This is a genomic window from Marinifilum sp. D737, assembly GCF_026672275.1.
In the GTDB taxonomy this organism is placed as follows: Bacteria; Bacteroidota; Bacteroidia; order Bacteroidales; family Marinifilaceae; genus Marinifilum.
This window is the reverse complement of the sequence record NZ_JANQCD010000006.1, coordinates 1-115,343: the sequence shown is the minus strand read 5'-3', so window position 1 is coordinate 115,343 and position 115,343 is coordinate 1. Positions and strand designations below refer to the sequence as shown.

Genomic DNA, 115,343 nt, shown 5'->3' with positions numbered 1-115,343 from the left:
TAAGTTTTCGTTTAGAGAGGTTGGAAAGTCTTTATTCATTAATAGTTTTTTGCCTTGCAGAGACTTAATTTCGTGTAATAATATTCTCTCGTATTCATTCCTTGATAAATTTTTGGTTTTGTGAATCTCATTTATTTTTAAGATACTGATTTTTTCAAAAAAGTACTTTTCATTAAAGTTAAATTCACCATCATAATCAATGGATTCGATATAATAATGAATGACCTGTTCAATTTTATTTTGAATAATAAATTGATAATTATATAGTGATGCTAGATGATTTGTTTCTGTGGATGTGATTGAGTTCTTGGTGTTTTTGGCATATGAAAGTAATGATCCTATTCTAATGATTAAGCCCATAAATTGCTCGGTAATTTCACTTTTTTGATGTGAAAGAATTGATTCAATACTTTCAAAATAATTATAATTCTTCAAGAATTCACACATCATATCGAAGTCAATTTTTTCCTTCAGTTTTAATATAAATTCATTTTTAAATGAATAGATTGATTGAATTGTTCTATCATCAACTCTATTTAGATTTTGTTCGATTATATGAGATGTGTAAAGACTATTGAGGTCTAAATTGTAGTGCTTTACGTTCAAGCTATTCATTAACCTACCATAAATTGTAAAGAAAATGTCGGAGTCAACTTCAGTGTTGTAAATTTCGTTTCTCAGTTTACATTCAGTATTAATATTTTCATGAAGTTCCTGTTTTTGAGTGAACAGGGACTTAATCTTAGTATAGAAATGTTTAGAGGTTATCATTTATATCTAAATTTAAAGATGGAATTATATTAGCAGCCTCTTTCATTTTTTTGTCAACTATTTTTGCGTAAATCTCAGTTGTTCTTATCTCTTGATGCCCCAATCGTTTTGATACGGTGTAAATATCAGCACCCATTTCCAATAAAAGAACTGCATTGGTGTGTCTTGCACAATGAAAGGTAATGTGTTTATAAATGCCAGTTTCATGGCACCACCTTAATAATGCAGAATTATAGGTTACGCTATATCGTAAGCCTTCAAAAACCCTTTCGTTAGATTTTCTTCTTTTGCCCATTAAGCTTCTTGCCTGAGGCGAAATGTCAAGGTATTCAATATCATTGGTCTTCTTTTGTTGAAAAATAATTCTTAGCTCATTATCTGAATCCCTTACTTCACTCCACGTCATTTTTTGAATATCTGACCAGCGCAATCCAGTTAAACATGAAAAGATGAAAGCTCTTTTTAGAACAGGATATTTACAATTTGTTTTTGAAAGCCTTTTTAATTCATCGAAGGTTAGATATTCTCTTGGGGGAGTTTCTGCTTTTATTCCTTTAACGGCATGAACAGGATTGTCAATAATGATCTTATCTTTCTGAGCTTGATTTATACTAGCACGAAATTTATTGAAATAAGAGTTTTGTGTGTTCTTTGAAAGTCCAATATTACTTTTAGTTCTAGCATCCAATTCTAAATACCTTTTAAAACCTCTAACAAAGTCTTCATCTATATCAGAAAATTTGGTGTTGGGAGAACAATATTTTTGTAAGTGTTTATATACACTGTCCCAGTTTCCATAGTTGTTTTTAGAATTGAAGCGATCCTCTGTTAGCTTTTTAAAATAATCCAGAAAATTATATTTTAATTTGTCTTCGTTTCTGAATCCATATTTACCAGAGTTATATTCGTTCTGCTTTTTTACTCTAATTTTTTCAGCTAGTTCAAGATTATCTTTATTCTCTTGTTTCTGTGTTTGAGTTTTTGGTTTGGTGTGAATGATTAAATTTAAGGTTTCAAACTCTCTAAAGTGCTTTAATTTTCCATTTGGCAACTTTTCATAGCCTTTATAAAACTCAAGATATAGACTTTCTTGTAGGCCATTCTTTATTTTACGTTTTCTTAGAATTACTTTCATATTTTTACAGTTTTTACAACTCAGATTATTAAAAGTTGTAAATTAAAAGTAAAAAATAAGTATAACAAACGCAAAAAAGGTAACTCTATAATCTTAGAGCTACCTTTGTAATCCTTTAATAATAAGACTTTATTAGTGCTTTTCTAGTATCATTCTTTACCTTCCTATTTCCCGATACAAAAGTTCTTAAAGATATTTCCCAAAACTTCATCAGTTGAGATGTCACCAGTGATTTCACCAAGGAAATGCAGGCATTCACGAATGTCTTGTGCCAGGAAGTCGGTTGGAATTTGGGTTTGCAATCCATCATTCACGCGATCGATACTGCCCAAGGCGTTTTTAAGGGCCTCAAAATGGCGAATGTTGGTAACAATTACATCCTGTTCGTTTACCTTGCTCATGTTCACCGATTTAAGCAATTCGGCAGTTAAGGCATCGATATTTTGCTTCTGCTTGGCCGAAATGAACAACAATTTGTCTTCGGTTTGCATACCAATTAAATTCTTGGCAATCTCCTGAGGGTTTTCAATCAAATCGATTTTGTTGATACAAACAACAAGATGCTGGGAATCGCGATCAATGGTTTTGTTAACACTTACAAGCGATTCGTTAATGCGATCCATATCGCGGTCGGCATCTACCAGCAACATCACAATTTGCGCCTGCTTCATCTTGCTGTAGGTACGCTCAATACCCATACTCTCGATACGATCTTTCGTAGTTCTGATGCCGGCAGTATCGATAAAACGGAAGGTGATACCGCCCAAATTGATGGTATCCTCGATTACATCGCGTGTAGTGCCCTCAATATCGGAAACAATGGCTCTGTCTTCATTTAAAAGGGCATTCAACAGGGTAGATTTCCCTACATTTGTATTTCCTACAATGGCAACAGGAACCCCATTCTTAATTACATTCCCCAGTTCGAAGGAATCCACCAATTTCTGAATCAGGCTTTGAATTTCGTTTACCAGCTTGGTCAATTGTGTTCTGTCAGCAAATTCAACATCCTCTTCACTAAAATCAAGTTCTAGCTCAATTAAAGAGATGAAGTTAAGCAATCGCTCACGCAAACCGGCAATCTCGCTTGAGAAGCCACCACGCATTTGTTGTAGCGCAACTTTATGGGCAGCAGCAGAGTTGGAAGCAATCAAATCGGCAACCGCCTCGGCCTGTGAAAGGTCCATTTTACCATTCAAAAAGGCTCGTTGGGTAAACTCACCCGGATTGGCCGTACGAGCTCCATTCTTAATCAAAGTCTGTAAAATTCGGTGCTGAATAAAAGGAGCACCATGACAAGCGATTTCAACCGAATTTTCGCCAGTGTAGGAGTGTGGAGCCTTGAATAAGCTAACCAGCACTTCATCAATAACTTCGCCTTCATCCTGAATGGTTCCAAAATGTACGGTATTGGCTTTTTGTACGCTTATTTTTTTGCTTTTAACAGGCGTAAAAACTTTCTCGCAAATGTTGAGAGCATTTTCTCCCGAAAGGCGCACAATGGCAATGGCTCCATTACCCGGAGCAGTTGATATTGCGCATATGGTAGATTGATCGATCATAAACAAATCATTTAAATATTGAAAACAGACCGTATTGCCTGTTCCAGATTTAGAATCAACAAAGATAGTTGAGAATTATGAATTATAAATGCGGAATGATGAATTATCAATTGTGAATTTTAAAAATGGGATTTGGGATTTGGAGTTTTGTTTTTGGGATTTGATTATCAAATATCACAACATCTTGGTATTGTTAAAGCATCATATATTCGATTGATTTGTAAAATTAATCGAAATAGGAACAGTATGATATACAACAGAACATCCAATGGCTGTCTATTTAAATGTGATTCTTGCAAGTCTATTCATATGGAATTCAATAATATGAATATCAATTTCTCGACAAAGGATAAATACTATCAGTTTGCTGAATACCTGCACGATATTAATATTGAGTCGGCGGTAAAGCAGAATGCTCATTCCCCTTATCAAAGAAAAATTGTAATTCCCATTGGAGGCGGCGGCTGTAACTTCATGTTGCATCCTGGTGAGTTAGAAGATTTAAAAAGACTTTGCCTACTGCAGCTCGATACAAATATTCTCAACATGTCGAAACTTGAGATCGACTTTAGCCTAAACTAAATAAGTTTCCTACTTTTGCTTCTCATTTATTAAATACCTCAAATTAATGAAGAACATTACAGGACGTTGGTCGTTTAACGAAGATTTTGGTTTTGGTACCGATGAAGGTTTTGCCGAATTTACCCAAGAAGGAGAGAAGATTACAGGAGTTGTAGTTTATACAGAAAGAATTGAAGGAGAAACTCCATTTCGTGTTCAGCAAGATGTAGAAGGAAGCTTTGATGGCACTAACTTTAGTGTAACAGGTACAAAAGTGGAGCTTTTGGATTGTGAAAAACAGTTTGAGTATCATATGGATACCTGGGAAGGACTTTTAAATTCTCAGAACCAAATTGTGGGTCACAGCTATGATCACCATGAGTGTTATGGGGTTTTTGTGATGAAACCAATTGAGTAATTAATGTGATTTTTTTTTGAAAAAATCTTCGTTTGAAAATCAGGATGTTGTGGCTGTATCTTTCGTTTTTAAAGGGATTGGTGAGATTTTTTATCGAAAAGTATTTTGCGGAAAAAGAAAAAATACTCATCTTTGCATCGCAATCAACAAAACGCGGATGTGGCGTAATTGGTAGCCGCGCTAGACTTAGGATCTAGTGCCGAGAGGCGTGGGGGTTCGAGTCCCTTCATCCGCACAGAAAGGATCAACGAAAGTTGGTCCTTTTTTTTATATCCATGATTCTGATGTGATGTTTCAGGCTTCTTTATATACTGATGAACGTGCAAGGAGAGGCTCCTCAAATTGGTTTTGTAAATACGGCATTCCTGCCGTATCTACGAAGGAGAATTATTGTCCAAGTAAATTTAAAAGCAAGCTTTTTCGTTTACCCCTAAATCCCCGAAAGGGGACTTTTGCTTGTATTCTTTTTATAGCTTACTGCTCACTGTACATTGTTTACTGATCACTGATTAAGACATTAGTTTAAATATTGCGATAGCGAACAGATAGAATCGCAAAAAGCGGAATAAACCATAGAACAAGTATTTTTTAAAGCTAAATCGGATAATACCGGAAGCAATACTTACAATAGAGAAAGGAATTGGGAGCAATGCTCCTACAATAATCAGAAAGCCTCCCCATTTTCGGATGTTTTGGATGTGTTTGCCAATCTTTACTTCAATCCAGTTCTTAAGACTTGGGATACGTAGTACCAATCGTCCAATGGCATATGAAACACAACCACCCAAATAGGATAGAAGCGCCAATATCGATAGGTAAACTACAGGACTTGGAAGGGTTTTAACCCATGCTATGAATAGTTCCGGGGGAATGAGACCCAGGAAGGATTCCGAGATAAAGAATACGCTCAACAGGCCAATGGTAGGCAGATCCTTAGTAGTTGTATAGAAGAGGTTCTCAAAATCGAGCACATAGTATTCCAGAAAGAACAATAATCCTACAATCAGAAGTAAGGGTAAAATCGCCTTCTTCAAATTTGTAATGATAAAATTATAAAATCCGGTGTACGAATAGTATTGATGTAAGAGCACAAGTCTTGGTTTACGGCTCTTCTTGCTTGATTGTAATTTCATAAAACAACTGTAATTCTTGCAGTTAAGCAAGATCTAAAAAATTAAACATGAACTACCTATCTCATTTAAAGATGAGATTAATTAAGGTAATAGATAAGGTAAAACGCTGGTTTACCCCTGGGGTGGCGGGGTGGTTAACTGAAAGACTTTACTGTCAGATATCAGACAGTTCTGAACATGTTCCTGAAGAATTACATTAGCATAAAATACATAATTGTATTTCGAAAACTCATCCAAATCTTCACTATCCATTTCTTCTAAATCGGAAGATGTATCTTGTGAATCGGAACAATTCTCAACATTAAAGGAAAGAGAAGTCTCCTGCTGAATGTTGATTGAATTCAGCACGGTACCTAGTACTAGTAGTAAACTTACCAGCAAAATAAATATTGGTTTCTCTTTCATTTTCGATAACATGATAGGCAAAAGTATGAAAAATAGAAACACAATAAGCGGTATTTAAAGGAAAATTAGGAAACTTTAACAAGTAGGGAAAACCCCCATGCGATTTAGGATTGCGCCTGTTTCAAACCTTTGCATACAGCCATACTTTTGTATCAAAACAAAATGCTATGGAGAACAGGAACAAAGATCACAACAGAATATTGATTCTGGCAGATTTCTCAGAAGGAAATCAGGCTGCAGTAGATTTTGCTATGAATTATCTTTTTACTGAAGGTTCAAAGATATATTTTATTCAAACTTGGCAAAAGCCATCATATGGAGCGTCAATGGTAAGAGATTTGGCCCCAATCTTGAAAGATATTTCTAATCGGGAATTACAAGCTTTAAAAGCGGATACAGTAAAGAATTATCAAGTGAATCATTCTGATATTGACTTACTATCATATGAAGGTGAATTGACTGAATTTTTCAATACAGAAAACTTCAAGCAACATTCCTGGCAGGTTGCGTTCGCTTTAAATGAATTACACAACGAATTGCACTTTAATCCAAGGTTTAAAAATATCATTGCATCGGTAAATCAACCTCTTTATGTGTTAAACAATTGTAAGCCATGGGCCAATGTGAAGAGTATATATATCAGCAATTCGAATTCAAAAGTTTCAGAATCTATACTTATGCCATTGCAAAAAATATGTACAAATCAGAAATGTAAGGTTCATATAGGTTTAGACATAAACGATATTTCCATTCATGATAAAGCGAAACTGGTAAAATTGTATTCAGCTTCATGCCATGATGCTACCTTAAGATTTGAGAATCTAACAAAAAATCATAAGCCAGACCTAACACGAAATGATTGTATGTTATGGATATACAATGAGAAGAAAACCGAAATCGAAGAGAAAAATCTGATTAGCTATTTCGACAAATGGTTTGTGAAGAGTAAGGGAATAACTGTTGGTAATTTTTAAAGTGAGTGAGGATGAAAACAAATAGATTTAATCGGATATTGGTACCAGTGAGCTTGGCTGTTGAAAGTACTACAGCTTTTAAGCAGGCATTGTATTTCAGGAAAAAGTTTGGAGCTGAAATCACTTTGTTGCATGTGGTTCAGAAGATGGGGGGCTTATCTAATGTGTTTCAGCCTAATCTTAAAAATAGTTTACAAGGAAGAGGAATGGTTCGCTTAATACGTTTTGCTAAAATGCATTTCAGGGGAAGAATACCAGATGATGTGAACCTTAGAGTGGAAGTGGGCAATCATGTCCAAACAATCAAAAGTATAATCGATTCAGAACCTTTCGATTTGGTCATTCTAAACAGAAGCAATCGAATTGATGGTTTGTCGGAAAGATACAATAGTAATAGTGTGAATCAGATCATACGCGAGTCAAGATGCCCAATTATAAGTGTAAATGATAGATGGACGGGAAGTGGCATTAGAAGCATATTGGTTCCGGTCGATATTTCAAGGCAATCGAGAGATTTGGTGAACTGGTCGATAAAGCTGGGCACAGTATTTAATGCAAAAATCAAATTGCTGGCTGCATTAACTGTTAATATAGAGCTTAAACGAAGCTTGGCTTATAAGAAAACCATGATCATGAAGCATCTTATCGAACGTGAAGGCGTACAGTGTTTGGTGGATATCGTGGAGAAGGAGAATCACGCCAGAAACGATGTTTTGATTGAAGGAGCAAGAAAAACATCGGCTGATATTCTATTGGTTCAAGGAACCCAGGAATTATTGTTTAGCAACTCGCCAAGCGAAAAACTATTGAGTGATTTCTTGCAAAGTTCGAGCAGACCGATTTTCAGTTTGCCGGTAAAAGACGAAGGACTTGTTTCCAGTTTGTTAATGATGAAAAGCAAACAGGTAGAACTATCGGAAAGAATATCCAATAGAGTATTTAAGTGGTAATTACAATTATACATACACAAACCAACCAAGGCAGATCAGAAGGGAAAATCATAATTTATAATTGATTATTAGGGGATATACGAATGATTTTCTTTGGAAAGCTTCCAATTTAATATTGAGATAATGATACCATAGTTAGTTTCAGGAAGCTTTCCTCTCTGATCGTGCAAGTTAAATTTTTACGATTAATACTCACCAAATATTCGTTACAATAAAATATTTAGTAGATTTGATTTAAATATAATTCTGGATATAATTTTTAATGAATAGAAGGTTTTTTGTAAAGCAAAAGATTGCCCTGATTTTAATTGGTTTTAGCCTTGTGGCTATAGCTGCCATCTTGTATACTTTAGATCGCAGTTCAAAACTGGATAATGAGCATATTGCACTGGTTGAAAACTCAGAAAAAATTGAAATTAAGGTGTATGATATTCGTATCAAGTATGACGACTATCAAGAGAAAGCAGACGCAGTAATATCCTTCGCTATGGATTCGCTCTTTGCAAAAGCCTACCAGAACATCGAAAACATTCAAAGCATCGCTTCTCGCGAGTATGAATTCAATACAAGCGAGAATAGCAATTTCATCACAGCTCTCATGAAACTAAAGAGTGCTATTCTTGATCTTGATTCATTAATTGAGAATGAACAAGTTCCTGCTCAGGATGAAAACTTAAAACAAAAGGTTCAGGTATTTACAAAGGCTTTCGCTGATTACGAGAAGGCATTGCATCTTTATATCAATCAAACCAATCAAAAGTTTAAGCGAAATATCTTTTTCCTACTTTCTTTTATCCTGGTTTTACTTTTCGGAAGTCTGTTTTTGGTCATCCGATTAATGAACTCATTAACTAATGCTCACTTGCAATTGGTACGCAATACCATGACGGTGGAACAGCGCGAAAGAAAAAGAATTGCAAGAGAACTTCATGATGGGCTGGGTGCCCTGCTATCCAGTATTGGTTTGTATGGCAAAATGTTGGGAAAAGAGCTAACAGAGAACAAAAGTTCATTGGATAAAGTGCAACAAATTAATCAACTGTCAAAGCAAGCACTTGACACTGTATCCGAAGTGATTAATAATTTGAATCCTTCTGTTTTAAATCGGTATAATCTCCAGGAATCACTACAGCGTTTGGTAGATAAAATTAATAACCTTGATAATGTAGATGTAACTTTGCAATTGAATGAATTTAAGGGTAAACCTATGCAAAGTACGCAGGTGATAATTTATAGGATATGTAGTGAATTGATAAATAATACCTTAAAGCATGCTAAAGCAAGCGATATACAAATAATATTATCTGGAGAGGGGATTCTTGTGCTTCAGTACTCTGATAATGGTGTCGGCTTTGATTTTGACAGAATAAAAGCCAAAGATGGGAAGGGCATGGGCTTACAGAATATAATTGAGCGAGTTGAATCCATTAATGGAAGTTATGATATTCAAACTTCAAAGAATAAAGGATTTAAGATAAAAATACAATTCGCACTTAGTAAATTAAATCAAAAATAGATGGATAAAATAAGAATCATATTAGTCGACGATCATAAGATATTTAGAGATGGATTTCGCATGTTACTACAGTCTTTTTCTTTTGTGGAAGTCATTGCTGAAGCATCAAATGGAAATGAGTTTCTTGATTTGATTGAAGATCATCAGGCCGATATTATTTTTATGGACATTAATATGCCTCAGCTTGATGGAGTAGAGGCTAGTCAAAAAGCACTCGAAAAGTATCCTGATCTAAAAATTATTGCCCTAACCACATTTCTTGATGATGATTACCTGGAACAGATGCTTATGGCTGGAGTAGAAGGCTATATGCTGAAAAGTGCCGAAATTGAAGAGTTTGAAAAGGCCATTGTAAAGGTATATGAAGGAGGAAATTATTTTTCTGATGAGATTGTAAGTCTCTTATCTGATAAGTTGAACATGCTTCGTAAAAAGAGAAAGAAGAAAGATGACTTACCTGAATTTACAGATAGAGAAAAAGAGGTATTGGAACTGATTTGCAAAGGATACGGCAACAAGCAAATTGCAGAGGCAACTTTTTTAAGTATTAAGACCATAGAAAAGCATAAAAGCAGTTTATTCCAAAAAACAGAAACTTACAATACTGTTAATTTGGTGATTTATGCATTTAAGCATCAAATCATTAAATTTTAGATTTTACCATGTCATATATTTAGAACAATTAATTGCCTCAATTGTTATTCCTTAAATTTAGTTGCGAAGTAGGGAAACCCCCATTGTATATAGTACTTCTAATTGATATTTTCGCAGCATATTTGATTGGTTAACGAGATGCTTACACCATAGTTTTCGAGATAAAACCATAGGGTGTTAGGATTAAATTTTAGGGAAAAATGATTCAATTTTTAAAAAGACAAAAATTATTTCGAAGGATTAAAGATCCTTTAACTGAGTTCGTTCGATTAGAGGCGTTTAGTGGTATTGTTTTAATGTTTTTTACAATTATGGCTTTGGTGCTTGCCAATTCTGCCATAGGAGAATCTTTTATTTCTTATTGGACCAATTATTTCGGCGTTCAGTTTGGTGAATGGACTCTAAAAAAATCATTCCTTCATTGGATTAATGATGGCTTAATGGCGATTTTCTTCTTTGTTGTAGGATTAGAAATCAAAAGAGAGCTGTTGACTGGTGGTTTATCATCCATAAAGCAAGCAAGTTTGCCAATTTTTGCCGCCATTGGTGGAATGTTAATTCCTGCACTAATATATGTAGGTTTTAATACGCAGGGAAGTGGTACGCATGGTTGGGGAGTGCCAATGGCAACAGATATCGCATTTGCATTGGGTATTTTGATTCTTTTGGGCAAACGAATCCCAACTTCGCTTAAATTGCTACTTACATCTATCGCCATTGTTGATGACATTGGCGCTGTAATGGTAATTGCATTGTACTACACCAGCGAAATTGATTGGATTTACCTTTTATATGGTGGAGGAATTTATGTGATCCTCTGGACTCTCAATAGCTTAAAAGTAAGAAATATATCAGTTTACCTGATATTAGGAGTATTCCTTTGGTATGTTCTTTTAAAATCGGGTGTACATGCTACTTTGGCAGGAATTTTATTGGCTCTTACCATACCAGCACGGGCAAGTAGAAATCTATTCGAGTTTATTGGTTCAAATCAGGAGCTTTTGGTGAACCTGGAAGCAAAAACAGCTGAGCTTCCTAATAAACCAAACGAGAAGTTTATACAAGCATCGGTTAGTTCTATTGAGAGCAATTGTATAAAGGTAATCTCACCACTCCAAAGATTGGAGCATATGTTCCACCCATGGGTAGCTTATTTAATTGTTCCTCTGTTTGCATTTGCAAATGCGGGTGTTATTATCGATACAGAATTAACCAATAAGGTATTTGAGCCTATATCTATTGGAATTATTCTAGGGCTATTTGCAGGTAAACCATTGGGAATATTCTTGTTTTCGTGGATTGGCGTAAAAATAAAGCTGGCACAAAAACCAAGTGAAATATGTTGGTCACAGATATTGGGAATTGGTTTCCTGGGAGGAATTGGTTTTACCATGTCATTTTTTGTGTCTCAATTGGCATTTATGGATCCCGAAGTACTGAGCTTAGCCAAATTTGCGGTATTAGTTGCATCTCTTTGCTCGGGAATAACAGGATTTTTAATACTGAAACTGTTTTGTAAAAATCAAAAATAGTTTTTTCATAAGTTTTCATTGTTTAATTGACAGCCGAAGTTTATACTTCGGCTTTTTTTTTGAAAAAAAATCATCATATAATTTGCTTGTTTATCAGATGGTTTAGTGTTGAATAGCCCTAAAATAGGGGAGTGTGGAGATATTTTTTTATCAGAATGTTTTGTAGTAAAGAAAAAATCCACCATATTTGCATCGCAATCAAACGCAAGGCGGATGTGGCGTAATTGGTAGCCGCGCTAGACTTAGGATCTAGTGCCTTCGGGCGTGGGGGTTCGAGTCCCTTCATCCGCACTTAAAAAAGGATCAACAACAGTTGATCCTTTTTTTTTTCTAAAAGTCTTCAAAATCTTAATGAAATAGATAACGGTACTCTGTACCTTAATATTCGTTAAATTATCTATAAATATCAAGCTCCTCTGTATCTAGGTAATACTCAATTCAAATTCATCAGAAAAGCAGCAGAGCTACGTAAGATTTATAGTTTGATCATCTAAGAGTCTACTTATGTACAGAGTACCATAACTTTCATTTTTGTTGGTGTTTTCCCTTTTAATCATGAATGTTTTTATATAGCCGTTTAGTGAGATTTCGTATCTTCAGAATATGACAGAAAAAACACTTTCTCATATTCTGAACATGAAACATCCTATTTTGATGGCACCAATGTTTTTGGTGTCGAATGCAGAGATGATTATTTCAGCACTGGAAATGGGCTGTACGGGTGCACTACCTGCACACAACTACAGAACTGATCGCGATTTGCGACAGGCCATACATGAAGTGAGGAAGAAAAGCGATAAGCCTTTTGGTTTTAATCTGATTGTGAATAAATCGAATCCCAAATACCGAAAGCAACTCACAAGCCTTCTTGATCTTAAGGTTGATTTTATCATTACTTCATTAGGGAGTCCGCATGAGGTAATTGAGAAATGTAAGCCATTGGGAATTAAAGTATTTTGTGATGTAGTTGATGTGAAGTATGCGAAAAAGGTTGAAAGTATTGGCGCTGATGCCGTAATTGCTGTAAATTCGGATGCAGGTGGACATTGTGGTACTTTTAAGGCTAAAGAATTGATTCAACAGCTAAAAAAAGAAATCAATATTCCAATTATTTCAGCAGGAGGGATAAGCAATGCTCGTGATGTTAAATCAATGCTCGAATTTGGTGCTGCTGGTGTGTCTGTAGGAACTATTTTTATTGCAAGTCATGAGTCACCAGTGAGCTGGGAATACAAACAGGCTCTTGTGGATTTTGGGTCAAATGATATCGTAAAAACAACAAAATTAACAGGATCTCCTTTAACAGTAATCAATACTCCATATGTACAGAAAATCGGAACAAAGGCAAACTTACTGGAATGGATGATTAACAACAGTCCTCAATTGAAAAAGTATGCAAAAATGTTACTGGCCTGGAAGGGTATGAAAAAGGTACAGCAATCAGCTTTCAAAGCAGGATATGACAATGTGTGGTGTGCCGGACCGGCAATTGGCGCGATCAGTGAGATTCGATCCGTAAAGGAAATTATAACAGATTTAATAGAGGATTGATTATTTGTAAGCCATCATAAACCCTTTGCTGTTCATCCAGCTCTGATCTATTGATTCATCTACTATTTTATTCAAGCGAGCTTTAAATTCATTATCCAGACCATTGTCGCGAATGTATGTTACCGCCTCCTGAAATGATTTAAGCATACTCTTATAGAATGACTCTTGCTTAATAAATTGCTCTGATGTATAGGTTTGTGCTACCTCGATATTATATAGCATAATATCAGCAATTAAAGACGAGTCTACTCCCAATCGTTTAAAGTGTCGGATGTAATTTTGGGCAACCGATCGCCTCATTTTTGCTTTTCTACCGTTAACAGGAAAATACTCTTTGGAGACCTTGAATTTGCATTCCTCCATTAGCTTGTTTTCCTTGGGATTAAAAGCAAAATCATAAAATTCCTTCACATCTTTAAATCTGGCATACAAATCAAGTATTTGATCTTGCAACTGCTCTTTAGTAAGGTGATGAATGTATTCTTTTAGGTCTTTCTTGCTCATATCTGGAAATTGAATTCCAAAGGTATTATAAATAGTGTAAAGTCAAGGGGTGAATAATTTACAAAACGCAAATATTCACCCCCTAACTTTATCCTTTGCTTTGCACAGTAAACAAAAAAGAACCGATAGGTAACAAATCATTAACTATCGGTTCTTACACTTAACTGCCTATGTTTAGTGTGGACTTATTGTATGTTATCTACTTTTTTAAATACTTATGGATTGAATAAGCTGTTTTTCTACCACCATCCAAAGCACGCACTACGAGACTTGCACCTGTAGCAGCATCACCACAACAGAATATCTTTGAGTTGGAAGTTTGACCTTTAGTATCGGTTTTAATATTACCCCTGGTATCCAAATCTAAGCCCAATTCAGTAACCAAGCCTTCGTGTATTGGATGAACAAAGCCCATTGCTAATAATACCAAGTCAGCATCAATGGTTTCTTCAGTTCCTGGAATCTCTTTCATCTGAAATTGTCCCTGCGAGTCTCTTGTCCATTCAATTTCCACTATTTCAAGCTGATTCACTTGTCCATTTTCACCCTTAAATTGCTTCGAACTTAAAGACCAACGTCTTTTACAGCCCTCCAAATGAGAACTTGATGTTCTCAAAGTGTTTGGCCAGTAAGGCCATGGATTATGCGGTTCTCTTGCTTCTGGTGGCTTAGGCATCAATTCTATTTGAAGTACCGATTTTGCCTTTTGACGCACTGATGTACCTACACAGTCGGAACCGGTATCACCACCACCAATTACAACTACATTTTTACCTTTGGCAGAGATTCTTTCCTGTTTGCTAAATTCATCGCCGCGAACCACTTTATTTTGCTGTTTTAGAAAATCCATAGCAAAGTGAATTCCTTTTAAATCACGACCTTCAATCTGTAAATCACGTGGTTTCATTGCTCCAATTGCAAGACAAATTGCATCGTATTCCTTTTCCAAATCAGAGAATGATACATTTACACCAACATCCTGGTTGGTTTTAAATTCAATCCCTTCTTCAACAAACAATTCCAATCTTCTATCGATAACATGCTTATCGAGTTTAAAATCTGGAATACCATATCTTAACAAACCGCCAATGGCATCATCTCTTTCGAATACAGTAACACTGTGTCCTGCCTGATTTAAAAGATCGGCCACAGATAAACCAGCAGGTCCTGACCCAATTACAGCTACTTTTTTACCTGTTCTTTTTGTAACAGGTCTTGCTTTGATATATCCATAATCAAATGCTTTCTCGATTATAGATGCTTCATTCTCGCGAATGGTAACTGGCGAATTGTGTAATGATAATACACATGATTTTTCGCATGGAGCAGGGCAAACTCTTCCTGTAAACTCAGGAAAACTATTGGTCGACTGAAGAATTTTAGCTGCTTCTTCCCAATTCTCTCTGTAGATTGCATCTTGCCATTCAGGTATTTTGCTTGAAGTAGGACAAGCCCAGTGACAGAAAGGAATACCACAATCCATACATCTGGATGCCTGATCGATTCTATCTTCTAAGTTCAAAGTTTGTTCTACTTCTCCAAAATCTCCAATTCTATCTCTTACCGGACGATAACCGGCCTCTTTTCTTTTTATCTCTAAAAAACCTTTCGGATTTCCCATAATCAAATCAATTACGAATTATTAATTACGAATTACATTCCCGCAATTATTCATTTACTCATCACTCATTTATTCGTGTACTTCTGTTTGTGATTGTGCTTGCTTCAGTTTGCGACGAATCTTTTTCAGTTTTTTCTCTTCCAATACTTTCTTGTATTCGTATGGAATTACCTTAACAAAGTGAGGAAGATATTCTTCCCAATGAGTCAAAATTTTAGAGGCAACACTACTTTGAGTTAGAAGTAAATGTTGATGTATCATACCTTGCAGCTCGTGCACATCCTGCAGATTATCAACTGGTTCAAGAGATACTAAGCTTTGATTACAGAAGTAGTCCAATTGTCCTTCCATATTCAGAACATAGGCAATACCACCACTCATACCTGCTGCAAAGTTTCTGCCAGTAGGTCCCAGAATTACCACACGACCACCAGTCATGTATTCACAACCATGATCCCCAACGCCTTCAACAACAGCTTTAGCACCAGAGTTTCTTACACAGAATCGTTCTCCTGCCATACCCCTGATATAGGCCTCACCATTGGTTGCACCATACATGGCTGTATTACCAATAATGATCTGATTTTCTGGTTTAAATGTAGTTTTGTTTGGTGGTTGAACCACAATTTTACCTCCCGAAAGACCTTTTCCGAAATAGTCATTAGAGTCACCTTCCAGTTTAAAAGTGATCCCTTTCTCAAGGAATGCTCCAAAACTTTGACCAGCAGAGCCTCTAAATCGACAATATATGGTATCCTCTTCTAATTCTCGTTTTGGCTTTAAAGCCGCCACTTTACCAGATAACATGGCACCTGTTGTACGATCTGTATTCTTAATTTTCGAATCAATCCATACTTTTTCACCATCGTGTAAGGCTTTTTCAGCTTGTTTAATTAGTTCATGATCCAATACCTCGCCAATCGATTTAATTGTAGCATTAACACCACACAATTCATGACCATCGGTTTCCGGCAAGTGTAATAAGTTTTGAATGTCAACCGTATCTGCTTTCCATTTCTTGATATCCTTACGCTTTACCAATAGATCTGATCTGCCAACCAAATCATCAAACTTACGTACTCCAAGTTCAGCCATTAATTCTCGACATTCTTCTGCAAGGAAAGTGAAGAAGTTTACTACCCATTCCGAGCGTCCAAGGAATTTTTCTCTTAACTCTTTATTTTGAGTTGCAATCCCAACCGGACAAGTATTTAGGTGACACTTGCGCATCATCACACAACCTAGAACAACCAAAGCACTTGTAGCAAATCCAAACTCTTCAGCTCCTAATAAAGCCATAGAAACGATGTCTCTACCAGTTTTCAACTGTCCATCGGTTTGTAGCTTAATTCTACCTCTAAGGTCGTTAAGTACCAATGTTTGCTGAGCTTCAGCTAACCCTAGTTCTACAGGTAAACCTGCATTTTTAATGGAACTTAACGGACTTGCACCTGTTCCTCCTTCGGCGCCACTAATTACAATTAAATCAGCGTTAGCTTTGGCAACACCAGCAGCAACTGTACCAACACCATTTTCCGACACCAATTTCACGCTTACACATGCTGTTGGATTCACATTCTTTAAATCGTAAATCAATTGTGCCAAATCCTCAATCGAGTAAATATCGTGGTGTGGAGGAGGAGAGATCAAGGTAATTCCAGGTGTTGAATTTCTCAACTTGGCAATAACCTTATCTACCTTAAATCCAGGCAACTGTCCACCTTCTCCAGGCTTTGCACCTTGTGCAACTTTAATTTGCAGCTCATCAGCATTCACCAAATAGCCTGTGTTCACACCAAATCTACCCGAAGCAATTTGCTTAATGGAACTACGTGCACTGGAAAAGAATCTCTTGGCACTTTCACCACCTTCACCAGTATTACTTCTACCACCAATCTTATTCATTGCGATTGCCAGTGCCTCGTGTGCTTCCTTGGAAATAGATCCGTAGGACATTGCACCGGTACAGAAACGCCTCATGATATTTTCTACAGGTTCAACCTCAGAAATATCAATAGGGTTTGATTTGAAGTCAAAATATCCACGCAAGAAGTTTGGATTTCTGGTTTCAGCATCAACTAATTTCGAGTACTCCTTATATTTTGCATAGTTATTGGTTCTTGTCGACCACTGTAATAATCCAATTGACTCTGGGTTCCAACTGTGTTTCTCACCGTTTTTGCGGTAGTGAATACTTCCATTGTTGGTTAATAAGTCTTGATTTTCAAAAGGATCTTTCTCCGTAAATGCTTTCTTATGATGGCATAGCATCTCCTCGGAGATTTCTTTTAAGCCAACTCCGCCAATTCTCGATGCAGTACCAGTAAAGTATTTGCTAATCACATCATTGCTGATACCTAATGCTTCGTAAATTTGCGCTCCCAGGTAACTTCCAATGGTCGAAATTCCCATTTTCGACATTACTTTAAGCAATCCTTTATCAACAGATTTGATATAGTTTTTACGTGCTGATTTATATTCCAGGCTAATTCTACCTTCCTTTACCAACTTATCAATTACTGCATAACTCATGTATGGATTGATAACACTTGCTCCATAGGCAATTAGCAATGCAAAATGATTTACCTCACGAGCTTCTCCTGTTTCAACAACCAAACCAATTTGCATTCTCTTACGTTTCTTGATCAAGTGGTGATGAACGGCAGCCACAGCTAACAAAACAGGAATAGGTGCCATTGTTTTGCTTACATTTCTATCTGTAAGAATGATATAGTTCTTTTGATCATCAACAGCCTTTTCTGCGAGCTTACAAAGGGAATTCAAAGCATCTTCAAGCCCTTGTCCATTATCGGCTGCTTTAAATAACATATCAAGTGTAGCATGTCTAAATTCCTCATGTTTCAGCTTTTTGATTTTTCCAAGGTCTGTATTGGTAATCAAAGGACTCTTGAATCTAATCAACTTACAATGTTGAGGTGTCTCATCCAAAAGATTCTTTTGAACTGCTCCAATATAGTTGGTCAAATCCATAACCAAATTCTCACGAATCGAATCAATTGGTGGGTTGGTAACCTGTGCAAAAAGCTGGCGGAAATAGTTGAAAAGCAAATGAGGCTTTTCTGATAATGCTGGGATAGGAGAATCATTACCCATTGAGCCAACTGGTTCCTGACCACCTGTAGCCATTGGTAAAATAATTCGTTCAAAATCCTCTTTGGAATAGCCAAATACATCTTTGCAAACTTCAAAATGATCTCCGATATCCGACGGCACCCTTTTTTCCACAGGAATTGCCTTAAGGTCTAATCTATTCTCTTTTAGCCAATTTTGATATGGGTTTCTATAGGTCAATTGCGATTTTACTTCCTGATCAGGAATAATGATTCCCAATTGAGTATCTACTAGCAATAATTTACCAGGACGCAATCTTCCTTTTTCCTTGATTTCTTCAGCTTTAAAGTTTTGGATACCAACTTCCGAGCCCATAACAATCATATCATCTTGGGTAATGACATAACGAGATGGACGCAATCCATTTCTATCCAAGGTTCCTCCAATGTATCTACCATCAGAGAACACCAAAGATGCAGGGCCATCCCAAGGTTCCATAAAAGTTGAGTGATACTCATAAAAGGCTTTTAAACTATCAGGAATCGGATTTTTTTCATTCCATGATTCAGGAACCATCATACTTAAGGCATGAGGTAAACTTCTACCTGTTAAGAATAGGAATTCCAGAACATTATCGAATGAAGCTGAATCACTTTTGTTAGGCTCTACAACAGGGAATAGTTTTTTGATATCTTCACCATACAGTTCCGATTTTAAAAGAGACTCACGCGCTTGCATCCACAATCTGTTTCCTTTAATGGTGTTAATCTCACCATTATGAGCAACAATACGGAAAGGTTGTGCCAAATCCCATGAAGGGAAAGTATTGGTACTAAATCTTGAGTGTACCATAGCAATGGCAGACTCCATTCTTGTATCCTGTAAATCTCCAAAATATTTTCCTAGCTGATCACTGGCAAACATTCCTTTGTAAACAAGCACTTTGGATGATAAACTTGGGATGTAAAACATCTCCTTTTCTTTCATCTTGGTTGCTCTAACATAGCTTTCTGCTTGTTTTCTGGCAAGGTACAAACGACGTTCCAAATCATCTTGTTCGTAGTTCCCACCAACAAAGATTTGCTTAATTACTGGCTCCGATTGTCTTGCAATTTCCCCAATTGCGTTAGTGTCAGTAGGCACATCACGTAATTGAAGAAATTCCAATCCCTCTTCTTCAAGGATTTGAATCAGAACTTCGATACAGAATTTCTCCTCACTTTCGTCCTGTGGCAGGAAAATGAGTCCGGTTCCATACTTACCGGCTAATGGAAGTTTAATCCCGATTTTCTTGTAAAAATTGTGTGGTACTTGCATTAAGATACCTGCACCATCTCCACTTACATTATCGGCACCACGAGCACCTCTGTGTTCCATATTGCATAGAACTTCCAGACCGCGCGTAATAATTTCGTACGATTTTTTTCCTTTAATATTGGCTACAAAGCCAATTCCACAATTGTCATGTTCATTCATCGGGTCGTACAGACCCTGTCGGCTTGGTCTTAGGTTTCGCATAGGCATTATTTAAGTGCGAAGCCAGGCCATGATTTTTCTTTTAAGAAGACACTGAGAAATGAAAAAGTCCCCAACTTTCTCTGCTAATCAGTAGCGACACAATGAATCCGATTGTCGCCGTCTTTTAAGAATACATTCTAAAAATGTAGTGATAAAAATTTAAGCTTGTCTAATCCGTTGCAACAAATATAGCTTAAAAAAATGCTTTTAAACAACTATTATTGTTTAATTTGCTTTCGAAAACGTTTTAAAACCTGAAAAAAGTCATATTTTTTTATCGAAAAGGTTTTCGTGATAATCAGTCGATTACAAAATATCTCTCATAAAACCGTAATAAAACATCTAATAATGCAAATTCAAGATTAATGTTAAGTGGTAATCGGGCAAAAAAAATATCCTAAAAAGGATATTAATAGTGATACATTTCAATATTCAAATGATATAATATTATTTTGTAGTTTCAACAACTGGTTGAACTCTTAAAATTTTAAGAAGTTTCTTTTCAATCCATTTAGGAAGATACTTGCCAATCTTTGTAATGAATTGCTGACCCAAAATATACAAAGAAGAATAAAAGAATACTTTATTTAAGACGTAAACAGATGCAGTTAAAAAAACAACTTTTTTAGTTCCTGCAAGAATAAAAGGAAAAGAGAAGGTAAGAATAAAAGTAACAACAGCTAAACCAAACAACACAAATCCAACAATTTTTTTCCACTCCATAATGATTTCAACTATTTAATTTTTGACAACTAAAGCAATTCTACGGCGTAATTTATAAATGGTTTGAAAAAAATCAACATTTAAAGTGTTAAAAATCATTAATTAAGCTATGAGTAAGAATATAAAAAAGACTAAAGTATCTTAAATTATTGTCTACACATAGAAGGTGTACATGCTAAAAGATGCTATAAAACTAGATAATCAAAGCTTTACCCTTGCTTTTAAATGGGGTATTAGTAAATTATTGCAGTTTTTCTTACGCAAAGGTTTTCAAAATGGGGTATTGTAAAAAAAATACTTTTTCATTAGGATTTTAAAAATTTTTGCCCTTATCTTTGTATCCAACAAATCAAAAGAAACATGGAAAAAGTATTAATCATTCGACGACGCATTTTAAGATCTTTATTGTAACGATAAGGACAAGTGTTGGTATGATTTTTTCCAAGCTTTCCAATTCGGAAAGTTTTTTTTTGAAATTTAATGAATAAGAAAAACCAAATGATTCAATTGTTTTACATCCGACGACGACGAATGAGCGCACCTTTAGGGAAAGCGGATTTAGTCTTGTTGTCGTGTAATCAATGATTAAGAACAATATTTAGAAGGCTTACCGTTTTTCCCGGTGAGCCTTTTTTTTGAATTATTGAAAAAACATTGAATCAAGAATTATAAACAGATGAAAAGTATAATCTATACAGAAAGCCGACGCCATTTGCGAAGTAACTGTTACCCAGGAGGGGCGGATGAGCTTGCTGTATCTGATTGTCAGGTATATATAAACTGTATTAAGCTTACCGTTCCTGCGGTAGGCTTTTTTTGTGTGAAATAATTAAAACAAAATAAGATGAATTTAAACAACTCCTTAAAATTCCGACGACGAAGGTTTCGGATTTTAAACAACAGCAAATTAAAAGAAACATTCTTTATTGATATTAATAACAAGTGGTTATGCCTTACAGGTGTAGCATTATTTTGGGAAACCTAGAAACTAACAAATGATAGACACATTAATGGAAGTTGAGCAAAAAATAAGTGTCATTGTAGCAGATTTAAGGCATATTGATTATGCAGCAGAAATTTGCGATATGATTGAAAGGGCTGCAAAAATACGCGGTACCGGAATTGCAAAAAGAAATCCTTTGTACCTGGTGCAAAAGATTCAGGAAGGAAAAGCTATCATTGCTTTTGACGATTTTAAAGTAATAGGATTCTGCTATGTAGAAACCTGGGAGCATGGTAAATATGTTGCCAATTCAGGTTTAATTGTTGATCCGGAATACAGAGCTGTAGGATTAGCAAAATTAATTAAAGCAGAAGCATTTAAGTTGTCAAGGAAGCGATATCCTCAAGCTAAAATCTTTGGTTTAACCACCAGCCTTCCTGTAATGAAGATCAATTCGGATTTGGGTTACAGACCAGTAACATTCTCAGAATTAACGGCTGATGAATCATTTTGGAAAGGATGTAGTAGTTGTGTGAACTACGATATTCTGCAAAGAACGGATAGGAAAATGTGCCTTTGTACAGGAATGTTATTCGATCCGAATAAAAATGGTACGCCTAATTCAAACGAAAACAAATAAACAATTCAATCAATCTAAAAAGAAAAAACAATGACAACAGATAAGAAAAAAGTAGTATTAGCATATAGCGGCGGATTAGATACAACATATTGTGCACTTTACCTTTCTAAGGAGTTGGGGATGGATGTGTACACAGCATTAGGAAATACAGGTGGTTTTAGCGATGAAGAACTGGCTGAAATTGAAGATAGAACCAAACAATTGGGCGTTGTTGAACACGTATCGCTGGATATTACAAAAGAATACTACGAAAAATGTATCAAGTACATGATTATGGGGAATGTGCTTAAAAACAATACATACCCATTATCAGTAAGCTCAGAGAGAGCATTTCAAGCAATGGCCATTGCTCAATATGCTCATTCCATTAATGCAGATTATATTGCACACGGTAGTACAGGAGCAGGAAACGATCAAATTAGATTCGATTTGATTTTTAAAATCATGGCTCCAAATGCCGAAATTATTACTCCAACCAGAGATCTTGAATTAAGCAGAGAAACTGAAATTCAGTATTTGAAAGATCATGGTATTAATGCAAACTTCGAGAAAATGAAGTATTCGATTAATGCTGGAATCTGGGGAACCAGTATTGGAGGAAAAGAGACCCTAACTTCAAGCGAGCCATTGCCTGAGGAAGCTTATCCAAAGCAAGTTGAAAAAACAGAGCCTGAGAAGTTAAGCATTGAGTTTAAAGAAGGTGAATTGGTGGCAGTTAATGGCGAAAAGGTAGCACACGCTTTAGAGGCAATACAAAAAATAGAAGCCGCTGGAGCAGCTTTCGGTATCGGAAGAGACATGCACGTAGGTGATACCATTATTGGTACGAAAGGTAGAGTAGCATTCGAAGCTGCAGCTCCTCTAATGATTATAAAAGCTCATGAGACTTTGGAAAAGCACACTTTAACAAAGTGGCAAATGTACTGGAAAGAACAGATTTCCAATTTCTATGGAATGTTGCTTCACGAAGCGCAATATTTGGAGCCAGTAATGAGAAATATGGAAACTTTCCTTCTTGATTCACAAAAGAATGTGAATGGTACAGTTTTCATTAATATGAGCCCAAAACAGTTTCTTGTTGAAGGAATTGAATCTCCAAATGATTTGATGTCTGACTTGTTTGGTCAATATGGCGAAAGCAATGAAGGTTGGACCGCAGATGATGTAAAAGGTTTTACAAACATCCTTGCAAATTCTCTTCAAATTTATCATACAGTAAATAAGCAATAAGATGGTGAATGTTGGAATTATAGGTGGTGCAGGATATACTGCAGGAGAATTGCTACGCATATTAGTTTGGCACCCAATTGTAAATATTGCTTTTGTACAAAGTACAAGCCATGCAGGCCATCCAATTACTGATGTGCACAAGGATTTACTTGGTGATACAGATTTAATTTTTGGAGAAGCTGATTATTCAGTGGTAGATGTGATATTTATTTGTTCGGGCCATGGAAAAACCAAGGCTTTCTTAGAACAGAATAACTTGCCGAATGATTTGTATATTATTGATTTAAGTACTGATTACAGACCTAAAAACAATAATGGTGGTTTTGTTTACGGATTGCCAGAATTGAATAAGGAAAGCATTGAAACGGCTAATAGAATTGCAAATCCAGGATGTTTTGCTACCTGTATTGAATTGGGCTTACTTCCATTGGCAGAAGAAAAGCAATTAAATGAAGAAATCCATGTAAATGCTATAACAGGATCGACCGGAGCAGGACAAAATCCAACGGTAACTTCTCATTTTAGCTGGAAGAATAACAATGTAGCAGTTTACAAAGCCTTTACCCATCAACATTTGGCTGAAATTACTGAATCTGTGCTTCAGTTGCAGCCTGATTACTCAAAAGCAATCAACTTTATTCCGGTAAGAGGGAATTTTAGCAGAGGAATCATGGCAACAATCTATACTGATTGCAAGTGGAGCATTGAAGAAGCAAAAGAGAAATATCAATCTTATTATTCAGAACACCCTTTTGTTTCAATTTCTGATGTAACACCTGATGTAAAACAAGTAGTTAACACCAATAAATGCGTGTTATATCTTGAGAAACATGGAAATAAATTAATGATTATCTCGGTCGTAGATAATCTATTAAAAGGAGCATCAGGACAGGCAGTTCAGAACATGAATATCATGTTTGGATTGAATGAAAAAGAAGGGTTGGGATTGAAGCCGATTGGTTTTTAAATGAATAACACCCCTTAATCCCCTCTCAAGAGGGGAAAAGGCAATTCTAAAATTTCCCCTTTGAAGGGGGATAAAGGGGGGATGTTTAATAAAAAAGAAAAAATGAAATTATTCGACGTATATAGTTGTTATGATATAAATCTTGTTAACGGAAAAGGCATGAAACTTTCTGATGACAAGGGAAATCAATACCTGGATTTTTATGGCGGCCATGGAGTGATCTCCATAGGTCATTCTCATCCACATTACATGTTTAGGATTGAAAACCAACTGCATTGTTTAGGATTCTATTCCAATGCGGTAAAGAACGAATTGCAAGAAAAACTGGCCAGTAAATTAGGCCAGCTTAGCGGATATGATGATTATAATCTATTCCTATGCAACTCGGGAGCCGAAGCCAATGAGAATGCATTGAAAATAGCATCATTCCACAATCAGAAATCAAAGATAATCTCGATTAAAGGAGCATTTCATGGTAGAACCGGGGGAGCACTTTCGGTTACTGACAATCCAAAATTATCGTCAGAATTCAATGCAAAACACAATGTGATTTTTGTTGAAATGAATGATACGGAGAGTCTGGTAAAAGAACTTGAAGCAGGTGATGTTTCAGCGGTGATCATAGAAGGAATTCAAGGTGTTAATGGTGTATTTGAACCAAGTGCCGATTTCTTGAAAGCAACAAAATCAGCATGCGAACAGAATGATGCGCTGTTGATTTTGGATGAGATCCAATCAGGTTTTGGAAGAAGCGGAAAGTTTTTTGCACACCAGTATTCAGGTGTTAAACCAGATGTCATTACCACAGCAAAAGGAATGGGAAATGGTTTTCCAATTGCAGGAGTTTTGATAGCTCCGGGAATCAAAGCATGGAAAGGAATGTTGGGAACCACATTTGGAGGAAATCACCTGGCATGTGCTGCTGCAACAGCTGTTCTGGAAACAATTAAAGAAGAGCATCTGCTTGAAAATGCAGTAGAAATTGGTAATTATTTAATCGATAAATTAAAAGAAAACCAAGCGATAAAAGCAATAAGGGGGAAAGGCTTAATGATTGGTATCGACATTGAAAACATGTCGGAAATTAGAACGAAGCTATTGAAAGAACATGGAATATTTACAGGTTCTTCAGGACTGAACACACTTCGTTTGTTGCCACCGCTTTCGATTACAAAGGAAGAGGCAGATCAATTTATTGAAGCGTTTAATTGTGTATTGGCAAGCACTTGTGCGGCTTAACACAAACTAGTAAAAACCCAAATTGTAAAGAGAAATGAGCGAACTAACAGTAGTGAAAATTGGAGGAAACGTAATTGATGATCCAGATAAACTGAATGACTTTCTGGATGCATTTTCAAACTTGAGTGGCAAAGTGGTTTTGGTACATGGAGGAGGAAAGCTGGCATCGGATCTTTCAGGAGAACTTGGAGTGAAAACCAAAATGGTGAATGGCAGAAGAATTACTGATGCTGAAAACCTAAAGTTGGTTACTATGGTGTATGCCGGCTTGGTGAACAAGAATATTGTGGCATCACTTCAGGCCAGAGGAGTAAATGCAATGGGAATGTGTGGTGCCGATCAGGATTTGATCCTGGCAGAAAAGCGTAATCATCCTACAATTGATTTTGGCTTTGTAGGCGATATCACGAAAGTGAATACATTGGCTTTGTGCAAACAGATTGAGTGCAACTCTACTTTGGTAATTGCGCCGATAACACATGACGGTAAAGGTCAATTGCTAAACACCAACGCAGATACCATTGCAACCAAAGTTGCTGCTGCTTTAAGCCGTTTTTACAAGGTGAAGCTAGTATACAGTTTCGAAAAGTTAGGAGTCTTAATGGATGCCGATGATGATAGTAGTGTAATGCCGGTTTTGAATACAGAACAGTGTGCCCAAATGGTAAAAGATGGTGTCATTAATACTGGGATGATGCCGAAAACTGAAAATGCTTTTTATGCTTTATCGCAAGGAGTTGAGGAAGTAATCATCGGTAATTTTGTTTCAATGGAGAGCAATCATTCATCAGGCACGCAGATTATTCAATAGACGAACCATGAATATAGATAAATACACAAATATCGCCCTAAGTACATTAAAAGAGCTGATTTCGATCCAGTCTTTCAGTAAAGAGGAAAACCTTGTTGCTGATGTGATGGAGAAGAAGCTATCAGACTTTGGATATAAGGTGTACAGAAAAGGCAATAACGTATGGATATTCAATAAGAATTTTAAGGAAGGCAAACCAGTTTTGCTTATGAATTCTCATTTGGATACCGTAAAACCCAACGAAAAGTGGACCAAAGATCCTTACAATCCTGAAGTTGTAAATAATAAACTTTACGGATTAGGAAGTAATGATGCAGGAGGTTGTTTGGTATCACTAATGGCAACTTTCATGGCACTGGATGAGACCGAGCAAGAGTACAATAGAGTATTTTGTGCTTCAGCAGAAGAGGAAATATCAGGAAAGAATGGATTTGAGTTGGTTCAGGATGAAATTGGAAGAATTGACGTTGGCATTGTAGGAGAACCAACCCTAATGGAAATGGCCATTGCAGAAAAGGGACTGATGGTGCTTGATTGTGAAGCCATAGGAGTTCCTGGACATGCTGCCAGAAACGAAGGTGTAAATGCCATAAGTCTTGCCTTAAAAGATATCGAATGGTTTCATTCTTTTAAGTTTGAGAATGAATCAGAAATGCTTGGGCCGGTTAAAATGACTGTAACGCAGATTAATGCAGGGAAACAGCACAATGTAATTCCAGCATCATGTACCTATGTTGTAGATGTTAGAACCAACGAGCATTACTCTAACGAGAAAGCTTTTAAAATCATTAAAGCGAATGTTGAAAGCGATGTAAAGGCAAGATCATTCAGAATGAACTCGTCAGGTATTCCTTTGGAACACCCACTAATTCAGGCTGGTTTAGAGCAAGGGATGGGCTATTATGGTTCTCCAACCACATCCGATCAGGCAATTATGAAAGGATTTCCAACATTAAAATTGGGACCAGGAGATTCTGCAAGATCGCATACAGCAGATGAGTATATCTATGTGAAAGAAATTGGGCAAGGCATCGAAAAATATTATAACTTGTTGAACGGATTAAAAATCTGAGAAGTGAATGAGTTAATGTGTGAATTTGTAAATGAGGAAAATAAAACAAAAGGTTCTTTAACAATTTCACAGTGCATAAATAATATATAAAAAGCCAAATGCTAATGGCTAACAGCTTTTAGCTTGCTGATAAAAGCAAGAACAGTACAATTATCAAATAGCATAATATATATACAAACACAAAATACACACAGAATATGAAACTTTGGGACAAAGGCGTACAAGTTGATAAGAAAATAGAGCAGTTTACGGTTGGAATGGACCGTGAATTAGACTTGGAACTGGCTGCTTTTGATGTGCTTGGATCACTAGCTCACATTGAAATGCTACAGTCTATTGGTCTGTTGGAAAAGAAGGAATTGAAGCTAATACAGGAAGAACTAAGAAAAATATATTCATCCATTAAAAACGATGCTTTTGTGATTGAGGATGGTATCGAGGATGTTCACTCACAAATTGAATATTTGCTTACACAATCTTTAGGAGATATCGGTAAGAAAATACACAGTGGAAGATCGAGAAATGACCAGGTTCTTTTGGACTTAAAACTGTTTACTCGTAACAAACTCGAGGAAATCGTTCGTGAGGCAAGATTACTATTCGACTTATTGATTGAGAAAAGTAATGCTTATAAAGATGTTCTGATTCCAGGGTATACACACTTGCAAGTGGCGATGCCATCATCATTTGGTTTGTGGTTTGGGTCATATGCTGAAAGTTTAACGGACGACCTGTTGGTGCTTCAATCAGCATATAAAGTAGTAAATCAAAATCCATTGGGATCTGGAGCAGGATACGGTTCATCTTTCCCTTTAAATCGTCAAATGACAACCGATTTGCTAGGTTTTGATAACCTAAGCTACAATGTGGTTTATGCGCAAATGGGGCGTGGAAAGATGGAGTTTACGGTTCTTTCAGCACTAGCCAATATGGCCATGACCATTGCCAAACTAGCCATGGATGCATGCTTGTACAACTCGCAGAACTTTAACTTTCTAAGTTTTCCTGATGAGTTAACAACAGGTAGTAGTATCATGCCACACAAGAAAAATCCTGATGTATTCGAGGTTATCCGAGCAAATGCCAATGCATTGCAAATGCTTCCTGCGCAAATTCAGGCAGTAACTTCTAATCTTCCATCAGGATATCATAGAGATTATCAGCTGACCAAGGAATTCTTTATGCCTTCGTTTGATAAGATGCTTTCATGCCTGGAAATGACCAGAATCATGCTATCGGAAGTGAAGATAAACGAAGAGGTATTGAATGACGAACGTTACCAGTATCTGTTTACAGTTGAAGAAGTAAACAAAATGGTTGTGGACGGCGTTCCTTTCCGTGATGCATACAAGAAGGTAGGACAACTGGTAGAAGAAGGAAAGTTTAAGCACGAGGGCGAAATAAATCACGTTCACGAAGGAAGTCTTGGGAACTTATGCAATGACAGAATTGTATGCAAAATGAATGAAACATTCGTGGCTTTCAATTTCCATAAGACCAAAGAGGCATATATGAACTTACTAAATAGAATATAAGGGCTGTCTATAAGGCGCATTTAACTATTAATCGAATTTAATAACCATTTTATAGAACTTTTATGTCACAACAGACAAAAGCAAAACTAATTTTACAAGATGGATCAGAGTACATTGGTACATCTTTTGGGTATGAGGGCTCCGTGGCAGGAGAGATGGTGTTTAACACAGCAATGACCGGTTATCCGGAAAGTTTGACTGACCCTTCGTACAAAGGGCAGATTTTGGTGAGTACCTTCCCATTGATTGGGAACTACGGTGTTCCGGGAACATTGCAAGAGGATGATCTGTTCCGATTTTACGAATCAGAAAAGATTCAGGTATCTGCATTTATTGTATCGGATTACACAGAAGAATTTAGTCACTGGAATGCAAGCTTAAGTCTTGCAGATTGGATGAAAGAGCACAAAATTCCTGGAGTTTACGGTGTAGATACACGTGCATTGACCAAAAAACTTCGTGAACAAGGAAGTATGCTGGCTAAAATTGTATTTGAAGAGAACGAGCCTGAATGGAAAGATCCTAACCTTGAAAATCTGGTTGCACAGGTTAGCACACCAGAGAAGAAAGTTTATGGCGAAGGAAAGCATAAGGTGCTATTGTTGGATTGCGGAGTAAAGAACAACATCATCAGATGTCTTTTAAAGCGCGATACAACAGTGATCCGAGTTCCACATGACTATGACTTTACCCAGGAAGAATACGACGGATTATTCATCTCTAATGGTCCTGGTGATCCGAAGCAAAATACAGCTGCCATTGCAAACCTAAAGAAAGCATTCGAGCAGGATACTCCAATTATGGGAATTTGTCTGGGAACACAGTTGATGGCATTGGCTGCCGGAGCTGATACTTATAAACTGAAATACGGACATAGAAGTCACAATCAGCCAGTAGTTTTGGAAGGAACCAAGCGTTGTTTCATTACCTCTCAGAACCATGGTTATGCAATCAACAATGATACTTTACCGAAAGAGTGGAAGCCATTATTCGTTAATGCCAACGACAATACCTGTGAAGGAATCAAGCATGTGAGCAAACCATTTTTCGCTTCTCAGTTTCACCCTGAAGCATCCAGCGGTCCAACTGATACAGAATTCCTTTTTGATGATTTCATTGACATGATGGAAAAGAATCAAGGCAATTAAGAATTATCAATTAATCCCTAATTGAATTATTAATTAAAAGAGGACATATTTGACTTATTTTCTCATTCACTCGAAGAGAAGTTATTTCAATTGCCACTTGACTTTAGTCAGTGGCTTGCAAGAATCCTTCAAATTAACAATTAACTGCTGATAGCTGAGAGCTAAAAGCTAAGAGCTTAAAAAAATGATTAAAGATAAAATAAAGAAAGTACTCGTATTAGGTTCAGGAGCCCTGAAAATTGGTGAAGCTGGTGAATTTGACTATTCCGGATCGCAGGCATTAAAAGCCATGAAAGAGGAAGGTATTTACACCGTATTGATTAACCCGAATATCGCAACCGTACAAACTTCCAAGGGAGTTGCCGATCAAATCTATTTTTTGCCGGTTACTCCCTTTTTTGTGGAACAAGTAATCTTAAAGGAAAAACCTGATGGTATTCTTTTAGCTTTTGGAGGACAAACTGCGCTGAACTGCGGGGTAGAACTTTTCGAATCAGGAATTCTTGAAAAGTACAACCTAAAGGTATTGGGTACACCAATCGAAGCCATTATCAAAACCGAGGACAGAGAGATTTTTGCCAACGAATTGCGCAAAATCGATGTAAAAACACCTCAATCTTATGCTGTAGAATCGGTGCAAGGGGCATTGGATGCAGCAGAGAAATTAGGTTTCCCGATTATTGTGCGTGCAGCCTTTACCTTGGGAGGACAAGGTTCAGGTTTCTGTTCCAATATGGATGAGCTGAAAAAGCTTGCTGAGAACGCTTTATCCTACTCTAGCCAGATTTTGGTTGAAGAGTCGTTGAAAGGCTGGAAAGAGGTAGAATACGAGGTGGTACGTGATGCTTACGACAACTGTATTACGGTTTGTAATATGGAAAACTTCGATCCACTGGGAATCCATACCGGGGAAAGTATTGTAATTGCTCCATCGCAAACGCTAACCAACTCAGAATATCACAAGCTAAGAGCTTTGGCCATTAAGATTATCCGTCACATGGGCGTTGTGGGAGAGTGTAACGTACAGTATGCACTAGATCCTGAATCAGAAGATTACCGTGTGATCGAGGTGAATGCGCGTCTGTCGAGATCATCGGCACTGGCATCAAAAGCAACGGGGTATCCATTGGCATTTGTAGCTGCCAAGCTTGGTTTAGGCTATGCACTACATGAGCTAAAGAATGCGGTAACACAAACCACAACTGCATGTTTCGAGCCTGCGCTTGACTATGTAGTTTGTAAGATTCCTCGTTGGGATTTGAACAAGTTCGAAGGGGTGACCAAAGAAATTGGATCAAGTATGAAGTCGGTTGGTGAGGTAATGGCCATTGGTCGTAACTTCGAAGAAGCCATTCAGAAAGGTCTGCGTATGATTGGACAGGGAATGCACGGATTTGTAGGGAATGTACACTCCAAGTTCGAAGATGTAGAGAAGGAGCTTACGCATCCAACCGATATGCGTATTTTCTCCATTGCACAGGCATTCGAACAGGGCTACTGCATCGATCAGGTACACGACCTAACCAAGATCGACAAATGGTTCCTAAGCAAGTTAGAGCACATCACTAAGATTAAATGGGATCTGCAAAAGCATAGCAACTTACAGGCTCTACCTGATGAATTGCTTAAAGCAGCTAAAGTATATGGATTCTCGGATTTCCAGTTGGCAAGATTCGTTCTAAAGCCAGAAAATACCAATATGGAATCGGAATTATTGGCGGTAAGAAAGCATCGTAAAGAGAAGGGAATTGTTCCGGTTGTGAAGCAAATTGATACGCTTGCAGCGGAGTATCCTGCACAAACCAACTACATTTATTTGACTTATAGTGGTGATGAAAATGACATCGACTATGTATCCGATAACAAATCAGTTATTGTGTTGGGATCGGGAGCATATCGTATTGGTTCATCGGTAGAGTTCGACTGGTGTAGCGTAAATGCCCTGAATGCAGTAAACAAAGAAGGTTTACGTTCGGTAATGATCAATTACAATCCGGAAACGGTAAGTACCGATTACGATGTTTGTGACAGACTGTATTTCGACGAGCTTTCCTTCGAAAGAGTGTTGGATATCATCGATTTGGAATCGCCTAGAGGAGTAATTGTATCGGTTGGTGGACAGATTCCACAGAACCTGGCAATGCGTCTTCATAATGCTGATGTGAATGTATTGGGTACTTCTCCTGAATCGATTGACAGAGCAGAGAATCGTCAGACGTTCTCGGCCATGTTGGATGAATTGGGAGTTGATCAGCCACGATGGAGCGAGTTGACCAGTATTGGAGCCATTCACGAGTTTATTGATGAAGTGGGATTCCCTGTATTGATTCGTCCTAGTTACGTGCTTTCAGGAGCTGCCATGAACGTGGTATCGAACCGCGAGGAGTTGGAACACTTCCTTGATTTGGCTGCACAGGTTTCTAAGCAGTATCCGGTAGTTGTGAGTGAGTTTATTCAGGAAGCCAAAGAGATTGAGTTCGATGGAGTTGCCAAGAATGGTGAAATTGTGATTGATGCCATTTCTGAACACGTTGAGTTTGCAGGGGTTCACTCTGGAGATGCAACCCTGGTGTTCCCACCACAGAAATTGTACTTCGAAACCATACGCAGAATCAGAAAGATTGCGCGTAAGATTGCAAAATCATTGAACATTACAGGACCATTCAACATGCAGTTGTTGGCAAAAGACAACGACATTAAGGTTATCGAGTGTAACCTTCGTGCCAGCCGTAGTTTCCCATTTGTATCGAAAGTTATGGACTATAATTTTGTAGAAACTGCAACTCAGGCCATGTTGGATGTACCGATTCCAAATAATCTTCCGTCGATGTTTGAGCTGGAACATATCGGTGTAAAAGCATCGCAATTCTCCTTCTCGAGACTGTCAAAAGCTGACCCGGTATTGGGTGTAGACATGTCTTCAACCGGTGAAGTTGGCTGTTTGGGTGCCGATTACTACGATGCGATATTAAAAGCAATGATATCAGTGGGTTATCGCGTACCGAAGAAGGCGGTGTTGATTAGTAGTGGACCTATTCGCTCGAAGCTTGAGCTACTAAAGAGCTCGAAAATGCTGGAAGAGCGTGGCTACAAGCTATACGGCACAAGAGGTACTGCAAAGTTCCTTCAGGAAAATGGTGTGACCGTTGAAGCGGTTGCTTGGCCAGATGAAAACGAAGAGCAAACCGCAGTAAGTTTGATTCGCGATCGTAAGGTAGATTTGGTTGTAAATATTCCAAAGAACTTAAGCAAGGATGAGCTGAACAACGATTACCAAATCAGACGTACTGCCATCGACTTAAACGTTCCATTGGTAACCAATGCACGTTTGGCATCAGCCTTTATCTATTCCATCTGCAAAAAGTCCGAAGCCGATCTTAAAATCGAAAGCTTTAGCGAGTATGTAGAGAAGAAGGATTTCTAGAGGAGATACTTTGATGCTATCACTCCTAGTGAGGGTATCAATTGTAACTTGCAATAAAAAACTGAGAGCATCACTTTGAGTGATACCCTCAGAAAGTATATAAAATGCGAAACCTGTCAGGAGTTGATCTTGACAGGTTTTTTTATGCTTTTAATCTTTAGCTTTTGATGCTCTCACTCCTAGTGAGGGTATCAATATCATAGCAATTTAATAATTCCTCTTTTCGTGCCAAATCATAATCAATAAGGGTACCTTTCCTTTCACAGAAATAATCGCGATAAGATGAAAACTCCCATTCTTCAGGCGAACGAACTAGTTTATCGGTTACAGGATTCATATGAATGTAGTTAAAGCAAATCTGTGGATATGAATAATCGTTCAGGTTTACATTAATTGTTGCTCCAAAATCAGTTTGCCAATAGGAGGGGCATACTTCTTCAATCTTGTTCAAACACTTGGCTTTGGTATGACTCTGAAATAAAGAACCTTTTATGTTCCGATCTTTTTGCAAAGCCCTTGTGTAGCTACTAGGTAATTTTCCAATTGAGGAGTTTAAATCAATATTTCGATCTTTAGGCTGGAGTGAGTTTACTTTTATCAAGATATGAAAATGCGAAGGCATTAAACACCAAGCAAGAATACTGCCGTAAGATTTTAAGTGCTTGCGAAGCTTTTTGAGGAAAAACAGATAATTATCACGGGTGTAAAATAGGAGAGCTCCATTATTGCTTCTGTTGTATATGTGAAAAGATAATCTTCTTCAAAATACATAGTATCAATTATATGTTCCAATTAAGGTAATAATTAATGAATATTTTTTCAACTGAGAGTATCACTTCAAGTGATACCCTCAGAAAATAAAGTATATAAAATGCGAAACCTGTCGAGAAATAGTCCTGACAGGTTTTTTCTATCCTGACAGCAATACAGACACTTCAGCCTAGAGGAAAAAGAAAAAAACACTATGCAATCAAAACCGTTCCTTCTTTGCTATAAAATTTAAAGAGTTAGTGAAAATGTATGATCGATAACCATTTAAAACATATTTACAGATTAGCAAAGCATATAATATGTTTATTCTGATCTTATTTTTATTCCAAATGAGGCTTTAACGCCAAATTTCGTCTTCGAATCATAAGATTTCTAAATATTATTTAACCGTCTTGTTTGTTGTCTGCCATTTTCAAAACATTTATTTAAGTGCATCTCTAAACATTTAGGAATCTAAATAAGACATTGTTTAATTCGACTCCATCGAACTGTAGGATGTATTACATCTTTAAAATAGGTACTTTAAAGATATTGCCAAAAAAATCATTTCTTTTATTATGCTACATTATTAGTGTTTTCGGCAGATACAGAGCTTTTAAATAATAATCGTGTAAAATAAACAATAATAAATTTTATTTCGAGGGTTACCTTTTGTTTTTTTTCGGAATAAAGGGGTGTAATAAATGAATAGATCTATCGAAAGATAGGTGGTAACTTGACTCATTGCCATTTTAATATTTATTTATTGATAATATACATTAACTAATTCTAAATTTTGATTTATGAAAAAGAACTTTTACATTTTTAGAGTATGGGTTATTGCCATAGGCATACTCATTTCAGTAAGTGCTTCGGCTCAGAAGCGAGAACACATTAAGATTGATCCAAACACTCGTTACGACAAGAATGAACTAATTTTAAAATCGGCTGTTGGTAGCGATTACCTAATCGACTTTAAGCTAAATTCCTATGATTTGCTCTACATTGCGTCTGAGAATGCCTACAAAGTAGAAGCCAACAATATGGGTGATATTCTTGAGAAGGGAAGCCCGGCTTTGCCACGTTTTGCTCAATCCATCATGATTCCATCAAGTGCAGAAATGCAAGTGGAAGTTTTATCCTCGGAGTTTATCGAGATCAAGAATTTCAGCGTGGTTCCTTCAAAAGGTAATCTTACTCGCGATATCGATCCAAAGTCTATTCCATATTCCTATGGGAAGGCTTATCAACACGATGATTATTACCCCTCAAATTTGGCTTCACTTAACGATCCTTACATTTTAAGAAGTGTTCGTGGTCAGGCCTTGGTGGTGAACCCAATTGCATACAATCCAATTCAGAATATCTTAAGAATCTATACACATATGGAACTTAAGGTAAGTGCAACAGGTAAAGGATCTACAAAGAATATTTTATCCACTGCTAAATCTACAGCTTCAGACAAAGGATTCGAAAAAGTATATGAATCTCATTTCTTAAACTATACGCCTGCGAATACCAAATACACGGCCTTGAACGATGAACCAGGTAAAATGCTGATTATTTGTTACGACGATTATATGGATGAAATGGCTGATTTTGTTGCCTGGAAAAAGCAGAAAGGGATTCCTGTTGAGATGGTGGCATACAGCACCATTGGTAGTGCATCGGCTATTAAGACCTATGTTAGCAATTATTACAACACCAATGGTTTAACTTATTTGCTATTGGTTGGTGATGCGCCACAGGTTCCTACATCATATACAAGTGCAGGCGATTCGGATAATAATTATGGTTTTATTGTAGGGAACGATCATTACATCGACATTTTTGTAGGGCGTTTTTCGGCACAAACTGCTGCACAGGTTACTACTCAGGTTGAAAGAACCATACATTACGAACGTGATGTTAATTCTACCGATACATGGCTTGCATCGGGTGTAGGGATTGCATCCAACGAGGGGTATAACCCTTCGGACGAAGAGCACATGAATGCCATTCAAACCAAACTGGAGGGTTATGGTTATACCATTTCCCGCTGTTACCAGGATGGTGGATCGGCTGCACAATTGACTAACTTGCTGAACGCCGGTAAAGGAATCATAAATTATGTTGGGCATGGTTCTAATACCGGCTTCGCAAGTATGGTGTATACCAATACCAATGTGAACAATCTTACCAATAACAACAAGCTACCATTTATTTTTGATGTGGCCTGTGTGAATGGGAATTTTAAGAACAACACTTGTTTTGCTGAAACATGGTTACGTGCTACTCACAATGGCAAACCTACAGGCGCAATGGCCATTTGTGCTTCTACCATTAATCAATCGTGGGTACCACCTATGATTGCACAGAATGAGATGAATGACATTTTAATTGAGAGTTACGCCAATAACATTAGAAGAACCTTTACGGGTATCGCCCTTAACGGGATGTTTAAAATGGTAGATGTATACGGATCGGGCGGAGAGAAGATGATTGACACCTGGACTGTATTTGGCGATCCTTCTTTGCAAGTAAGAACCAAAACACCTACCGCAATACAAGTGAATCATACTGCAACAGCTACTCCTGGCGCTAACAGTTTTACGATAAACAGCAATGCCAACGGTGCCTGGGTTTCAATGACCCTTAATGGTGAAATTATTGGTACTGCTAAAATCAACAACGGTTCGGCAAATGTGAGCATTAGTCCATTGCCTTCGAGCGGAGTGATTAAGCTAACTGTTACAGCTTACAACAAGATTCCTTATGTTGCCGATATCAATATTACAGGAAGTAGCGCAGAAGAAGTGGTAGCCAATTTTACTGCAAATAAAACAAGTATTTCCACTGGAGAAAGCATCAACTTTACGGATTTGTCATCCAATAATCCTACTTCATGGAATTGGTCTTTTACAGGAGGTACTCCAACGGTAAGTACCTCTCAAAACCCTACAGTAACCTATAGTACTGAAGGAACTTATACGGTATCTTTAACGGCAGCCAATAACGGTAGCAGCGATACCAAAACCATTACCAATATGATTACGGTAAACGCACCAGTTTCTCAAACTTACTGTGAAGCAACAACAAATGGTTGTAGTTCCTACGAGTACATTTCAAACGTTTCATTTGGAACGATCAATAACAACTCTACTTGCGATGGATATTCTGACAATACATCCCAGGTGGCAAATGTTGAACAGGGACAGAGCTATGATATGACCGTTTATATTGGTCGTCCTGATTCAAGAAACCAGGTAAGTGCATGGTTCGATTGGAATCGTGATGGAGAATTTAGCGGAGCGAATGAAGAATACTCTTTAAGCTACAATTATGGTAGTAGTGTTGGAACAGCAACTGGTAGCATTCAAGTTCCTGCTACAGCCAGCTTAGGAGCTACTCGAATGAGAGTACGCGTTACTTACAATGTAACCCCTCAGGCTTGTGGAAATACTACCTATGGTGAAATAGAGGATTATGGCATTCAGGTACAAAGTGGAAGTAGTACTCGAGACAGATCATTAGGAGAGAATGCAAGCATTAAGCTGTATCCTAATCCTGCTACCGATTATTTTAGATTGGAACAAAGAGGAATTTCAGGAGAAGTAAGTGTAAAGATAATTAACCTTACAGGTACAGTTGTTAATACATTTATATCGGATGGCTCAGATAAGTTTGATATCAGCAATTTAAGCAGTGGAATTTACATTGTACAAATAAGCTCTGGAGAAGAAAGCTGGACTAAAAAGTTAGTGGTGAAATAATTAGATATGCTATTCACCACGGGACTGTTGAAATCCCCTTAATCACAGTCCCACACTTTACTAATTTGGTGCATGAGTCACACCAATTGGTTTGCCTAAGTTAAAATTAGGCGCAAGTTTAAATAGTAGTGTAGAGCCGGATTTTCGATGCAAATCGATCATCCGGTTCTTTTTGTATTGTTACGCAATCTATCGTGAATCAACAAATCTTATTGTAATGATATTCTGAATAAGCCGTAACTTTACCAATAACCTTAGTTCGATAAATAATATGGACACAGTTTGAATTGAATTAGGATTAATGCTTTCACTTTGAATCTGATATAATGAACCGTACCGATAGAAATAAAGTGTTATTTCTGATATCGTTTTGGATGTTGGCAGCAGTATTTATTATTATTTACGAGTGGTCGGTATTGCGATTTGAAGGAGTTCCTTTCGATTTGCCTAAAGTACTAAGTGTTGGTTTGTTAATTACCCTGTTAAGTTCTGGCTTAATAGCATTTCTCGAAATTAGATACCTGTCAAGAATGTTTCGTAAAAAGAGCTTTTTATATACCCTTTTAGTGAAATCCTCATTCTACTTGTTCAATATCATTATTTTTAATTCACTGGTCATTTTACTTGTCGCAGCCTTTAAACAGGAGGAATTTAAGCTCGATCGACAGGTGTGGATTCATTATACCGACTATGTTATTTCATGGAGAATGCTGACGGGAATTTTATTTTGGGCAGGAAGTGTATTTCTTGCTTTGTTTGTGCTTGGTGTAGCAGAGAAATTTGGTCAAGGGGTTTTGGTCAACTTTCTTTTGGGGAAATATCATCGTCCGCGTGAAGAATCCAGGTTGTTTTTAATTATGGATCTTAATTCGTCAACCATTTATGCCGAGAAGCTTGGGCATATAAAGTACAGTGAGATGATACAGGATTGTTTTTATGACTTAACAAAAGTGATTGCGAATACGGAAGCACAAATCTATCAGTATGTAGGGGATGAAGTTGTACTAAGCTGGAAACTAAATGCAGATATCAATTACAAAGATTGTTTGAATGTTTTTTTTCGATATCAAACCATGATGAAAACGAAGAGTGCATACTATACCAGAATGTATGGTATGATACCAAGGTTTAAAGCCGGATCGGAGTTAGGAATGGTGACGGTTGCCGAGGTAGGAGAGATCAAAAAAGAATTGGCATATCATGGTAATCCACTAAATACAGCTTCGCGTTTGTGTAAAAGATGCAATGAATTTGATACAAGTATTTTGGTTTCGGAAAATGTAATGAACGAGCTAAAAAAGCAAAATGGATTAAGCAATTATAAGCCGATAGCACAGCTAAAGCTAAAGGGAAAAATGAGGCCATTGGTGGTATATTCCATTCATGATTACATTCAAAATTTATGAATCTTTTAAATTCCTCAAATCATTTGTATAGTTTTATGCTTTCAAAACAAATTTCAAATGAGCAAATACATCTATACATTACCACTAAAAGTTCGCGATTACGAGTGCGATATCCAAGGAGTAGTTAACAATTCAGTCTATCAAAACTATTTAGAGCATGCACGTCATGAGTTCTTAGAATCAATTGGAAGTAATTTTAAACAATTACATGAAGAAGGGGTAGATGCGATGGTATCGCGCATTGAGATTGACTACAAAACCTCTTTAACCAGCGGTGATGAGTTTGAAGTACGATTAAATATTGAAAGAGAAGGATTAAAATTGGTATTCAACGAAGATATCTACCGAACATCAGACAATAAACTCTGTGCCAAAGGAAAGGTATTTGTTATTTGTCTTGTAAATGGCAGATTGAGCAAAGGAGAGGTCTTCGATGAACTGTTTGGTGAATATCTTGTTTAAAATTTAACTTTCTGCATCAGGCAAAATACAGCCTGGTGTGGAATAGTCTTTCCTTCCAATTCTACTTCCTTTATCTCCAAAATCCTAAAATGCTGGCTCATTAAATCTTGAATTTCTTTTACTGAAGAGAAATAGAGTTCAGTTCCAATTGGAGTTTTTCTATACTTGCCTTTTCCTCCAAAATTTTTATCCTTTTCACTAAAACAGATAGAAAGATAATATGAACCCTCGGCTAATAGCTTACAAACATTCTGTACATACAATTCCCGATATTCGGGATAAACATGATGTAGAACTTCAAATTCGTAGGCCAGATTTATTGGAGACAGTGTAATATCGGATAATTTACACAAATCAAACTCATAGAAATCTCCCTTTAACTTTTTGGTTTCAAATAATTGCTTAGCGTGCTTGATAGCTGTATTTGAGATATCTATTCCGGATATTTTGTATCCTTTTTGTGCGAAAAAGGCAGCATAATGTCCTAGTCCACAACCTAAATCGAGCAAATGCGAACTTGGAGGAGCTAAGCTTTCAATGAGATTGATTAAAATACCAGGAGGAGTTTCATGTATCCATGGTATTTTATCACAAGGTATTCCTTTATAGATGTCTTTTTCATTCATGTCCACCTAAGGAAGAGAAAAATAGATGAATTATCAAGTTATGAGCAACAAAAAAGGATCGAACTCCTCCGATCCTTTCCTAACACTAAATGTTAACCTTAATCTCAATCTATGATAAAACTACTCTGTTTTTTTCTTTTTGAATACATTCCAAAGGTATGGCAATACGCGGTTAAGAGCTGCAAAGGAAAGTTAAAAAAGATTAAATATGATAGCATAAAAAATGGCTGAAGAACTCAGCCATTTTTATCTAACCATTAACCAACTAACTAAAAACTCAGTTTATGAAAATCCCCTAATTTTCATTTGGCCTACTAGCTTGATATCCTGACAATAACAAGTAGTAATACCTTTATGAGCTTTAATCGGCCGCAAAAGTAGAAAGTATTTGTGAAATAACAAGTCCTAAGAGTAGAAAATGTTCGGTTTTAAACATTATTTAATACTTGTGATGTTGATCTTTTTTCATTTTTACATTGACATCTATTTCTAGTTTCTCTATATTGCAAATAGAAAGCCTTCCAATTATCTTATTACCACCAAAATATTAGGATATCACAAATTGTGGCAGTGAATATTTTTCATTGCTGATTGTGTAACTCTAATACTTTAATTCATGTTCGATCTTGACAAATGGCAGGAGATTTTTGAAACCATCCGAAAAAATAAACTTCGAACCATTCTTACAGGCTTTAGTGTTTCCTGGGGAATATTTATGCTGATTATCCTTTTGGGTTCTGGCAATGGACTACAAAATGGTGTTTTAAATCAGTTCAAACGCGATGCGATGAATAGTCTTTGGATCTATAGTGGTAGAACCAGTATGGCATTTGATGGCATGCAACCTGGCAGAAGAATACAGTTTACCAATGAGGATTATACTCGCACCAAAAATTCTGGGCTAGATGTAGATAAAATTAGTTCTCGCTATTCCATTTATAGAAATAACGTGATTTCATACAAATCGGAGTATGTTTCCTATGAAATTATTGCAGTACACCCCGACACAGAAGTTTTGGAGAATACAACATCACTAAAAGGAAGATTTTTAAATGATGTTGATATAAACCAATTTAGAAAGGTGGTTGCCATAAGCACCATTTTAGAAGAAGCACTCTTTAAAAAAGAAGAACCTGTTGGTAAATACGTAAAAATAAATGGCATTCCATTTCAGGTTATTGGTGTATTTACTGATCATTCCGATAGAGATTTACAAAGAGTGTATGTCCCGGTATCCACTGCTCAAAGAGTTTTTAATGGAGCCAATCGAATTTCCAATATGTCTTTCACAACCAATACTCATGATATTGAGGCATTGCAACAAATGGAGAATCATTTAAGAAAGAGTTTTGCTGCTCGTCACAAGTTCGATGCAAAAGACAGAAGAGCCATGTGGATTAATAACAACATGGAAGGTTATCAACGCACTATGGCTTTGTTTTCGGGCATTAGAATTTTTGTATGGATCATTGGAGCATTTACCATTATTGCAGGTATTGTTGGAGTTAGTAACATTATGATTATTGTTGTGCGCGAAAGAACTCGCGAAATTGGGATTCGAAAAGCACTAGGGGCAAGTCCAAAATCCATAGTTGGCTTAATTTTGCTAGAATCTGTTTTAATTACTTCTGCGGCAGGATATATGGGTTTGGTTATGGGAGTGTTGTTATTAGAGCTATTGGCCCCACATACCCAAATTGAATTTTTTATGAATCCCTCAGTGGACTTGAGCGTTGGCTTACAGGCAACAGGTGTATTGGTTTTTGCTGGTTTATTGGCAGGTTTTTTCCCAGCCTGGAAGGCAGCAAATGTAAAGCCAATAGAAGCTTTGGCTGATGAATAAAAGTAAAACTCATTTCAAAAAAACAAACTTTAAACCACTAAATGAATTATCATGTTTGACAGAGATCGATGGACAGAAATATATATGGCACTTAAGAGTAACAAATTAAGAACGTTCCTGACTGCTTTTGGTGTTTTTTGGGGGATTTTCATGTTAATCATCATGCTAGGTTCTGGGAGAGGTCTAGAGAATGGTGTTTACCATGGCATGGGAGATTTTGCAACAAACTCGGTATTTATATGGGCGCAGCCAACAAGTAAACCATATAAAGGATATAAACAAGGAAGACGCTATAACTTCACCAATCAGGACACAAAAGCCATTTTGGATAACATTCACGAAATTGAGATTTTAGCACCACGTATTCAAGCTTGGGGTGGTGGAGATGGTGAGAATAATGTAATCAGAGGATTGAAAACGGGTGCTTTTAGTATTCTAGGAGATGTTCCAGAGGTTAATGACATTGATCCTGTGACAATTACTGCAGGCAGATTTATCAACAAGATGGACATTATCGACAAGAGAAAGACTGCAGTAATTGGTAGGCGAGTAATTGAAGTTCTATTTGAAGAAGACGAGGAGCCTTTAGGAAAGTATATTAAAATTAATGGAGTTTATTTTCAAATAGTAGGAACCTTTAAATCAATGCATAATCAAGGGTGGGGCGATTGGCAAAATCAATGTGTTATTATTCCATTTACAACATTGCAAAAGACATATAATTACGGCAATCGAGTAGGGCATTACTCTATTACTTCAAAGAAAGAATACTCTGCAAGTTTGGTGGAAGAAAAGGTGAAGAATTTGTTAAGAAGACGTCATACAATTCATCCTAATGATCAAAGAGCATTTGGAAGTAATAATGTAGAGAAAGAGTTTATTCAAATTAACAATTTATTTATAGGTATAGCCGGCTTAATATGGATTGTTGGAACAGGCACACTCCTTGCTGGAATCATTGGGGTCAGTAATATCATGCTATTCATTGTTAAAAAGCGAACCAAAGAAATAGGAATACAACGTGCTTTGGGAGCTTCTCCTTCAGTTATCATTAGTTCAATCCTTACAGAATCTGTAGTATTAACAGCAATAGCGGGTTGGATTGGTCTTGTTTTTGGTGTGTTTTTATTGGAGATCATTACAAAAGCAATCCAAAATGGTGGAGGAGATCAAAGCATGTTCTCCAATCCAGAGGTTGATTTTAATATTGCAATAATTGCCCTGGTAATTTTAATCATTTCAGGCTTGGTTGCCGGAATAATTCCAGCTAAAAAAGCAATGGCAGTTCGTCCAATTGAAGCAATTAGAGATGATGCATGATGTGATTGTGCTTTATTGTATTAAATTTTTGCTTAATAATAATATAATTTATATTTTTATTAAACAAAATTAAATATCATGAAAGCTATTTTTAAATTAACAAGCATAATTTTTCTTGTATTGTATTCTATTTGTTGCTTCTCTCAGAGTATTGAAGTGAGAGGGAAAGTCTTAATATTTGATTCCATACCAGTTGTCAATGCTAATATAACGGTAAAAAGTACCAAGGAAACCATTAAAACAAATCATTTAGGTGAGTTTAAGTGTGAATGTAATATAAAAGATAAACTAATAGTCATAGCCAAAGGTTTTAATAAATACACTATTAAAGTCAAAAAGAAGAGTAATAAATTAATAGGTAAGTTAAAATTGGCTAAAATTCCTAATGCAGCAGAAGTTGCGATTGATAAAGGACATATTCTAATGGTTGATTCATTTAGAGACTTGGCAAAGAAGTATTCAGGTCAAAAGGATTACTCAAAATATACTTCTTTTATGGATATCATTAGAAATGAATTTCCTTCATTGCAAATATCAAATGGAGAAATAATTATAAGAGGAAAGTCGTCATTTTATGGATCAAATGCGGCAAATATTGAGATTGATGGAGTTATGACAGATTATGCGGCATTGTCTAGCTTATCACCAACCAATATTGCTAAAATTGTAATTGTCAAAGGAAGTGATGCTGCAATCTATGGAGTTCGAGGTGGCAATGGAGTAGTAAAGATAATTACCAAGAAATAATTTCCAGAAAATAATAAAAGAGGGTGTCAAACTTTAACTTGACACCCTCTTTTTGTTTTAAAATAGCTCTTCTATCGAAAGATATCTTTCTCCTGTATCGTAATTAAAGGTAAGAACTGTCGCATCAGTTTCGAATGAATTTAATTGTTTGCTAACCGCAGCAAGTGATGCACCAGTTGAAATACCAGCAAGCACACCTTCCTTAACCGCAAGTTCTTTTACTTTGGCAAAAGCATCATCTTTGCTTACCTGAATTGCACCATCAAGTATTTCCACATTTAAGTTTTTAGGTATAAAGCCTGCACCAATTCCCTGCAAAGGGTGAGGTCCTGGTTGACCTCCACTAATTACCGGAGATGCTTCAGGTTCTACTGCAAGTACTTTTAAGTTTGGAAATTTCTTCTTCAAAATTTCAGCAACTCCACTAATATGACCTCCTGTTCCAACGCCTGTTATTAGGTAATCCAATCCACCAGGGAAATCTGCTATAATTTCTTTTGCAGTGGTAGTTCTGTGTATATCAACGTTGGCTTCATTGTCGAATTGTGAAGGCATCCATGAATTAGGATTACTCGAAATTAGTTCCTCTGCCTTTTCGATTGCACCTTTCATTCCCAATTCTCTTGGTGTAAGCACAAATTCGGCGCCATATGCAGCCATTAAACTTCGCCTTTCTACCGACATTGATTCCGGCATTACCAATATTAACTTATATCCTTTAACGGCAGCTACCATGGCTAATCCAACTCCTGTATTTCCAGAAGTTGGTTCAATGATTACCGATCCTTCTTTTAGGGTTCCATCTTTCTCTGCAGCTTCTACCATGGATAATGCAATTCTGTCTTTAATGCTTCCTCCAGGGTTCGATCTTTCTAGTTTCATCCATACATTAGCTCCGCCAAAGATTTTATTAAGTTTCACTACCGGAGTATTTCCAATTCCTTCTAAAATATTGTTGATTTTCATTTGGTTGATATTTAAATTTGAAAATTGATAATCTTACTTTCATCAAGGTTTGTTCTAACCTTAGTTTCATGTTTGTGGTAAACCACACTATTTGATTCTACACCAGAAGTTAGCCACACATTACCTCCAATAATACTGTTTCTCCCAATTACAGTATCACCACCTAATATGGTAGCACTTGAATAGATAATTACATTGTCCTCTACGGTAGGATGCCTTTTCTTTTTTGCCAAGCTTTTTTTTACCTGCAATGCACCTAAAGTCACTCCCTGATATATTTTTACATTATTCTTTATGATTGCGGTTTCACCAATAACCACACCAGTTCCATGATCGATGAAAAAGGATTCTCCAATAGTTGCTCCAGGGTGAATATCAATACCTGTTTTGGTATGAGCATACTCACTCATAAGTCTTGGCACAGTTGGAACACCCAGGCGATACAGGACGTTACTTAAACGATATACCATTATGGCAAAAAAACCTGGATAAGCAATTATCACCTCTCCAATAGTTTCCGCAGCAGGGTCAAATTTCTGTATCGCTTCAGCATCTTTCAAAAGTGCGCGGTAGACCGATGGGATTTCTATCATAAAATCATGTGTAATTTGCTCTACTGACTTATTCAATTTAAAGTTTACAGGCAGTAGTAATAGCTTTAAAGTTGATTCCATTTGATAAAGTAAAGATTCTTCGGCGCAACAACTCTTACTTCTCCTGGCACTAATTGGAAATAGGGTGTTCATGGCTTCTTCCACAAATCGGTGTGCAAGATCTCTTGCAGGCATGTCAATTTCATTGTTGTTTCTGGAAGCTTGTAATTCATCCATTACTTTACTTAAATAACTCATTGTTTTATGATTTTTAATGTGTTGATACGAAATTATTCAGGTAAACATTCAAGTAAACCTATGAGGGAATTGTTAGTAAGATTAATTATCTACTAGCAACAACAGCAACAACAACAGACTTGATTGTTATTGTATTCGAATATTTGGGAATAATTTGAAAAGGAGTGTTGAATTGATGGCATACCAAATGCAATCGAAGATTTTCGATTTGATTGCTTGACTTTGATATGTTTTATATTCCTTTTCATTTTGAAGTTTCTAAAAGCAAACTTAAAAAAAATAAATTAAACAAGACTCTTTAGTCCGAATATTTCTGTTAAAAAAATGTTATTTATTTAGCCTCGCAAAAAAATAGCTTTAATGAGATTTTTATTACTTTTAATATAAGTATCATAAACTAACTGAAAATGAATACATCAAAATATGTTTGCCCTAAATGTGGGAACAATAGGTTTGAAACGGATGAATTTAGAGCTACAGGAGGTAGGTTTGCTAAGATTTTTGATGTTCAAAATAAAAAATTTACTACTATTACATGTTCCAGATGTTCTTATACAGAATTATATAAAGGAACAACTAGTCAATTAGGAAATATCTTTGATTTCTTAACCAATTAATATCATTTTAATGAAGAAAAAATTACTTTTTGTGTGCTTGGGAAACATCTGCCGATCGCCCAGTGCTGAGGCAGTTATGAATGGATTTTTAAAAGTAAATATGCTTGATGATAAATTCGAATGCGATTCTGCTGGAACAGGTGGATGGCATGTTGGAGAGAGGGCCGATAGCAGGATGAGAACTCATGCGGCTCGAAGAGATTATAACTTAACAAGCATTGCCAGGCAGTTCAATCCAAAGAATGATTTTGATGATTTTGAACTCATTTTAGGTATGGATTCTCAAAATGTATCCGATCTTAAAGGAATGGTAAGAAATCTTGATGATTTGAGTAAAATCAAATTAATGACTGATTATTGTAGCCAATACAAACATTTCGATTCGGTTCCTGATCCTTATTATGGTGGAGCTGATGGCTTTGAATTAGTTCTTGATATTTTAGAAGATGCATGTGATGGATTACTAAAACAAATCGATAAATGATAAAATCTCATATTATTGAGAAAATAGAAAACTGGGCAGAATGCAAAATACAGAAACAAAAACCTGTACCTGGAGGCTCTATTGCTCAAACCAATTTAATTAAACTTGAGGATGGCAGGACCTGTTTACTTAAAACAGGTCCTGATTCTGATGTTTTTTTTAAGGAAGCTAATGGCCTTAAAGAGATTCAAAAAACTGCTTGTATTAGCACCCCAGATGTTTATTTCGTTGAAGAAGAATTATTATTGATGGAATTCATTGAACAAGGTCATAAGGATCAGAACTTCTTTATAAAATTTGGAAAGCAATTAGCAAATTTACATAGACATACCAGTTTTAAATTTGGTTTTAAAGAAGACAATTATATAGGTTCTACACCACAATTAAATATTCCAAAGGGTACTGAATCTGAAAATTGGATTGACTTTTACTATAACAAAAGATTATTGTATCAATACAAATTAGCAGAACAAAATCAACTGGTTGGGAATGAATTAAAAAACGGTTTTTTGGTTCTTGAAAATAGGATTGAAGAGATACTTGAGGGAAGTGAAGAAAAACCTTGTTTATTACATGGAGATTTATGGGGAGGAAATTACTTGTGTGATTTGGGCTCAAATCCGGTCTTAATTGATCCAGCAGTGTATTACGGACATCGTGAAGCTGATTTGGCCATGACGAAGCTCTTTGGTGGTTTTACCAACGAATTCTATCAATCCTATAGCAAACATAATCCTTTACCACAAGGATATGATTACAGGGAAAATATTTACCTGTTATATCATGTACTAAATCATTTAAATTTATTTGGTTCTTCCTATTATGGACAAGCTGTACGCTTGGTATGGTCTTACCTGCACTAGATACAAACCATTTAACTAAGGAATAAAGAAATCTTCAGCAATACTTTCAATTTGCTTGTAAGAAATTAGTTTGCCTTTTTTATGGTATTCTTCCATTCTGATAAGACCAACATTAATTGCATACCACTCAACAAGCTTTGTTTTGTTTTTTGATATACCTGAGAAATATATTTTATCAGAGGAAATTTTATAGCATTTAAATTTACCTGCAGGTGTTTCAATGTTTTCAATACCATCTACCTTTCGATTTACCAACAGAACGGTCATAGACATTAAAACAGAGCCTGTACCACGAAGTATGTCCGCTTGACAACTTGCTTCGGGAAGAATTTTACCAGGAATTGGTTTAATTGGTAAAACAACTTTATCTGCATCAATTTTAACGACCATTTTCTGGTAGGAATCCAATTTGATTGGGTCCAAGTACCTTTCGGTACCAATATAGAAGTTGGAATCTTTAGAGGTAAAATGAAAGTATTGATAAAAGGTATTTTGCTTGACTGTGGTAATCTCTGATTCGATATTATATCTTATTTTTCCTGATTCATCTTTTGATTTACCAGCCAATTGCCAAACCTCGGTGTAAGCTTTTCGATTTTTATGATCGTAATTCACATATTTAACTTTAAAATTCCTCTTAGAAGGCATGTATGAGTAGTCTCTTTGTCCAAAACAAAGAATGGAAATCATCAAGAATAAAAGGGTAGTGTAAATATGCTTCATCAACTCTTCTTTAAATAAGTGCTTGTATTAATACCAAATTTACATAAATTTCAACTGAGCAAAAAACTTTAAAGGCTAATATTTATGGGAAGTTTATCGAATTCTAAATAAGATACAAGTAGTTTGATTATTTATTAGAAAGAACTATATTTGAGCGACCGCCTTTTAATATCAACCTACAGTATTAATTTTAAAGCTTTCAAGAATGAGAAATTTATTATGTGTAGGTATAGTAACCATTTTATTGGGATTAAGTGCATGTAGCAGCGACGAAACTGTAATCATAGAAGAAGAGATTATATCCCAACCCCTTAAAATTGATGCTCAAGTATTGTTGAATTTGGTAAATGATGTTAGAGCAGCAGGAACAATCTGTGGAGATACTTATTATCCTCCTGTTGATGCTCTTTCGTGGAATGTAAAGCTTGAAGAGGCAGCAAGCAATCATAGTACAGACATGTATGAAAATAATTTTTTTTCACATGAATCTCCTAAAGGAAGTACCCTAACAACACGCTTACAAAAGGTAGAGTATAATTACGCCACAGCTGGAGAAAACATTGCATATGGCTATACCAGTGAGCAACAGGTAATTGAAGCTTGGTTAAAGAGTCAAGGGCATTGTGCCAATATAATGAATGACAGTTTCAAAGAGATGGGTATAGGTCGAGTTGGGAATTACTGGACCCAGAATTTTGGAACGCAAAGGTAAAGTTTCTGAAAAGAAAAAAACCACACCGAGCGTTAATCGGTGTGGCTTATATCTGTTTGTTTGAAAAGCTTTAAGTCTGTCTGTTAAAAACTTAAATTAATTTTGTTTTGAAGCGAATTATTCCGACACTACTTCAAATTCGATCTCAACCTTAACTTCTTTATGAAGCTTGATTGAAGCGGTATATTTACCGATCTCTTTTACAGCGTCTTTAATAGAAATCACTTTTCTGTCAATTTCAAATCCTTTTTCAACTAATGCTTCAGCGATTTGGATGTTGTTAACAGAACCGAAGATTTTACCAGTAGTACTAGTTTTAGCACCTAAACTTAAAGTAACACCTTCCAGCTTCTTAGCAACTTCTAGTGCTTCGTTCTTAATTTTTTCCTCTTTATGAGCTCTTTGTCTCATGTTTTCAGCATGCATTTTCTTAGCCGACTCTGTAGCCAAAATAGCAAAACCGTTAGGAATTAAATAGTTTCTTCCGTAACCATTCTTAACAGTTACGATATCGTTCTTATATCCTAAAGTATGGATATCTTGTTTTAAGATTACTTCCATTTCGTTTCCTCCTTCTTTAAAGATTATTTCATCATGTCAGTTACGTATGGTAGTAATGCTAAGTGACGAGCACGTTTAACAGCAGTAGCTACCTTTCTTTGATATTTTAAAGAAGTACCTGTGATACGACGAGGTAAAATTTTACCTTGCTCGTTTAAGAATTTCTTCAAGAATTCAGGATCTTTGTAATCAATGTACTTGATCTTGTTTTTCTTGAAACGACAGTATTTTTTCTTTTTGATTTCTACTGAAGGTGGGGTTAGATATCTGATTTCTGATTGATTCTGTGCCATAGCTTATTTCTCCTCTTTAGTTTCTTTAAGGTTTCCTTTTCTTTTAATTGAATACTCATAAGCGTATTTATCAAGCTTGAAAGTTAAGAAACGCATGATTCTTTCGTCACGTCTGTAGTTAACTTCTAATTTCTCGATGAATTCACCTGGAGCTTCAAATTGAAGCAATTGGTAAAAACCAGTGCTTTTTTTCTGAATTGGATAAGCCAGCTTGCGCAGTCCCCAGTTCTCTTCATTTTCAATCTTACCGCCATTTTCGGTAATAAGAGTCTTGAATTTTTCTACCGCTTCCTTTACCTGAGCCTCAGATAAAACGGGAGTTACAATGAAAACGGTTTCATAATGATTCAACATAACTTAAATAATTTAATTAATACTTAATAATTAAGTGTTTTTATCGAGCCGCAAAATTAACTATTCTTTTTTGATTTTTCAAGAATATCAATTCTTTATTCGACTACGAATTGCAAAAGTACGGATAACAAGTTTATTAATAAAGGACTTTAGAGAATTAATTTAAAGTAATATGTTGTTAGAACAGTGTAAAATACACTGTTTTTAATCAATCTGTATTCCTTGGCTTCCTTGGCAAGACATCTAATTTTTTGTAACTTATTAGTAATACCGATTATTAATTAAAGGGTATCATTTGTTCGCATAACTCGAAATGCCCAACTAATTATTATTTCGGCTTTCAATTTCATATTTCACAGTTTTGCTATAAGCTCACTTTGAAATTTAAAGGGTATAACAGTATAACTAAACTCAGGCTTATGAAGGACAGGATGATAACATTAGCGACCTATAGTTACTCTAGAGCCCAGTTGCTTCAAACTCGTCTGGAATCAGAAGGAGTAGAGTGCTATTTGAAAAATTTAAACCTGATTCAATCCGCCATTGGAGGAGGAGTAAAGGTTAGAATAAAAGAAGAAGATCTCTATCGAGCTTTAAAAATTATAGAAGAGCTTGATTTAAGTTACGCACAGGAAGATTTAGATGCAGCTTTTCCACATCAGAATATTGATGTAAATCGCATTTTAGTTCCTGTTGATTTTTCAGATTTCTCTCCGAAATTATGCGATTCTGCAGTGGGAATAGCGAAGAAGTTTAATGCTGATATTTTACTTTTTCATACCTATTTTGCTTCAGCCATAGAAACTGTTCCATTTTCCGATAGCTATACATACAACTCCACGGTTGTAGAGGTATTATCAGAGGTAGAGAAGAATGCAAAGGCGAAAATTAAAGAATTGTATTACGATATCCGTAATAGACTAGAGAAGGAGAAGGTTGAAGGAATTGAGGTGGATTATGCACTTAGTGGAGGAACTGCATCTTCCGAAATTTTAAACATGTGTAATAAGTATCAACCCGATTTAATGATAATGGGTAGTAGAGGCGAAACTGCGGGTACAACAAACCTTTTAGGAAGTGTAGTTTCCAATGTAATTGAAGAAACTGATGTGCCTATGTTGATTTTATCCGATCAGGGCGATGAAGTTGATTTTGATGAGATTCGCAATATCATGTATGCGACTGATTTTGATAAAGCAGATTTTAGAGCGATTGCCAATCTTAAATACATTACACAACCTTACGATATGAAAATTCATTGTGTTCATTTCGATGATAAATCCACAGATGATCCAATGGAAGAACACCGAATGCAAATTATCCGCAAGTATTTAAAGCGAGCATTAGGAGATTCTGATGTAAGCTGTAGAATAATTCATGAAGATGAAAAGATGGAAGGGATTGACAAATATATCCATGATCATGATGTTGGATTGATTGCCATTTTAGCAAGAAAACACAATTTGTTGCAAAGATTATTCTTCGGTCAAATGTCACGAAAACTATTTATTAAAACACATATGCCAATATTAGTATTCCATTAGATAATTGATTAGAACTAATAAAAAAAGACGCAAAATGCGTCTTTTTTTATTTTACTTGTTCGCCAATCAATACAGGATCTATATCCTTATTAATATCAGTTATTTTTACTTTATAGAAATGATTCTTCTTAAGTTCGTATCCCTTAAACTCTACTGGCACGTAATGTTCTCCGTATCCTTTTGCGTTTTCACCATCCGTTTTTTCTACCAAAACAATTTGTTCTTTACCAATAAACTGATTTCTATATTGAAGTTTAACATCATCAGCAATCTCTCTTAAGGTTTCACTTCTTAAAGTTTTAATTTTTTCATCAACCTGTTCTGTCATTCGTTCGGCTCTTGTTCCTTTCCTTATCGAATATTTAAAAGCATGAACATGGCCAAATTTCAGCTCTTTTATGATATTACATGTAGATTCAAAATCTTGATCAGATTCGTTAGGAAATCCAATGATAATATCCGTAGTGATATTAAAGTCAGGACGAACTGAACGAACTTTATTTACAATTTCCTTAAATCGTTTAATATTATACATTCGTCTCATCTGCAAAAGAATAGGTTCTGATCCACTTTGCAAACAAAGATGAAGGTGAGGAGTCATCTTAGGATGGTTTAACAGACTTAGAAATTTATCACCAAATCCATCGGGTTCTATAGATGAAATGCGCAATCGAAAATCTCCATCCAAATCGAGAATTTGCTCCACTATATCATCGAATTTGTATTTTTTATATTCGTAGCGGCCTATGTTTACTCCAGTTAAAACCACCTCTTTCGCACCATTTGCAACTACACTTTTTACGTTGTCTAAAACGTCCTGTATAGACCTGCTTACAGCTCTGCCACGCACCGATGGGATGATACAAAATGTACAGAAATTATCACAGCCATCCTGTATTTTAATCATACTTCTTGTGTGAAACCCTTTATCTGTTGAACCGTATGAGAACAGATCAGAATTTACCTTTGATGGATGAAAAATTTCACCATTATAATGTGCTTCTACCAATGAGTAAACCGAACTTTTTTGGTCATTTTCCACCACATAATTAATTTCATCTCGCCCCTCTAATTCATCTTTGGCATTGTTTGCCATACATCCGGTTACCACCAAAACAGAATCCGGATTTTTTCGGTTTGCCTGATTGATAAAGTTTCTAGATTTATGATCACTTTGATGCGTAACGGTACATGAGTTAATTACATACACATCCGCCTCCTTATCAAAGGGAACCAGTTTAAAGCCATTGTTCTGAAACTGAGAAGCTATGGCATCTGTTTCATACTGATTTAATCTACAACCTAAAGTTTTAAAAGCTACTTTTTTCACGCTACTTTTTCATTTACAACAACCAATTCTCCTTCAACCGAAAAATCAGCAGCCGATGTAATTTTAATATCAACAAACTCACCTATTAAAGCCTTGTCCGACGATAAAAATCGAACATTTATCTTTCCTTCTGTTAATGCAGCCAAATATCCTAAATGTCTTGCTTCTCCTTTTACCAAAACTCTGAATGTTTTTCCTACCATACCTTCATTATAAGCTCTGGAGTGAATTTTTAAGTCCTCGGTCAACTGATGATGGCGTTGTTTTTTTATATCTAAGCTTACATCATCAAACCATCTGTGGCTTAAAGCTCCTGGACGAGGAGAGTACATTGCAATATATGCCATATTGTACTGGAATTCATCCATAGCTTTTCGTGTATTTTCGAACTGCTTGTCATTTTCACCCGTAAATCCAACAATAATATCAGTAAACAAAGTTGCCTGAGGTATTAATCTTCGTATGGTTTGAACGATTTGGCGATATTTCTCAACACCATGTTTTCTGTTCATATGAATCAAAACCTTATCATCGCCCGATTGAATAGGCAGGTGAATCTGCTTTGCAAGGCAATCATATTCAGCAATTACCTCAATCACTTCATCTGTCATGTCACGAGGATGTGGAGAAGTAAAATAAACCCAAAATTCCTTCTTTAATTGATTCCCTAACTGACCAATGCGTCTCAAAAGTTCCGGGAAATCAATCTCTTCACCATTTTTATCTAATCCATAAGAATTAACATTCTGTCCTAGTAAGGTAATGGATTTGAACCCTTTTTCTACCAGGTTTTTAAGCTCATTTATGATTTCATCAGATGGACGAGACACCTCTCTACCTCTGGTATATGGTACAGCACAAAAGGAACAAAACTTATCACAGCCATTTTGTATTGGCACAAATGCCTCAAAATTTGAAGTGTAATTTGGTTTCACATTCCAAAATTCCGAAATGTTTTCGTTCTGAGAATCAAAACCATTTTGCAATCCCACAGGAGTAGCAATTCCATATTGCTGAATCATTTCAGGCAATTTTGGCAAATCTTTCATCTGAAATATGATGTCGAACAATTTTAAAAACTTCTCTAAATCAGATGGTAAGATACAACCGGAAACAAAGGTTACAAGGTTTCTCTTGTTCTTCCAAATATTCCACTTATGAATTTTGGAATATACTTTATCAATCGCTTTTTGTCGCACCGAACATGCCAATATTCCAATTAAATTAGCCTCCTCTTCACGATCGGTCCATTGGTATCCCATTTTTTCAATAACTGCACGAACACGTTCTCCATCGGAAGCATTCATTTGGCAACCCAATGATACTAAGTGATATTTCATTCTTCAATAATTAAGAATTATAATGAGTCAATTCAATTGATTTTTACAAACAATTTGTTTACCCATTTAATTAGTTTATAACATTTTAAAAATATACTTCCGTATGAATAGGACCTAAGTTAATTCCTTGCTTCTCAAGAATATCGTATGCTTCATAAATCATGTGGCAATTGCCACACAAATAGCATACTGTATCAGAAGGCACCGGGTTTTCTTTCAAATATTCTGTAACTCTTCCATGAAAATCACCAGATTTTTCTCTGGAAGTACATAGTATATAGTTGTTGTTTTGGTAGGATTCCCTTTCATAGGCTTCTTCCTTCATTCTTACTCCATGCAACAATTGGTAATCCATATTAGGATGAGTAGCAATGAAGCTGTGAATAGGAGAGATGCCTGTTCCCGTAGCAATAAACAAAAATTTCTTTTTGGATATTTCATCTTCCTTTAAGGAAAAATGACCAAATGGCCCATCAATATCAAGGTAATCTCCAGGTTTACACCTCTTTAGTTTCTTCGAAACCAAACCACCTTCCACCTCTTTAATCAATACCTCTAAAAAATTATCTTGTTCAGAACTATAAATGGAATATTCTCTTCGGTCGATACTGCCAGAAAATCCTAAAGTGATATATTGTCCAGTTTTAAAAGTAAAATCTTTCTTCTCCATTTTTATAACATAAGTAGATGGAGTAAGATTTCTAATTTCAATAACTTTATGTGATCTCATACAATTTTGCTATTTTTTTGATTCTTCCCTCAATTCCCTATGATTTTATCTATATGGAATCTTTTTAAATAAGGGTATACAAAAAAATAGAAATTTCGTTTAAGTTACAAGCATTATTGGATCTTTTTATCTGTTTTAAATTTAAAAAATATCTTTTTTACAAAAAATGGCATAAAAAAGCCGGTCTTTTCCTAGATCTTGGTTGATTGAGTATTGTTTAATTTTATCTCAAATAGCTGAATATCCGGTAGTTTATCAACTTTATGTGAGTTTTAAAGTCTCTCAGAATCGATTATTTATTTGCTGCCTTAGATAATGGTCAGAATATTTATGTATTTTCGCTTAAAATTTTTTACTGTTTTTGTGAAATTTATCACATTCTAGTTTTTGGAAATTTTCATTCGAAAAATGCAGAGAAATCAACTTCTGATTTTTTCAAATCATCAATTACTGGAATCTCAACAATCGGACAATCAAAATTCATTTTTTTCAAATAGTGTTCGAAAACTTTTATTGAGTCTTTCAAAATAAATTCACTATTGGCAGGAAAGTGATTATAAATTAAGCCATGCAGTGGAATATTTCTTTTTTGCAAAATCTCCAGGCTGAGTAGTGTGTGATTGATACTACCCAATTTAGATGAGCTAACCAAAATGGTTGGATATTTCTTTTCCTCCAGAAAATCCAGTAGTGAATAATCTAATGTAATAGGAACATTCAAGCCTCCAACACCTTCAAGTAGAACAACTTCAAACTCATCATCTAATTGTTTACTTGAATTGTTAATTTTCTCAATATCGATTGTTTTATTTTGCATTTCAGCAGCCAAATGAGGCGATGCAGGATAGTCGAAAACAAAAGGACAAGTGGTTCTGTTTTTATCAACATCCATCAATTCAATCCCCATTATTTCGCGATGAGTTTGAATGTCTTCTGATATTCCTTTACAACCTGTTTGTGCAAATTTTTGTGTTACAACATTCACTTGCTTGTTTAGTAAGTGCTTGGCTAATAGTCCTGTGGCAAAAGATTTTCCAGCATCTGTATCGATGCCAGCAATAAAATATATCGACATGTAATTTATTTTTTAGGTTTTGCAATAAAGTAAATTGGCTGATAGGTTAGAGGAACACCTAATTCGGTTCCAAATAGGTCCGAATAATCCTCTTCAAATCTTTTTAAGTCACTCTTTGTCCATACTTTACCAGGAAGTCCATTTACTCCAGTTTGCTTCATGTGCTTTAATACACCTACCGGGTCAGCAAAGTATCTTTTGATTGTTTCTCTATCACTCCATATGATTTCGAATTTATCAGACAGTAATCTTTCATGCTTTCCAAATGATAAATAGTTTAATCCTTTTCCTTCTACATCCCTAATCTCTCGATAGTTATCAGGGCCAAAGGAGCTAAATACCAACAGAGATTCGGGGTTTAGGACATCATAAATATTACTCAGAAACAACTCCAAATCCGTAAACCATTGAAAAGTAGAACTTGATATGACCAAATCAAGATTCTTAGGGAGATCAATTGACTCAATATCTCCTCCAAAAAATCGAATACTATTGTCTATGTTTTGCAGTACATCTTTATACTCTTCAACGATATCATTGGCAAAGTATTCCGTTGCCCTAAAATGGCGAAAAAACTTCTCGGTTAGAACCGCTGGTCCACATCCAATTTCAAGAACCTTCTGAAAATTATCCTTTTTAATGTTCAGTAACTCATTTATTAGTCTCGATGCAATAGCTTCTTGTACTATAGCATGCTTGCGATAAGTTTCAATGCTTTTTACAAAGCTTTTTTGAACATTTTCTTTATTAACATTCTGATTTCCCACGACTTAAATCTTCAATTATCTCATCCCACGAATTCCATTTATCAAAGCAATAATGAGGATATTCTCTTTCTACAATATCAATAGATTCTTTCCATGCAAGTTTTTGATTGTCTGCAGAAAATATTAAATCCTGTTTGCCAATTAAGGCTTTGTTGTATATGTTCCAATCTACAAAGTGGTTTTGAACAAGCTTCTGAAGCTCTTTCAATTCCAGTAACTGATTATCGAATTCCCTATTTGGAACATTCAATTTAAAGAGAGTAAAGGCAGATTTTCCTCCACACATTCTCATCCAAAATTTTTCCAAACTCTTTAAATTCAGCCCATCTATAGTAGCCTGAAAAACTGCAGGAGGTATACCTTTTAGGTTATCAATTGGATTTATGGTACCATTAATAGCGATTGCGTCAGCAAATAAACTTTTTCGATTTTTCAATAAAAGATTTGCAGCGTAAACACCTAAAGACCATGCTATAAGATAAACTTTATCGTAATTTTCAAAAATACGATTCACCTCCTTAGGAAGTAAAACATCTCTATAATCATAGCAACTAAGAATATCATATTCCTTTGAATTTAAATGCTGCAATGGCTTTTCATCACAGCTCCATCCGTTAAAAAAAAGAATACACTTCTTTTTTGAAGTTTTATGTAACCATTTAGTTTTCATTGCAATATTCTTTTATCAATCGTGGTACATCTTGTAGTTCTTCCCAGTTCATATCTGCACAAATCGATAAACGCAAACGCGAAGTGCCAACAGGAACAGCTGGTGGTCTAATTGGAAAGACCAAAAATCCTTTCTTTTGCAGATACTCAGCTAAATTTACACATTGTTGACTATCGCCGATAATTACGGGAACAATATTCGAATTACCATCTGTTTTTAAGCCTAATTCTATAAGTTTATCTCTCAGTTTATTAGCTAACATCATTACATGCTCTCTTTCTATTTGCATTTTAACGATAGTGCGCAGCATGATAATATTCCAACTGATTACGATAGGAGGCAAGGCAGTTGTGAAAATTAAGGATCTCATTCGATTAATCAGGTACTTTTTAATGATTGAATCACAAATTACAAATGCCCCTATTGAGTTCATGGCTTTGCCAAAAGTACCTACCAAAAGGTCTATTTCAGGCATGAAATCAAGCTCCTCGGCTATTCCTAATCCCTTTTCTCCTCTTACTCCTAAGGAATGAGCTTCGTCGAGATATAAAAAGCAATTGTACTTTTTCTTTAATTCGATAAGTCTTTGCACATCAGCTTCATCACCATCCATGCTAAAAATCGATTCACTTACAATAAATACCTTATCATATTGATTTCTTTTGTTTTGCAATATTGTTTCAAGCTGATTGTAGTCCAAGTGCTTAAAACGCATGTATTCAGCATTCGATAGGCGAATTCCATCAATAATACTAGCATGATTTAACTTATCTGACAAGATTAAATCTCCTTTTCCGGATAAGGCGGATAAAATTCCGATATTTGCATGATATCCAGAGTTAAAAAATAGGGCGGAGCGCGAGTATAATCTTTCTAATTCTTCTTCCAACTGTTCATATTCCGGAAAGTTACCCGTCAGTAAACGTGATGAACCCGATCCAAAAGAATTTCCCTTAGGTCTTGGAATATTTTTCTTACTTACTCCTAAATAATCATTGGAGGAGAGGTTCACTTTGAAGTCATTATCTGAGATTTTTTTTAGTGATCTCAGGTTTCCCGAATCCTCTAATTTGCTTAATTCCTCTTTGTATTTATCCAATAAACTACTCATCACAATATTAACAATCTTTAACTATAGAAATAAGCTTTTTACATAAGAAAATTAAATCTTCATCACTAATAACAAATGGAGGCATCAGGTATACATTCTTGCCAAAAGGACGAACCCAGATTCCATTTTCAACAAATTTCTTTTGCATACTGGCCATATCAACAGGTTCTTTCATTTCAATAACCCCAATTGCCCCTAAAATACGTACTTCAGCAACGTTATTAAAGCTTCTTGCAGCCTTTAATTCCTGTTCAAGAGTACTTTCTATCTTATTTACTTTTGCTTGCCAATTATCGCTTAATAGCAGAGAAATACTGGCTATCCCAACAGCACAAGCCATTGGATTTCCCATAAAAGTAGGGCCATGCATAAAATTTCCTGGTGTGCCAGAAGAAATTCCTTCGCTTACTTTTAAATTGGTTAAAGTTGCTGCAAATGACATATATCCACCAGTAATCGCCTTGCCGACGGTCATGATATCTGGTTCTATATTTGCGTATTCGCAGGCAAACATCCTACCAGTTCTACCAAATCCTGTTGCAATTTCATCCAATATCAATAAAATGTCAAATTCATCACAAATCAGTCTCAATTTTTTTAAATATTCAGGATGGTAGAATCTCATTCCACCAGCACCTTGAACAATCGGCTCAAGGATAACAGCTGTTAATTCTCCATGATGCTCCCTAATCATTTTATCCATTGGAGCAAATGCTTCTTCATCCCAATCCTCATTAAATTTGCAAGTGGGAGCTTCTACAAAATAATTTATCGGTAATACTCCAGTAAAAATTTCATGCATTCCGGTAACCGGATCACAGACTGACATCGCATTAAAAGTATCGCCATGATAACCGGAGCGTATTGTAAGAAATTTATTCTTCTTAAGATTATTTGTGGCAAATCTGTACTGTATTGCCATTTTCATTGCAACTTCAACAGCAACCGAACCTGAGTCGCAATAAAATACTTTTTCTAAAGATTTAGGAGTAATTTTTACCAGTAACTTAGCAAGGTCAACTGCCGGTTGGTGTGTTATACCGCCGAACATCACATGAGACATGTTTTGTAGTTGCTTTTCAACAGCTTCATTTAACACAGGATGATTGTATCCATGAACAGCGCACCACCAAGATGACATTCCGTCAATTAGTTCACGACCATCTTCCAGTTTTAACTTTACACCCTCTGCTGAGACCACCGGATATACTGGCAATGGATCTTTCATCGAGGTGTAAGGGTGCCAAATGTGGTTTTTATCAAAACTAAGGTCTATTTTCCCTTGCGTACTCATACAATTTAAATTCTTTTAATTTCCTGCGTAAAGCTATGATTTCTTAGGTAAGAAGAATAGGGTTTGAATGTATTTTTATAACATATCCCCTTAAAACACTAACAATCTAGACGATAATTACACAAGATATAAAGTTAGGCTGTTATTTCCTTGTTAAAAATCAATTTCAAACTCCTCTCATTGAAATAAATCATTAATTTCGGACATTAATTAAATCATGATGAATGATATAAATACTGAACAAATGAAAACATTTAAGTTGTTTTTGACTTTAAGTCTAGCCTTATTCATTACGAATGGCTTATCAGCTCAAAGGATCTATAATCCAAATGCTGATGCAAAAAAGGATCTTATTGAGGCTGTGGCTAAAGCAAAAAAAGAAGGGAAGCATGTTTTAATTCAAGTTGGGGGTAATTGGTGCCCATGGTGCATTAAAATGCACCGATATCTTCATAGCCAAGAAGAAATTAATAAGCTTTTGAATGATAATTATGTATTCTTGGAGGTAAATTACAGCAAAGAAAATAAAAACAAAGACGTTTTAATGGATCTTGGTTATCCTCAACGCTTTGGCTTTCCTGTAATGCTGGTTCTAAATGCTAAAGGAGAGAGAATCCACACTCAAAACACCGGGAATTTAGAAAAGGATAAAGGTTATGATTTCAATCGGGTTAAATCATTTCTTTACAATTGGCGTCCTGATGCCCTGAATCCAGCTAATTACAAATAAATACTAAAATCCGTTAATATTAGACCAAGAACTCCGATTTTATTTGAATAAAGAAATAAATGTACTTTCTTTGTATCGGATTTATAAGAAAGTCTAAAGAATAAAATACTAAAAAAAAGATATTATGACTATTGCAAAAGATAAAATGGTATCAGTTATTTACGAATTAAAAACTGATCCAGCTGGTGAAATCATTGAAAAAGCAGTTACTGAAACTCCACTAACATTCTTGTGTGGAGCTGGTCAAATGCTTGAAAAATTCGAATCTAACCTAATGGGATTAAAAGTAGGTGAATCATTCGAATTTAAATTAGAAACTGCTGAAGCATACGGTGAAGCTTCTGAGCAGGCTGTTATTGACCTTCCTAAAAATATTTTTGAAGTAAACGGAGAGTTTGACGCAGAAATGATTAAAGAAGGAAATGTGGTTCCAATGCAGGATAGTTCAGGTCGTAGAATGAACGGTATTGTATTAGAAGTAGCAGATGCAACTGTTAAAATGGACTTCAATCACCCATTAGCTGGTGATGACTTATATTTTAAAGGTGAAGTTATCGAGGTAAGAGATGCTACTGACGAAGAAAAACAAGCAGTTTATGCACCACAAGGTGGATGTGATAGCGGAAGTTGTAATGACGGAGGCTGTGGAAGCGGTTGTGGTTGCTAATAGCAATTCAAAAAATATTTAAAGCCCGAAAACCAATTGGTTTTCGGGCTTTGTTTTTTTATTTCATACAATTACCTTTAAAGCTTATTAAAATTACAGCTTATGTGGAAAAGATTACCCCTTTATGTGAAAATATTAATAGGAATGGCTTTAGGTATTGTTGGAGGAATGCTTGCTGTTTATTTTGATTTAACCAAATTCACTGCAGATTGGATAAAACCATGGGGTGCAATCTTTTTAAACCTTTTAAAACTTATAGCTGTCCCACTAATATTTGTTTCATTGGTTAAGGGGATTTCAAGTCTTTCAAACATCTCAAAACTCTCACGCATAGGAATAAAAACCATTTCACTTTATGTGATTTCTACAGTTATAGCAGTTAGTTTTGGACTTTTACTGGTAAATAATTTTGAACCTGGAAACACCTTCCCAGAGCACAAAAAAATAGAACTTCAAGAAAGGTTTGGGTCAGATATTAGTCTTAAGAAGAATCAAGCCGATCATATCAAGGAAGAATCTCCACTTCAATTTTTAGTTGACGTGGTACCAGACAATTTCTTCAAAGCAGCCACAGACAATACCAAAATGCTGCAAATCATATTCTTTGCCATTTTATTTGGGATCGCAATGGTGATTCTGGAAGAAAAAAAGGTAAAAGTAGTAAAGGAATTCTTTGATGGAATAGATGCTATTATTCTAAAAATCATTGATATCATCATGCTTTTTGCACCATATGGAGTATTTGCATTAATTGCCGGATTAATTGTTGATTTTTCAGGAGATGTAGACCTTTTTACTGCATTGGGATGGTATGCAATAACAGTAATAGCGGGATTATTGATCATGATCTTTTTAATATATCCATTATTCTTACGAATTTTTACTCCAATAAAGTATACTGACTTCTACAAATCAATCTCTCCAGCTCAATTATTAGCATTTTCTACAAGTTCAAGTGCAGCAACACTTCCTGTAACCATGGAGTGTGTTGAAAACAAAATGGGTGTTTCAAACGAAGTTGCAAGTTTTGTTTTGCCAGTTGGAGTCACCATCAATATGGATGGTACTAGTTGTTATCAAGCTATTGCAGCGGTTTTTATTGCTCAGGTGTTTGGTGTAACATTGGATATCTACGATCAGCTTTTAATTGTCGTAACAGCCACATTGGCTTCTATTGGAACCCCAGGTGTACCAGGTGGTAGCATCGTAATGCTTATTATCGTTCTTACATCAGTTGGTATTCCTATTGAAGGTCTGGCATTAATACTTGGTATAGATCGACCTTTAGACATGCTTAGAACGGTTGTAAATGTAACAGGAGATGCCACCGTTTCCACAATTGTTGCTAAAACGGAAGGAAAATTAACTTACCCTCCGCAAATAATTGCAGAAAAAGTAAAATCTTAAAATGCCCAAAAACAGTAAGGCGTTGTATTTATTTTTATATTTTTGTATAATTATTTTCTGATTTTGATGAACAAAAAATGAATTGAATTTGTTTCCTGATTGAACCATTAAAAAAAAATGACATGAATTTCAGGAATTACAAATTTAGTTTAGGATTATTTCTCCTAATGATCGCAGCAATAGTTAATGTTTCATGCGAAGATGATGACAATGACATGCCAAATCCAATGCCAACAGACAAGAATATTGTTGACATTGTAATAGGTAATGATAACTTCTCAATTTTAGCTGCCGCTCTTACAAAGGCAGACTTGGTAGAAGCTTTAAATGCCAATGGACCTTTTACGGTATTTGGACCGACAAATGCTGCTTTTGAGCAATTGTTTACGGATTTGGGAGTTTCAGGTATTGATGAACTGAGTGCTGAAGCTTTAGCTCCGATTCTTTTATATCATGTATTGGGTATTCAAGCAAAATCAACAGACTTATCTAATGGTTATGTGCAAACACTAAGTACATTTACTCCTGGTGATTATCCTATCAATTTACTCGTTGGTCTTGATTCGGGCGTAAAATTAAATAATAGCGCCAATGTTACCAGCGTCGATGTTATGGCGTCCAATGGCGTGATTCACATCATTGACGAGGTTCTTCTTCCTCCTGATGTTGTTGACATAGCTATCGCAAATGCTACATTCTCACATCTAGTAGATGCAGTAATTAAAGCTGATTTAGTAGATGCACTTAGAGGAGATGGGCCATTTACGATTTTTGCTCCAACTGATGCCGCTTTCGAGGCTTTATTTGCTGATCTGGGCATAAATGGAATTGAAGATTTGTCAGCAGAAGATCTTACCCCAATTCTTACCTATCACGTTGTTTCAGGAAATGTTCGAGCTGCCGATGTTAGCACTGGTACAGTTTCAACTCTAAATGCCGAAGCTGATCTTGAAATTGATGCTGATGGTAGTGGAGTTATTATCAACGGATCAAGCAATGTTATTGCTACTGACGTACAAGGAACCAATGGGGTAATACATGTAATTGATAAGGTGTTAATTCCTGGAGCAGAAGAGGAAGCACAGTCGATAGCAGATATTGCAGCAGCAAATGGCGATTTTTCCAGCCTGGTAGCAGCTCTTGACAAAGCTAGTCTTGTAGAAACAATGGATGGAGAAGGTGCATTTACAGTTTTTGCACCAACCAATCAGGCTTTTCAGGATTTATTTACCAATCTGGGTGTTTCAGGAATTGAGGATTTATCCGTCGAAACACTAACTCAAGTTCTACTTTATCATGTTTTAGGCAGTAAGGTTATGTCAACGGATATTAATCCGGGCTATGTGGAAACACTAGCTACCAACAGTCCGGATATGGATCCTGTAACGTTACGATTAGACACGAGCGATGGAGTAAAGCTAAACAAAGAAACAACGGTAACATCAGCAGATATTGAAGCATTCAATGGTGTTATTCATGTAATTGATAAGGTTTTATTACCTCCTAATGTAGTTGATATTGCAATTGCTAACGACAACTTCGAGCATTTGGTAGCCGCAGTCGTAAAGGCTGATTTAGCTGAAACTTTAAGTGGAGATGGACCATTTACAATATTTGCTCCAACAGACGCAGCTTTTGAAGCACTTTTTGAAGCCTTAGGAGTTGATGGAATTGACGACTTAAGTGCAGAAACTTTAACTCCAATTTTGCTTTACCATGTTGTTTCTGGTAATGTAAGATCAGATCAGGTATCAACTGGCATGGTATCAACTCTAAACGAAGGAAGTATGCTTGATATTGATACAAGTTCGGGCGTAACAATTAACGGAGATACTAACGTAACTGCAACAGATATTCAGGGAACTAACGGAGTAATTCATGTAATCGATAAGGTTTTATTGCCAGAATAATCTCTACAATACATACTAAAACCTGCCATTTTATGCAGGTTTTAGTTTTTTTGATTAGATTTAATAATTATTAAAGAGAGTGGATTTTCACTCTTCTCACTAACTGAAAAATATGAGTAAATATTCCATAAAAGATCTTGAAAAAATAACAGGAGTAAAAGCTCACACCATTCGAATATGGGAAAGAAGATATGGTATCATTCAGCCTGAAAGGAGCAAGACCAATATTCGCTCATATTCTGATAGTGACCTTCGTAAACTGCTTAATGTTTCAATGCTTAATTCATCAGGAATTAAAATTTCTCACCTTGCTAAATTAAGCACCATTGATCTTGAAGCTAAAATATTAGAGTTGTCAAGGTCAAATAAAAGTATTGGATTTCACATAGAGAAACTTACGCTTGCAACAGTAAATTTTAATGAAGAATTGTTTGAGTCTATTTTGTCCAGATACATACTCGAAAGCGGAATGGAATCAACCATTGTAGAAGTACTTTTCCCTTTTTTCGAAAGGATAGGAGTGCTTTGGCAAGTTGGCTCAATCAATCCAGCTCAGGAACACTTTATTTCAAATTTGATTAGACAAAAATTATTTGCATCGATCGATTCTCTTTCAGGAAAGTCAGTGGAAGGTGCGTCGAAAGTGCTGATATACTTAAAGGAAGGTGAGTTGCATGAAGTCGGGATTCTATTCTACAATTATATACTAAGAAGAAATGGATTCAGTACGCTTTATCTTGGACAAAATCTGCCATTTAAGGATTTGGTAAGCGCAGTAAATGATTACAATCCTGATTATATTATCAGCTCTTTCATTTCGCCGATTAATCCAGAGGATATTAATGTCTACTTGTTAAGTATGGAAAAATCCTTTAAAAATATAGAGCTAATGGTCACTGGCTTACAGCTTAAGCAAGAAGGGGTAGAAGTGCCTGATTCCATGAAATTGATTACATCTCCACAAAAATTTAAAAAGCTACTTCAATTGAAGTAATTAAAAGACTTTTTAGTCTTATTTAGAAAGACTAATATAGAATTGCCAAAAGCCTTTCATTTAAAAGAATGTAGGCTTTTTTTATTTAGAATCAGGAACTGTTATTAAAGTTCTGTTTAAGGATTTATTGACTTTTGTCTAATCTTTTTGTATTTTTATTAGACAAAACAATAGGAGGTACAATCATGACAACAATAGAATTTAATAATACGATCGTTAATTTAGAAGAGCAACTTAGAATTTATGCTTACCGATTAACCAACAATAGAGAAGATGCATTGGATTTATGCCAGGAAACCGTTTTGAAGGCTTTCATATACAAAGCAAAATTTAGCCATAACAATCTTAAAGCTTGGCTTTATACAATTATGAAGAACTTGTTCATAAATGCATATAGAAAGAAGTTAAAGCAACGTGAGTGGATGGCTCATGAAACAAACAACAATATAGGAAAGGTAAATGTAAGTTTTGACAATCCTTATTCTATACAAAACTATAAGGATATCATGAAGGAACTGAACAAATTGGAAGAATCCTTGCGCACGCCTTTTAAAATGTTTTTAGAGGGATTTAAATACCGCGAAATTGCTGAACATGCAAATTTGCCAATTGGCACCATTAAAAGTAGAATATTCCAGGGGCGAAAAATTTTAGCTGAACAATTGGCTGACTACTCCTAAGTGCTCAAGTTTTATCTATTTTTAAATGATAAATTAATCGGGGTTTATTACCTTTGTTCCCGATCAGAGGGAAGAATCCCGATTTATTCATCAAAAACTATTAAGATGGCTAGTAGAAGACGCTTAAAAAAAGACATTGATTATCTTTGTTTTGAGGTTATTTCAGATTGTTATAACTATAATTATTTGCACCCGGAAAATAGGGAGCAGGTAATGGATATCATCAAGGATACTATTATTGCAAGAAATAATTTAATTGCAAGAGTTAACCATCCTGATGGAAAAGATAATCCTAAAATGGTAAAGGCATATTACAAGTCAATTTTTAACGACTTGATTAAGAATGTAGATGAATCATTTACCAGATTAAGCACCTTAATTAAGGAAAAGTAATTTCCAAAATTAGATATTTTAATAGCTTTGCATTTTGCAAAGCTTTTTTTATGCCTACAGAAAAAATCATCTATATTAAAGACATTGGAGAAATTGCACTAAGAACCGATAAGCGTTTCAGGCGGTTATCAATTCGCATGGCTCCAACAAAAGGAATTTGGATAAACGTTCCCAATTGCATTTCCGTCGAGGAAGCCATAAAGTTTGCTGAAGAAAACAAGGCCTGGATCATTCAAGCTAAACAGAAGAAAGATGCCAGGGAAAGTCAGCAAACCATTTTTGATCAGAATACCAAATTTAAAACCAAATACCACGAGCTGAGAATTACTCAGGTAACTACCAAGTCTTATTCTTCGAAACTTAATAATGGCATACTTGAGGTAATTTATCCCGAAGGAATGGAAATTATTAATACAGGCTTACAAGAGTTTATCAGAAAATCCATAATTGAAACTCTTCGGCGCGAAGCAAAATACTATTTGCCTAAGAGGATAGAATTTCTTGCGAAACAACATGGATTTAAGTACCATTCCGTACAAATCAAAAATACCAAAAGCCGATGGGGCTCTTGCTCTCATGATAATAAAATCAATTTGAGTTTGCATTTAATGCGTTTGCCAGAAGATTTATCGGATATGGTTATCCTTCACGAATTGTGTCATACAGTCGTTAAAAACCATTCCAGCCAATTCTGGGAGCTTTTAGCAAGTCATTGCCCCAATCTTGCAGAAAAGAAAAATAAAATAAAGAAACACTCTATAAACATCATATAAATGAGTAAAGAATTATATATCGTAATAGGACTATGCGTATTTGCCTTTCTTGTAGGTAGTCGATTAAAAAAAGCATTGAAAACCCCACAAAGCAAATCAAAGGATCATAAAAAGAATAAACAGGCTAAAAAGAAGGAGTTGTCTCCAAAGCAGATCAAACTCCGACGGATATTTACAATTGCAATGCTGGTTTTGGTTTTTGGACTTTTAATATTCATGATTCCTGCATTATCAAGAGATATTTTAACATCCAATGGGAGTGTAACAGAAAACCTTATTTTAAGAATCTTAATTGTAGGATTCTCAATCTATATTCTTTTTATGGGATATGTAAAGATAAGAAAGTCGAAATAGGCTTTCTTGTCTTGCAAATACCATTATTCTTCTAGATTTTAGCAATAATTATTTTGCTATTTATACTTGCATCTGCTTCAATTACTGAACATTGTCAACAATTCTTACCATTTTTAAGCTCCTTAGCTTGTAATTTTTGTAAACAATCAGACCATATGATTGAAAAAATACAATTGTCAATCCATTTCGAGTAAACAAAAGCATTTTTTTCTCACATTATTTGTTTACATCATTAAATTAATGTTGTAAACTATAATTGGAGTCAAGTCCAATTTTCAAAATTCATTTATTTACATATGTAATTTATAATTGTAACCTATTTGTGTGGTTTCGTATCCATACTATTGTTTATTCTCAATTGCTTTTTGTATACACATTTTAAATGTATTATATTGTTTAAATATAGGTTACAAATCTAATAGTAGTTGACATTTAAGAGTGTTTAATTCTAGTAACCAGATACTTATAGAGCTATATTAAATTATTACTTTAGACATATAGTTTACAATACTATAAAACTATATCAATTAGAATGTAAATTGTAAACTCCACATGTTTATAATGCTGTAATTCAATGTTTTATGGATTTCAATTGATTTAAAAATAGAATAGGATATCAATCAAACAGGCCGAACTAGTGTTGATTCTTGTTATATTCCTAATAAATACACTTGTAAACAAGTCTAATGAGCTGAAAAACTAGCAATTAGACTCATGTTGATTCTGTTTAGAGTATTATACACTCCATTTGTTTGAGTGATGGTCTAATGGATTCAGTTTATTCTATGAATCCTTTTTAAGTCTATATGTCCAGAAATTAGGAGCTTAAATCATTTATAAATGTAAAATACAATTGTAAATTGAGAATTGTTACAGGTTAAATTGTCGGTTTACAATTATAAATTACAAAAGTAACCCTAATTTGAATTTTCTATTTGCTTTTTGTAAATTTAATTTTACCTTTGTATCGACAGACACAGTTAACATCTGTAAAATATCAACCTATGAAAGATAGAATCGTTCAATTAATAAACAGTGAAGGCTTAACATCTTCAAAATTTGCCGATACAATTGGCGTGCAGCGCTCCAGTATATCTCATATATTATCAGGCAGAAACAAGCCGAGCCTCGATTTTGTGCAAAAAATAAGACGATCCTTCCCTCATGTCAACATTGATTGGATTATTTTTGGAGAAGGTGAAATGTACACATCACAAGAAACCTCTAAACTTTTCGAGAATGAGATGATTCAATTTGAAAAGGAAGAAGATACACCTAATATTACTCCTCAACCTCCTAAATTAAAAAAGGAAACACCTACAAAGCCTGTAAATCAGCCTGAATCCTTCTCAGAAATGAACGTGTTCGTTCCTGGTAAACAAATAGAAAAGGTAGTTGTGTTTTATACTGATAAAACTTTTAGGGAATACAACCCATCTTAAGCATTTTTTGAATTATCTTTGCCTGGATTTATTCTTAACAGATATAATATTGCTAGGCACCATGAAAAAATTAGTACAAGACTTTGAGGTACTACAAAGAAAAGAGCTGAACGATGAGCATTTTGTGCTGGATGTAAAGGCCTTAGAGCCACTTCCGGAAATACGTCCAGGACAATTTGTAAACGTTTTGGTAAAAGATTCCAACACAACCTTCCTTAGAAGACCATTATCGATCCATTTTGTAGATTATGAGCGCAATACAATTAGCTTGTATATCAAAAAAATTGGTGATGGAACCAAAAAATTGGGTGAACTAAAAGAAGGTGATACATTAAACATTGTTTATCCATTGGGTAATCAATATTCCATTCCAAATAATGCCAATACATTACTTGTTGGTGGTGGTTGCGGTGTGGCTCCCTTGCTATATCTTGCAAAACATCTTAAAGAAGCAGGTAATAAGGTAACTACACTTCTTGGTGTTAGATCAGAAAAAGATGCCGTAGAGCTTGATGCTTATAAAGAATACGGTAATATTCTGGTTACTACAGAAGATGGTTCTTTTGGTGAGAAAGGATACCCAACCCAACATTCTGTATTGGAGAAAGAAAAGTTTGATTACGTATTTACATGTGGTCCGGAGCCAATGATGAAGGCAGTTGCGGCATATTCTGCACAAAATAACATTCCTTGCGAAGTTTCGCTTGAAAATACTATGGCATGTGGATTTGGAGCTTGTTTATGCTGCGTAACTGAAACAACAGAAGGTAATAAATGTACTTGTACCGAAGGACCGGTATTCAATATAAACGATCTGAAATGGTAAATTTAGGAGTAAAACTTAAAGATCTAAGCTTAAAGAACCCAGTAATGACCGCTTCTGGAACCTTCGGGTTCGGTGAAGAGTTCGAAGATTTTATCGATTTAAGCAATTTAGGCGGTATTTTAGTAAAAGGTACCACCAGACACCATAGAGAAGGAAATCCTTATCCAAGAATGGCAGAAACGCCTTCAGGAATGCTAAATGCAGTAGGATTACAAAATAAAGGAGTTGAAAACTTCTGCAATGAAATTTATCCGCGAATTAAGCACTACGATACCAACATCTTAGTTAATGTTTCAGGATCAGTAATTGAAGATTATGTAGAAACAGCTGCTATGATTAACGAGTTGGAGCACATTCCAGCCATTGAGTTGAATATCTCTTGTCCTAATGTGAAGGAAGGTGGTATGGCATTCGGAACCAGCTGTGCATCTGCTGCTTCGGTGGTAAAAGCAGTTCGAGAGGTGTATAAAAAACACTTAATGGTAAAACTATCGCCGAATGTTACGGATATTACTGAAATAGCGAAAGCTGTTGAAGCTGAAGGAGCTGACTCAGTATCATTAATCAACACCCTATTGGGCATGGCTATTGATGCAGAAACCAGAAAGCCTTTATTATCAACCGTTACTGGAGGATTATCAGGTCCTGCAGTAAAGCCAGTTGCTCTTAGAATGGTATGGCAAGTATTTAATGCCGTTAACATTCCAATAGTTGGATTAGGAGGCATAATGAACGCCAAAGATGCCATTGAGTTTATTTTGGCAGGTGCTACCGCAATTCAAATTGGAACAGCGAATTTTATCGATCCACAGATTACTGAAAAGGTAGTTGTGGGCATAGAAGACTATATGAAACGCCACAACATTCAAGATATCAATGATTTAATTGGCGCTTTACAAGTTCAGTAATTAAACCTTACTTATTAAAGAAATAATTCTTTAATTGATATATAATGAGTTTACATTTGTAATTACATCTGTAAACTCATTCTTTTTTGAAAGAAATTACCAAAAGTAATATCTTTATACACTATAACCTTTACACACTATATAACAACATGTTACAAGGACACGGAGATGATGGATACAAATATAAACAGGACATTAAAGCCAATTTTAGCACCAACGTCTGGTACGGTGGATATTCCGAAGCTTTAAAAAAGCATCTGATAAAAAATTGGAATGCCATAGACTCCTATCCTGAAGCTTCAGCAGAGAGTTTTATTCATGTTTTGGCGAAAGATCTTGATGTTGAAACCAACATGTTGATGGCTGTAAACGGTGCTACTGAAGCTTTTTATCTTATTGCCCAATGCTATGGTAATACGAGCTCTACCATTGTTGTTCCTACATTTTCGGAATACGAAGATGCTTGTAAAATCAATAATCACAAACTTCATTTTATGAACTGGAAAGACTTGTCCTCTTCTTCCTGCTTCGATACGGACCTTATTTGGATCTGTAATCCTAATAATCCAACTGGTGATATTTTATTGCAAAAAGACTTGGATCTTATATTACAGAATCATCCAAATTCAGTTTTTGTAATTGATGAAGCCTATATAGATTTTACCGATACAATTTCATCTTCAATAGAATTGATCAAAATACATCAAAATCTTATCATCGTAAAATCTCTCACTAAAAACTTCGCAATTCCCGGCCTGAGATTGGGATATTTGATTGCAAACAAGGCATTGGTGCAGAAAATTGAATTCTACAAGGCTCCATGGACGGTAAATTCACTAGCAATTGAGGCTGGAAAATACCTGATTCAGCACAAAGCGGATGTTTTGCCTCCTGTAATACATTATAAATCAAGCACAGAAAAATTCACTAAAAAATTGGCCAAAATTTCAGGCCTTAAAATTCACCCTACAAAAACTTCCTATTTTTTAATCGAACTAGAAAAAGGTGACTCAACAGAGTTAAAAAACTACCTAATTTCTGAATTTGGTATCCTGATTCGCGATGCTAAAAATTTCCGTGGACTAAATTCTTCTTATATTCGCGTGGCAACATTAAATGAAGAAAAAAATCAGTTGCTAATTGATGCATTACAAAAATGGAGCAAATTAAATACATTATAATACCCCTTCTTATTGGATATATTTTAGATCTAATTTTTGGAGATCCCAGAAAGTTACCTCACCCTATAGTTGGTTTTGGAAATTCAATATCAATACTGACAAAATGGTTGAACAAAGGAAAGAATCGGTTGATTAAAGGTGCAACTATGTGTTTGTTGCTTGCATCATCGGTATTTGCTTTTTTTTACTTATGCTCACATTTACTACTTCAGTTAAACGAATATGCATACCTTATTTTTACGTCGGTATTTGTATTTTATGGATTGGCCAACAAAAGTCTTTTGCAGGAAGGAATTGAAGTCTTTCACCATTTAAATAGTATGGGTTTGGAAGCAGGACGTAAAAGACTATCATGGATTGTTGGACGTGATACATCCCAATTGTCTGAACAAGAGATTCGATTGGCAGTATTTGAGACTCTATCAGAGAACTTATCGGATGGTGTTATTGCTCCTCTATTTTATTATGCAATAGGTGGAGTTCCTGGCATGATGTGCTACAAAATGATTAACACCATGGATTCCATGATTGGTTACAAAAATGACAAGTACATATTATTTGGCAGGTTCGCAGCACGTTTGGACGATGTAGTTAATTTTATACCAGCAAGGATCACTGCTTTTTTAATGACTTCTGTTACACTAAGTTATCGAGGTTTAAAATTCATATTTAAATATGGAAAAGCACACACAAGTCCTAATGCAGGATATCCTGAATCAGCATTGGCAGGAATTTTAAATTGTCGATTTGGAGGTCCTCATGATTATGGAGGAGTTAGTGTTAATAAGCCTTATATAGGTGAGAATGATCGACCTTTGAGAAATGAGGAAATCAATAAAATCAAATACATTAACCATGCTGTTTGTTTTGTGGGTATTCTAATTATTATAGCCTGTTACTTACCATGGAATAGCCTGTTTTAAAAAAGGAAAAAAATATTCTTGTCGGAATTATAAATTCGTAAATTCACCATAACAAATAATTCTTATTATAATATTTACATTTAGCTATGATTCATTTAATTACGGGAGGACAAAGATCTGGAAAAAGCGAATTCGCAGAAAAATTGATCTTAAGTAAAACTTCAAATCCTGTATATATGGCCACTTCACGGATTTGGGATGATAATCATAGAAAAAGAATTGAAGCACACAAAGCTCGCAGGGGACCTCAATGGACCAACATCGAAGAAGAAAAGTTCTTAAGTCAGCATGATGTAAATAACAGAGTCATCTTGCTAGACTGTATTACGCTATGGCTCAATAATTTTTTCTTCGATAATGAAAATGATGATGATAAAACAATAGCTCAAGCCAAAGAAGAGCTGGATAAAATATTCGCACAAGATTGTGATTGGATTATTGTAACAAATGAATTAGGCCTGGGTGGTCATCCGGGTAATGATATGGCAATGCGATTTAATGATATCCAAGGAACAATTAACCAATACATTGCAAATAAGGCTGATATTGTAAGCATCGTAATATCAGGTATTCCACTTGAAATAAAGAACACACTAAAATAAACCACTAACTAAACTAACATGAACAAATTCCTTACAATTGGAGCACTACTAATTGCTCTATTATTTACAACATTCTCTTGTAAAAGAGTTCCTACAAAAGCCGAAAATAGAATTAAGGTTGGTGTATTTGATAAAAATGGTGATAGCCCATGGTGTATTACTGATGCTGTTGAAGCTTTAAAAATTGATCCAAAAATTGATTGCGAAGTGATTCGTGCAAGTCAGATTGTATCTGATGAAATTCTTGATTTTGATGCAATTGTATTCCCTGGTGGAAGTGGAAGAAGTGAAACCATGAGTCTTGGTGAAGTCGGCATTGAAAGAGTTGTTTCTTTGGTAAAAAACAAAGGTGTAGCTGTAGTTGGTATTTGCGCCGGAGCATATATCATGACCAATACACCTAACTATCCAAGTTTAAATCTTACTGGCTATAAAGCCATTGATATTGAACATGACCACCGTGGACATGGTTTGGCAAAATTCTCTTTAACGGAAGAAGGAGAAAAAATCTTTCCGGAATTAAAAGATCGTGAAATTTCATTTTGTCAGTATTACGAAGGACCAGTTTTGGTTTCAGCGGAAGATGAAATTGAAGAAGGATCATTGGGAACCATGTTGTCTGATGTTCACACTGTTGAAGGAACACCTGCAAACATGACTAACAACAGGCCATTTATTGTAGCCAATACAGTTGGTAAAGGAAAAGTTGCTTCTTTTGTTGGTCACCCGGAATGTACTCCCGGTATGCGTTGGATGCTTCCTCGTATTGTTCGTTGGGCTACAAATAATGAAATGGTAAAATATCCTAAATCTGTAATGCGACCTGACTTCTTCAAGGAGGAAATCATTTATACCAAAGACATCCAGGATCTTCAATCAAAATACTATAATAACCTATCGGGATCGAAAGAAGAAAAAATGGAAGCAATCGATAAAGTAATTGAATTGGCTTGCTGGTCTTCCAAAAAATGGATTCCTGGTTTATTACGTGATAAAGATGCTGATGTAAGAAGCAAAGCATCAATTGCATTGGTGAAATTGGAAAGAACAGATGCATTAGCCGACTTGGAAGTAGCATTCGCTAATGAAACAAACGATGACTGCAAAATTCAGTTAGAAAAAAGTTTAACTGAATTAAAAAATATTCTTGGTAAAAATAGAAATTAACAGATGATAGAATTTAAAATTGATTCTTTATCAGACAATTTAAATAAAGAATTACAGGAGAAGATTGATACGAAAACCAAGCCCATTGGTTCGTTAGGAATGTTGGAAAAAATTGCTTTCCAATTGGGGAAAATTCAAAATAGCCTAAATCCAAAGATTACCAATCCTAATGTGGTTGTATTTGCAGGAGATCATGGTATTGCTGATGATGGAGTTAGTTTTTATCCAAAATCTGTTAGCTACCAAATGCTATATAATTATATGGAAGGTGGTGCAGCATCAACTGTATTTGCCAAACAACATGGCATCAAATTTAATGTAGTTGATGCGGGTGTTGATCATGATTTTGATCCAAGCCTTCCTATAATTAACAGAAAGTTAGCCTACGGTACTAAAAACTACCGTTTTGAAGCTGCAATGACCAAAGAGCAATGCTTGGAAGGAATTAAACGCGGTGCCGAAGTGATTGAAGAAATTCACCAAAATGGTTGTAATTTCATTATTTTCGGTGAAAAAGGAATTGGAAATACTTCATCAGCTTCACTAATACTTAGTATTTTAGGAGATATTTCTTTGGAGGAGTGTGTTGGCAGAGGTACTGGATTAGATAAAGATGGTGTAAAAAGTAAATTCGATCTTTTAAACGAAGGCCTTTCAAAATACAATAAATTTAATGATCCAATTGATGTACTTACTCACTTTGGAGGATTTGAAATTGTGATGATTGTTGGGGCCATGTTAAAAGCCGCCGAACTGAAAATGACACTATTAATTGATGGTTTTATCATTACATCAGCATTACTGGCAGCATTCAAAATCAATCCTAAGATTAAGGATTATTGCTTATTTGCACACAAATCGAATGAACAAGCTCACATTAAAATGCTGAATATCATGGGTGGTGAACCAATTCTTGACATTGGCATGCGTTTGGGCGAAGCAACAGGAGCAATGGTTTGCTTTCCTTTAATAAAGAGTGCAGCTCAATTTATGAACGAGATGGCTTCCTTTCAGGATGCTGGCGTTAGCGAAGCAAAAGAAGAAAAATAAACCAGATTAAACTCAATTTCAATATGAATTTCGATATAAAAACTCCAAACAAAGAGTTGATAGAACAACTTCAACACAAAATTGATTTTAAAACCAAACCCATTGGTTCATTAGGAATGTTGGAACAATTGGCGGTTAAAATAGGTTGTATTCAAAACACCTTAACTCCTGAATTAAAACAACCAACAATAATGGTTTTTGCTGGAGATCACGGCATTGCATTAGATGGCGTTAGTCCTTATCCACAGGAAGTAACCTGGCAAATGGTTGCCAACTTTATGGCTGGAGGCGCTGCCATTAATGTATTTGGTCGTCAGAATGGTATTGATATCAAAATTGTTGATGCAGGTGTAAACTACGATTTCGACAAAGAGTGGAATGTAATTGATGCCAAGATTGCCCATGGAACCAAATCATACCTTAATGGTGCAGCCATGACTTCAGAACAGTTTCAGCTTGCCATTAAAAGGGGAGCTGATTTGGTAGAACAAGCTCACAAAGGCGGAACCAATATCATAGGTTTTGGTGAAATGGGAATTGCAAACACCTCTTCTGCAGCTGTTTTATTACATTTATTGGCTGATGTAGATTTAAAGGAGTGTGTTGGACGAGGAACTGGATGGGACGATGAAGGCTTGAAAAGAAAATATGAAATTTTGAATTCAGCCGTTGAAAACTATAAAGGAGACTCATCTATTGAAAATATATTCGCTCACTTTGGTGGATTTGAAATTGTAATGATTGCAGGTGCCATGTTAAAGGCTGCCGAACTAAAAATGATCATCATGGTAGATGGATTTATTATTACATCAGCACTTTTGGCTGCATCTAAAATGAATCCTGAAGTATTGGAATATTGTATTTTCACGCATAAATCAAACGAAAATGGGCACAAGCATATGCTAGCACATTTAAATGCCAATGCAATTCTAGATTTGGGTATGCGATTAGGCGAAGGAACCGGTGCTGCAGTAGCTTATCCTATTATCGAATCAGCAGTTAACTTCCTGAATCAAATGGCTAGTTTCGAGGATGCTGGCGTAAGCAATAGCGATAAGGTAGTGAATGAGGGGTAGTAATTAAGAATAAAGTCAGGAGGTGACTAACTTACAAAATGCAAATAGTCACCCCCTGACTCGCTTATTTACTCTTTTGAAAGGAGTGGAACAAAGGATTAGATTTACAATCCTTTAATTTTAAAACTCTTCCCTCATAGGGAAGATGGCGACAGCCAGAAGAGTGTATCTTGGTTTATATTTCTCTTTTTCACCCTTTTCCCTGTCGGGATTTTCCCTTAAAAGGGAAAACTTCTTAACGAAAAGGAGTTAGATTATTAAAAAACAGTCTTTAGAATTGAGATAAAAAAGTTGTCAACCGTTAATTTGATTTTAATATAATTTATGAAACGCGAACTCAACATTTTCTTTACAGGATTATCCTTTTTTACAAGAATTCCATTTCCCAAATGGGCTGATTTTAAAAAGGAATATCAGCACGAAGCTATTAAATATTTTCCCATTGCTGGCCTGATAATTGGTGGAGTGGCGGCTCTTGTTTTTTATTTGAGCAATATACTTTTGCCTTTTAATTTGGCTGTGATATTGAGCATGGTAGCCACAGCATTGCTAACCGGAGCATTACACGAAGATGGCTTTATGGATGTGTGCGATGGATTTGGTGGAGGTTGGACCAAAGAGAGAATCCTTGAAATCATGAAGGATTCCTTAATTGGTGCATTTGGCGTTACAGGAATTATCTTCCTGATATTGACAAAGTTTTATTGTCAGTTTTCCATATCGGCAAACCAATTGCCTTGGATTTTGATTGCTGCACACGCTACAACTCGAATGGCAGCAGCTACTTTGGTAAACACACACCAATATGCAAGAGTTGAGAATTCCAAAGCCAAAGACTATTCTCAAAAACTAAGCATTGGCAATTTTATATTTATGGTATTAACAGGAATTGCGCCTTTAGCTCTTTTAGGTAATGCTAAATTTTTCCTGATTATAATTCCTGTATATCTTTGCAAGTTCTTATTAGGAAGATATTACAACAAGTGGATAAACGGATATACAGGCGATTGCATTGGTGCAACACAACAGCTTTGCGAAATTGTCTTCTACCTTACTTATTTATCACTTTTAAACTATTAATATTACAAAATGGAAATCTATTTAATTCGTCATACGGCAGTAGCAGTGGAACAAGGAGTTTGCTACGGACAAAAAGATGTTGATTTGGCCGAAACATATCCTGAAGAATTAGAAGCTGTCAAAAAAAATCTTGATGGAATGGAGTTTGATAAAATCTACTCAAGTCCATTGTCAAGAGCTAAAAAATTAGCCAACGATATTTATCCTAATCAGGCAGAAGAGGACAAAAGACTAATGGAACTGCACTTTGGTGATTGGGAAGGAAAAGTTTGGGACGAAATTAAAGATCCGTTCCTTGAGAAATGGATGGAAGATTTTGTAAACCTTAAATGCTCTAATGGTGAGTCGTTTGTAATGCTACGCGATCGTATTTTAGAATTTTGGAATGAATTGAAAGCACAAAATCACAAAAAGGTTGCAGTATTTACTCATGGCGGTGTAATTCGAACCATTCAAGCCATTGAAAAGAACATTAAGTTGGAAGATTCATTTAATATCGCAACACCAGCATTTGGCGAGGTGGTTGTAGTAAATGTATAAAGCCAATACAATGATATAAGAAAGCGGAACTCTAAACGGAATTCCGCTTTTTTTTTTGTCTTGCAGATAACAAACTAAGATTTGAAATTATATTACTGTAAATAAATTTATAATGCGGATGAAGTCAATAGGAGTCATATTTGCATACATTAGCAACTGTTTCAACTCAACTGACATTTTAGTTTTAAATTTGCCAGCACAAAATAAAATACTATTTTAGCAAACTGGAATTAACAATAATTCAATATGCAACTACGGTTTATTTCTTTGATTTGCTTGCTTTTAATGTGTATATCATGCACAGAACGTGTGGTATTCTCACATGAGAAGGTTACTCCGGAATATGCAGAGATTAAAAGCAAAGACGATGTACATGCCTTTGCTGATACAATTATTACTCCTTATATCTATACTAAGGTAATCTCATTACGAATGCTGCCGGTAAATGAGAAAAAGCAGAAGTTTGTAGAAATGTTACTGCCATCGGTGCTACTTGCTCAACACAATTTAAATCAAAAAATTAAAAGAGTAGAGCACATTGAAAACTGGCTGGCACAACATCCAAATTACATTGAAAGCGATAGTATTTTCCTTTTTCAATTATTTGAGCAATACAAATGTTCCGAAATATCCGAACTGAAGAAAAGACTAAAACCGCATCCTGCAAGTATTGTTCTGGGACAAGCTGCTTTGGAATCAGGTTGGGGATCATCCAGATTTTTTCAGGAAGGCAATAATGTTTTTGGCATATGGTCATACAATAAAGGAGAGAATAGAATAAAAGCATTGGTAGGAAGAGACTCGACGCATATCTACGTACGTAAATATTCAAGTATAGAAGAATCGGTAAACGATTATTATCAGACCATTGCAAGGGTTCGTGCATATAAAGAATTTCGATTGGAAAGATCAAACACCGATGATCCTGGTAAATTGGTACCATTATTGCACCGCTATTCAGAGGTTGGAGAAGCATATACTAAAAAACTCAATAGCCTGATAAAGAACAATCAGCTTACTCAATACGATAATTATGCGATTGATGATAAGTATTTGCAGGAAGAAACCATTGAATTGGCCCAATTAAATAAATTTTCTCTAAACAATCTTTATTGAAGAATATTTTTGTGTTAATTCTATTTGATTTTTCTCTGAAATAGTTATTTTTAGGCTTGTTTTGACAAAAAAATATAAAATCAAATAATCATAAAATTCAAAGTATGAAAAAGTTAATTTTATTTATCGCAGTATGTTTTTGTGCTACAAGTTTATTCGCACAATCTGCTGCTCAACTAAAAAATGAAGGTAATGCTGCAGTTAAATCGAAAGATTATAAAACTGCACTTGAAAAATATGAGGCATTTTTAGGAGCTGAAGATACATTCGAAGATCCTGCATTGGTTTTTAATGCTGCTTACTGTGCAAATAAATTGAAAGATTACGCTAAAGCTGAAAAATATTTTGCTCAATCTGTTGCAAGTAACTATAAACTTTCAAAATCATACCAATATTTAGCTTCAGTACAAAAGAAGCAAAAGAAAATGGATGAGATGGTTGCTACATTGAAAAAAGGTATTGAAGCAATTCCTACTAAAAATTCAAAATTAATTGCAAGTCTATCAAAGCATTACTTGGTTGCAGGACAAAAAGCTCAAAAAGCAAACAAAATGGATGCTGCTGAAGATCTTTACAAAAAGGCTAGCGAAAGTAAATCAAAATACCAGGCTGATGCATTAGTTGGTTTAGGTATGTTGTATTTCAACCAAGGTGCTACTATCATGCAAAAAGCGAATCCAATTGCTAACAAAGAACCAGAAAAGTTCAAAGCTGAATCAGCAAAAGCTCAAGGTTTTTACAAAAAAGCAATGGCTGAGTTAACCAAAGCAAAATCATTGGCTCCAACAAGAGAAGATCTATTACAAACAATGGCTACAGTTAAGGCTGAGATCAAGTAATTTCTTAGAAATAATATAAATTGAAAGGGATACTCAAAATTGAGTATCCCTTTTTGTTTTCTTTCGTATAGGAAATTGTATTTTCATGCCATCCGAATATGAGATTAAATTACAAGCACATTCAAAAGATTCTTTTCAGGGGTATTCTACTCTTGGCAGTTTGTGCGTTGTCATTTTCGGCCTATGCGAACAACGAATTAAAAGGCAAATTCAATTTACACTCCGTAAATTTGGTTCAAAAGTCAATCGACGTAAGCAAATCGGATGAAACCCTTTATTTTTCTTTAAGAGCCTATTCTTTGCAGGGATTGAATAAGGTCGACATTTACTTCGAATCTCCATCGGGTAAAGAGGTGATTCAAACCACTTGTGAGAACAAGAAAAAAACCAAAGTTGGTATGCTTTTGGGTAGAATCTTGTTTAAAAAGAAATCGGAAAGTGGGGAATGGAAAATTAACAAGATAGTTGTAGAAGATTTAGAAGGCAATAGCCACACTTACGACAAGAAATTTCTTGCTGAAAACAAGTTTACTCACTCATTGCTAATCAAAAGCAAAAGATAGCCTCATAATTGCTCTATATTCAAGAAAAAATTCTATTATTTATCACTAGTCTTAATTAAAAGTAATTCAGTAAGATACTGATATCATTACAGTTTTTAACTAATTCCCGGCATTTCTTACGCGCTTTTATTAGCATCTTTGTAGCTCACAAAATACTATTAACCGTGCTTATTGCACAAAGAAAAACAAACAAATGGCAAAGATTAGTTCAAAAGATGCTTTAAGATACCATTCTGAAGGACGTCCTGGTAAAATTGAAGTAATTCCAACAAAACCATACAGAACTCAACGAGATCTGGCTTTAGCCTATAGTCCGGGTGTTGCCGAACCATGTCTGGAAATTGAAAAAAACGCCGCAGATGCTTATCGTTATACAGGAAAAGGAAATCTTGTGGCCGTAATTTCTAACGGAACAGCAGTTCTGGGCTTAGGTAATATTGGAGCATTGGCCGGAAAACCGGTTATGGAAGGTAAAGGTCTGTTGTTTAAGATATTTGCAGATATCGATGTTTTTGATATCGAAGTTGATGCAACTGATGTAGATAAATTTGTAGAAACCGTTAAAGCAATTGCCCCAACTTTTGGAGGTATTAACCTTGAGGACATTAAGGCTCCGGAATGTTTCGAGATTGAAGAAAGATTAAAGAAGGAACTTGATATTCCCGTGATGCATGACGATCAGCATGGTACTGCTATTATTTCTGCGGCAGGCTTATTAAATGCATTAGAACTTGGAAATAAAAAAATTGAAGATGTAAAAGTAGTCGTAAATGGAGCAGGAGCTGCTGCAATCTCTTGTACAAAACTATACATCTCGTTAGGTGTTAAGCCCGAAAATGTAATCATGTGCGATAGTCGTGGTGTAATCAACTCTAAACGTACTAACTTAAATACTCAGAAAAAACAGTTCATGACAACACAAGATGTTGATACTCTTGAACAAGCTTTAGTGGGTGCCGATGTATTTTTAGGTTTATCAGTTGGTGGAATCATGAGCAAAGAAATGGTTCTTTCAATGGCGGAAAATCCTGTAGTATTCGCTTTGGCAAATCCTGATCCTGAAATTTCATACAACGATGCTTTCGATGCTCGTAAAGATGTTATTGTTGCTACAGGTCGTTCTGATTATCCTAATCAAATCAACAATGTATTAGGTTTCCCATATATTTTCCGTGGCGCTCTTGATGTTAGAGCTACAGCTATTAACGAAGATATGAAAATTGCTTCAGTTCATGCCATTGCCAAATTGGCAAAAGAGCCTGTACCAGAGGCAGTTCATGCTGCTTATAACGAAGCCAATATCGTATTTGGCAGACATTATATTATCCCTAAAGCATTGGATCCCAGATTGGTTTCGAGTGTTTCCATTGCAGTTGCAAAAGCGGCTGTTGAATCGGGTGTTGCACAAAAAGAAATTACAGACTGGGATGCCTACGCAGAGGAGTTAAAACAACGATTGGGAACTGAAAATGAGTTAGTGAGAACGGTATTCAACAAAGCAAAAAGATTCCCTAAGCGTGTTGTATTTGCCGAAGGTAATAACTTTAATGTACTTAAAGCTGCACAAATTGCTTTAAACGAAGGAATTGCAAAACCAATTATATTGGGTAATCCAGAAAATATTCAGCGCATTGTTGAAGAGAATGAGTTGGATTTAACTGGTGCTGATATTATTGATGTTCGAAGTGAAGCTGAAAGAAGAAGAAGAGATAGCTATGCTAATATTTTATGTGAGAAACGCGGCCGTAAAGGATTAACCCACAAGGAAGCAGCTGAAAAAATGTACGACCGAAATTATTTCGGTGCCATGATGGTTGAAAATGGTGATGCAGATGCATTCATTTCAGGATACGCAACCAGATATTTCGAAGCACTTAAAATTGCCAGTAAAGTAATAGGTATAGAGGAAGGAATGAAAACTCTTGTGGGAATGAACATCATTATGACCAAAAAAGGTCCGCTTTTCTTCTCGGATACTACAGTAAATTCAGAACCAACGCCACAATCCTTGGTTGATACAACGTTAAGTACTGCTCGCGCATTAAAAACATTTAATGTTGATCCGGTAATGGCAATGGTTTCTTATTCAAACTTTGGTTCGGTAAGAAAAGGTAGCCCTGTAAAAGCCAATAAAGCAATTGAATATTTACACGAAAATCATCCTGAATTACCCGTTGATGGTGAAATGCAATTGAACTTTGCCCTTGATAAAAAACTGAGAGATGAGACCTTTGCTTTTAACAAGATTAAAGGAAAAGATGTGAATACAATTATTTTCCCAAATCTTAGCTCCGGAAATATTGCTTACAAGCTAATGCAAGATCTTGGTGGTTTGGAAAATATCGGGCCTATTTTGTTAGGAACAGCAAAACCTTTCCATATTGTACCAATGGGATGTTCGGTAAGAGAAATCATTAATATGACTGCAATAGCCGTGGTTGATGCACAAGGATAAATTAAAAAATTAACACAGATATAAAGAGGATGGAAGTTAATTTCATCCTCTTTCTTTTTTTAATCAGAAAGCATACATTTTAATTGACAATTGGCATTGTTTTATCATCGGACTTTCTATTTTTGCAAAAATTTTAAATCATGAGTGTAATATACTTTCTGGATCTTATTGGAACACTAGTATTTGCTATCAGTGGAACATTGTCTGCGGCAAATAAAAAGCTTGATTTATTTGGAGCTTACTTTACTGGGTTTATTACAGCTATTGGCGGTGGTACGCTAAGAGATGTGATATTGGGAAACTTCCCAGTTGCCTGGATTAGTGATTTAAATTATATCATAATTATTAGTTTGGGTGTAATGCTTACTTTTCTTTTCAAGAATACAATCATGACTTTGAAGCGTACCCTGTTTCTTTTTGATACTATTGGAATTGGAGTTTTTACAATTATCGGCATTGAAAAATCATTGAGCCTTGGTATTCACCCATTTCTGGCAATTATTATGGGCTTATTCTCAGCGGTAATGGGCGGAGTAATTCGCGATACTTTGTGTAACGATATTCCTTTAATTTTCAGAAAAGAAATTTATGCAACTGCATGTCTCGCTGGTGGAGTTTTATTTATTCTATTAAATTATTTAGAGATCAATTCTGCATTAAATCAATTCCTTACCATTTCTTGCATTATACTTTTCAGATTGCTATGTATCAAGTTTAAAATCTCATTGCCTGTATTAAAATACTAGCTAATAAGCCATTCCTTTTTCTTTAACGAGCCGAAATTTCGTATATTTAGTAAGCTCGTTAAAAAGGATTCAAATGGCTAATAGAGAGAGAAAAATTTCCATAAACAAACAAGTTCTTCATTTTACTCCAGATGATTCCAGGGTGGTAACTCATTTTTTTACGCCAGGGAACAGCAAGCGTATTGAGAACATTTTTGAACGCATATTCCTTTTATCTGAGGAAGAAGCAAAAAAAATTTTAGATCAGACCTTAAAAAATTTTTCTAAGCGCCATCGCAATATAAAGAGAATTTTTAAGGACAATTTCGACAAAATTATTAAAACAACAGAATTCGAAAATAACTTTAGCCTGGAACAAAAGCTATTAATTGGTTCTTATTTCACCATGGAATATTCCATTGAATCCGCTGCGCTTTTTAATCCATCCATTGTTATTCACCCTGAGGCTATCGATTCTGAATCAGGTAGATTAAAGGTTCTATTAAGCTTCAGAGCTGTAGGAGAAGGACATATTTCTTCAATTGTCTTTAGACGAGGGGTAATTAGATCCAATGGTGAATTACTGGTTCAAAAAAGCAGTGCTTTGGTTGAACGGGTAAACCGAACTCCTAATTCCATATATCTAAAAAGTGATTTTTGCCTGAAGTTAAAAGAAATTGGTACTTATGATTTGGTATCAAAAATATTGGACAATCTGTTGGATGAATTCACATTTGATGAACTAGAGGAAGCCATTCAAATCTTCAGAAAAATGAAGGATATAAAGCATAAAAAAATTGGAAGAAGTAGCGAAGAGGCTATAGATACCTTACTGTGGTTAGCCAACGCTAATTATGAGATCAAATTTTCACCAGAGTTGGATATTAGCGCACGAGTAATTTTCCCAGTTTCAAATAATGAAATCAAAGGAGTTGAAGATGCTAGGTTTGTATTATTTAAAAATGGTAATGGAACGGGAAAACATGTTTACTATGCAACCTATACAGCTTACAATGGTTTTACAGCTTTACCACAATTAATAGAAACTGTTGATTTTTGTCATTTTAAAGTATCGGTTCTTTTGGGTGAAGGATCAAAAGGCAAAGGCATGGCTTTATTCCCAAGAAAAATAAATGGCAAATATGCCACAATTTCCAGAAATGACAATGAAAACCTGTACATCATGTTTTCTGACAATATTAAGTATTGGGAAAATCCTATTCTCCTTAAACCTCCAGCTTTTTATTGGGAATTTTTCCAAATTGGTAACTGTGGCTCCCCAATTGAAATTGAAAAAGGCTGGCTTCTTTTAATTCATGGTGTTGGTCCAGTACGAACCTATACCATAAGTGCCATATTACTCGATCTGGAAGACCCAACAAAAGTGATTGGATTACTAAAGGATCCATTTTTAATTCCAAACGAACAAGAACGAAATGGCTATGTTCCTAATGTTGTGTATTCATGCGGCGCAATTATTCATAATGACATGCTGATTCTACCATATGCAATGTCCGATTCACGCTCTGGAATAGCATCACTTAAAGTAAAAGAATTACTTGATAAGATGATTTATTATTAATGGACAATTTTTGCGTTTGAATCTAAACATTCTGGTCTATAATAGAACTGTGCTCCATCAATAGGTGGCACTAAAAGTTTCTCATACAATTCTATATGCCTATTGGCAATTTGTGACCAATTAATTTTCTCATTACTAATCCTGATATTCTCTTGAAATTCAAGCCTTAAATCATCATCTTGCAGGAGATTTGTGATATGATTTACATATTCATCATCTGTTGTAGCATAAAATCCACCTTTAACTTCTTCTATCCAATTTTTGAAGCTCATTAATTCAGAAGTAACTACCGGTAATAGCAAAGCTGATGCTTGGGCCAACACTCCACTTTGACCTCCTTTAATGTATGGTAAAGCCATAACATCTGCAGCACTTAAAATTGTATCCAAAGTAAATTGAGGAAACTTACCAAATAGTATTTTAACATGCTTCTTAATTTCCAGCTTGTTCAATGATCTATACAATTGATCTTTATAGTCTGAATGTTCATTAATTCTACTTCTGGACGCCATAAGCAAAACTAAATCTTTATTCTTTTCAACTAATCGCGGAAGCAAATCAATAATTTTCTCAAAGTTCTTAGTTGATCTCATATAGCCTACTAATAAAAGCACCTGTCTTCCTTCCAAACCAAGTAGTTCTTTCGCATTCTCAACTCTCTTTACTTCTCGGACTCCATGAGGAATGACAAGTATTGGATTTGGACAATCATATTCCTTCAACAGAATATCTTTCTGAAAATTTTCATGGACAATTATCGAGGAGCTCAGATTTAAGATGTGCTGTACGATTATTTTTTCTTGATATTTAAGGTCTTCAAAAACAGTATGCAAAGTTACAACTACAGGAGTATCGGCTAGATTACAACGAATTAAAAACTCAATAATCTGTACGCCTCGTTGATCTCCAAATAATCCAAACTCATGTTCTATTTGAACAATATCGGGAGTTAATCTTTCTACATGAAAGAATAATTTGGAAGCAATGTCCTGGTCTTGTGGTGTATATACCTCAAATACATTATCACCCTTAGCTCCAATTTGAGCCAATATTCTAATTTCTTTTCCTTTGGCACTTACAGAATCACTTAAATATTGTGTGTAAGTTGCAATTCCACACTCGGTAGGTGGATAAGTTGAAATATATGCAATTCTCATAATAGGCTTAATTAAAATATTTTAAAAGATCTTGTACACTTGTAATTGCAAGACAAACCGTCTCATCACAAGCGCCATAATAAATCCACAATTCTCCATTATCTTTCTCCACTAAGCCATTTGTAAAAACAACATTAGGGAAAAAGCCATTTTTCTCATATTCCATTTCTGGAATCAACACAGGTGCATCTACTTTCTTTAATATTTTAGTAGGATCATGAAGATCAAGAAGCAGTAATTTTAAGGAGTAAACACTTTCTTCTCCTTTCGCATGGTAAATTACCAACCAACCTTCATCTGTTTTAATCGGAGAGGAACCGCCTCCAATTTTTTGTTGCTCAGTTTTTGATCTATCGGGACGCAACAAACAAATATGTTCGCCCCAATTCATCATATCCGGAGAAGTAGCATACCAAATAGATGGCAATCCAAATCCCTTATTATCCGGACGATGAATTGCTGCATACTTCCCATTTACTTTCTCAGGAAAGAATGCTACATCTTTGTTCAAAGGAGGAAAAACAATTCCAAGTTTCTCAACATTTATAAAATCTTTGGTTTTAGCTAAATAGGTTACATATCCGTCCGCTGAAACAGCGGTATAGTTAATGTAAAACACATCATCTATTTGAACTATTCTAGCATCCTCAACTCCAAAACATTCACAATCCAAAGTAGGGTAGATAAATGGTTTCTCCTCAACAATAAAGCGAATACCATCGTTACTACGAGCCAACCTCAGGTGGCTCATCGTTGTCAAATAATCAACACCTTTATAAAAATACCCTCGTGTATCTTTATAAATCAATTCAGGATCATTCCTTTCAATTATCATTACCTTGGCTTCTCCGTTTTGATAATACGGAATGGTAATGTGATTTTCATAGGGTAAAGAATTCTCTGCTACTCTAATCAAAAGAAGAGTTTCATCTTTAAATTGTATTGCTCCAGGGTTGAAAGCTCCTAAAACCTTGAATGAAGGATTGGAAGCCTTAACATCTTTTGGGCGAATCAACGGATTACGATTATGTCTCTTCATGATTTCATGACATATTAATCAAGTTGGTAAAATTTAAGTATTTCGCAGCATGCTCACCATATGTATGTACCTTATCCTCGGAAATCTGGTAAGTGCATCGTTCACCATATACTCCTGAGAATAAAATTTCATATTCTTGATCCTCTTCATCCTGCATTACGATTTTGTAAATATTCTCATGGATTCTTTTGTCCAATAAACTTTTGTGGCAACAAGGACAAAACATAGAAATTTTCTCATCATTCTCCATTTCAAAATTCGTATGCTTAAGGATCTCATAATCACCAAGGTGTATACTAAATAAAAGAACTCCCTTTTGCCCTTTTTTATTTTTTGCTGAGATCACAATTCTATCATTAACATTTAGATAGTTTCGACAATGTGGACATATATAATTTGCATTCATAAACAATAAGTTTAAATAGTTCGTTAGATATAAAAATATACGTCTTTAATTGAAGAATGTCAACTTAAATTGATTAATAATCAAGCATATAAAACATTATTTTTTTGACTCGTCAGATTTAGAAAGCAATTTAGTTTAAGATCAAACTTTCAAATCCATTTTAAATCGGTTATATTTGAATTACGCTAAAATGAAATGGCAAAACACAATTAGATTTGAAGTTATTAATAAACATTATTCGTTGGTTAGCTAGATTTTTAGGAATATTTCTATTCCTATTTTTTGTTTGGTTCGCAATTGAAGTTGGTGCACCTGATTTAGATATGATGAGTAATCAGGAAGTAAAATTATTTCTGGGCAATTTAGTAATGCTTTTAGGTTTAATTGTTGTTTGGAAATATGAATTTATTGGATGCGTACTTTTAATTGGAGGATATATCTTTTTCTCCATAGTAAATTTCTCTTTCTGGATAGGACCTATATTTCCAATTTTCATGTTAATCGGTATACTTCATCTATTTTGTTGGTTTGCAGAAGCTTTTAGAATTGCTAAAAAGTTTAATTTTTCCGTGCGTATGTTTTTAAAATGATAAAGCATAATAAAAAGATTAAAAACGGGCAGATGTAGCATAAAAATTACTAATTTTGGATCTTAACTAACTTAAAAAACATAAATTTAACCACATGTTAAACATTGCATTGTTCGGACCTCCAGGAGCCGGAAAAGGAACTCAGTCTAAAATGCTGGTTGAGAAATATAACTTAGCATATATTTCAACTGGTGATATCCTAAGAAATGAAATTGCGGAAGGAACTGAACTTGGATTACAAGCTAAAGATATTATCAAAAAGGGAGGCTTGGTACCCGATGAAATTATAGTTCAAATTATTGAGGAGCGAATTAAAACAAATACTGAAGTTAAAGGTTTTTTATTTGATGGTTTTCCTCGTACAACGGTACAGGCCTATATTCTGGAAGGTTTACTTCTAAAAATGAATACGAAATTAGATTGTATGTTGAGCCTGGAAGTTCCTGCGGATCAATTACGCAATCGTTTGCTTGAGAGAGCAACCAAAGAAAACAGACCTGATGATACTGAAGAGGTAATTAATGTTAGATTGCAAGAGTACGACACGAAAACTGCTCCTGTAGCTAACTTTTATAAAGAAAAAGAAATCTATCATGGCATTGATGGCTTAGGAGGCATTAATCAAATTTTCGATCGTCTGACAAATGTTATTGATCAAACGCTTGAGAAATCCTGGATCAATTTGGTTCTTCTTGGCCCTCCGGGATCGGGAAAAGGAACTCAGGGAAGAAGATTGGCAGAAAAATTCAATTTGGTTTATATTTCTACCGGACATTTAATGCGTCAGGAAATTAAAAAAGGAACCGAAATGGGTAAAAGTGCTAAAACTTATATCGAGAAAGGGGATATAGTTCCTGATGAAATTGCCATTAAACTAATCGAAAGACAAATCAAAAAGCATCCTGATGCAAACGGATTTATTTTTAAAGGATTTCCAAGAACAATCGTTCAGGCATATATATTAGATGGTTTGCTTAGAAAACTTCAATCTACGGTTACTTCTGCAATCAACTTAAACGTGCCTACCTTAGAATCGATTAAAAGATTAACGGCGCGAAGTAAAACACAGAGCAAGAGAGCTTATGATGCTGATACTGACATTATTATTCACAGACTGGAACAACATGAAAAAAGAAGTTCCAAGGTGAGCAATTACTATTCAAAACAAAATAAACTAGAATTAGTTGATGGAGTTGGAGACGAAGACCTGGTTGCGGATCGACTTAGTGAAGCTGTAATAGAATCATTTAAAAAGATTAGATAACAAAAAAGCCGGTTTTGATTTAAAAACCGGCTTTTTTTTTCTATAAAACCCAAAAATCACCACTTGACAATCTCGTTTTGATATTTTGTCAAATCTGAGGAAAATTATTTTTTAATTTTGCTAACATTGTAAATCACATCAATCACTTTTAAGGTTTATGTATTTAGAAAAACCTACTATCAATAGTATTCTTAAAGGTTTAAAGAAACTGTCGGTTTCCGATAATACTCAATTTTTATTATTGATTGGGGAAAATTGCAAATTAAACCTGGAGGAACTGGTACTTTCATTAAATAAAGAAAAACACTTGTTTATAGGAGGAGTGTTTCCCAAAGTGATTTATAAAAATCTTACATCTGACACTGGTATAATCATTAAAATGATCAATCTGGATGTAATCCCAATTTACTTCAACTCAGAGGAAGATTTCTTAAATCAGTATGCAGATTATCACGAACATAAATTTACTACTGCATTTACTTTGATTGATGGTCTTTCCGAAAAGGCATCCGATCATTTAAGCACTTTATTTACACATTTAGGAAATAATGTTCGGTTCTTTGGTGGTGGTGTAGGCTGCCTGGAAGCCAAAGATAAAGGCATTCTATTAACAAATGATGGAGTCTTTAGCACAGGAACCATTGTCGTGTTTCTAAATTCGGATACCAGAATGGATGCAAAACATGGCTGGCAAAAGTCTGAAGGTCCATTTATTGTTACCAAATCAGAAAAAAATTTAATTAAAGAACTCAACTGGGAAAATGCATTTGAAGTATATCAAAAATGTCTCAAGGATACTCAAAAACTTAATCTAACAAAAGAGAATTTCTCAGTACATTCAATTCATTTCCCATTTGGAATCTATAAGGAAGAAAGAGATTACATTGTGCGTGATCCCTTCGATGTAAATTCCAGTGGCCACATAACATGTGTTGGTAATATTCCTGAAAACTCATTAATTGATATTCTGGCAATTGAAAAAGAACAGCTGAAAAATATCTCAAAAACAATGATATCCAATTGCATTGAAGAAACTCAAAGTAATCCATTAGCAATAATGTTTAGCTGTATATCAAGAGTTAAACATCTACAAAATCAGTTTGACGAAGAATTGGAAGCTTTTAATAATGAATTAACTGCAATTTTCCCTAATTGCGAATTAGAAGGGGCTTTATCCATAGGAGAAGTGTATTCCAGTGGAGAAGGATACTTGGAATTACTGAACAAATCTATTGTTTTAGGACTAGCTTATTAATTTATATAATGAATACGAATAGCTTAATTACTGATATATCGTTTTTATACGAACTTTCTTTGTCTGTCGGACAATCTCTTGACAGAAAAGAAAATTGCAAAAATTTCTTACAAACTTTGATGTCAAGAAAAAATCTGGAGTTTGGAGGCGTTTGGATTCGAAATTATAGTATTCCATACTCAGCAAAAGCTACAGGCTACACAGTAATCTATTCACATCCACAAATTAAACTTGAACAAACAGATATAGAAGACTCTAATTTTTTAAATCAATGTTTTGAAGAAAAGGATTCCTTTTCAATTCCACTAAGCATGGAGGCGAGAGAAGCCATTGGATTTAAAAAGAAGGAGAGAGGTGTAATCACTTGTTACAAATTACAGGAGTTGGGTTTTGTAGTTTTGTATTCTTCAGCCCAGGACAAAGTGTGGAATGAAATTGAACAAAGGAAACTTAAAAATGTAATCAATAAATTTGCCGTTTCAGTAAAGGCATGTTTGTTTCATGAAAAATCTATTCTTGATCTCATCACAATTTCTAAAACCCAGAAAGAATTAGAAAAAGCAAAGAAAGAAGCTGAAGAATCAAATGAACTAAAATCGGCATTTCTTTCAAATATCAGTCATGAATTCAGAACTCCAATTAATGCTATAATAGGATTTTCAAACCTGCTGAAAAATCAAGATGTTAATCCTGCAGAGCAGAAAGGATTTATTGATAACATATTGAATAGCAGTAGCAAACTGCTTAAGATGGTTAATAATCTGTTGTACGTATCAAAAGTAGATTCAAACCAACTGCATTCCACTTTGAAAACCTTTAAAATAAATGAAACATTAAGGGAAGTAAAAGCTCATTTAAATTCTCAGCTTACCAATAAGCCTCAAGTAAATTTTAAATTGGTATTTCCTAATAATTCTGAGGGTGTACAAATTGAATCTGACCGTGATAAGTTGATTCAAATAATGGATAGTTTAGTTGATAATGCTATTAAATTTACGAATACCGGCAATGTTGAATTAGGATATTATATAGATGACAAATCGATTCCTGTTTTTTACATAAGAGATACGGGAATTGGAATTTCTCAGGAAAAACAAAAACATATATTTGAAGTATTTCGACAATTGGATTATGAAGCCAATAGAAAATTCGAAGGATTTGGATTAGGCCTTACTTTGTGTAAAAAGTTAATTCAATTGTTAAAGGGTGAAATCTGGTTTGATTCTGAAGAAGGCGTTGGATCAAATTTTTACTTCAGATTATCAGGTAATGGTCGAATTCAAATGGACTTGCTAAACGACCCTAATTCAGGCTTAAATGATAACATAGGGTCCATTAATGATTTAGATTTTTCTGAAAAGAATATTTTAATAGCTGAAGATGTTCGATCTAACTTTAATTACTTAAATGCAATTATCGAGTTAACTGACGCATCTGTCGTATGGGCTAAAAATGGAAAGGATGCTATTCAGATTTGTCGTGATAATGATCCTAAAATTGATTTGGTTCTCATGGATATTAGAATGCCCGAAATTGATGGTATGGATGCCATCAAGCAAATTAAAGAAACAAATAAATCAATTCCGGTAATTGTACAAACTGCATATGCAATGAACAATGAACGAGAAGAATGCTTGAACGCAGGAGCCGATAATTTCATAACGAAACCGATTGACCCAAGAAAATTAATTCAGATACTGCAAGATTATTTGCAATAATAGTTAAAACTCAGCTTCACAACAGACATATTTCCAGATATTTAAAAGTCTTATAATTCATATTATGTTATTTTTATATATTTAAAAAAAAGGGATCACTTAGATCCCCTTTAATTCAATCTTATTGCATATTATCCAATTGGGCTTTTACCTCATTATACTTTTCAAGGTAAGCTTCTTTTTGATTTCTAAGTTTAAAATAAATCTCTTTCAAAATTAATAAGGTGTTTTTCTCACCAGGCTTTACTTCCAGTGCACTTACAAAATATGGTATAACCTTTTCGTACTCAGCATAAACCTCTTTTATTGCTTCATTATATTTTTTAGCATCTAAAATTTCATTTACTTCTTGATGATGCTTACTTACTTTATTTGACTCAATAATGGCTAAATTATATCTAGGAATAAACGCTTTAGGATCTAATTCTATTGATTTTTTATACATAGAAATTGCGTTATCTAACTCTCCCATTTTATCATACAATTGCCCTTTAGCACTATAAAATGTTGCATTGTTTGGATCCAAAGCAATCGCTTTATCTAAATAATCTGCTGCTTTCTGTGGCTCTCCTCCAAACATGTAATAATTAATTAATTCTACAAGCATATCTGAGTCATTTGGAAACAACTCAAATCCTTTGTGAATATATTCTACAGCCTCCTTTTCATTACCCGCTGCTTTTAAAACCTTCGACAAATATGCATATGTTTTTGCGCCTCCATACTTATAATCAATGGATTTCTTATAGTATTTAATGGCTTTCTCATACTTTTCAGCTTTTTGAGCCGCCATACCTGCATTATAAATTACAATAGTATCTACAACTGGATTGTCTTTAAAGAAATCCATGGATTCAATTTCAAGAACTTTTTCAAATGCAGCCAATGCTCCTAAATAATCTTTATCATTATAGCGATTTACAGCTTCGTTTGTATAATCAGGAATCATGTTGGTCATTTGTGCTTTTACAGGCTTAAGCATCTTCCCTTTCTGATCTAGCTCAAGAGCTTTTAAATATGCAACATAAGCAATATCCAAAGGATTTTTTTCCAAGTTTTTATAAGCAGGAAGCGGACTTTCAAAAATCCCCTGGTAAACTTTACCCTTCACAAGATAGGCTTTTGGATAGTTTACACATTTTTCGTGCTGAATTCCTTCATCAATAGCTTCTTTAGCTTTATCTAACTTACCTGAAGTAAGATAATTTTGTGCTCCGGTTACCTTACTTTTTTGTGCGAATACAGAAGAAACGCTAAAAATCATAACCAGAATGAATGATAATTTTTTCATGTTTTCTATAATTAAACTTAATGATGTTTAAATGTAACAAAAAAAGAGGGAAACACAATGCTTCCCTCTTTTTTTATGTCAATATAGAAATCTTATTCCATTCCGTCCAACTTAGCTTTCACTTCGTTGTATTTTTCTAAATAAGCTTCGTTTTCGTTTCTAAGTTTGAAATATAATTCTTTCAATGTAATCAATGAGTTTTTCTCGTCTGGTTGCATTTCAAGAACTTTTTCAAAATATGGAATTACTTTTTCGTACTCTGCATAAACAACCTTAATTGCTTCATTGTACTTTTTAGCATCCATAATTTCATTAGCCTCTTTGTGCTTAGCAATTGCAGCGTTCAATTTTAAAAGACCCAAGTTGTACTGAGATGTATAATCATCCGGAGTTAACTCTAAAGCCTTAATGTACATTTCTTCAGCTTTTGCAGGTTCTTTAGTCTTTTCGTATAAAGTACCTTTTGCACGATAGAAAGATCCATTATTAGGATCTAAAGCAATCGCTTTATCCAAGTAATCAGCAGCTTTTTGAGGCTCTCCTCCTAACATATAGTAGTTAATTAGCTCAACTAACATCCATGAATCATTTGGAAACAACTCAAATCCTTTGTGAAGGTATTTTACAGCTTCTGCCTCATTACCACTTGTTTTTAATACATTAGCCAAGTTAGCATATGCTTTAGCACCACCATAGTTGTAATCTATCGATTGCTTATAATACTTAATAGCTTTATCATATTTTTCAGCTTTCTGAGCAGCCATACCTGCATTAAAAATAACAGCAGTATCTACTACAGGATTATCTTTAAACATATCCATGGCCTCAATTTCCAATACTTTTTCAAAAGCTGCCAATGCACCAGCATGGTCTCCTTCATTATAAAGATTTACAGCTTCATTGGTATAGTCAGGAATCATATTAGTCATCTGTGCTTTTACAGGCTTAACCATTTTTCCTTTTTCATCCAATTCTAAAGCTTTAATATAAGCAGCAAAAGCCACATCAAGTGGATTTTTAGCCAAATCTTTATATGCAGGAAGTGGACTCTCAAAAATTCCCTGGTAAACTTTACCTTTTACAAGGTATGCTTTAGGATAGTTTACACATTTTTCATGCTTAATTCCTTCATCAATAGCTGCTTTAGCCTTATCTAACTTACCTGAAGTAAGAAAGTTTTGTGCTCCGGTAACTTTACTTTTTTGTGCGAATACAGCCGAAACGCTCAAAATCATAACCAGAATTAATGATAATTTTCTCATAATCAATGTTTAGTTTTTATAACAATCTCGAACAAAAATATACCTTTCTTTGAATATTCGAACAAGATTAATCACTTTATAATTATTCTAAGTATCAAAATACTATTCTTCAGTATTTTCAGTTGCTTGCTCTGCTCCTTTTTCTTCATCATCTCCATTCGATGAATTTACTTTGGCAACAGCAGCAATAGAATCGCTCTTCTTACTCAGGTTAATCAAACGAACACCTTGAGTAGCACGTCCCATAACTCGAAGATCTGAAACTGCCAATCGAATGGTAATACCTGATTTGTTAATGATCATCAAATCATCATTATCAGTAACATTCTTAATTGCAATCAAATCTCCGGTTTTTTCAGTAATGCTTATGGTTTTAACACCCTTACCACCTCTGTTGGTAATTCTGTAATCATCAATATTTGATCTCTTACCATAACCATTTTCCGATACAACAAGAATATCCTCTTCTCCATTCTCAACACATATCATGCCAACAACTTCATCACTCTCGTCTTTCAGCGTAATTCCTCGTACTCCGGATGCTGTTCTACCCATTGAACGAACTTGATCTTCAGCAAATCGAATGGCTTTACCAGAACGTCCTGCAATTAAGATCTCATTTTTACCATTGGTAAGTTTTGCTTCTAATAGTTGATCTCCTTCGCGAACGGTAATTGCATTAACTCCATTCACTCTAGGACGAGAGTATGCTTCAAGAGGAGTTTTCTTAACTACACCTTTCTTCGTACAAAGAACAATGTAGTTGTTGTTGATATATTCCTCTTCTTTTAGGTTTAGAACATTAATATATGCCTTCACATTGTCATCTGGCTCGATATTCAATAAGTTTTGAATAGCTCTACCTTTCGACTGCTTGGTTCCTTCTGGAATTTCATATACTTTAAGCCAGAAACATTTTCCTTTTTCTGTAAAGAACAACATGGTATTATGCATTGTTGCCATAATCATGTGCTCAAGGAAATCTTCTTCTCTGGTAATCGATCCTTTTGAACCTACACCACCTCTATGTTGTGTTTTAAACTCTGCCAGTGGCGTACGTTTAATGTAACCCATATGAGAAATCGTAATTACCATTTCTTCATCAGCATAGAAATCTTCCGGATTGAACTCTTCAGAAGCATAAACAATATCGGTTCTTCTTTCATCACCGTACTTTGCTTTAACTTCCATCAATTCTTCTTTAATGATATCCATTCTCATCGATTCATTAGCAAGAATTGCATTCAAGTGATCGATCAACTTCATCAATTCTTCATATTCTTCATGCAATTTCTCACGTTCTAAACCTGTAAGTTTCTGCAAGCGCATATCAAGAATTGCTTTCGCTTGAATTTCATCCAAATCAAAGTTGCTCATCAATCCGTTCTTCGCTTCTTCAGGAGTTTTAGAACCTCTAATTAATGCGATCACTTCATCAATATGATCCAAAGCAATAATCAACCCTTTAAGGATGTGTGCTTTCTTTTCAGCTTGTCTTAATTCATACTGAGTTCTGCGTACAACAACATCATGTCTGTGCTCTACGAAATTATCAATCAAATCACGTAGATTAAGCAATTTTGGACGACCTTTTACCAGTGCAATATTATTTACACTAAAAGAGGTTTGCATTTGAGTGTATTTGAATAACTTATTCAACACAACATTTGCAATTGCATCTCTCTTAAGATCAAAAACGATTCTCATACCATTACGGTCCGATTCATCGTTTACATTCGAAATTCCATCAATCTTTTTATCGTTGATTAAATCAGCAGCCTTCATAATCAGCTCCGCCTTATTAACCATGTAAGGAATTTCTGTTACAATTATCTTTTCACGGCCTTTTTCATCCGTTTCAATATTAGTTTTGGAACGAATTACTACGCGACCTCTACCCGTCTCAAACGCTTCTCTAACACCTTGGTATCCATAAATCGTACCACCTGTTGGGAAATCAGGAGCTTTAATAATCTTAATAAGCTCATCCATTTCCACTTCCTTATTATCAATAGTGGTTACAATCGCATCAATGGTATCCGATAAGTTATGTGGAGGCATATTGGTTGCCATACCTACAGCAATACCAGATGCTCCATTAACAAGAAGATTAGGAATACGGGTTGGAAGTACAGTTGGTTCCTTTAATGATTCATCAAAGTTTGGAACCATATCAACAGTTTCTTTATCCAGATCCGATAAGGTTTCTTCAGCAATCTTATCCATTCTTGCCTCTGTATAACGCATAGCAGCAGGGCTATCGCCATCTACAGAACCAAAGTTCCCTTGTCCGTCAATCAATGGGTAACGTAAAGACCAATGTTGAGCCATACGAACCATAGTCATGTATACAGAGCTATCACCATGTGGGTGATATTTCCCCAATACCTCACCAACAATTCTTGCTGATTTCTTATACGGTTTGTTTGCTGTGATACCTAACTCGCCCATTCCGAAAAGTACTCTTCGGTGAACCGGTTTTAAGCCGTCTCTAACATCTGGTAAGGCTCTGGAAACAATAACCGACATCGAATAATCGATATAGGCTGATTTCATTTCCTCCTCGATGTTGATACGTATAATTCTTTCTCCCGTAGTCATCTATAATTAATTTAAAATTCTAAACTTTTCTCAGAACTACAAAAGTAACAAAATATGTGATTTTTGCGTAAGAAAAGCATCTATATTTGTGTGTGGATTAAGATAAATATTATACATTTTTACTTTAGAGCTTGATTTCTAGTTTAATTCCAATTCCAATTGAGTTTTTAATTGAAAATTGATGTAGAAATTAGGCTGTATCTAATATTTTTTCATTATTTTAATGTTGCTTTTATCAATTCGAGAAATATTATTCGAATATTGACATTACAATTACTTACGAATTTAATTTAAAGACCTACTATATGGATTCAAAATTTTCACCTCGTATTAAAGATGTTCTTTCATACAGCAAGGAAGAAGCTGAAAGGCTTGGAAACAGTGCTATTGGAACGGAACATTTATTTTTAGGGATTCTTCGAGAAGGTGAAGGCATTGCTGTTGATATCCTTATCTCTTTGGGTGTTGATCTTTACGACATCAGAAAAAACATTGAAAGGGAAATTAAATCAGATACAATTACTGATTTAGATCAAAACAACATTCCTTTACAACGATCAGCTGAAAGAGTTCTTAAATTGATTTATTTGGAGGCTAAGGCCCTAAAAAATAACACCATTGACACCAGTCATTTACTCCTTGCCATATTAAAGGATGATAAGAGTATGGTAACTCAAATATTAGAGGACCAAACTGTAGACTATAATAAGGTAAAAGAGAATTTAAAAACATTGTTCCCTAAAGCTCAGGCTGATTATCCATCAGAAGAGCGTGAAGGAAAAGGTGGAATGTCTGGTGGATCAAAAGGATCGAGTGCCCGTGGCAAATCAGAAACTCCTGTATTGGATAACTTTGGTATTGACATTACAAAATCGGCAGAAGAAGGAACCCTGGACCCTATAGTGGGAAGGGAAACTGAAATTGAAAGATTAGCGCAGATCCTGAGTCGTCGTAAAAAGAACAATCCAATTTTAATTGGTGAGCCAGGTGTTGGTAAATCTGCTATTGCAGAAGGCTTAGCCCTTAGAATTGTTCAGAAGAAAGTATCGAGAGTGCTATTTGGTAAGCGCGTAGTAACATTGGATTTGGCATCAATTGTTGCAGGAACCAAATATCGCGGACAGTTCGAAGAAAGAATGAAAGCCATTCTTAATGAGTTATCGAAGACAACCGATATTATCTTATTCATCGATGAGATTCACACCATTGTTGGTGCTGGTGGTGCAACTGGCTCATTGGATGCTGCCAACATGTTAAAACCAGCTCTTGCCCGTGGAGAAATTCAATGTATTGGAGCTACAACTTTGGATGAATACCGCCAGAATATTGAGAAAGACGGAGCTTTGGAAAGACGCTTCCAAAAAGTGATGGTAGAACCTACCTCTCCTGAGGAAACCATTGAGATTCTAAACAACATCAAAGAACGTTACGAAGATCATCACAATGTGTATTACACTGAAGCAGCTATTGATGCTTGTGTAAAACTAACTTCGAGATACATTAGTGACAGATATCTTCCAGATAAAGCAATTGATGCATTGGATGAAGCAGGTTCTCGTGTTCACATTTCAAACATTCATGTGCCGGTAATTATCGAAGAACTTGAGAAAAAAATTGAAGAAACGCGTCAAAGTAAAATTAAAGCTGTAAAAGCACAAAAGTTTGAATTGGCAGCTAGCTTTAGAGATAAAGAAAAAAACTTTGCCGAAGATCTTGACAAAGAAAAGGAAAAGTGGGAACAGGAACTAAGTCTTAAAAAGGAAAAGGTTTCTGAAGAAGATATTGCAGAAGTTGTTGCAATGATGACAGGAGTTCCTGTAAAGAGAATTGCACAAGCTGAAGGTTCTCGCCTACTTAAAATGGATGATGAATTGCAAGGTAAAGTCGTTGGTCAGGACGATGCTATTGCTAAAATTGTGAAAGCAATACAACGCAATCGTGCTGGTTTAAAAGACCCTAACAAACCTATTGGAACATTCATTTTCTTAGGACCTACTGGTGTAGGTAAAACCCAGCTGGCAAAAGTTCTTTCCGAATACCTTTTCGATAGTTCAGATGCTTTAATTCGTATCGATATGAGTGAATACATGGAAAAATTTGCTGTATCGAGATTGGTTGGAGCACCTCCAGGTTATGTAGGATACGAAGAAGGTGGACAATTAACCGAGAAAGTGAGAAGAAAGCCTTATTCAGTAGTTCTTTTGGATGAAATCGAGAAGGCACATCCGGATGTGTTCAATATTCTTCTGCAGTTACTAGATGATGGTCAGTTGACTGATAGTTTAGGACGAAGAGTTGATTTCAAAAATTCAATCATCATTATGACCTCTAACATTGGAAGTCGTGAGTTGAAAGATTTTGGAAAAGGCATTGGTTTCCAAACCGGAGGAAATGACTCCAATGAGTATGCCAATAGCATTATCCAAAAGGCTTTGAAAAAAGCTTTCGCTCCTGAATTCTTGAACAGGATTGATGATTTGATCATGTTTAATTCTTTAACTCAAAAAGATATTCACAAGATTATCGACATCGAACTTAACGGATTATACAAGAGAATCAACGACTTGGGTTATAACATCAAAATTTCTACTGCTGCAAAAGATTTTATTGCAGAAAAAGGATACGATGTTCAGTTTGGTGCCCGTCCGTTAAAACGAGCCATTCAAAAGTATCTTGAAGATGAAATGGCCGAGGTTATTATTAAAGCAAGTATCTCTGAAGGTGATACAATTTCGGTAGGTTTAGACAAAACGAAACAAAAAATCACCACCAAAATACTGAAAGCACAGAAAGCGCTGGAATAAAAAAAGCCGGAGAATAATTCTCCGGTTTTTTTATGCTTTTTTCACACTTTTTCATTCTATTTATTTAGAATAAATCAAAACAATTTCTATCTTTGATCAAAACGACAAAATACATAATTATGCAAAAAAACAATAACAAAGTTACATTTGCAGGAAATGCAATGACTTTAGTAGGTACAGAAATAAATGCAGGAATGACAGCTGAAAACTTCACAGCTCTTGGAAAAGATTTATCTCCAGTTCAACTTTCTGATTTTGATGGAAAAGTAAAAATCCTTTCTGTATTTCCTTCAATTGATACCGGTGTTTGTTCAGCTCAAACTCACAGATTTAACAAAGAAGCTGCATCGCTTGATAAAGACATTCAAATCATTACATTATCAAACGACCTTCCGTTTGCTTTAGGTAGATTCTGTGGTGCTGAAGGTATCGAAAACCTGGTTACTTTATCGGATCATAAGGAATGTGATTTCGGTTACAAATATGGTTTCGTAGTTGAAGAATTACGTCTACTTGCTCGTGGTGTTGTGGTTATCGACAAAAACAACGAAGTAAAGCATGTTGAGTATGTTGCTGAAATGACTGAAGAACCAAATTATGCAGCTGCTTTGGAAGTAGCAAAATCTTTAGTTTAATCTAAGCTTGTAAAATAAACAGAAAGCTCCTTCGGGAGCTTTTTTAATATCACAACCTATGTACTTATTTTTCGATACCGAAACTACAGGTTTACCAAAAAGATGGAGTGCTCCGGTTACCGATTTGAACAATTGGCCACGTCTGGTTCAATTGGCCTGGCTACTGTATGACAGTCGCGATCAGGAAATTAAATCAGCCAACAGAATTATAATTCCTGAAGGCTTTACGATTCCTGCCGACGCATCGGATGTGCATGGCATTACAACGGAAAGAGCTTATGCTGAAGGTATAGATCTTCATGAAGCTTTAATTGAATTTTCATCAGCAATGAATGATGCAGAATTTTTAATTGCTCACAATATTAGTTTCGATGAAATGATAATTGGTGCTGAATTTATTCGTAAGGATGTAACAAGTCAATTGGCTGAGATTCCGAAAATCTGTACCATGAAAACCACAACCAACATTTGTAAAATTCCAGGAAGATATGGATACAAATGGCCAAATTTAACCGAATTGCATCAGCATCTTTTCCATAAAGGTTTTGATGGTGCTCATGATGCCCTTGCAGATGTTAGAGCTTGTGCAGATTGCTTTTTTGAATTGAAAAAATCGGGAATGTACCAACAGCAAGGAAGTTTATTTTAGAAAAATACTTTGTACAAAAAAACCATCTGCACTTTCACAGATGGTCTTTATTCTATTTTTGTACAGTTGGCATTACTTCACAATTCCAAACAAATCGTAATCTTCACAATCTGTTATTTCAACATTGTAGAATTCTCCAACTTTTAAATCTCCATTCTCGGCAGGAATTAAAACCTCAGGATCTACTTCGTAAGAATCAAATTCGGTTCTTCCGTAATAATAATCACCTTCCTTTCTGTCGATTACTACTTTTAACTCTTCGCCCAAACGTTTTTTATTGGCTTCCATGCTAATGTCTTGCTGAATCAGCATGATTTCCTCTTTTCTTCTCTCCTTTTCTTCTTGTGGAATATTATCCTCGTAGTGATTGGCAGCATAAGTATCTTCTTCGTCGGAGTAAGGAAATACGCCCAAACGTTCAAATTTCATTTCCTGAACGAAATTTTTAAGATCTTCCATATCTTCCTCTGTTTCACCCGGATGACCAACCAACATGGTAGTTCGAAGCGTTATACCTGGTACTTCTTCACGGATTTTCTTGATAAGGTCAATGGTTTTAGCTCGATCTATACCTCTTCGCATCAAATTTAACATGTTGTCGCTTGAATGTTGCAAGGCAATGTCGAGGTAACGGCAAACTTTAGGATTCTCACGCATTAATTTTAAAATCCCGTAAGGAAATTGGGTTGGATATGCATAATGCAACTTGATCCATTCCAGGTCTTCAATTTTAGATAGCTCTTCTATCAATTCTGCCAATTTCGATTCTTTGTACAAATCGATACCATAATAAGAAAGATCCTGAGCAATTACCAAAAGTTCCTTCACTCCTTCTTTTACAAGATTTTTTGCTTCTTCAACAATATCTTCAATTGGACGAGAAACATGTTTGCCTGTAATAATTGGAATTGCACAATATGAACATGAGCGATTACATCCTTCCGAAATTTTTAGGTAAGCAAAATGCTTTGGAGTAGTAACAACTCTTAAATTTTTAAAATCGGGCACATAGTCTTTATTCAACTCATTTACCATGCCTTTCCAGTCGAACTTCCCAAAATACTTATCAACTTCCGGAATTTCTTCACTTAGCTGTTCTCTGTATCTTTCCGATAAACATCCCATCACAAAAAGCTTATCGATTCTGCCATCTTTTTTTGCTTCTACGTATTGCAATATGGTATCAACCGATTCTTCTTTTGCATCGCCAATAAACCCACACGTATTAATAATAATGGTTTTGGCATCGCTATTCTCTTCTTCACATGTAACAGAAAACTGGTTTGCATCGAGTTGTTTCATTAACAATTCGGTATCAACCAAGTTTTTTGAACAGCCCAAGCTTATAATGTTGATTTTATTTTGACTCATACAATCCTCTTATCTCAAATTAAATTTTGGCAAAAATAGGATAAATTACTCTTTTTCCCATCTCGATATTTACTTTTGAATCTACTAAAATGAAAAAGGCTACCAAAAAAGGCAGCCTATTTTATATTATTGTGTGTATTTTTTTTCAATCAAACAATGAAGCCACAAATTCATCGCGGTTAAACACCTGCAAATCTTCCATTCCTTCACCAATTCCGATATATTTTACCGGCACCTTAAATTGATCGGATACACCAATTACAACCCCACCTTTAGCAGTACCATCCAATTTGGTAATTGCCAATGCATTTACTTCGGTTGCTTTGGTAAATTGTTTTGCCTGTTCAAATGCATTCTGACCAGTAGAACCATCCAATATCAAAAGGATTTCATTTGGAGCACCTGGAATTACCCTGTCCATTACACGTTTAATCTTGCTCAACTCGTTCATCAAGTTGACTTTATTGTGTAAACGTCCGGCAGTATCAATAATTACTACATCAGAACCCTCTTCCTTGGCCTTGGTTAAAGTTTCGAAAGCAACAGAAGCAGGATCGGCTCCCATTCCCTGATTCACAACAGGAACTCCAACTCGCTCCGACCAAATAATCAACTGGTCTACAGCTGCAGCACGGAAAGTATCGGCTGCACCAAGCATTACTTTCTTTCCGGCATTCTTAAATTGATGCGCTAATTTACCAATGGTTGTAGTTTTTCCTACTCCATTCACACCAACTACCATGATAACATATGGATATTCAGATTTTGGAAGTTGGTAAGCATCGTAATCACCTTTATTGTTTTCTTCAAGGAGAGCAGCAATTTCCTCTTTTAAGATTCGATTCAATTCTGATGTTCCCAAGAATTTATCCTGAGCAACTCTCTCTTCAATTCGTTCAATGACTTTTAATGTTGTATCCACACCCACATCAGAAGTAATTAACACTTCTTCCAACTCATCAAGCACATCATCATCAACGGTAGATTTACCAACAACAGCTCTGGAAAGCTTTTTAAACACACTTTCCTTTGTTTTGGCTAATCCTTTATTAAGATTTTCTTTTTTCGATTTCGAAAAACTTCCAAATAATCCCATTTCTTCTAAATTTTAAGCTGCTAAAGTACAAAAAATCGTAAACACAAACAATTAACAATAAACGTTTTAAAATAAAACAATAAAAGTTTTGCTTTAAAGCACAAAAAAAAAGCTTCCCAAATCGTCGGGAAGCTTTTATTATTCAGTATGATATGAATTTCTTACTTTTTAGCAAAGAAATCCTTAACGTTCTCATTTGGAACAATCTCTTCTTTAAAAGAGTATGAACCAGTCTTAGGCGACTTCACCATTTTGATTACTTTTGCGTAACCACGGCCTTCACCTTTCTGTAGGGTTGCTACTACTTTCTTAGCCATATCTTAAAATTATTTAATTTCTCTGTGAAGGGTTACTTTCTTCAAAATAGGATTGTACTTCTTCAACTCCATACGATCCGGAGTATTCTTTTTATTTTTAGTAGTGATGTATCTTGAAGTTCCTGGCATACCGCTTTCCTTATGCTCAGTGCACTCAAGAATTACTTGCACTCTATTACCTTTTTTAGCCATTTTCTATGCCTTTTTTAATAATTTTTAATAAATCCTTTTTCTTGAGCTTTAGTAAGTGCACCTTTTACACCTAATTTATTAATTAGACGTACTCCGGCAGCAGAAACTTTCAATTCAATCCAACGATCTTCTTCAGGAAGATAGAACTTTTTAACGAAAAGATTTGGATAGAATCTTCTTTTAGTTCTTCTCTTAGAGTGAGAAACATTATTTCCCACCATTACGCTCTTTCCAGTAATTTGACAAACTCTTGACATAGTCCAGATTATTTTTTTCCTTAAACGCTTTTCAAACAGGTCGCAAAATACGTAATAATTTTCTAAAAAATCAAATTATCTTACAACTTTTTACAGATATATTTTCAATCAGCATCAATCCCCCGCTAATCTGCAAAAACAATACGTTTTTATGATCTGCAATAATTCAGAATAACAAACAATAAATATCTGAATTGTAAATTGAAGTGATCCTACATGCAAAAATAAAAAAATCCCTCCGTATTCGAAGGGATTTAAGCAATTATCTCGATTTATTCTTTATTCTTCTTCTTCGTTCAAAGATTTAAATCCTTTACCGATAATTTCATTTGCTTCTGTTACGTTCACAAATGCTTCAGGATCTACCGATTTAACGTGTAGCTTCAAAATTTCAAGTTCTCTACGACTCATTACTGAGTAAACCATTTTTCTTTCTTCACCTGAGTAAGCTCCTGTACCTGTAAATACAGTTGCACCACGTTTTAAATCTCCTTTAATCTTAGATACGATTGATTCGTACTGATCAGAAACAATCATAACTGTTTTGTGATAGTTTGCTCCACTTACCACCATATCGATAATCTTACCTTCGATATAAATAATGATTAATGAATAGATCGCAAACTCCCAACCAATTGCTCCTGTTTCTGTTGGCTGTACCAAAGTAAACAACACAATTAAACCATCAACAATCATTACCAATTTACCCAGCGATAGCTTTGTGTACTTGGCCAAGATCATTGCAACAATATCAGATCCTCCTGAAGTTGCTCTGGACTTGAAGATCATTCCAATTGCAATACCATAAAATACACCTGCAACAATGGTATTCAACATTGGATCAACAATCACTTTTGGATATCCCGGAACAACATAGGTTTCCATAATCCAAACAGTTAATAGAATTGTAGCAATACTAACAATGGTTTTAACTCCAAATCGAGGCCCTAAAATTATGGTACCTATAATTACCAGAGGAATTTCCATTGCAAACGTGGAATAACTAATTTTCCAGCCAAACAGAGTGTTTAGTACGGTAGCAATACCATATACCCCACCTGGAGCCAATTTGTAAGGTACTACAAATAAGATGTCGGAAACAGCAAAAATGATACTACCCAAAATCAGGTAAGTGTACGCCGTTAACCATTCATTCGACAAGAACTTTTCTTTAGTAATAAAAGCCATTTTAATAGTGTTTGTTAAAGTGATAAAAATTCGCCGACAAAAATAGATTTGCCGATTTTATTTGCAAGATTTTTTCTCATTTTTCTCACTTTTATAAACACTTGAATAACAGAACAAAAAGAAAGTTTGGCATATTTTTTTTAGCAGCTTTTCAAAAAACGCTAAAAAAAGACGTCAAATTTTCACTTATGAATAGGTGATCTGAAGTATTACTCCTGATTTTAAAATAGTAATAGGACAAAAAAAATAGAATATAAAACTATGATTATGTACAGCAATCATGAATTGATAAATGTTATATCATACATTTCCTCTTTATTTGAGTGAATTTGAAGCATGTAAACAACACAAAAAGAGAATTTTCAGGCTGAAACGATATCATCAATACTTATATTTGGCATTCGTTCCATTTTACTTACTTCTATACTTAGAAATCCATACTCATCCATCACTTGCCCCTCTATAACATAACAGCCTGGTCCGCGAAATGGATACTCTTTGGCAATAGGTGGAAAATGCACAGTATCTAACCAATATCCATCTAAATCTATCCATGTTCCGAAATACATAATTTTACCATTACTGGCTTTTGTAGGCTTGCGATGAATTAAAAAACCAACAATTCTGATGTAACGATTGATTAAACGAGGCAAATGACAGGCTTTGATGTCGGAAGGCAAATCATTTTTCACCAATTGAAATGGTGATTGAACTGATAAGCCTAACAATTCCAATTGGTCAAATGCATCTTCGAGCTTGTGCTTCCACAATTCGGGCAGCTCAAATTCTTTTACCTCTGCCTGAAAAAGTGTTCTTTCCGGTTTGGTCTTCCTGCTATGTCCTAATAGAAAATGAGCATCCCACAACAGCTCTTTCTTTCCTTTTCCTGTAAATCGAAAAGCTCCAATACGTATTAATATTATCAATTGCTCCAAACTGCTTGGAAAACGTTTCACAAAATCGCGCAAGCTTTTAAAACTTCCATGTTCCCTGCGCTCTTCAATCATTTTTTTTACTGTTGAACCTTCCAAATCCCTCAAGAGGTAAAATCCCAGCCAAATGGTATCTTCATCAATGATATTTTCCCACGAACTCCGATTTACGCAGGGTACTTCTACCTTGGCACCATGCATTAGCGCTTCGTGCAGATAGAGTTGTGCAGAATAGAATCCTCCTCCATTATTTAAAGTTGCTACCATATATTCCAATGGATAATATGCTTTTAAATAAAGTGCCTGAAAACTCTCTACTGCATAACTGGCCGAATGTCCTTTTGCAAAAGCATAATTGGCAAAACTCTCAATTTGTCTCCAGATATCGCTCACCACTGTATCAGCATAACCTTTTGCTTTACAATTGGAGAAAAATTTACCTCTCACCTTTGCAAATTCGTTTCGCTGTTTAAATTTCCACGACATTCCCCGGCGCAAAACATCCGCTTCATCCAAACTTAGTTCGGCAAAATAATGAGCTACCTTAATTACATCTTCCTGGTAAACCATTACGCCATAGGTTTCCTCAAGTATATTATATAATTCAGGCAAATTACGTTTTGCCTGTTCTCTCCTTTCCTTATTCTGAAAACGAATAATGTATTCTCGCATCATTCCACTTTTGGCCACTCCCGGACGAATAATGGAACTGGCAGCAACCAGGCGTTTGTAATCTTCAGCTTTTAGCTTGGTTAAAAGCATGCGCATGGCAGGCGATTCCACATAAAAGCAACCAATTGCCTGTCCTTTTTTTAGCATTCTCTTTACGCGAGAATCCTCCATAAACAATTTGGTATCATTAATATCAATATCTATTCCATGATTCTGCTTAACGATCTCCAAAGTATCTTTGATTTTTCCCAAACCACGCTGACTCAGGATATCGAACTTATGCAGTCCCAAATCTTCAGAAATGTACATGTCAAACTGAGTGGATGGGAATCCTTTAGGCAAAAGCTCAGTGGCTGAATAATTGCTAATGGGCTCATTTGAAATTAAAATCCCACTGGAGTGAATACTATTGTGGCTTGGAAAGCTTGAAATATATCCACTATAGCGAATCACCCACTTTCCATATTCATCGGCTTGCGCTGGATTCGGATTTTTCTGCAAACGCACTATTTCTTGATCGGGCAAACCAAACACTTTGCCAATTTCACGAAAAGCCGACTTGTGACTAAAGGTGATGAAGTTTCCTAACAAGACAACATGGTCCCAGCCATATTTGTCAAACAAATAACGTGTGACATCATCCCGATCTGTCCATGAAAAATCGATATCAAAATCGGGAGGTGATGATCGGAACGGATTGATGAAGCGCTCAAAGTAAAGGTCTAAGTCAACCGGATCAACATTAGTGATTTTCAACAAGTAAGCAACCAGACTATTGGCTCCACTTCCTCGTCCAACATGATAATAACCTTTGCTCTGTGCATATCGAACCAAATCCCAATTAATCAGGAAATAGGAACAGAATTCAAGTTGTCGGATCACCTTCAATTCCTTATTTAAACGGTCTAAAATTTCATCGGTTATCGTATGATACCGATATTCTAAGCCCTCGCAGGCCAATTTCATTAACAGTTTAAAGTCTTCTTCTTCCGAATCGGTAAAAAGTTTCTTGTTTTTGTTGGTTCCAAATTCGAAATCCATACTGCAAGCAGCCAATAAAGCTTCTGTATTCCTTATAATTTCAGGATAATCTTTATACAATTCCAACAGTTCAGACTTACTTCTGTATCTATCTTCAAAACTCGCCTGTTCTTCTTTCGAAAGCTTACTTAGTAGTGTGTTTCTATCAATAGCTCGCAACAGTCGGTGGATATTGTAATCTTTTTTGTTGCGAAAACTTGCAGTTTGTAGAATTACCAGCTTATTCAGGCGATTCTTCCATTCGGAAAAAGGCAAGTGAGGTAAATCCTGTGGTCTGACTCCAATACATTCATTTGCTTTTAGATCGCGGTACTGGCTTTGAAATGGATAGATCACATAAACTTCATTCAAATCCGGAGCCTCAGGTTCAAACACCTTACTAGTATGCAGATTTCCTGATAAAAACTCATTGATTTCCCGAAAACCAATCGCATTTTTGGCCAGCAAAACATACTGCTGTATCGCTCTATTCCTGATATCTGCTCCCACAAGCGGTCGTACATTAAATTCCTTTGCCTGTCGTACAAAATCGAGACTTACTGCAGTATTATTAATATCAGTTAATACAATGGTATCGTGTCCTCCTGTCTGGCTTTCTTTTAAAACCTCCTCTACAGAAAGAGCTCCGTACTTAAAACTATAATATGAGTGGCAATTCAATAACATCAATAATGAGTAATGAATAATTAGTAATGAGTAATAATGTCTTTCGTCTTAGTATGAGTTATAAACTTTCATCATCTGTTTTAGATGAAATGGTTATAAAATCAACTCAAGCTCTATTATTCATTACTAATTGTTAATTATTAATTGATTTTTATCGTCTGCGGTGAGCAGGAACAATTGGAGCTTGTCCGTTAAAAGGATTCATTCCTCCAATGGTTTTTACATCCATTCCTATGGCGCGTTTCACCGCATTTTTCCCAAATTTGTTTCTCAAATGATCCATTTTTTGATACAGTTTAATGAGCTTTTCAGAGTCTTCGAACAGGCGAATTTGATAAGTTCCTCCTACCAAATTACTGAAACGAACTCCGATGAGTCGAATCAAAACCCGACGTTCATACATTTTATCAAACAGGTCGAGTACTGTAGCGATTAGTGTGTGATCGAGCGATGTGTAGGGAATTCGCTTTTGTTTGGTATAAGTTTGAAAATCGGAATAGCGAATCTTAAGCGTCACGCAAGCAGTTAGTTTGTTTCCATTTCGGAGCTGATAAGCCAAATTTTCAGCCATTGCAACCAAAATACTACGCATTTTCACAACATCAGTGGTATCTCGCTCAAAAGTTCGTTCTGTAGATATAGATTTTCTCTCACTCCAGGCAATCACTGGAGTATTATCAATACCCTGTGCTTTTTTCCAAATCACTTGCCCATTCTTCCCCAGTACACGTTCCATTAGCTCCATAGGCATTTCTTGTACGGTTCGTACCTTTTCTATTCCCATACTTCGCAACTTGTGGTAAGTTTTATCGCCTACCATAGGAATCTTTTTAATGGAAAGTGGAGCCAAAAAAGGAATCTCTTCACCACTATTGATATTGATATGATTATTGGGCTTGGCCTCGCCTGTTCCCACTTTAGAAACCGTTTTGCTGGTAGATAAACCAAAGGAAATGGGCAAACGAGTCTCCTTCATGATCTTTTCTCTCAGTTCCTTTGACCACATGTAACTTTCCTTTACAAAGCGATCCATTCCTGTTATGTCCATATAAAATTCATCAATAGATGATTTTTCGAACAAAGGCGAACGCTCCTTAATGATTTCTGTTACATGATCGGAATATTCGCTGTAAGTTCCACTATTTCCCCTAATGACAACAGCTTCCGGGCAAAGCATGCGCGCCATTTTCATGGGCATGGCAGAATGGATGCCATACATTCGTGCTTCGTAAGAACAAGCTGCTACCACTCCTCTATCTGATGTTCCTCCAATCAAGACCGGCCGATTGTTCAACCTACTGTCCTGCAACCTCTCACACGACACAAAAAATGTGTCTAAATCCATATGCAATATTGTCTTCCTCATTAAATGTCGATATTTTCGTCATAATCCTGTCAATAATTTAGTCTATTATGCGTATATTTGAAAGAAAAAAGCATGTTTTTTGCAGAAAATATCAAGTTCCTTCGCAAGAGAAGACGAAAATCGCAAGCCGACTTGGCTGAGCAATTGGAGATTACACGAACCACACTGGCGGGTTACGAAAAAAGCGTTCAACCACCTTTTAAAGTACTGGTGAAATTTGCCGAATACTTTAATGTTTCCATTGATGCATTAATAAGATATAAGCTGCAGGAATTATCGGAATTTCAGCTTTCGCAAATCGAAGATGGATTTGACATTGATGTAACTGGAAAGAAACTTCGTTTGCTTACCATATCGGTAAACCAGGATGGAGATGAAAATATAGAAATGGTTCCCCTAAAAGCACAGGCCGGCTATACAAATAGCTATGGCGATTTGGAATTTATAGAATCACTACCAAAATTCACTCTCCCATTCTTGCCCAAAGATAAAACCTACAGAACCTTCCAAATTGAAGGAGACTCCATGCTTCCCATTCCCGAAGGATCGTGGGTAACGGCATCTTATATTCAAAACTGGGAAACGATTAAAGATGGCACTCCATGCATTATTGTTACCCAGGAGGATGGTATCGTATTTAAAGTAGTATACAAGCAGTTTGAGAAAAATCAATCTCTCCTGTTGGTTTCTTCAAACAGAAATTATAAACCTTACGAACTGCCAATTGGAAAAGTAGTAGAGATCTGGAAATTTGAGACTTATAATGGCTTTGAGATTTTATAAGTAAAAAAATCAAAAAAAAAGTGTAACCAATCATACTCCTCCCTTACTAAATAGATAAAGAACAAAACACACACACATTGAAAAAAGAAGATCTATTTAATCAAATTCTATCGGATAATAGTGATCGAATACAACGGATATGTCGTTACTATAATTCGAATGCCGAAGATCAAAAAGATATGTATCAGGAAGTACTGATTAATATCTGGAAGAGTTTGGATCAATTTAAAGGTAAATCGGCAATTAGCACATGGGTTTATCGTGTAGCTGTTAACACATCGCTAAGCTTTACAGGCAAAAGCTACAGAGAAATGCAGCTAATAATAAACACCGATACGCAAAATCTAAGTTCTATTCTGGACAATGAAGATTTGGAAATCAAGCGAAAAGAAGAAAAGCAATTCAACCTACTTCAGAATGAGTTAAATATGCTTTCTGTGATTGACAAAGCCTTAATTTCTCTTATGCTTGAAGGATTAAGTATGAGAGAAATTGCAGATGTGATCGGCATTAATGAACCCAATGTAAAGGTGAAAATTCACCGCATTAAAACACAATTAAAAAACAAATTAACAGGAGGCAAGCATGAACTTAAATAAAACAAAGAACGAAAAAGTCAATCTGGATCAATTATTAGGGAAACTTAAAAAGGAGGATCGTAATTATTCTAATCTATGCAAAAGAATGAAGATTGTTTATTGGATTTTCATCCCACTTTACACGATCATTGCCTTTATACACTATTTTGACACAAAAGAGCTTACTGATTTGATTGCAGGACTGCTCCTTGTAGCAGCATTTTTAATATTTGCACTAGTATTTGGAAGCTACCAAAAAGAATACAAAAATGTTGATTACTCGCTGCCTACACTTCTCATGCTAAAGCAAGCAGCAGAAAGGTATCATCCGTTCCGAAAAAAGAGCATCCTGATATTTCTTGCCGTTTTTTTAATGAATGCCAGTTTTAATCTTAGGTCTCAACCATTATTCAATACTGTTGAATCTCAAATTGTTTTCTTTTCGATTTTTATACTTGCAATCATCATAGGTTTAGTAATTTGGTATTTTAAATACAAACCACTTCGCGATAATGCACTGGCAAATATTGCCGAAATTGAAGGCAATTAAACCTCTACGTAATTTTTTAACATCTTATTAAAACAAGCTAAACAATTGCAAGCTTACCTTTGCATTATCAATCAAATAAAAAACACAAACAAATGAAAGTAGTCGCATTTAACGGTAGTCCCAAAAAAGAAGGCAACACCTATCATGCATTAAAATTAGTGTGTGAACAGTTGGAAGAAAAAGGTATCGAGACCGAAATTGTAAATGTTGGTATAAAAAATGTAAAAGCATGTACGGCCTGTAATATGTGCTTTAAAAATAGAGATGAAAAGTGTGTGATCAAAAATGATGATGTAAATGACTGGATTCAGAAGATGAAAGAAGCCGATGGTATTCTTCTTGGATCTCCTGTACATTACTCGTCGTTAAGCGCCGGAATGAAATCTTTCCTCGATCGTGCATTTTATGTAGCTGGCGCTAACGGATCTTTATTCAGACATAAAGTGGGTGCATCCGTAGTTGCCGTTCGTCGTTCTGGCGGATTGCCTGTTTTCAACGAATTAAATAATTACCTAGCCTATTCCGAAATGATGATTCCAAGCTCAAACTATTGGAATGTGATTCATGGATTAATGCCAGGAGAAGTTCATCAGGATGAAGAAGGTGTGCAGATTATGAGAATTTTGGGTAAAAACATGGCCTACCTAATGGAAGTAATGAAAAATGGAAAAGAAACAGTAGAAGCACCTGAACAAGAAAGAAAAATACTTAGCAATTTTGTGAGGTAAAGGCGTATCATTGTTTTAGAAGAAGCTGTCGATTTATATTGGCAGCTTTTTTTTTGCAATTAACAAATCATTAACAATCGCTACGTGCCTTTATATTCAACATACCACACATCCATGTAACCATATTTCAGCTCTGTGCGATATTGTTTTCT

Annotated in this window: 104 protein-coding genes and 2 tRNA genes (1 of these 106 running past the window's edge); 67 read left to right on the top strand and 39 right to left on the bottom strand. The window is 35.4% G+C overall.

The window, feature by feature from the left end; translation table 11 throughout:
* The 3 genes from NQ163_RS05980 to mnmE form a co-directional block, all read right to left on the bottom strand.
* Window positions 1-771: the 5' portion of a hypothetical protein gene (locus NQ163_RS05980; protein ID WP_268189359.1), read on the bottom strand. It extends 411 nt beyond the left edge of the window; 771 of the gene's 1,182 nt are visible here — the first part of the coding sequence; the start codon lies at window positions 769-771; its stop codon lies beyond the left edge, outside the window.
* Window positions 758-1,906 carry a tyrosine-type recombinase/integrase gene (locus NQ163_RS05975; protein WP_268189358.1) on the bottom strand — a complete coding sequence of 383 codons (1,149 nt, stop codon included), beginning with the start codon at window positions 1,904-1,906 and terminating at the stop codon, window positions 758-760. Before NQ163_RS05975 ends, NQ163_RS05980 begins: the two co-directional genes overlap by 14 nt.
* A gap of 164 nt (window positions 1,907-2,070) precedes the next feature.
* A complete protein-coding gene (mnmE, locus tag NQ163_RS05970) occupies window positions 2,071-3,468 on the bottom strand; it encodes a tRNA uridine-5-carboxymethylaminomethyl(34) synthesis GTPase MnmE (RefSeq protein WP_268189357.1) in 1,398 nt (465 codons plus the stop codon).
* 246 nt (window positions 3,469-3,714) lie between these two features.
* On the opposite strand from mnmE, the gene NQ163_RS05965 reads away from it, so the two are divergent.
* The 3 genes from NQ163_RS05965 to NQ163_RS05955 all read left to right on the top strand — a co-directional run bounded on the left by NQ163_RS05965 (window position 3,715) and on the right by NQ163_RS05955 (window position 4,682).
* Window positions 3,715-4,050 carry a DUF6686 family protein gene (locus tag NQ163_RS05965; protein WP_268189356.1) on the top strand — a complete coding sequence of 112 codons (336 nt, stop codon included), beginning with the start codon at window positions 3,715-3,717 and terminating at the stop codon, window positions 4,048-4,050.
* 46 nt (window positions 4,051-4,096) lie between these two features.
* Complete coding sequence (locus NQ163_RS05960) at window positions 4,097-4,447, top strand: hypothetical protein (RefSeq protein ID WP_268189355.1); 351 nt, start codon at window positions 4,097-4,099, stop codon at window positions 4,445-4,447.
* A 153-nt stretch (window positions 4,448-4,600) separates the two neighbouring features.
* Window positions 4,601-4,682: transfer RNA gene (locus NQ163_RS05955), tRNA-Leu, on the top strand.
* Window positions 4,683-4,956: 274 nt separating this feature from the next.
* Here NQ163_RS05955 and NQ163_RS05950 read toward each other — a convergent pair.
* Together NQ163_RS05950 and NQ163_RS05945 are read right to left on the bottom strand one after the other, a co-directional pair.
* A complete protein-coding gene (locus NQ163_RS05950) occupies window positions 4,957-5,580 on the bottom strand; it encodes a YqaA family protein (protein WP_268189354.1) in 624 nt (207 codons plus the stop codon).
* 111 nt (window positions 5,581-5,691) lie between these two features.
* The gene (locus NQ163_RS05945) at window positions 5,692-6,027 is read right to left on the bottom strand and encodes a hypothetical protein (protein WP_268189353.1); all 336 of its coding nucleotides are present in this window, start codon (window positions 6,025-6,027) and stop codon (window positions 5,692-5,694) included.
* Between the two features lie 125 nt (window positions 6,028-6,152).
* On the opposite strand from NQ163_RS05945, the gene NQ163_RS05940 reads away from it, so the two are divergent.
* The 7 genes from NQ163_RS05940 (at window position 6,153) to NQ163_RS05910 (ending at window position 13,162) form a co-directional block, all read left to right on the top strand.
* Window positions 6,153-6,959: a hypothetical protein gene (locus NQ163_RS05940; RefSeq protein WP_268189352.1), complete on the top strand. Its 807-nt coding sequence runs from the start codon at window positions 6,153-6,155 to the stop codon at window positions 6,957-6,959.
* A gap of 11 nt (window positions 6,960-6,970) precedes the next feature.
* A complete protein-coding gene (locus NQ163_RS05935) occupies window positions 6,971-7,909 on the top strand; it encodes a universal stress protein (RefSeq protein ID WP_268189351.1) in 939 nt (312 codons plus the stop codon).
* 262 nt (window positions 7,910-8,171) lie between these two features.
* Complete coding sequence (locus tag NQ163_RS05930) at window positions 8,172-9,425, top strand: sensor histidine kinase (protein ID WP_268189350.1); 1,254 nt, start codon at window positions 8,172-8,174, stop codon at window positions 9,423-9,425.
* Window positions 9,426-10,079, top strand: coding sequence for a response regulator transcription factor (locus tag NQ163_RS05925; protein WP_268189349.1), 654 nt, complete (start codon window positions 9,426-9,428; stop codon window positions 10,077-10,079).
* Window positions 10,080-10,279: 200 nt separating this feature from the next.
* Window positions 10,280-11,611, top strand: coding sequence for a Na+/H+ antiporter NhaA (gene nhaA / locus NQ163_RS05920; protein ID WP_268189348.1), 1,332 nt, complete (start codon window positions 10,280-10,282; stop codon window positions 11,609-11,611).
* 209 nt (window positions 11,612-11,820) lie between these two features.
* Window positions 11,821-11,902, top strand: a tRNA-Leu gene (locus NQ163_RS05915).
* A gap of 312 nt (window positions 11,903-12,214) precedes the next feature.
* Complete coding sequence (locus NQ163_RS05910) at window positions 12,215-13,162, top strand: NAD(P)H-dependent flavin oxidoreductase (protein ID WP_268189347.1); 948 nt, start codon at window positions 12,215-12,217, stop codon at window positions 13,160-13,162.
* Here the strand turns inward: NQ163_RS05910 and NQ163_RS05905 are convergent, their stop codons facing one another.
* The 4 genes from NQ163_RS05905 to NQ163_RS05890 form a co-directional block, all read right to left on the bottom strand.
* The gene (locus tag NQ163_RS05905) at window positions 13,163-13,666 is read right to left on the bottom strand and encodes a DUF6155 family protein (protein WP_268189346.1); all 504 of its coding nucleotides are present in this window, start codon (window positions 13,664-13,666) and stop codon (window positions 13,163-13,165) included. It abuts the gene before it with no gap.
* A gap of 199 nt (window positions 13,667-13,865) precedes the next feature.
* Window positions 13,866-15,287, bottom strand: coding sequence for a glutamate synthase subunit beta (locus NQ163_RS05900; RefSeq protein ID WP_268189345.1), 1,422 nt, complete (start codon window positions 15,285-15,287; stop codon window positions 13,866-13,868).
* 69 nt (window positions 15,288-15,356) lie between these two features.
* Window positions 15,357-19,877 (bottom strand): glutamate synthase large subunit, encoded by a 4,521-nt coding sequence (gene gltB / locus NQ163_RS05895; RefSeq protein ID WP_268189344.1) that lies wholly within the window; start codon window positions 19,875-19,877, stop codon window positions 15,357-15,359.
* Between the two features lie 447 nt (window positions 19,878-20,324).
* Window positions 20,325-20,600, bottom strand: a complete 276-nt coding sequence (locus NQ163_RS05890) for a hypothetical protein (protein ID WP_120241276.1) — start codon at window positions 20,598-20,600, stop codon at window positions 20,325-20,327.
* 995 nt (window positions 20,601-21,595) lie between these two features.
* On the opposite strand from NQ163_RS05890, the gene NQ163_RS05885 reads away from it, so the two are divergent.
* The 9 genes from NQ163_RS05885 (at window position 21,596) to carB (ending at window position 33,609) form a co-directional block, all read left to right on the top strand.
* Entirely contained in the window at window positions 21,596-22,183 is a 588-nt protein-coding gene (locus NQ163_RS05885) for a GNAT family N-acetyltransferase (RefSeq protein WP_268189343.1), read from the top strand.
* 30 nt (window positions 22,184-22,213) lie between these two features.
* Entirely contained in the window at window positions 22,214-23,413 is a 1,200-nt protein-coding gene (locus tag NQ163_RS05880; RefSeq protein ID WP_120241274.1) for an argininosuccinate synthase, read from the top strand.
* A gap of 1 nt (window position 23,414) precedes the next feature.
* The gene (argC, locus tag NQ163_RS05875) at window positions 23,415-24,380 is read left to right on the top strand and encodes an N-acetyl-gamma-glutamyl-phosphate reductase (protein ID WP_268189342.1); all 966 of its coding nucleotides are present in this window, start codon (window positions 23,415-23,417) and stop codon (window positions 24,378-24,380) included.
* Window positions 24,381-24,482: 102 nt separating this feature from the next.
* The gene (locus NQ163_RS05870; RefSeq protein WP_268189341.1) at window positions 24,483-25,619 is read left to right on the top strand and encodes an aspartate aminotransferase family protein; all 1,137 of its coding nucleotides are present in this window, start codon (window positions 24,483-24,485) and stop codon (window positions 25,617-25,619) included.
* A gap of 34 nt (window positions 25,620-25,653) precedes the next feature.
* Entirely contained in the window at window positions 25,654-26,430 is a 777-nt protein-coding gene (gene argB / locus NQ163_RS05865) for an acetylglutamate kinase (protein WP_268189340.1), read from the top strand.
* A 7-nt stretch (window positions 26,431-26,437) separates the two neighbouring features.
* Window positions 26,438-27,502, top strand: a complete 1,065-nt coding sequence (locus NQ163_RS05860) for a M20 family metallo-hydrolase (protein WP_268189339.1) — start codon at window positions 26,438-26,440, stop codon at window positions 27,500-27,502.
* A gap of 197 nt (window positions 27,503-27,699) precedes the next feature.
* A complete protein-coding gene (argH, locus tag NQ163_RS05855; RefSeq protein WP_268189338.1) occupies window positions 27,700-29,037 on the top strand; it encodes an argininosuccinate lyase in 1,338 nt (445 codons plus the stop codon).
* Window positions 29,038-29,099: 62 nt separating this feature from the next.
* Window positions 29,100-30,185 (top strand): glutamine-hydrolyzing carbamoyl-phosphate synthase small subunit, encoded by a 1,086-nt coding sequence (carA, locus tag NQ163_RS05850; protein ID WP_268189337.1) that lies wholly within the window; start codon window positions 29,100-29,102, stop codon window positions 30,183-30,185.
* 184 nt (window positions 30,186-30,369) lie between these two features.
* Entirely contained in the window at window positions 30,370-33,609 is a 3,240-nt protein-coding gene (gene carB / locus NQ163_RS05845; protein WP_268189336.1) for a carbamoyl-phosphate synthase (glutamine-hydrolyzing) large subunit, read from the top strand.
* Between the two features lie 157 nt (window positions 33,610-33,766).
* Here carB and NQ163_RS05840 read toward each other — a convergent pair whose 3' ends face one another.
* Window positions 33,767-34,060: a hypothetical protein gene (locus NQ163_RS05840; protein ID WP_268189335.1), complete on the bottom strand. Its 294-nt coding sequence runs from the start codon at window positions 34,058-34,060 to the stop codon at window positions 33,767-33,769.
* Window positions 34,061-35,162: 1,102 nt separating this feature from the next.
* On the opposite strand from NQ163_RS05840, the gene NQ163_RS05835 reads away from it, so the two are divergent.
* From NQ163_RS05835 to NQ163_RS05825, 3 genes are all read left to right on the top strand, one after another.
* Entirely contained in the window at window positions 35,163-38,111 is a 2,949-nt protein-coding gene (locus NQ163_RS05835; RefSeq protein WP_268189334.1) for a C25 family cysteine peptidase, read from the top strand.
* Window positions 38,112-38,437: 326 nt separating this feature from the next.
* Entirely contained in the window at window positions 38,438-39,517 is a 1,080-nt protein-coding gene (locus NQ163_RS05830) for an adenylate/guanylate cyclase domain-containing protein (RefSeq protein ID WP_268189333.1), read from the top strand.
* Between the two features lie 57 nt (window positions 39,518-39,574).
* Entirely contained in the window at window positions 39,575-39,979 is a 405-nt protein-coding gene (locus NQ163_RS05825) for an acyl-CoA thioesterase (protein ID WP_268189332.1), read from the top strand.
* Here the strand turns inward: NQ163_RS05825 and NQ163_RS05820 are convergent.
* Window positions 39,976-40,605, bottom strand: a complete 630-nt coding sequence (locus NQ163_RS05820) for a class I SAM-dependent methyltransferase (protein WP_268189331.1) — start codon at window positions 40,603-40,605, stop codon at window positions 39,976-39,978. The genes NQ163_RS05825 and NQ163_RS05820 overlap by 4 nt on opposite strands.
* Before the next feature lie 616 nt (window positions 40,606-41,221).
* On the opposite strand from NQ163_RS05820, the gene NQ163_RS05815 reads away from it, so the two are divergent.
* From NQ163_RS05815 to NQ163_RS05805, 3 genes are all read left to right on the top strand, one after another.
* Window positions 41,222-42,448 (top strand): ABC transporter permease, encoded by a 1,227-nt coding sequence (locus NQ163_RS05815; RefSeq protein ID WP_268189330.1) that lies wholly within the window; start codon window positions 41,222-41,224, stop codon window positions 42,446-42,448.
* Window positions 42,449-42,499: 51 nt separating this feature from the next.
* Complete coding sequence (locus NQ163_RS05810; RefSeq protein WP_268189329.1) at window positions 42,500-43,768, top strand: ABC transporter permease; 1,269 nt, start codon at window positions 42,500-42,502, stop codon at window positions 43,766-43,768.
* Window positions 43,769-43,846: 78 nt separating this feature from the next.
* Window positions 43,847-44,515 carry a TonB-dependent receptor plug domain-containing protein gene (locus tag NQ163_RS05805; RefSeq protein ID WP_268189328.1) on the top strand — a complete coding sequence of 223 codons (669 nt, stop codon included), beginning with the start codon at window positions 43,847-43,849 and terminating at the stop codon, window positions 44,513-44,515.
* A 57-nt stretch (window positions 44,516-44,572) separates the two neighbouring features.
* On the opposite strand, the gene cysK is transcribed toward NQ163_RS05805, so the two are convergent.
* Window positions 44,573-45,481, bottom strand: coding sequence for a cysteine synthase A (gene cysK, locus NQ163_RS05800; RefSeq protein ID WP_268189327.1), 909 nt, complete (start codon window positions 45,479-45,481; stop codon window positions 44,573-44,575).
* 11 nt (window positions 45,482-45,492) lie between these two features.
* Window positions 45,493-46,332 (bottom strand): serine O-acetyltransferase EpsC, encoded by an 840-nt coding sequence (gene epsC / locus NQ163_RS05795; RefSeq protein WP_268189326.1) that lies wholly within the window; start codon window positions 46,330-46,332, stop codon window positions 45,493-45,495.
* 407 nt (window positions 46,333-46,739) lie between these two features.
* Here epsC and NQ163_RS05790 point away from each other — a divergent pair, with 407 nt between their 5' ends.
* The 3 genes from NQ163_RS05790 to NQ163_RS05780 are packed head-to-tail and all read left to right on the top strand — an operon-like array spanning window position 46,740 to window position 48,296.
* Complete coding sequence (locus NQ163_RS05790; RefSeq protein ID WP_110359539.1) at window positions 46,740-46,949, top strand: zinc ribbon domain-containing protein; 210 nt, start codon at window positions 46,740-46,742, stop codon at window positions 46,947-46,949.
* A 10-nt stretch (window positions 46,950-46,959) separates the two neighbouring features.
* On the top strand, window positions 46,960-47,433 hold the full coding sequence (locus NQ163_RS05785; protein ID WP_268189325.1) for a low molecular weight protein-tyrosine-phosphatase: 474 nt from the start codon (window positions 46,960-46,962) through the stop codon (window positions 47,431-47,433).
* Window positions 47,430-48,296, top strand: a complete 867-nt coding sequence (locus NQ163_RS05780; RefSeq protein WP_268189324.1) for a fructosamine kinase family protein — start codon at window positions 47,430-47,432, stop codon at window positions 48,294-48,296. Before NQ163_RS05785 ends, NQ163_RS05780 begins: the two co-directional genes overlap by 4 nt.
* A 15-nt stretch (window positions 48,297-48,311) precedes the next feature.
* Here the strand turns inward: NQ163_RS05780 and NQ163_RS05775 are convergent, their stop codons facing one another.
* On the bottom strand, window positions 48,312-49,019 hold the full coding sequence (locus NQ163_RS05775) for a TapB family protein (RefSeq protein ID WP_268189323.1): 708 nt from the start codon (window positions 49,017-49,019) through the stop codon (window positions 48,312-48,314).
* Between the two features lie 205 nt (window positions 49,020-49,224).
* Between NQ163_RS05775 and NQ163_RS05770 the strand changes: the two genes are divergently transcribed.
* Complete coding sequence (locus tag NQ163_RS05770; protein WP_268189322.1) at window positions 49,225-49,731, top strand: CAP domain-containing protein; 507 nt, start codon at window positions 49,225-49,227, stop codon at window positions 49,729-49,731.
* Window positions 49,732-49,848: 117 nt separating this feature from the next.
* On the opposite strand, the gene rplI is transcribed toward NQ163_RS05770, so the two are convergent.
* Genes rplI through rpsF form a run of 3 tightly spaced genes read right to left on the bottom strand, consistent with a single transcriptional unit; the run spans window position 49,849 to window position 50,939 of the window.
* Window positions 49,849-50,292 carry a 50S ribosomal protein L9 gene (gene rplI, locus NQ163_RS05765; protein ID WP_268189321.1) on the bottom strand — a complete coding sequence of 148 codons (444 nt, stop codon included), beginning with the start codon at window positions 50,290-50,292 and terminating at the stop codon, window positions 49,849-49,851.
* Window positions 50,293-50,315: 23 nt separating this feature from the next.
* Window positions 50,316-50,585, bottom strand: a complete 270-nt coding sequence (gene rpsR / locus NQ163_RS05760) for a 30S ribosomal protein S18 (protein WP_054721204.1) — start codon at window positions 50,583-50,585, stop codon at window positions 50,316-50,318.
* A gap of 3 nt (window positions 50,586-50,588) precedes the next feature.
* Window positions 50,589-50,939 carry a 30S ribosomal protein S6 gene (gene rpsF, locus NQ163_RS05755; protein ID WP_110359545.1) on the bottom strand — a complete coding sequence of 117 codons (351 nt, stop codon included), beginning with the start codon at window positions 50,937-50,939 and terminating at the stop codon, window positions 50,589-50,591.
* Between the two features lie 419 nt (window positions 50,940-51,358).
* Between rpsF and NQ163_RS05750 the strand changes: the two genes are divergently transcribed.
* Window positions 51,359-52,483 (top strand): universal stress protein, encoded by a 1,125-nt coding sequence (locus NQ163_RS05750; protein WP_268189320.1) that lies wholly within the window; start codon window positions 51,359-51,361, stop codon window positions 52,481-52,483.
* Window positions 52,484-52,529: 46 nt separating this feature from the next.
* Here the strand turns inward: NQ163_RS05750 and mtaB are convergent, their stop codons facing one another.
* The 8 genes from mtaB to bioA form a co-directional block, all read right to left on the bottom strand.
* Entirely contained in the window at window positions 52,530-53,813 is a 1,284-nt protein-coding gene (mtaB, locus tag NQ163_RS05745; RefSeq protein WP_268189319.1) for a tRNA (N(6)-L-threonylcarbamoyladenosine(37)-C(2))-methylthiotransferase MtaB, read from the bottom strand.
* The gene (miaB, locus tag NQ163_RS05740) at window positions 53,810-55,153 is read right to left on the bottom strand and encodes a tRNA (N6-isopentenyl adenosine(37)-C2)-methylthiotransferase MiaB (RefSeq protein WP_268189318.1); all 1,344 of its coding nucleotides are present in this window, start codon (window positions 55,151-55,153) and stop codon (window positions 53,810-53,812) included. Before miaB ends, mtaB begins: the two co-directional genes overlap by 4 nt.
* Window positions 55,154-55,238: 85 nt before the next feature.
* A complete protein-coding gene (locus NQ163_RS05735) occupies window positions 55,239-55,883 on the bottom strand; it encodes a ferredoxin--NADP reductase (RefSeq protein WP_268189317.1) in 645 nt (214 codons plus the stop codon).
* A gap of 397 nt (window positions 55,884-56,280) precedes the next feature.
* Window positions 56,281-56,958, bottom strand: a complete 678-nt coding sequence (gene bioD / locus NQ163_RS05730) for a dethiobiotin synthase (protein WP_268189316.1) — start codon at window positions 56,956-56,958, stop codon at window positions 56,281-56,283.
* Between the two features lie 5 nt (window positions 56,959-56,963).
* Window positions 56,964-57,725 carry a malonyl-ACP O-methyltransferase BioC gene (gene bioC / locus NQ163_RS05725; RefSeq protein ID WP_268189315.1) on the bottom strand — a complete coding sequence of 254 codons (762 nt, stop codon included), beginning with the start codon at window positions 57,723-57,725 and terminating at the stop codon, window positions 56,964-56,966.
* On the bottom strand, window positions 57,706-58,395 hold the full coding sequence (locus tag NQ163_RS05720) for a pimeloyl-ACP methyl esterase BioG family protein (protein WP_268189314.1): 690 nt from the start codon (window positions 58,393-58,395) through the stop codon (window positions 57,706-57,708). Before NQ163_RS05720 ends, bioC begins: the two co-directional genes overlap by 20 nt.
* A complete protein-coding gene (locus NQ163_RS05715; protein WP_268189313.1) occupies window positions 58,385-59,506 on the bottom strand; it encodes an aminotransferase class I/II-fold pyridoxal phosphate-dependent enzyme in 1,122 nt (373 codons plus the stop codon). Before NQ163_RS05715 ends, NQ163_RS05720 begins: the two co-directional genes overlap by 11 nt.
* Window positions 59,507-59,513: 7 nt before the next feature.
* Window positions 59,514-60,800, bottom strand: a complete 1,287-nt coding sequence (bioA, locus tag NQ163_RS05710) for an adenosylmethionine--8-amino-7-oxononanoate transaminase (RefSeq protein ID WP_268189312.1) — start codon at window positions 60,798-60,800, stop codon at window positions 59,514-59,516.
* A 244-nt stretch (window positions 60,801-61,044) separates the two neighbouring features.
* Here bioA and NQ163_RS05705 point away from each other — a divergent pair, with 244 nt between their 5' ends.
* From NQ163_RS05705 to NQ163_RS05575, 26 genes are all read left to right on the top strand, one after another.
* A complete protein-coding gene (locus NQ163_RS05705; RefSeq protein ID WP_268189311.1) occupies window positions 61,045-61,530 on the top strand; it encodes a thioredoxin family protein in 486 nt (161 codons plus the stop codon).
* A 124-nt stretch (window positions 61,531-61,654) separates the two neighbouring features.
* Window positions 61,655-62,197 carry an FKBP-type peptidyl-prolyl cis-trans isomerase gene (locus tag NQ163_RS05700; protein WP_120241241.1) on the top strand — a complete coding sequence of 181 codons (543 nt, stop codon included), beginning with the start codon at window positions 61,655-61,657 and terminating at the stop codon, window positions 62,195-62,197.
* 102 nt (window positions 62,198-62,299) lie between these two features.
* Window positions 62,300-63,604 carry a dicarboxylate/amino acid:cation symporter gene (locus NQ163_RS05695; RefSeq protein WP_268189310.1) on the top strand — a complete coding sequence of 435 codons (1,305 nt, stop codon included), beginning with the start codon at window positions 62,300-62,302 and terminating at the stop codon, window positions 63,602-63,604.
* Between the two features lie 122 nt (window positions 63,605-63,726).
* On the top strand, window positions 63,727-65,514 hold the full coding sequence (locus NQ163_RS05690) for a fasciclin domain-containing protein (RefSeq protein ID WP_268189309.1): 1,788 nt from the start codon (window positions 63,727-63,729) through the stop codon (window positions 65,512-65,514).
* A gap of 112 nt (window positions 65,515-65,626) precedes the next feature.
* Window positions 65,627-66,508, top strand: coding sequence for a MerR family transcriptional regulator (locus NQ163_RS05685; protein ID WP_268189308.1), 882 nt, complete (start codon window positions 65,627-65,629; stop codon window positions 66,506-66,508).
* 185 nt (window positions 66,509-66,693) lie between these two features.
* Window positions 66,694-67,188: an RNA polymerase sigma factor gene (locus tag NQ163_RS05680; RefSeq protein ID WP_120241237.1), complete on the top strand. Its 495-nt coding sequence runs from the start codon at window positions 66,694-66,696 to the stop codon at window positions 67,186-67,188.
* A gap of 105 nt (window positions 67,189-67,293) precedes the next feature.
* Complete coding sequence (locus tag NQ163_RS05675; protein WP_110359561.1) at window positions 67,294-67,581, top strand: hypothetical protein; 288 nt, start codon at window positions 67,294-67,296, stop codon at window positions 67,579-67,581.
* A 50-nt stretch (window positions 67,582-67,631) separates the two neighbouring features.
* Window positions 67,632-68,354: a M48 family metallopeptidase gene (locus NQ163_RS05670; protein ID WP_268189307.1), complete on the top strand. Its 723-nt coding sequence runs from the start codon at window positions 67,632-67,634 to the stop codon at window positions 68,352-68,354.
* Window positions 68,355-68,708 carry a hypothetical protein gene (locus NQ163_RS05665; protein WP_268189306.1) on the top strand — a complete coding sequence of 118 codons (354 nt, stop codon included), beginning with the start codon at window positions 68,355-68,357 and terminating at the stop codon, window positions 68,706-68,708.
* A 1,004-nt stretch (window positions 68,709-69,712) separates the two neighbouring features.
* Window positions 69,713-70,150, top strand: coding sequence for a helix-turn-helix transcriptional regulator (locus NQ163_RS05660; protein ID WP_268189305.1), 438 nt, complete (start codon window positions 69,713-69,715; stop codon window positions 70,148-70,150).
* A 61-nt stretch (window positions 70,151-70,211) separates the two neighbouring features.
* Window positions 70,212-70,976, top strand: a complete 765-nt coding sequence (locus NQ163_RS05655; RefSeq protein WP_268189304.1) for a dihydroorotate dehydrogenase electron transfer subunit — start codon at window positions 70,212-70,214, stop codon at window positions 70,974-70,976.
* Window positions 70,970-71,884, top strand: a complete 915-nt coding sequence (locus tag NQ163_RS05650) for a dihydroorotate dehydrogenase (protein WP_268189303.1) — start codon at window positions 70,970-70,972, stop codon at window positions 71,882-71,884. Before NQ163_RS05655 ends, NQ163_RS05650 begins: the two co-directional genes overlap by 7 nt.
* Before the next feature lie 149 nt (window positions 71,885-72,033).
* Complete coding sequence (locus tag NQ163_RS05645) at window positions 72,034-73,065, top strand: pyridoxal phosphate-dependent aminotransferase (RefSeq protein ID WP_268189302.1); 1,032 nt, start codon at window positions 72,034-72,036, stop codon at window positions 73,063-73,065.
* A complete protein-coding gene (gene cbiB, locus NQ163_RS05640; protein WP_268189301.1) occupies window positions 73,041-73,988 on the top strand; it encodes an adenosylcobinamide-phosphate synthase CbiB in 948 nt (315 codons plus the stop codon). Before NQ163_RS05645 ends, cbiB begins: the two co-directional genes overlap by 25 nt.
* A gap of 86 nt (window positions 73,989-74,074) precedes the next feature.
* Entirely contained in the window at window positions 74,075-74,590 is a 516-nt protein-coding gene (locus NQ163_RS05635; RefSeq protein ID WP_268189300.1) for a bifunctional adenosylcobinamide kinase/adenosylcobinamide-phosphate guanylyltransferase, read from the top strand.
* Between the two features lie 18 nt (window positions 74,591-74,608).
* On the top strand, window positions 74,609-75,757 hold the full coding sequence (locus NQ163_RS05630; RefSeq protein WP_268189299.1) for a BPL-N domain-containing protein: 1,149 nt from the start codon (window positions 74,609-74,611) through the stop codon (window positions 75,755-75,757).
* A gap of 3 nt (window positions 75,758-75,760) precedes the next feature.
* Window positions 75,761-76,807, top strand: coding sequence for a nicotinate-nucleotide--dimethylbenzimidazole phosphoribosyltransferase (gene cobT, locus NQ163_RS05625; protein WP_268189298.1), 1,047 nt, complete (start codon window positions 75,761-75,763; stop codon window positions 76,805-76,807).
* Window positions 76,808-76,830: 23 nt separating this feature from the next.
* The gene (gene cobT / locus NQ163_RS05620) at window positions 76,831-77,883 is read left to right on the top strand and encodes a nicotinate-nucleotide--dimethylbenzimidazole phosphoribosyltransferase (protein ID WP_268189297.1); all 1,053 of its coding nucleotides are present in this window, start codon (window positions 76,831-76,833) and stop codon (window positions 77,881-77,883) included.
* A gap of 324 nt (window positions 77,884-78,207) precedes the next feature.
* The gene (locus NQ163_RS05615; RefSeq protein WP_268189296.1) at window positions 78,208-78,963 is read left to right on the top strand and encodes an adenosylcobinamide-GDP ribazoletransferase; all 756 of its coding nucleotides are present in this window, start codon (window positions 78,208-78,210) and stop codon (window positions 78,961-78,963) included.
* Window positions 78,964-78,972: 9 nt separating this feature from the next.
* Complete coding sequence (gene cobC, locus NQ163_RS05610) at window positions 78,973-79,503, top strand: alpha-ribazole phosphatase (protein ID WP_268189295.1); 531 nt, start codon at window positions 78,973-78,975, stop codon at window positions 79,501-79,503.
* 246 nt (window positions 79,504-79,749) lie between these two features.
* Window positions 79,750-80,619: a glucosaminidase domain-containing protein gene (locus NQ163_RS05605; protein ID WP_268189294.1), complete on the top strand. Its 870-nt coding sequence runs from the start codon at window positions 79,750-79,752 to the stop codon at window positions 80,617-80,619.
* 104 nt (window positions 80,620-80,723) lie between these two features.
* Entirely contained in the window at window positions 80,724-81,458 is a 735-nt protein-coding gene (locus NQ163_RS05600; protein WP_268189293.1) for a tetratricopeptide repeat protein, read from the top strand.
* 98 nt (window positions 81,459-81,556) lie between these two features.
* Complete coding sequence (locus tag NQ163_RS05595) at window positions 81,557-82,021, top strand: hypothetical protein (RefSeq protein WP_268189292.1); 465 nt, start codon at window positions 81,557-81,559, stop codon at window positions 82,019-82,021.
* A gap of 193 nt (window positions 82,022-82,214) precedes the next feature.
* Window positions 82,215-84,476 (top strand): NADP-dependent malic enzyme, encoded by a 2,262-nt coding sequence (locus NQ163_RS20750; RefSeq protein ID WP_326493317.1) that lies wholly within the window; start codon window positions 82,215-82,217, stop codon window positions 84,474-84,476.
* Between the two features lie 140 nt (window positions 84,477-84,616).
* Window positions 84,617-85,222 (top strand): trimeric intracellular cation channel family protein, encoded by a 606-nt coding sequence (locus NQ163_RS05580; RefSeq protein ID WP_268189291.1) that lies wholly within the window; start codon window positions 84,617-84,619, stop codon window positions 85,220-85,222.
* Between the two features lie 73 nt (window positions 85,223-85,295).
* Window positions 85,296-86,783 carry a glycoside hydrolase family 130 protein gene (locus NQ163_RS05575; protein WP_268189290.1) on the top strand — a complete coding sequence of 496 codons (1,488 nt, stop codon included), beginning with the start codon at window positions 85,296-85,298 and terminating at the stop codon, window positions 86,781-86,783.
* Here the strand turns inward: NQ163_RS05575 and NQ163_RS05570 are convergent.
* Genes NQ163_RS05570 through NQ163_RS05560 form a run of 3 tightly spaced genes read right to left on the bottom strand, consistent with a single transcriptional unit; the run spans window position 86,780 to window position 89,385 of the window.
* Window positions 86,780-87,940: a glycosyltransferase gene (locus tag NQ163_RS05570; RefSeq protein WP_268189289.1), complete on the bottom strand. Its 1,161-nt coding sequence runs from the start codon at window positions 87,938-87,940 to the stop codon at window positions 86,780-86,782. The genes NQ163_RS05575 and NQ163_RS05570 overlap by 4 nt on opposite strands.
* Window positions 87,941-87,947: 7 nt before the next feature.
* Entirely contained in the window at window positions 87,948-88,979 is a 1,032-nt protein-coding gene (locus NQ163_RS05565; protein ID WP_268189288.1) for a glycoside hydrolase family 130 protein, read from the bottom strand.
* Between the two features lie 4 nt (window positions 88,980-88,983).
* Window positions 88,984-89,385, bottom strand: a complete 402-nt coding sequence (locus tag NQ163_RS05560; protein WP_268189287.1) for a hypothetical protein — start codon at window positions 89,383-89,385, stop codon at window positions 88,984-88,986.
* A gap of 215 nt (window positions 89,386-89,600) precedes the next feature.
* Here NQ163_RS05560 and NQ163_RS05555 point away from each other — a divergent pair, with 215 nt between their 5' ends.
* The 4 genes from NQ163_RS05555 (at window position 89,601) to NQ163_RS05540 (ending at window position 94,212) form a co-directional block, all read left to right on the top strand.
* Window positions 89,601-89,975, top strand: a complete 375-nt coding sequence (locus NQ163_RS05555) for a DUF7670 domain-containing protein (protein ID WP_268189286.1) — start codon at window positions 89,601-89,603, stop codon at window positions 89,973-89,975.
* Window positions 89,976-90,069: 94 nt separating this feature from the next.
* Window positions 90,070-91,239, top strand: coding sequence for an adenylate kinase (locus NQ163_RS05550; protein WP_268189285.1), 1,170 nt, complete (start codon window positions 90,070-90,072; stop codon window positions 91,237-91,239).
* Window positions 91,240-91,396: 157 nt separating this feature from the next.
* The gene (locus tag NQ163_RS05545; protein ID WP_268189284.1) at window positions 91,397-92,494 is read left to right on the top strand and encodes an FIST signal transduction protein; all 1,098 of its coding nucleotides are present in this window, start codon (window positions 91,397-91,399) and stop codon (window positions 92,492-92,494) included.
* A 119-nt stretch (window positions 92,495-92,613) separates the two neighbouring features.
* On the top strand, window positions 92,614-94,212 hold the full coding sequence (locus NQ163_RS05540) for a hybrid sensor histidine kinase/response regulator (protein ID WP_268189283.1): 1,599 nt from the start codon (window positions 92,614-92,616) through the stop codon (window positions 94,210-94,212).
* Window positions 94,213-94,333: 121 nt separating this feature from the next.
* On the opposite strand, the gene NQ163_RS05535 is transcribed toward NQ163_RS05540, so the two are convergent.
* From NQ163_RS05535 to gyrA, 3 genes are all read right to left on the bottom strand, one after another.
* Entirely contained in the window at window positions 94,334-95,503 is a 1,170-nt protein-coding gene (locus NQ163_RS05535) for a tetratricopeptide repeat protein (RefSeq protein ID WP_268189282.1), read from the bottom strand.
* Window positions 95,504-95,595: 92 nt separating this feature from the next.
* Window positions 95,596-96,765 (bottom strand): tetratricopeptide repeat protein, encoded by a 1,170-nt coding sequence (locus tag NQ163_RS05530; protein WP_268189281.1) that lies wholly within the window; start codon window positions 96,763-96,765, stop codon window positions 95,596-95,598.
* 102 nt (window positions 96,766-96,867) lie between these two features.
* Window positions 96,868-99,366, bottom strand: coding sequence for a DNA gyrase subunit A (gene gyrA, locus NQ163_RS05525; protein ID WP_268189280.1), 2,499 nt, complete (start codon window positions 99,364-99,366; stop codon window positions 96,868-96,870).
* Window positions 99,367-99,671: 305 nt separating this feature from the next.
* On the opposite strand from gyrA, the gene NQ163_RS05520 reads away from it, so the two are divergent.
* The 3 genes from NQ163_RS05520 to NQ163_RS05510 all read left to right on the top strand — a co-directional run bounded on the left by NQ163_RS05520 (window position 99,672) and on the right by NQ163_RS05510 (window position 103,454).
* Window positions 99,672-102,170 carry an ATP-dependent Clp protease ATP-binding subunit gene (locus NQ163_RS05520; RefSeq protein ID WP_268189279.1) on the top strand — a complete coding sequence of 833 codons (2,499 nt, stop codon included), beginning with the start codon at window positions 99,672-99,674 and terminating at the stop codon, window positions 102,168-102,170.
* 119 nt (window positions 102,171-102,289) lie between these two features.
* Window positions 102,290-102,805, top strand: a complete 516-nt coding sequence (tpx, locus tag NQ163_RS05515) for a thiol peroxidase (RefSeq protein WP_268189278.1) — start codon at window positions 102,290-102,292, stop codon at window positions 102,803-102,805.
* A 58-nt stretch (window positions 102,806-102,863) separates the two neighbouring features.
* A complete protein-coding gene (locus NQ163_RS05510; RefSeq protein WP_268189277.1) occupies window positions 102,864-103,454 on the top strand; it encodes a 3'-5' exonuclease in 591 nt (196 codons plus the stop codon).
* A 72-nt stretch (window positions 103,455-103,526) separates the two neighbouring features.
* Here the strand turns inward: NQ163_RS05510 and rimO are convergent, their stop codons facing one another.
* From rimO to dinB, 8 genes are all read right to left on the bottom strand, one after another.
* A complete protein-coding gene (gene rimO / locus NQ163_RS05505) occupies window positions 103,527-104,825 on the bottom strand; it encodes a 30S ribosomal protein S12 methylthiotransferase RimO (RefSeq protein WP_268189276.1) in 1,299 nt (432 codons plus the stop codon).
* Between the two features lie 145 nt (window positions 104,826-104,970).
* Window positions 104,971-105,921 (bottom strand): signal recognition particle-docking protein FtsY, encoded by a 951-nt coding sequence (ftsY, locus tag NQ163_RS05500; protein WP_268189275.1) that lies wholly within the window; start codon window positions 105,919-105,921, stop codon window positions 104,971-104,973.
* A gap of 161 nt (window positions 105,922-106,082) precedes the next feature.
* Window positions 106,083-106,238, bottom strand: coding sequence for a DUF4295 domain-containing protein (locus tag NQ163_RS05495; RefSeq protein WP_110359598.1), 156 nt, complete (start codon window positions 106,236-106,238; stop codon window positions 106,083-106,085).
* A gap of 9 nt (window positions 106,239-106,247) precedes the next feature.
* On the bottom strand, window positions 106,248-106,430 hold the full coding sequence (rpmG, locus tag NQ163_RS05490; protein ID WP_054721833.1) for a 50S ribosomal protein L33: 183 nt from the start codon (window positions 106,428-106,430) through the stop codon (window positions 106,248-106,250).
* A 14-nt stretch (window positions 106,431-106,444) separates the two neighbouring features.
* Window positions 106,445-106,687: a 50S ribosomal protein L28 gene (gene rpmB, locus NQ163_RS05485; protein WP_054721835.1), complete on the bottom strand. Its 243-nt coding sequence runs from the start codon at window positions 106,685-106,687 to the stop codon at window positions 106,445-106,447.
* A 279-nt stretch (window positions 106,688-106,966) separates the two neighbouring features.
* On the bottom strand, window positions 106,967-107,875 hold the full coding sequence (locus NQ163_RS05480; protein ID WP_268189274.1) for a YitT family protein: 909 nt from the start codon (window positions 107,873-107,875) through the stop codon (window positions 106,967-106,969).
* A 362-nt stretch (window positions 107,876-108,237) separates the two neighbouring features.
* Entirely contained in the window at window positions 108,238-111,186 is a 2,949-nt protein-coding gene (locus NQ163_RS05475) for a DNA polymerase III subunit alpha (protein WP_268189273.1), read from the bottom strand.
* Between the two features lie 151 nt (window positions 111,187-111,337).
* The gene (gene dinB, locus NQ163_RS05470; RefSeq protein WP_268189272.1) at window positions 111,338-112,552 is read right to left on the bottom strand and encodes a DNA polymerase IV; all 1,215 of its coding nucleotides are present in this window, start codon (window positions 112,550-112,552) and stop codon (window positions 111,338-111,340) included.
* A gap of 72 nt (window positions 112,553-112,624) precedes the next feature.
* Between dinB and NQ163_RS05465 the strand changes: the two genes are divergently transcribed.
* The 4 genes from NQ163_RS05465 to NQ163_RS05450 all read left to right on the top strand — a co-directional run bounded on the left by NQ163_RS05465 (window position 112,625) and on the right by NQ163_RS05450 (window position 115,191).
* Window positions 112,625-113,335, top strand: a complete 711-nt coding sequence (locus NQ163_RS05465; protein ID WP_268189271.1) for an XRE family transcriptional regulator — start codon at window positions 112,625-112,627, stop codon at window positions 113,333-113,335.
* A 77-nt stretch (window positions 113,336-113,412) separates the two neighbouring features.
* Entirely contained in the window at window positions 113,413-113,934 is a 522-nt protein-coding gene (locus tag NQ163_RS05460) for an RNA polymerase sigma factor (protein ID WP_268189270.1), read from the top strand.
* Complete coding sequence (locus NQ163_RS05455; protein WP_268189269.1) at window positions 113,921-114,463, top strand: hypothetical protein; 543 nt, start codon at window positions 113,921-113,923, stop codon at window positions 114,461-114,463. The genes NQ163_RS05460 and NQ163_RS05455 overlap by 14 nt, the downstream gene beginning before the upstream one ends.
* A 92-nt stretch (window positions 114,464-114,555) precedes the next feature.
* Window positions 114,556-115,191: a flavodoxin family protein gene (locus tag NQ163_RS05450; RefSeq protein ID WP_268189268.1), complete on the top strand. Its 636-nt coding sequence runs from the start codon at window positions 114,556-114,558 to the stop codon at window positions 115,189-115,191.
* Window positions 115,192-115,343 lie beyond the last annotated feature (152 nt).

Coding starts and splice junctions, on each gene's coding strand:
- NQ163_RS05475 (WP_268189273.1), bottom strand. CDS start 111,186: ATGTTATTGAATTGCCACTCATATTATAGTTTTAAGTACGGAGCTCTT.
- epsC (WP_268189326.1), bottom strand. CDS start 46,332: ATGAGTTATTTAAGTAAAGTAATGGATGAATTACAAGCTTCCAGAAAC.
- NQ163_RS05715 (WP_268189313.1), bottom strand. CDS start 59,506: ATGAGTAGTTTATTGGATAAATACAAAGAGGAATTAAGCAAATTAGAG.
- cbiB (WP_268189301.1), top strand. CDS start 73,041: ATGGAGCAAATTAAATACATTATAATACCCCTTCTTATTGGATATATT.
- NQ163_RS05810 (WP_268189329.1), top strand. CDS start 42,500: ATGTTTGACAGAGATCGATGGACAGAAATATATATGGCACTTAAGAGT.
- NQ163_RS05975 (WP_268189358.1), bottom strand. CDS start 1,906: ATGAAAGTAATTCTAAGAAAACGTAAAATAAAGAATGGCCTACAAGAA.
- tpx (WP_268189278.1), top strand. CDS start 102,290: ATGCAAAAAAACAATAACAAAGTTACATTTGCAGGAAATGCAATGACT.
- NQ163_RS05650 (WP_268189303.1), top strand. CDS start 70,970: ATGGTAAATTTAGGAGTAAAACTTAAAGATCTAAGCTTAAAGAACCCA.
- NQ163_RS05510 (WP_268189277.1), top strand. CDS start 102,864: ATGTACTTATTTTTCGATACCGAAACTACAGGTTTACCAAAAAGATGG.
- ftsY (WP_268189275.1), bottom strand. CDS start 105,921: ATGGGATTATTTGGAAGTTTTTCGAAATCGAAAAAAGAAAATCTTAAT.
- NQ163_RS05450 (WP_268189268.1), top strand. CDS start 114,556: ATGAAAGTAGTCGCATTTAACGGTAGTCCCAAAAAAGAAGGCAACACC.
- NQ163_RS05480 (WP_268189274.1), bottom strand. CDS start 107,875: ATGGCTTTTATTACTAAAGAAAAGTTCTTGTCGAATGAATGGTTAACG.
- NQ163_RS05665 (WP_268189306.1), top strand. CDS start 68,355: ATGAGTAAAGAATTATATATCGTAATAGGACTATGCGTATTTGCCTTT.
- NQ163_RS05965 (WP_268189356.1), top strand. CDS start 3,715: ATGATATACAACAGAACATCCAATGGCTGTCTATTTAAATGTGATTCT.
- NQ163_RS05560 (WP_268189287.1), bottom strand. CDS start 89,385: ATGAATGCAAATTATATATGTCCACATTGTCGAAACTATCTAAATGTT.
- NQ163_RS05685 (WP_268189308.1), top strand. CDS start 65,627: ATGAGTAAATATTCCATAAAAGATCTTGAAAAAATAACAGGAGTAAAA.
- NQ163_RS05700 (WP_120241241.1), top strand. CDS start 61,655: ATGACTATTGCAAAAGATAAAATGGTATCAGTTATTTACGAATTAAAA.
- NQ163_RS05670 (WP_268189307.1), top strand. CDS start 67,632: ATGCCTACAGAAAAAATCATCTATATTAAAGACATTGGAGAAATTGCA.
- NQ163_RS05890 (WP_120241276.1), bottom strand. CDS start 20,600: ATGGAGTGGAAAAAAATTGTTGGATTTGTGTTGTTTGGTTTAGCTGTT.
- NQ163_RS05530 (WP_268189281.1), bottom strand. CDS start 96,765: ATGAGAAAATTATCATTAATTCTGGTTATGATTTTGAGCGTTTCGGCT.
- cysK (WP_268189327.1), bottom strand. CDS start 45,481: ATGAAAATCAACAATATTTTAGAAGGAATTGGAAATACTCCGGTAGTG.
- mnmE (WP_268189357.1), bottom strand. CDS start 3,468: ATGATCGATCAATCTACCATATGCGCAATATCAACTGCTCCGGGTAAT.
- rpsF (WP_110359545.1), bottom strand. CDS start 50,939: ATGTTGAATCATTATGAAACCGTTTTCATTGTAACTCCCGTTTTATCT.
- NQ163_RS05565 (WP_268189288.1), bottom strand. CDS start 88,979: ATGAAGAGACATAATCGTAATCCGTTGATTCGCCCAAAAGATGTTAAG.
- NQ163_RS05575 (WP_268189290.1), top strand. CDS start 85,296: ATGGCTAATAGAGAGAGAAAAATTTCCATAAACAAACAAGTTCTTCAT.
- NQ163_RS05830 (WP_268189333.1), top strand. CDS start 38,438: ATGAACCGTACCGATAGAAATAAAGTGTTATTTCTGATATCGTTTTGG.
- NQ163_RS05880 (WP_120241274.1), top strand. CDS start 22,214: ATGACAACAGATAAGAAAAAAGTAGTATTAGCATATAGCGGCGGATTA.
- dinB (WP_268189272.1), bottom strand. CDS start 112,552: ATGAGGAAGACAATATTGCATATGGATTTAGACACATTTTTTGTGTCG.
- NQ163_RS05550 (WP_268189285.1), top strand. CDS start 90,070: ATGTTAAACATTGCATTGTTCGGACCTCCAGGAGCCGGAAAAGGAACT.
- NQ163_RS05825 (WP_268189332.1), top strand. CDS start 39,575: ATGAGCAAATACATCTATACATTACCACTAAAAGTTCGCGATTACGAG.
- NQ163_RS05820 (WP_268189331.1), bottom strand. CDS start 40,605: ATGAATGAAAAAGACATCTATAAAGGAATACCTTGTGATAAAATACCA.
- NQ163_RS05905 (WP_268189346.1), bottom strand. CDS start 13,666: ATGAGCAAGAAAGACCTAAAAGAATACATTCATCACCTTACTAAAGAG.
- cobC (WP_268189295.1), top strand. CDS start 78,973: ATGGAAATCTATTTAATTCGTCATACGGCAGTAGCAGTGGAACAAGGA.
- NQ163_RS05925 (WP_268189349.1), top strand. CDS start 9,426: ATGGATAAAATAAGAATCATATTAGTCGACGATCATAAGATATTTAGA.
- NQ163_RS05720 (WP_268189314.1), bottom strand. CDS start 58,395: ATGAAAACTAAATGGTTACATAAAACTTCAAAAAAGAAGTGTATTCTT.
- bioA (WP_268189312.1), bottom strand. CDS start 60,800: ATGAGTACGCAAGGGAAAATAGACCTTAGTTTTGATAAAAACCACATT.
- nhaA (WP_268189348.1), top strand. CDS start 10,280: ATGATTCAATTTTTAAAAAGACAAAAATTATTTCGAAGGATTAAAGAT.
- argC (WP_268189342.1), top strand. CDS start 23,415: ATGGTGAATGTTGGAATTATAGGTGGTGCAGGATATACTGCAGGAGAA.
- rplI (WP_268189321.1), bottom strand. CDS start 50,292: ATGGAAGTAATCTTAAAACAAGATATCCATACTTTAGGATATAAGAAC.
- NQ163_RS05605 (WP_268189294.1), top strand. CDS start 79,750: ATGCAACTACGGTTTATTTCTTTGATTTGCTTGCTTTTAATGTGTATA.
- NQ163_RS05815 (WP_268189330.1), top strand. CDS start 41,222: ATGTTCGATCTTGACAAATGGCAGGAGATTTTTGAAACCATCCGAAAA.
- NQ163_RS05960 (WP_268189355.1), top strand. CDS start 4,097: ATGAAGAACATTACAGGACGTTGGTCGTTTAACGAAGATTTTGGTTTT.
- NQ163_RS05570 (WP_268189289.1), bottom strand. CDS start 87,940: ATGAGAATTGCATATATTTCAACTTATCCACCTACCGAGTGTGGAATT.
- NQ163_RS05885 (WP_268189343.1), top strand. CDS start 21,596: ATGATAGACACATTAATGGAAGTTGAGCAAAAAATAAGTGTCATTGTA.
- cobT (WP_268189297.1), top strand. CDS start 76,831: ATGAATTTCGATATAAAAACTCCAAACAAAGAGTTGATAGAACAACTT.
- gyrA (WP_268189280.1), bottom strand. CDS start 99,366: ATGACTACGGGAGAAAGAATTATACGTATCAACATCGAGGAGGAAATG.
- NQ163_RS05860 (WP_268189339.1), top strand. CDS start 26,438: ATGAATATAGATAAATACACAAATATCGCCCTAAGTACATTAAAAGAG.
- argB (WP_268189340.1), top strand. CDS start 25,654: ATGAGCGAACTAACAGTAGTGAAAATTGGAGGAAACGTAATTGATGAT.
- NQ163_RS05645 (WP_268189302.1), top strand. CDS start 72,034: ATGTTACAAGGACACGGAGATGATGGATACAAATATAAACAGGACATT.
- NQ163_RS05540 (WP_268189283.1), top strand. CDS start 92,614: ATGTCAAGAAAAAATCTGGAGTTTGGAGGCGTTTGGATTCGAAATTAT.
- NQ163_RS05535 (WP_268189282.1), bottom strand. CDS start 95,503: ATGAAAAAATTATCATTCATTCTGGTTATGATTTTTAGCGTTTCTTCT.
- NQ163_RS05770 (WP_268189322.1), top strand. CDS start 49,225: ATGAGAAATTTATTATGTGTAGGTATAGTAACCATTTTATTGGGATTA.
- NQ163_RS05775 (WP_268189323.1), bottom strand. CDS start 49,019: ATGAAGCATATTTACACTACCCTTTTATTCTTGATGATTTCCATTCTT.
- NQ163_RS05545 (WP_268189284.1), top strand. CDS start 91,397: ATGTATTTAGAAAAACCTACTATCAATAGTATTCTTAAAGGTTTAAAG.
- carA (WP_268189337.1), top strand. CDS start 29,100: ATGTCACAACAGACAAAAGCAAAACTAATTTTACAAGATGGATCAGAG.
- NQ163_RS20750 (WP_326493317.1), top strand. CDS start 82,215: ATGGCAAAGATTAGTTCAAAAGATGCTTTAAGATACCATTCTGAAGGA.
- NQ163_RS05600 (WP_268189293.1), top strand. CDS start 80,724: ATGAAAAAGTTAATTTTATTTATCGCAGTATGTTTTTGTGCTACAAGT.
- NQ163_RS05630 (WP_268189299.1), top strand. CDS start 74,609: ATGAACAAATTCCTTACAATTGGAGCACTACTAATTGCTCTATTATTT.
- NQ163_RS05805 (WP_268189328.1), top strand. CDS start 43,847: ATGAAAGCTATTTTTAAATTAACAAGCATAATTTTTCTTGTATTGTAT.
- NQ163_RS05735 (WP_268189317.1), bottom strand. CDS start 55,883: ATGAGATCACATAAAGTTATTGAAATTAGAAATCTTACTCCATCTACT.
- NQ163_RS05615 (WP_268189296.1), top strand. CDS start 78,208: ATGAAACGCGAACTCAACATTTTCTTTACAGGATTATCCTTTTTTACA.
- NQ163_RS05495 (WP_110359598.1), bottom strand. CDS start 106,238: ATGGCTAAGAAAGTAGTAGCAACCCTACAGAAAGGTGAAGGCCGTGGT.
- NQ163_RS05675 (WP_110359561.1), top strand. CDS start 67,294: ATGGCTAGTAGAAGACGCTTAAAAAAAGACATTGATTATCTTTGTTTT.
- rpmB (WP_054721835.1), bottom strand. CDS start 106,687: ATGTCAAGAGTTTGTCAAATTACTGGAAAGAGCGTAATGGTGGGAAAT.
- carB (WP_268189336.1), top strand. CDS start 30,370: ATGATTAAAGATAAAATAAAGAAAGTACTCGTATTAGGTTCAGGAGCC.
- rpmG (WP_054721833.1), bottom strand. CDS start 106,430: ATGGCTAAAAAAGGTAATAGAGTGCAAGTAATTCTTGAGTGCACTGAG.
- NQ163_RS05780 (WP_268189324.1), top strand. CDS start 47,430: ATGATAAAATCTCATATTATTGAGAAAATAGAAAACTGGGCAGAATGC.
- cobT (WP_268189298.1), top strand. CDS start 75,761: ATGATAGAATTTAAAATTGATTCTTTATCAGACAATTTAAATAAAGAA.
- NQ163_RS05900 (WP_268189345.1), bottom strand. CDS start 15,287: ATGGGAAATCCGAAAGGTTTTTTAGAGATAAAAAGAAAAGAGGCCGGT.
- NQ163_RS05950 (WP_268189354.1), bottom strand. CDS start 5,580: ATGAAATTACAATCAAGCAAGAAGAGCCGTAAACCAAGACTTGTGCTC.
- NQ163_RS05785 (WP_268189325.1), top strand. CDS start 46,960: ATGAAGAAAAAATTACTTTTTGTGTGCTTGGGAAACATCTGCCGATCG.
- NQ163_RS05455 (WP_268189269.1), top strand. CDS start 113,921: ATGAACTTAAATAAAACAAAGAACGAAAAAGTCAATCTGGATCAATTA.
- gltB (WP_268189344.1), bottom strand. CDS start 19,877: ATGCGAAACCTAAGACCAAGCCGACAGGGTCTGTACGACCCGATGAAT.
- NQ163_RS05940 (WP_268189352.1), top strand. CDS start 6,153: ATGGAGAACAGGAACAAAGATCACAACAGAATATTGATTCTGGCAGAT.
- NQ163_RS05870 (WP_268189341.1), top strand. CDS start 24,483: ATGAAATTATTCGACGTATATAGTTGTTATGATATAAATCTTGTTAAC.
- miaB (WP_268189318.1), bottom strand. CDS start 55,153: ATGAAATATCACTTAGTATCATTGGGTTGCCAAATGAATGCTTCCGAT.
- rpsR (WP_054721204.1), bottom strand. CDS start 50,585: ATGGCACAGAATCAATCAGAAATCAGATATCTAACCCCACCTTCAGTA.
- NQ163_RS05655 (WP_268189304.1), top strand. CDS start 70,212: ATGAAAAAATTAGTACAAGACTTTGAGGTACTACAAAGAAAAGAGCTG.
- NQ163_RS05930 (WP_268189350.1), top strand. CDS start 8,172: ATGAATAGAAGGTTTTTTGTAAAGCAAAAGATTGCCCTGATTTTAATT.
- NQ163_RS05580 (WP_268189291.1), top strand. CDS start 84,617: ATGAGTGTAATATACTTTCTGGATCTTATTGGAACACTAGTATTTGCT.
- NQ163_RS05695 (WP_268189310.1), top strand. CDS start 62,300: ATGTGGAAAAGATTACCCCTTTATGTGAAAATATTAATAGGAATGGCT.
- NQ163_RS05750 (WP_268189320.1), top strand. CDS start 51,359: ATGAAGGACAGGATGATAACATTAGCGACCTATAGTTACTCTAGAGCC.
- NQ163_RS05465 (WP_268189271.1), top strand. CDS start 112,625: ATGTTTTTTGCAGAAAATATCAAGTTCCTTCGCAAGAGAAGACGAAAA.
- NQ163_RS05910 (WP_268189347.1), top strand. CDS start 12,215: ATGACAGAAAAAACACTTTCTCATATTCTGAACATGAAACATCCTATT.
- rimO (WP_268189276.1), bottom strand. CDS start 104,825: ATGAGTCAAAATAAAATCAACATTATAAGCTTGGGCTGTTCAAAAAAC.
- NQ163_RS05935 (WP_268189351.1), top strand. CDS start 6,971: ATGAAAACAAATAGATTTAATCGGATATTGGTACCAGTGAGCTTGGCT.
- argH (WP_268189338.1), top strand. CDS start 27,700: ATGAAACTTTGGGACAAAGGCGTACAAGTTGATAAGAAAATAGAGCAG.
- NQ163_RS05635 (WP_268189300.1), top strand. CDS start 74,075: ATGATTCATTTAATTACGGGAGGACAAAGATCTGGAAAAAGCGAATTC.
- NQ163_RS05835 (WP_268189334.1), top strand. CDS start 35,163: ATGAAAAAGAACTTTTACATTTTTAGAGTATGGGTTATTGCCATAGGC.
- bioD (WP_268189316.1), bottom strand. CDS start 56,958: ATGTCGATATATTTTATTGCTGGCATCGATACAGATGCTGGAAAATCT.
- NQ163_RS05690 (WP_268189309.1), top strand. CDS start 63,727: ATGAATTTCAGGAATTACAAATTTAGTTTAGGATTATTTCTCCTAATG.
- NQ163_RS05595 (WP_268189292.1), top strand. CDS start 81,557: ATGAGATTAAATTACAAGCACATTCAAAAGATTCTTTTCAGGGGTATT.
- NQ163_RS05520 (WP_268189279.1), top strand. CDS start 99,672: ATGGATTCAAAATTTTCACCTCGTATTAAAGATGTTCTTTCATACAGC.
- NQ163_RS05705 (WP_268189311.1), top strand. CDS start 61,045: ATGAAAACATTTAAGTTGTTTTTGACTTTAAGTCTAGCCTTATTCATT.
- NQ163_RS05790 (WP_110359539.1), top strand. CDS start 46,740: ATGAATACATCAAAATATGTTTGCCCTAAATGTGGGAACAATAGGTTT.
- NQ163_RS05680 (WP_120241237.1), top strand. CDS start 66,694: ATGACAACAATAGAATTTAATAATACGATCGTTAATTTAGAAGAGCAA.
- NQ163_RS05660 (WP_268189305.1), top strand. CDS start 69,713: ATGAAAGATAGAATCGTTCAATTAATAAACAGTGAAGGCTTAACATCT.